Annotated in this window: 102 protein-coding genes, 1 pseudogene and 1 riboswitch (1 of these 104 only partly in view); of the genes and pseudogenes, 51 read left to right on the top strand and 52 right to left on the bottom strand. The window is 71.3% G+C overall.

Translation table 11 applies throughout. From position 1 onward, the window contains the following. Positions 1-93 precede the first annotated feature (93 nt). Both ACFVDP_RS24455 and ACFVDP_RS24450 read right to left on the bottom strand, forming a co-directional pair. On the bottom strand, positions 94-669 hold the full coding sequence (locus tag ACFVDP_RS24455) for a hypothetical protein (protein WP_383493247.1): 576 nt from the start codon (positions 667-669) through the stop codon (positions 94-96). Between the two features lie 208 nt (positions 670-877). Beyond that, complete coding sequence (locus ACFVDP_RS24450) at positions 878-1336, bottom strand: cyclic nucleotide-binding domain-containing protein (RefSeq protein WP_383493244.1); 459 nt, start codon at positions 1334-1336, stop codon at positions 878-880. Between the two features lie 129 nt (positions 1337-1465). Between ACFVDP_RS24450 and ACFVDP_RS24445 the strand changes: the two genes are divergently transcribed. Beyond that, on the top strand, positions 1466-2569 hold the full coding sequence (locus ACFVDP_RS24445; protein WP_383493241.1) for a D-alanyl-D-alanine carboxypeptidase family protein: 1104 nt from the start codon (positions 1466-1468) through the stop codon (positions 2567-2569). 19 nt (positions 2570-2588) lie between these two features. Here ACFVDP_RS24445 and ACFVDP_RS24440 read toward each other — a convergent pair whose 3' ends face one another. Further along, positions 2589-2948 (bottom strand): ArsR/SmtB family transcription factor, encoded by a 360-nt coding sequence (locus tag ACFVDP_RS24440; protein ID WP_383493238.1) that lies wholly within the window; start codon positions 2946-2948, stop codon positions 2589-2591. Positions 2949-3069: 121 nt separating this feature from the next. On the opposite strand from ACFVDP_RS24440, the gene ACFVDP_RS24435 reads away from it, so the two are divergent. After that, positions 3070-4407, top strand: a complete 1338-nt coding sequence (locus tag ACFVDP_RS24435; protein WP_383493235.1) for an MFS transporter — start codon at positions 3070-3072, stop codon at positions 4405-4407. Between the two features lie 9 nt (positions 4408-4416). Here ACFVDP_RS24435 and ACFVDP_RS24430 read toward each other — a convergent pair whose 3' ends face one another. Beyond that, positions 4417-4815 carry a two-component system response regulator gene (locus ACFVDP_RS24430; RefSeq protein WP_383493232.1) on the bottom strand — a complete coding sequence of 133 codons (399 nt, stop codon included), beginning with the start codon at positions 4813-4815 and terminating at the stop codon, positions 4417-4419. Between the two features lie 297 nt (positions 4816-5112). Here ACFVDP_RS24430 and ACFVDP_RS24425 point away from each other — a divergent pair, with 297 nt between their 5' ends. From ACFVDP_RS24425 to ACFVDP_RS24415, 3 genes are all read left to right on the top strand, one after another. Then, complete coding sequence (locus ACFVDP_RS24425; RefSeq protein WP_383493229.1) at positions 5113-6957, top strand: AMP-dependent synthetase/ligase; 1845 nt, start codon at positions 5113-5115, stop codon at positions 6955-6957. Between the two features lie 119 nt (positions 6958-7076). Continuing rightward, positions 7077-9086, top strand: coding sequence for an ABC transporter ATP-binding protein (locus ACFVDP_RS24420; protein ID WP_383493225.1), 2010 nt, complete (start codon positions 7077-7079; stop codon positions 9084-9086). A 410-nt stretch (positions 9087-9496) separates the two neighbouring features. Continuing rightward, positions 9497-9877 (top strand): STAS domain-containing protein, encoded by a 381-nt coding sequence (locus ACFVDP_RS24415; protein WP_383493223.1) that lies wholly within the window; start codon positions 9497-9499, stop codon positions 9875-9877. A 70-nt stretch (positions 9878-9947) separates the two neighbouring features. On the opposite strand, the gene ACFVDP_RS24410 is transcribed toward ACFVDP_RS24415, so the two are convergent. Beyond that, positions 9948-10559 (bottom strand): TetR/AcrR family transcriptional regulator, encoded by a 612-nt coding sequence (locus ACFVDP_RS24410; RefSeq protein WP_383493220.1) that lies wholly within the window; start codon positions 10557-10559, stop codon positions 9948-9950. 112 nt (positions 10560-10671) lie between these two features. On the opposite strand from ACFVDP_RS24410, the gene ACFVDP_RS24405 reads away from it, so the two are divergent. Together ACFVDP_RS24405 and ACFVDP_RS24400 are read left to right on the top strand one after the other, a co-directional pair. After that, positions 10672-11499 carry an SDR family oxidoreductase gene (locus ACFVDP_RS24405; protein ID WP_383493217.1) on the top strand — a complete coding sequence of 276 codons (828 nt, stop codon included), beginning with the start codon at positions 10672-10674 and terminating at the stop codon, positions 11497-11499. Positions 11500-11581: 82 nt separating this feature from the next. Then, positions 11582-12754 (top strand): NADH:flavin oxidoreductase, encoded by a 1173-nt coding sequence (locus ACFVDP_RS24400; protein ID WP_383493214.1) that lies wholly within the window; start codon positions 11582-11584, stop codon positions 12752-12754. Positions 12755-12773: 19 nt separating this feature from the next. Here ACFVDP_RS24400 and ACFVDP_RS24395 read toward each other — a convergent pair whose 3' ends face one another. Then, a complete protein-coding gene (locus ACFVDP_RS24395) occupies positions 12774-13169 on the bottom strand; it encodes a MerR family transcriptional regulator (RefSeq protein WP_383493212.1) in 396 nt (131 codons plus the stop codon). Positions 13170-13481: 312 nt separating this feature from the next. Here ACFVDP_RS24395 and ACFVDP_RS24390 point away from each other — a divergent pair, with 312 nt between their 5' ends. Beyond that, a complete protein-coding gene (locus ACFVDP_RS24390; protein WP_383493209.1) occupies positions 13482-14987 on the top strand; it encodes a SulP family inorganic anion transporter in 1506 nt (501 codons plus the stop codon). 487 nt (positions 14988-15474) lie between these two features. Beyond that, a complete protein-coding gene (locus tag ACFVDP_RS24385) occupies positions 15475-16059 on the top strand; it encodes a TetR/AcrR family transcriptional regulator (protein WP_383493207.1) in 585 nt (194 codons plus the stop codon). Between the two features lie 47 nt (positions 16060-16106). Here ACFVDP_RS24385 and ACFVDP_RS24380 read toward each other — a convergent pair whose 3' ends face one another. Then, a complete protein-coding gene (locus tag ACFVDP_RS24380; protein ID WP_383493204.1) occupies positions 16107-16679 on the bottom strand; it encodes a hypothetical protein in 573 nt (190 codons plus the stop codon). 294 nt (positions 16680-16973) lie between these two features. Here ACFVDP_RS24380 and ACFVDP_RS24375 point away from each other — a divergent pair, with 294 nt between their 5' ends. Both ACFVDP_RS24375 and ACFVDP_RS24370 read left to right on the top strand, forming a co-directional pair. Beyond that, a complete protein-coding gene (locus tag ACFVDP_RS24375) occupies positions 16974-18257 on the top strand; it encodes an MFS transporter (RefSeq protein WP_383493201.1) in 1284 nt (427 codons plus the stop codon). Positions 18258-18351: 94 nt separating this feature from the next. Next, complete coding sequence (locus tag ACFVDP_RS24370) at positions 18352-19857, top strand: hypothetical protein (protein ID WP_383493199.1); 1506 nt, start codon at positions 18352-18354, stop codon at positions 19855-19857. 64 nt (positions 19858-19921) lie between these two features. Here ACFVDP_RS24370 and ACFVDP_RS24365 read toward each other — a convergent pair whose 3' ends face one another. Genes ACFVDP_RS24365 through ACFVDP_RS24355 form a run of 3 tightly spaced genes read right to left on the bottom strand, consistent with a single transcriptional unit; the run spans position 19922 to position 22708 of the window. After that, complete coding sequence (locus tag ACFVDP_RS24365; protein WP_383493196.1) at positions 19922-20977, bottom strand: ABC transporter substrate-binding protein; 1056 nt, start codon at positions 20975-20977, stop codon at positions 19922-19924. A gap of 41 nt (positions 20978-21018) precedes the next feature. Further along, positions 21019-21903, bottom strand: coding sequence for an ABC transporter permease (locus ACFVDP_RS24360; RefSeq protein ID WP_383493193.1), 885 nt, complete (start codon positions 21901-21903; stop codon positions 21019-21021). After that, positions 21893-22708 (bottom strand): ABC transporter ATP-binding protein, encoded by an 816-nt coding sequence (locus ACFVDP_RS24355; protein WP_383493190.1) that lies wholly within the window; start codon positions 22706-22708, stop codon positions 21893-21895. The genes ACFVDP_RS24360 and ACFVDP_RS24355 overlap by 11 nt, the downstream gene beginning before the upstream one ends. Before the next feature lie 214 nt (positions 22709-22922). Between ACFVDP_RS24355 and ACFVDP_RS24350 the strand changes: the two genes are divergently transcribed. The 3 genes from ACFVDP_RS24350 (at position 22923) to ACFVDP_RS24340 (ending at position 25891) form a co-directional block, all read left to right on the top strand. Next, on the top strand, positions 22923-24563 hold the full coding sequence (locus ACFVDP_RS24350; RefSeq protein ID WP_383493188.1) for an ATP-binding protein: 1641 nt from the start codon (positions 22923-22925) through the stop codon (positions 24561-24563). Next, positions 24560-25267 carry a response regulator gene (locus tag ACFVDP_RS24345; RefSeq protein WP_383493185.1) on the top strand — a complete coding sequence of 236 codons (708 nt, stop codon included), beginning with the start codon at positions 24560-24562 and terminating at the stop codon, positions 25265-25267. Before ACFVDP_RS24350 ends, ACFVDP_RS24345 begins: the two co-directional genes overlap by 4 nt. Positions 25268-25429: 162 nt before the next feature. Beyond that, entirely contained in the window at positions 25430-25891 is a 462-nt protein-coding gene (locus ACFVDP_RS24340) for an SRPBCC family protein (protein WP_383493182.1), read from the top strand. Between the two features lie 42 nt (positions 25892-25933). Here the strand turns inward: ACFVDP_RS24340 and ACFVDP_RS24335 are convergent, their stop codons facing one another. Next, positions 25934-26599 (bottom strand): TetR/AcrR family transcriptional regulator, encoded by a 666-nt coding sequence (locus tag ACFVDP_RS24335; protein ID WP_383493179.1) that lies wholly within the window; start codon positions 26597-26599, stop codon positions 25934-25936. A gap of 100 nt (positions 26600-26699) precedes the next feature. Here ACFVDP_RS24335 and ACFVDP_RS24330 point away from each other — a divergent pair, with 100 nt between their 5' ends. Beyond that, positions 26700-27623, top strand: coding sequence for an SDR family NAD(P)-dependent oxidoreductase (locus tag ACFVDP_RS24330; protein ID WP_383493177.1), 924 nt, complete (start codon positions 26700-26702; stop codon positions 27621-27623). A gap of 697 nt (positions 27624-28320) precedes the next feature. On the opposite strand, the gene ACFVDP_RS24325 is transcribed toward ACFVDP_RS24330, so the two are convergent. Next, entirely contained in the window at positions 28321-28914 is a 594-nt protein-coding gene (locus tag ACFVDP_RS24325; RefSeq protein WP_383493174.1) for a TetR/AcrR family transcriptional regulator, read from the bottom strand. Between the two features lie 89 nt (positions 28915-29003). On the opposite strand from ACFVDP_RS24325, the gene ACFVDP_RS24320 reads away from it, so the two are divergent. Continuing rightward, the gene (locus ACFVDP_RS24320) at positions 29004-30143 is read left to right on the top strand and encodes an acyl-CoA dehydrogenase family protein (RefSeq protein ID WP_383493282.1); all 1140 of its coding nucleotides are present in this window, start codon (positions 29004-29006) and stop codon (positions 30141-30143) included. A 35-nt stretch (positions 30144-30178) separates the two neighbouring features. Continuing rightward, positions 30179-30940 carry an SDR family NAD(P)-dependent oxidoreductase gene (locus ACFVDP_RS24315; protein WP_383493279.1) on the top strand — a complete coding sequence of 254 codons (762 nt, stop codon included), beginning with the start codon at positions 30179-30181 and terminating at the stop codon, positions 30938-30940. Between the two features lie 303 nt (positions 30941-31243). On the opposite strand, the gene ACFVDP_RS24310 is transcribed toward ACFVDP_RS24315, so the two are convergent. The 9 genes and pseudogenes from ACFVDP_RS24310 to ACFVDP_RS24270 all read right to left on the bottom strand — a co-directional run bounded on the left by ACFVDP_RS24310 (position 31244) and on the right by ACFVDP_RS24270 (position 40347). After that, positions 31244-32950, bottom strand: a complete 1707-nt coding sequence (locus ACFVDP_RS24310; RefSeq protein ID WP_383493172.1) for an AMP-binding protein — start codon at positions 32948-32950, stop codon at positions 31244-31246. 169 nt (positions 32951-33119) lie between these two features. Further along, positions 33120-34001, bottom strand: coding sequence for a LuxR C-terminal-related transcriptional regulator (locus ACFVDP_RS24305; protein WP_383493170.1), 882 nt, complete (start codon positions 33999-34001; stop codon positions 33120-33122). Positions 34002-34038: 37 nt separating this feature from the next. Then, positions 34039-34179 (bottom strand): annotated as a pseudogene (locus ACFVDP_RS24300) (3-oxoacyl-ACP reductase); the annotation flags it as partial. A gap of 3 nt (positions 34180-34182) precedes the next feature. Then, positions 34183-35154: a fumarylacetoacetate hydrolase family protein gene (locus ACFVDP_RS24295; protein WP_383493168.1), complete on the bottom strand. Its 972-nt coding sequence runs from the start codon at positions 35152-35154 to the stop codon at positions 34183-34185. A gap of 90 nt (positions 35155-35244) precedes the next feature. After that, positions 35245-36183, bottom strand: coding sequence for a VOC family protein (locus tag ACFVDP_RS24290; RefSeq protein WP_383493165.1), 939 nt, complete (start codon positions 36181-36183; stop codon positions 35245-35247). Continuing rightward, positions 36180-37193 carry an amidohydrolase family protein gene (locus ACFVDP_RS24285; RefSeq protein WP_383493160.1) on the bottom strand — a complete coding sequence of 338 codons (1014 nt, stop codon included), beginning with the start codon at positions 37191-37193 and terminating at the stop codon, positions 36180-36182. Before ACFVDP_RS24285 ends, ACFVDP_RS24290 begins: the two co-directional genes overlap by 4 nt. Beyond that, positions 37190-38320, bottom strand: coding sequence for an FAD-dependent oxidoreductase (locus ACFVDP_RS24280; protein ID WP_383493157.1), 1131 nt, complete (start codon positions 38318-38320; stop codon positions 37190-37192). Before ACFVDP_RS24280 ends, ACFVDP_RS24285 begins: the two co-directional genes overlap by 4 nt. A 66-nt stretch (positions 38321-38386) precedes the next feature. Continuing rightward, positions 38387-39349, bottom strand: coding sequence for a cyclase family protein (locus ACFVDP_RS24275; RefSeq protein WP_383493154.1), 963 nt, complete (start codon positions 39347-39349; stop codon positions 38387-38389). Next, positions 39346-40347 carry a fumarylacetoacetate hydrolase family protein gene (locus ACFVDP_RS24270; protein ID WP_383493151.1) on the bottom strand — a complete coding sequence of 334 codons (1002 nt, stop codon included), beginning with the start codon at positions 40345-40347 and terminating at the stop codon, positions 39346-39348. Before ACFVDP_RS24270 ends, ACFVDP_RS24275 begins: the two co-directional genes overlap by 4 nt. Before the next feature lie 127 nt (positions 40348-40474). On the opposite strand from ACFVDP_RS24270, the gene ACFVDP_RS24265 reads away from it, so the two are divergent. The 4 genes from ACFVDP_RS24265 (at position 40475) to ACFVDP_RS24250 (ending at position 43713) form a co-directional block, all read left to right on the top strand. Next, complete coding sequence (locus tag ACFVDP_RS24265) at positions 40475-41386, top strand: LysR family transcriptional regulator (RefSeq protein ID WP_383493148.1); 912 nt, start codon at positions 40475-40477, stop codon at positions 41384-41386. 265 nt (positions 41387-41651) lie between these two features. Further along, on the top strand, positions 41652-42644 hold the full coding sequence (gene dhaK / locus ACFVDP_RS24260; protein WP_383493145.1) for a dihydroxyacetone kinase subunit DhaK: 993 nt from the start codon (positions 41652-41654) through the stop codon (positions 42642-42644). A gap of 47 nt (positions 42645-42691) precedes the next feature. After that, positions 42692-43303, top strand: coding sequence for a dihydroxyacetone kinase subunit DhaL (gene dhaL, locus ACFVDP_RS24255; RefSeq protein WP_383493142.1), 612 nt, complete (start codon positions 42692-42694; stop codon positions 43301-43303). Next, positions 43300-43713 carry a PTS-dependent dihydroxyacetone kinase phosphotransferase subunit DhaM gene (locus ACFVDP_RS24250; protein WP_383493139.1) on the top strand — a complete coding sequence of 138 codons (414 nt, stop codon included), beginning with the start codon at positions 43300-43302 and terminating at the stop codon, positions 43711-43713. The genes dhaL and ACFVDP_RS24250 overlap by 4 nt, the downstream gene beginning before the upstream one ends. 63 nt (positions 43714-43776) lie before the next feature. Here ACFVDP_RS24250 and ACFVDP_RS24245 read toward each other — a convergent pair whose 3' ends face one another. Next, a complete protein-coding gene (locus ACFVDP_RS24245; protein WP_383493276.1) occupies positions 43777-44523 on the bottom strand; it encodes a glycoside hydrolase family 75 protein in 747 nt (248 codons plus the stop codon). Between the two features lie 214 nt (positions 44524-44737). On the opposite strand from ACFVDP_RS24245, the gene ACFVDP_RS24240 reads away from it, so the two are divergent. Both ACFVDP_RS24240 and ACFVDP_RS24235 read left to right on the top strand, forming a co-directional pair. Then, positions 44738-45694, top strand: a complete 957-nt coding sequence (locus ACFVDP_RS24240) for a fibronectin type III domain-containing protein (protein WP_383493136.1) — start codon at positions 44738-44740, stop codon at positions 45692-45694. 161 nt (positions 45695-45855) lie between these two features. Continuing rightward, positions 45856-46347 (top strand): hypothetical protein, encoded by a 492-nt coding sequence (locus ACFVDP_RS24235; RefSeq protein ID WP_383493133.1) that lies wholly within the window; start codon positions 45856-45858, stop codon positions 46345-46347. Positions 46348-46408: 61 nt separating this feature from the next. On the opposite strand, the gene ACFVDP_RS24230 is transcribed toward ACFVDP_RS24235, so the two are convergent. From ACFVDP_RS24230 to ACFVDP_RS24220, 3 genes are all read right to left on the bottom strand, one after another. Then, complete coding sequence (locus ACFVDP_RS24230; RefSeq protein WP_383493130.1) at positions 46409-46963, bottom strand: PadR family transcriptional regulator; 555 nt, start codon at positions 46961-46963, stop codon at positions 46409-46411. 76 nt (positions 46964-47039) lie between these two features. Continuing rightward, on the bottom strand, positions 47040-49055 hold the full coding sequence (locus ACFVDP_RS24225) for an FAD-dependent oxidoreductase (RefSeq protein WP_383493128.1): 2016 nt from the start codon (positions 49053-49055) through the stop codon (positions 47040-47042). A gap of 102 nt (positions 49056-49157) precedes the next feature. Beyond that, positions 49158-50255: a tyrosine-protein phosphatase gene (locus tag ACFVDP_RS24220; protein WP_383493125.1), complete on the bottom strand. Its 1098-nt coding sequence runs from the start codon at positions 50253-50255 to the stop codon at positions 49158-49160. A gap of 482 nt (positions 50256-50737) precedes the next feature. Here ACFVDP_RS24220 and ACFVDP_RS24215 point away from each other — a divergent pair, with 482 nt between their 5' ends. Further along, positions 50738-51175: a MarR family winged helix-turn-helix transcriptional regulator gene (locus ACFVDP_RS24215; protein WP_383493122.1), complete on the top strand. Its 438-nt coding sequence runs from the start codon at positions 50738-50740 to the stop codon at positions 51173-51175. Here the strand turns inward: ACFVDP_RS24215 and ACFVDP_RS24210 are convergent. Beyond that, a complete protein-coding gene (locus tag ACFVDP_RS24210) occupies positions 51148-51906 on the bottom strand; it encodes a GNAT family N-acetyltransferase (RefSeq protein WP_383493119.1) in 759 nt (252 codons plus the stop codon). The genes ACFVDP_RS24215 and ACFVDP_RS24210 overlap by 28 nt on opposite strands. Before the next feature lie 208 nt (positions 51907-52114). On the opposite strand from ACFVDP_RS24210, the gene def reads away from it, so the two are divergent. Further along, positions 52115-52768 carry a peptide deformylase gene (gene def / locus ACFVDP_RS24205; RefSeq protein ID WP_383493116.1) on the top strand — a complete coding sequence of 218 codons (654 nt, stop codon included), beginning with the start codon at positions 52115-52117 and terminating at the stop codon, positions 52766-52768. A 4-nt stretch (positions 52769-52772) separates the two neighbouring features. Here def and ACFVDP_RS24200 read toward each other — a convergent pair whose 3' ends face one another. Together ACFVDP_RS24200 and ACFVDP_RS24195 are read right to left on the bottom strand one after the other, a co-directional pair. Further along, a complete protein-coding gene (locus ACFVDP_RS24200; RefSeq protein ID WP_383493113.1) occupies positions 52773-53567 on the bottom strand; it encodes a VOC family protein in 795 nt (264 codons plus the stop codon). Positions 53568-53612: 45 nt separating this feature from the next. Further along, entirely contained in the window at positions 53613-55367 is a 1755-nt protein-coding gene (locus tag ACFVDP_RS24195; protein ID WP_383493110.1) for a phosphatidylglycerol lysyltransferase domain-containing protein, read from the bottom strand. 163 nt (positions 55368-55530) lie between these two features. On the opposite strand from ACFVDP_RS24195, the gene ACFVDP_RS24190 reads away from it, so the two are divergent. Both ACFVDP_RS24190 and ACFVDP_RS24185 read left to right on the top strand, forming a co-directional pair. Next, complete coding sequence (locus ACFVDP_RS24190) at positions 55531-56754, top strand: alpha/beta hydrolase (RefSeq protein WP_383493108.1); 1224 nt, start codon at positions 55531-55533, stop codon at positions 56752-56754. Positions 56755-56804: 50 nt separating this feature from the next. Further along, positions 56805-57362: an NUDIX hydrolase gene (locus ACFVDP_RS24185; protein ID WP_383493105.1), complete on the top strand. Its 558-nt coding sequence runs from the start codon at positions 56805-56807 to the stop codon at positions 57360-57362. Here ACFVDP_RS24185 and ACFVDP_RS24180 read toward each other — a convergent pair whose 3' ends face one another. Both ACFVDP_RS24180 and ACFVDP_RS24175 read right to left on the bottom strand, forming a co-directional pair. Continuing rightward, the gene (locus tag ACFVDP_RS24180) at positions 57363-58394 is read right to left on the bottom strand and encodes an NlpC/P60 family protein (protein WP_383493103.1); all 1032 of its coding nucleotides are present in this window, start codon (positions 58392-58394) and stop codon (positions 57363-57365) included. It lies immediately after the preceding gene. A gap of 220 nt (positions 58395-58614) precedes the next feature. Next, positions 58615-59340 carry a class I SAM-dependent methyltransferase gene (locus tag ACFVDP_RS24175; protein WP_383493100.1) on the bottom strand — a complete coding sequence of 242 codons (726 nt, stop codon included), beginning with the start codon at positions 59338-59340 and terminating at the stop codon, positions 58615-58617. Between the two features lie 356 nt (positions 59341-59696). On the opposite strand from ACFVDP_RS24175, the gene rho reads away from it, so the two are divergent. From rho to ACFVDP_RS24145, 6 genes are all read left to right on the top strand, one after another. Beyond that, positions 59697-60887 carry a transcription termination factor Rho gene (gene rho, locus ACFVDP_RS24170; RefSeq protein ID WP_383493097.1) on the top strand — a complete coding sequence of 397 codons (1191 nt, stop codon included), beginning with the start codon at positions 59697-59699 and terminating at the stop codon, positions 60885-60887. 38 nt (positions 60888-60925) lie between these two features. Beyond that, entirely contained in the window at positions 60926-61441 is a 516-nt protein-coding gene (locus ACFVDP_RS24165) for a GNAT family N-acetyltransferase (RefSeq protein WP_383493094.1), read from the top strand. Positions 61442-61517: 76 nt separating this feature from the next. Beyond that, entirely contained in the window at positions 61518-62048 is a 531-nt protein-coding gene (locus tag ACFVDP_RS24160) for an inorganic diphosphatase (RefSeq protein WP_383493091.1), read from the top strand. Between the two features lie 314 nt (positions 62049-62362). Continuing rightward, entirely contained in the window at positions 62363-63607 is a 1245-nt protein-coding gene (locus tag ACFVDP_RS24155; protein ID WP_383493088.1) for a hypothetical protein, read from the top strand. Positions 63608-63826: 219 nt separating this feature from the next. Beyond that, positions 63827-65335, top strand: a complete 1509-nt coding sequence (locus ACFVDP_RS24150) for an MFS transporter (RefSeq protein WP_383493085.1) — start codon at positions 63827-63829, stop codon at positions 65333-65335. A gap of 118 nt (positions 65336-65453) precedes the next feature. Further along, positions 65454-66164 carry a dienelactone hydrolase family protein gene (locus ACFVDP_RS24145; protein ID WP_383493083.1) on the top strand — a complete coding sequence of 237 codons (711 nt, stop codon included), beginning with the start codon at positions 65454-65456 and terminating at the stop codon, positions 66162-66164. 110 nt (positions 66165-66274) lie between these two features. On the opposite strand, the gene ACFVDP_RS24140 is transcribed toward ACFVDP_RS24145, so the two are convergent. Next, the gene (locus tag ACFVDP_RS24140; RefSeq protein ID WP_383493080.1) at positions 66275-68236 is read right to left on the bottom strand and encodes a M13 family metallopeptidase; all 1962 of its coding nucleotides are present in this window, start codon (positions 68234-68236) and stop codon (positions 66275-66277) included. Between the two features lie 124 nt (positions 68237-68360). Next, positions 68361-70580: an NADP-dependent isocitrate dehydrogenase gene (locus ACFVDP_RS24135; protein ID WP_383493078.1), complete on the bottom strand. Its 2220-nt coding sequence runs from the start codon at positions 70578-70580 to the stop codon at positions 68361-68363. Positions 70581-70807: 227 nt separating this feature from the next. Here ACFVDP_RS24135 and ACFVDP_RS24130 point away from each other — a divergent pair, with 227 nt between their 5' ends. Then, the gene (locus ACFVDP_RS24130) at positions 70808-71221 is read left to right on the top strand and encodes a rodlin (RefSeq protein ID WP_383493274.1); all 414 of its coding nucleotides are present in this window, start codon (positions 70808-70810) and stop codon (positions 71219-71221) included. Positions 71222-71299: 78 nt separating this feature from the next. Next, the gene (locus ACFVDP_RS24125; RefSeq protein ID WP_383493076.1) at positions 71300-71989 is read left to right on the top strand and encodes a TetR/AcrR family transcriptional regulator; all 690 of its coding nucleotides are present in this window, start codon (positions 71300-71302) and stop codon (positions 71987-71989) included. A gap of 30 nt (positions 71990-72019) precedes the next feature. Here the strand turns inward: ACFVDP_RS24125 and ACFVDP_RS24120 are convergent, their stop codons facing one another. The 15 genes from ACFVDP_RS24120 to ACFVDP_RS24050 form a co-directional block, all read right to left on the bottom strand. Continuing rightward, positions 72020-73627, bottom strand: coding sequence for an FAD-dependent oxidoreductase (locus ACFVDP_RS24120; protein ID WP_383493073.1), 1608 nt, complete (start codon positions 73625-73627; stop codon positions 72020-72022). A 52-nt stretch (positions 73628-73679) separates the two neighbouring features. Then, positions 73680-74648 carry a diiron oxygenase gene (locus ACFVDP_RS24115; RefSeq protein ID WP_383493071.1) on the bottom strand — a complete coding sequence of 323 codons (969 nt, stop codon included), beginning with the start codon at positions 74646-74648 and terminating at the stop codon, positions 73680-73682. Positions 74649-74681: 33 nt separating this feature from the next. After that, positions 74682-76184 (bottom strand): flavin-containing monooxygenase, encoded by a 1503-nt coding sequence (locus tag ACFVDP_RS24110; protein WP_383493068.1) that lies wholly within the window; start codon positions 76182-76184, stop codon positions 74682-74684. Between the two features lie 261 nt (positions 76185-76445). Beyond that, a complete protein-coding gene (locus ACFVDP_RS24105) occupies positions 76446-78518 on the bottom strand; it encodes an iron ABC transporter permease (RefSeq protein ID WP_383493065.1) in 2073 nt (690 codons plus the stop codon). A gap of 4 nt (positions 78519-78522) precedes the next feature. Next, complete coding sequence (locus ACFVDP_RS24100) at positions 78523-79506, bottom strand: ABC transporter substrate-binding protein (protein WP_383493063.1); 984 nt, start codon at positions 79504-79506, stop codon at positions 78523-78525. After that, positions 79503-80366, bottom strand: coding sequence for an ABC transporter ATP-binding protein (locus ACFVDP_RS24095; protein ID WP_383493060.1), 864 nt, complete (start codon positions 80364-80366; stop codon positions 79503-79505). The genes ACFVDP_RS24100 and ACFVDP_RS24095 overlap by 4 nt, the downstream gene beginning before the upstream one ends. Positions 80367-80497: 131 nt before the next feature. Next, positions 80498-83626, bottom strand: a complete 3129-nt coding sequence (locus tag ACFVDP_RS24090) for a discoidin domain-containing protein (protein ID WP_383493058.1) — start codon at positions 83624-83626, stop codon at positions 80498-80500. Positions 83627-83747: 121 nt separating this feature from the next. Then, positions 83748-85550: a glycoside hydrolase family 2 TIM barrel-domain containing protein gene (locus tag ACFVDP_RS24085; RefSeq protein ID WP_383493055.1), complete on the bottom strand. Its 1803-nt coding sequence runs from the start codon at positions 85548-85550 to the stop codon at positions 83748-83750. 34 nt (positions 85551-85584) lie between these two features. Then, positions 85585-86199, bottom strand: coding sequence for a hypothetical protein (locus ACFVDP_RS24080; protein ID WP_383493052.1), 615 nt, complete (start codon positions 86197-86199; stop codon positions 85585-85587). 6 nt (positions 86200-86205) lie between these two features. Then, a complete protein-coding gene (locus ACFVDP_RS24075) occupies positions 86206-87072 on the bottom strand; it encodes a carbohydrate ABC transporter permease (protein WP_383493050.1) in 867 nt (288 codons plus the stop codon). Further along, on the bottom strand, positions 87069-88034 hold the full coding sequence (locus ACFVDP_RS24070) for a carbohydrate ABC transporter permease (RefSeq protein ID WP_383493047.1): 966 nt from the start codon (positions 88032-88034) through the stop codon (positions 87069-87071). The genes ACFVDP_RS24075 and ACFVDP_RS24070 overlap by 4 nt, the downstream gene beginning before the upstream one ends. Beyond that, on the bottom strand, positions 88031-89359 hold the full coding sequence (locus ACFVDP_RS24065; RefSeq protein WP_383493044.1) for an ABC transporter substrate-binding protein: 1329 nt from the start codon (positions 89357-89359) through the stop codon (positions 88031-88033). Before ACFVDP_RS24065 ends, ACFVDP_RS24070 begins: the two co-directional genes overlap by 4 nt. A gap of 209 nt (positions 89360-89568) precedes the next feature. Then, positions 89569-90297 carry a cupin domain-containing protein gene (locus tag ACFVDP_RS24060; protein ID WP_383493041.1) on the bottom strand — a complete coding sequence of 243 codons (729 nt, stop codon included), beginning with the start codon at positions 90295-90297 and terminating at the stop codon, positions 89569-89571. Continuing rightward, positions 90291-91214 carry a PmoA family protein gene (locus ACFVDP_RS24055; RefSeq protein WP_383493038.1) on the bottom strand — a complete coding sequence of 308 codons (924 nt, stop codon included), beginning with the start codon at positions 91212-91214 and terminating at the stop codon, positions 90291-90293. The genes ACFVDP_RS24060 and ACFVDP_RS24055 overlap by 7 nt, the downstream gene beginning before the upstream one ends. Further along, on the bottom strand, positions 91211-92413 hold the full coding sequence (locus ACFVDP_RS24050; RefSeq protein WP_383493035.1) for a Gfo/Idh/MocA family protein: 1203 nt from the start codon (positions 92411-92413) through the stop codon (positions 91211-91213). The genes ACFVDP_RS24055 and ACFVDP_RS24050 overlap by 4 nt, the downstream gene beginning before the upstream one ends. A 224-nt stretch (positions 92414-92637) precedes the next feature. Here ACFVDP_RS24050 and ACFVDP_RS24045 point away from each other — a divergent pair, with 224 nt between their 5' ends. The 3 genes from ACFVDP_RS24045 (at position 92638) to ACFVDP_RS24035 (ending at position 95674) form a co-directional block, all read left to right on the top strand. Next, positions 92638-93681 (top strand): LacI family DNA-binding transcriptional regulator, encoded by a 1044-nt coding sequence (locus ACFVDP_RS24045; RefSeq protein ID WP_383493032.1) that lies wholly within the window; start codon positions 92638-92640, stop codon positions 93679-93681. Positions 93682-93767: 86 nt separating this feature from the next. Further along, positions 93768-94778 carry an SPFH domain-containing protein gene (locus ACFVDP_RS24040; protein ID WP_383493030.1) on the top strand — a complete coding sequence of 337 codons (1011 nt, stop codon included), beginning with the start codon at positions 93768-93770 and terminating at the stop codon, positions 94776-94778. Continuing rightward, the gene (locus ACFVDP_RS24035) at positions 94775-95674 is read left to right on the top strand and encodes a hypothetical protein (protein ID WP_383493027.1); all 900 of its coding nucleotides are present in this window, start codon (positions 94775-94777) and stop codon (positions 95672-95674) included. The genes ACFVDP_RS24040 and ACFVDP_RS24035 overlap by 4 nt, the downstream gene beginning before the upstream one ends. Before the next feature lie 46 nt (positions 95675-95720). Here ACFVDP_RS24035 and ACFVDP_RS24030 read toward each other — a convergent pair whose 3' ends face one another. Further along, positions 95721-96473 (bottom strand): S1 family peptidase, encoded by a 753-nt coding sequence (locus ACFVDP_RS24030; RefSeq protein ID WP_383493026.1) that lies wholly within the window; start codon positions 96471-96473, stop codon positions 95721-95723. Positions 96474-96602: 129 nt separating this feature from the next. Next, positions 96603-97175, bottom strand: a complete 573-nt coding sequence (locus ACFVDP_RS24025) for a hemerythrin domain-containing protein (protein ID WP_383493023.1) — start codon at positions 97173-97175, stop codon at positions 96603-96605. A gap of 309 nt (positions 97176-97484) precedes the next feature. On the opposite strand from ACFVDP_RS24025, the gene ACFVDP_RS24020 reads away from it, so the two are divergent. The 5 genes from ACFVDP_RS24020 to ligD all read left to right on the top strand — a co-directional run bounded on the left by ACFVDP_RS24020 (position 97485) and on the right by ligD (position 100293). Continuing rightward, on the top strand, positions 97485-97730 hold the full coding sequence (locus ACFVDP_RS24020) for a DUF6479 family protein (protein ID WP_383493020.1): 246 nt from the start codon (positions 97485-97487) through the stop codon (positions 97728-97730). Between the two features lie 184 nt (positions 97731-97914). Further along, positions 97915-98712 (top strand): SigB/SigF/SigG family RNA polymerase sigma factor, encoded by a 798-nt coding sequence (locus ACFVDP_RS24015; protein ID WP_383493018.1) that lies wholly within the window; start codon positions 97915-97917, stop codon positions 98710-98712. Between the two features lie 26 nt (positions 98713-98738). Further along, on the top strand, positions 98739-99065 hold the full coding sequence (locus ACFVDP_RS24010) for a plasmid stabilization protein (RefSeq protein ID WP_383493015.1): 327 nt from the start codon (positions 98739-98741) through the stop codon (positions 99063-99065). Between the two features lie 50 nt (positions 99066-99115). Beyond that, positions 99116-99286: a hypothetical protein gene (locus ACFVDP_RS24005; protein ID WP_383493012.1), complete on the top strand. Its 171-nt coding sequence runs from the start codon at positions 99116-99118 to the stop codon at positions 99284-99286. Then, positions 99283-100293, top strand: a complete 1011-nt coding sequence (gene ligD, locus ACFVDP_RS24000; RefSeq protein ID WP_383493010.1) for a non-homologous end-joining DNA ligase — start codon at positions 99283-99285, stop codon at positions 100291-100293. The genes ACFVDP_RS24005 and ligD overlap by 4 nt, the downstream gene beginning before the upstream one ends. A 106-nt stretch (positions 100294-100399) precedes the next feature. Here ligD and ACFVDP_RS23995 read toward each other — a convergent pair whose 3' ends face one another. Both ACFVDP_RS23995 and ACFVDP_RS23990 read right to left on the bottom strand, forming a co-directional pair. Next, a complete protein-coding gene (locus ACFVDP_RS23995) occupies positions 100400-101083 on the bottom strand; it encodes a GAF and ANTAR domain-containing protein (RefSeq protein ID WP_383493007.1) in 684 nt (227 codons plus the stop codon). A 255-nt stretch (positions 101084-101338) separates the two neighbouring features. Further along, positions 101339-102544: an ANTAR domain-containing protein gene (locus tag ACFVDP_RS23990; protein ID WP_383493271.1), complete on the bottom strand. Its 1206-nt coding sequence runs from the start codon at positions 102542-102544 to the stop codon at positions 101339-101341. A 630-nt stretch (positions 102545-103174) separates the two neighbouring features. Between ACFVDP_RS23990 and ACFVDP_RS23985 the strand changes: the two genes are divergently transcribed. The 6 genes from ACFVDP_RS23985 to ACFVDP_RS23960 all read left to right on the top strand — a co-directional run bounded on the left by ACFVDP_RS23985 (position 103175) and on the right by ACFVDP_RS23960 (position 109688). Further along, the gene (locus ACFVDP_RS23985; RefSeq protein ID WP_383493004.1) at positions 103175-103393 is read left to right on the top strand and encodes a hypothetical protein; all 219 of its coding nucleotides are present in this window, start codon (positions 103175-103177) and stop codon (positions 103391-103393) included. Between the two features lie 112 nt (positions 103394-103505). Then, positions 103506-105887 (top strand): phosphoketolase, encoded by a 2382-nt coding sequence (locus tag ACFVDP_RS23980; RefSeq protein WP_383493001.1) that lies wholly within the window; start codon positions 103506-103508, stop codon positions 105885-105887. Positions 105888-106085: 198 nt separating this feature from the next. After that, entirely contained in the window at positions 106086-106451 is a 366-nt protein-coding gene (locus tag ACFVDP_RS23975) for a hypothetical protein (RefSeq protein ID WP_383492999.1), read from the top strand. Positions 106452-106538: 87 nt separating this feature from the next. Continuing rightward, a riboswitch (cobalamin riboswitch) is annotated at positions 106539-106615 on the top strand. A 126-nt stretch (positions 106616-106741) separates the two neighbouring features. Further along, positions 106742-107821: a FecCD family ABC transporter permease gene (locus ACFVDP_RS23970; protein WP_383492996.1), complete on the top strand. Its 1080-nt coding sequence runs from the start codon at positions 106742-106744 to the stop codon at positions 107819-107821. Between the two features lie 78 nt (positions 107822-107899). Then, positions 107900-108661: an ABC transporter ATP-binding protein gene (locus ACFVDP_RS23965; protein WP_383492994.1), complete on the top strand. Its 762-nt coding sequence runs from the start codon at positions 107900-107902 to the stop codon at positions 108659-108661. 19 nt (positions 108662-108680) lie between these two features. Next, entirely contained in the window at positions 108681-109688 is a 1008-nt protein-coding gene (locus ACFVDP_RS23960) for an ABC transporter substrate-binding protein (RefSeq protein WP_383492991.1), read from the top strand. Positions 109689-109743: 55 nt separating this feature from the next. Here ACFVDP_RS23960 and ACFVDP_RS23955 read toward each other — a convergent pair whose 3' ends face one another. Then, positions 109744-111216 (bottom strand): FAD-dependent monooxygenase, encoded by a 1473-nt coding sequence (locus tag ACFVDP_RS23955; RefSeq protein WP_383492988.1) that lies wholly within the window; start codon positions 111214-111216, stop codon positions 109744-109746. A gap of 65 nt (positions 111217-111281) precedes the next feature. Between ACFVDP_RS23955 and ACFVDP_RS23950 the strand changes: the two genes are divergently transcribed. Next, on the top strand, positions 111282-111908 hold the full coding sequence (locus ACFVDP_RS23950; RefSeq protein WP_383492985.1) for a TetR/AcrR family transcriptional regulator C-terminal domain-containing protein: 627 nt from the start codon (positions 111282-111284) through the stop codon (positions 111906-111908). Positions 111909-112045: 137 nt separating this feature from the next. Continuing rightward, a protein-coding gene (locus ACFVDP_RS23945) for an MFS transporter (protein ID WP_383492983.1) crosses the window boundary here: on the top strand, positions 112046-112236 show its 5' portion. 1213 nt of this gene lie beyond the right edge of the window; only the first 191 of its 1404 coding nucleotides appear in the window; the start codon lies at positions 112046-112048; the stop codon falls past the right edge of the window.

Here is a 112236-nt window from a genome sequence, read left to right as displayed (position 1 = left end):
TCTTCGACGTCGTGCCCCAGCTCACCGAAGAGGTCAAGACCCGCAAGGGCTGAGCGACTTCCGAAGGACCCGTACGGCGTCGGGGGAAGGGGGTCACAGCTCCTGGCCGCGGCGCCGTACGGCGTAGTAGCCGGCCGCGCCCACCGAACCGGCGATCAGCGCGCCGCCCAGCGCGAGCTGCAAGGTGCTCCACTGCCCGAGCGAGCCGCCGTCACCGGCGTGCACTCCGTGCAGCTGCGTTCCGCCCTTCCCCGACACGGTGAGGGTCTGCCGGGCCACTGTGCCGTCCTCGCAGGTCACGGAGACCGGATAGGTGCCCGGGCGGGCGCCCGAGGGCACCTCGAAGCTGCCGCTGACGCCCTTCTCGTACTCGGCCTGGCGCAGCGTGAACTCGCCCGCGCCGACACTGTCCGCGTCGCCGGTCGCCGAGGAGTCGACGCCGCACGCCGTGGTGCTGGCCAGGACCGACGTGCCGGGGCGTGCGTCGGCCGGTTCGAGTTCCAGGCCCGACGGCGCCCCGGACTCCGTGGCGGGCGCCGAGGGCGGAGCGGTCCAGGAGGGAGTGTCGCCCCATCCGTCGTCCCCGTCGGACGGAGCCGCGGCGCACACGGGCGCCCCGAGCAGGAGCAGGGCTGCGGTGGCGGTCGACAGGGGCGCGGTGCGACGCATGCGGTTCCTCTCGGGCGCGGCCTAGGAGCGGCCACAGGTGCGGTCTGGTCCGCGACCGAGCAAACCGCGCGCCCGCGCCCGGCGCCCGCCGAGGCGTCGAGTCGGGTGAGGGACGGTGCACGTGCGGGTGACCACCGGCGTCCACCCGGTGGCCGCTCGCACGAGGACGGCCCCACGCAAAGCCTGCGGCGTCGTGCGCCGCCCGCCCCTACGCGTACCCCCTGATCCGGTGCTCGTGGTGCGCCTCGACGAGCCTGACCCGGGCCGCCTCCAGGCGGTGGGCCATCACCTCGGCGACGCCGTGCAGCAGGGCCACACCGAGCGCCGGTTCGATGTCGCACAGGGCGCGCACGGTCGAGCCGTCGAATTCGTAGGCGCGCACGTGGCTGAACGCCTCGGCGCCGAAGTCCCATTCATAGGGCGGGAAGAGCCAGGACCAGCCGAGGAGATCACCCGGTCCGAGCGGGTCTATGGGCAGCCGGGCCCGGTCGGAGACGCGCACGTCGAGCGTGACTGTTCCGGTCCTGATGATCCAGAAGCAGTCGGCGCGGTCCCCTTCCTCGAAGATCCGGGAGTCCTGGGGGAAGGACACCTCCGTGGCGAGAGGCATCAGCCGGTCGCGATAGGCGCGAGGCAGTCGGTTCAGCAGTCGTGTCCGGTCCGTCATGGCGGAACACCTCCACCGTCGGGTCATTCCAGCGTACGTACGTCCCGGGCGTACCGATCGTCGAAGTGGGCGGCGGCCGGATGGCGGTAACGGATCGCGAGCGGACGATCACGCACCTACGTTGCCCGCATGGTGATCTTCATCCGATCTCGTCCGCTGCTCCGCGCCCTGCGTCGCCCGGCGGCCGGCAGGGCGCTCGTGACCTCGGGCGTGTGCGCGGCGCTCGTCGCGGGGGCCGCCGTCGGGCCCGCACAGGCCGCCTCAGGACCGCCCGCCGTACCGTCCCTGTCGGCGCTGTCCTGGGAAGTCATGGACGCCCGCACCGGAACCGTCCTGGCGGCCAGGGCGCCGCACCGCAGGCTGCCGCCGGCCAGCACGCTCAAGACGCTGTTCGCGGTGACGGTGCTGCCGCACCTGCGCCAGGACACGGTGCACCGGGCCTCGTCGGCGGATCTGGCGGAGGTCGCCGAGGGGAGCAGCGAGGTCGGGGTCGCCGAGGGGCACCGGTACACCGTCGCCGACCTGTGGCGCGGGGTGTTCCTCAGCTCCGGCAACGACGCCGTGCACACGCTGGCCCGGCTGAACGGCGGCCTGTCCCGCACGCTCGCCCAGATGCAGGCCACCGCCCGCCGGATCGGCGCCCGGGACACCCAGGTCCGCTCCCCCGACGGGTTCGACACCCCGGGCCAGTACTCCAGCGCCCACGATCTCGCCCTCGTCGCCCGCGAAGGGTTCAAGAACCCCGACTTCCGCCGCTACATGGGGACGAAGTGGGCCCGCTTCCCGGCGGCCGGGGGCCCGGACGCGTACGAGATCCAGAACACCAACCGGCTGCTGGTCGGCTCGCACGGCGTGGAGCCCTACCCCGGGCTCATCGGCGTCAAGAACGGCTACACGACACAGGCAGGCACCACCCTGGTCTCCGCCGCGACCCATGCGGGCCGCACGATCCTGGTGACGGTGATGAACCCTCAGGACGGGGACTTCAACGCGGTGTACGAGGAGAGTCGCACCCTGCTCGACTGGGGGTTCGCCACCCCGGCCCCGCAACCGCCGAAGCAGCAGGCGGGCCCGCTGCGGGCCGCCGCCCCCGCGACCGCGCCGACGCGACAGGTACCGGAGGAGGCACCCGGCCTGCCCCGGCACCTGGGCGCGGCCGCCGCCCTGCTCGTCCTGACCTGTGTGCCGCTGATCCTCCGCCGCCGGCTGCGCGCCCGCCGCACCCGCTCCTGAGGCGCTTTGGACACACCTTCTAGTCGTGCGGCGCCTGCCCGCTGACCCGGTGGTCGGCATGGCTGACCGCCTCGGTCACCAGGCGCCGCAGATGACCGTCGGTCAGCCGGTAGTGCATGTGGCGGCCTTCGCGGCGGGTCTCGACGAGGCCCGCGAGCCGCAGCTTCGCCAGGTGCTGGCTGACCGCGGTGCGGGACGCGGTGACGCGCTCGGCGAGCGAGCCCACGTCCAGCTCCTCCCGGGCGAGCAGCCACAGCACATGCAGCCGGGTCGCGTCCGACAGCAGGGCGAACACCCGCGTCGCCTCGGCGAGACGGGCGGCGTCCGGCTCGTGCAGATGCGCACCTGCCGCAGGTGGGATGGGTTCGCTGTCAGACATGGGGTCAGCCTAGAGCCGGACGTACGGGACTGGTTGACCACGGTGCGGCAGGAGCGTCATAGTCTTCATGTGCGCAGGTGCGCACATGAAGACTATTCATCCTCCCGGGAGTCACCGTCCGATGCCCGCCACCGTTCTGCGCGACCGCGTCTACCGTCGGCTCTTCACCGCCCAGGTCGTCGCCCTCGTCGGCACCGGCCTGGCCACCGTCGCGCTCGGCCTGCTCGCGTACGACATCGCGGGCGCCGACGCGGGAGCCGTGCTCGGCACCGCGCTCGCGATCAAGATGACGGCGTACGTGGTGATCGCCCCGCTCGTCGGCGCGTTCGCCGACCGGCTGCCGCGCCGGGTTCTGCTGGTGGGCGCCGATCTGCTGCGGGCCGGTGTCGCGGTGGCGCTGCCCTTCGTCGACCAGGTGTGGCAGGTGTACGTCCTGGTCTTCGTGCTCCAGTCCGCGTCGGCCGCGTTCACCCCCGCCTTCCAGGCCGTGATCCCCGACGTACTGCCCGAAGAGCGCGACTACACGCGGGCGTTGTCGCTGGCCCGGCTCGCCTACGACCTGGAGAGCCTGTTCAGCCCGGCGCTCGCCGCCGCCCTGCTGACCGCCGTCGGCTACCACCGGCTGTTCACCGGCACACTGCTCGGGTTCCTCGGCTCCGCCGCGCTCGTGGCGACCACCGCGCTGCCCCGCGCCACGACCCTGGCGTCCCGCGCGGGCGGCGCGTACGCGAGGGCCACCGCCGGTACGCGGCTGTTCCTCGCGGTGCCGGAGTTGCGGGCGCTGCTCGCGCTGAACCTTGCCGTGGCGGCGGCGAGCGCGCTGGTGACCGTTCAATCCGTCGTCTACGTGCGGGACTTCCTCGGTCTGGGCGCCGGTGCGGTGCCACTCGCGCTCGGCGCGTACGGGGCCGGGTCGATGGCCGTGGCGCTCGCGCTGCCCCGGATCCTGGAGCGGACCGGGGACCGGCCCGTGATGCTGCGCGGCGGGCTGCTCCTGGTCGTCGTCTTCGCGGCGACCGGCGCCATCACGGCTTCGGACGACGGGAGTTGGCGGGTTCCCGCGCTGCTGGCGGCCTGGTGCGGGTTCGGCGCCGGGTGCTCGATGGTGCTGACCCCGGCGGGGCGGCTGGTGCGGCGGGCCGCGCCGGACCGGGAGCGTACGGCGGTGTTCGCGGCGCAGTTCTCCCTGTCCCATTCCTGCTGGCTGCTCACCTATCCGCTGGCCGGCTGGGTCGGCGCCACGGCCGGACTCGCGGCCGCGGTGACGGTCCTCGGGGCGGTGGCCGGCTGCGCGGCGGTGGCGGCGACGCTGCTGTGGCCCGCGCCGGGGACCGTGCACGAGCATCCGGGGCTCGCCGCCGACCATCCGCACGTCAGCGGCGCGCTGCGGGTGCCTGGTGGCTGGCGGCACAGCCATCCGCGCGTCGGCGACGGGCCGCACCCGGCGACCTCGGCATGAGACCGACGGTCAGCCGATCTCCGCGGCGCGCTGACCGGCCTTCAGCAGATAACTGACCTTGACCCGCAGCACCCAGGGGTCGACCGGCTTCACCAGCAGGTCGGCGACGCCCAGTTCGATCGCGGTCTGCGCGAGGGCGCTGGTCCCGATCCCGGTCACGAGGATGATGGGGATGTCCCGGGTCTGGTCGAGGCGGAGCAGATAGTCGGCCACCTGAAGTCCGCTGATGCCGGGCATCCGTACGTCCAGCAGGATCACGCCGATGCCGCCGCGCAGCGCGATCCTCAGGGCGTCGTCGCCGTTGTCCGCGCAGACCACGGTGACGCCGAGCGGGGCGAGCGCCGACTCCAGCACCCGCAGATTGGACTCACGGTCGTCCACCAGGAGGACCTTCGCGGAGTCGATCATGAGTTCTCAACTGCCTCCGTGCTAGCGCTCCTTGGACCGGCACCCCTCGATGCGCCGCCCGGCGGCTCCCGCGGGAAGGCCGCTGTCCGAGATTACGGTGCGCGGCCCGCGTGGGGCGACCGGTCCGCGCAGATGCCGTGTGCAGATGGTTCTCGCAGATGGGACGCGCGGTCCCCGTCGTACCGTGTCCTGATCGTCACCTCGGAGGGCTCCGCAAAGATCGCCCGCACGAGGTACGTTGCCGGGCTGCGGCCCCACCCGTCACCCGCCCGTCCCTCGTCCGCGGAGAGCAGGAACATGCAGGAACTCGACGTGCCCCGGCTGACGGAGCCGCCCCTGACCGGCGGTCTCGCGGACTCGGTCTACCAGGCGGTGGAGCGGACGCCGGACCGCGTCCAGTTCTCGCTGGCCGCGCGCGGGCGGGAGTGGGAGCCCGTCACCGCGCGCCGGTTCGCCGGGGAGGTCCTCGCGGTGGCCGGCGGGCTGATGTCGCAGGGGGTCGGATTCGGCGACCGGGTGGCCGTCATGTCGCGCACCCGGTACGAATGGACGCTCGCCGCCTACGCGTTGTGGTCGATCGGCGCCGTGGTCGTGCCCATCTATCCGACGTCCTCCACCGAGCAGGTGCGCGACATCCTCCGGGACACGGGGGCGATCGGCTGCTTCGTGGAGAACGAGAACCACGCCATGACGGTGGCCGCCGCACACGGCCCGCACCACCCGCTCACCCGCCTGTGGCAGCTGGACCAGGGCGCCCTCGACGCGCTGCGGGCCGAGGGGACCGGCGTCGATCCGGCGTACATCCACCGGCTCCGCTCCGCCGTACGGCCCGAGCACACGGCACTGATCTGCTACACGTCCGGTACGACGGGCCGCCCCAAGGGCTGCGTCCTCACCCACGCCAACATGATCGCCGAGTGCGACACCCTGTCGACCGGATGGGGCGGCCTGCTGGCCGCACCCGGCGAGGAGGCGTCGCTCGTGGCGTTCCTGCCACTGGCGCACTGCTACGGCCTGGTGGTGGTGGTGAGTTCGGTGCGGTTCGGTGTCAACGTGGCCTTCCAGCCGGACCCTTCGCCGCAGGTGCTGCTGCCGACACTGGCCGCGTTCCGTCCCACGTTCCTGTACGCCGTGCCGTACATCTTCGAACGCCTCTTCCGTACGGCCCGTCTGAAAGCCCGTCAGAACGGGCGCAGCGCCCTCTTCGAGCGCGCGGTGAAGTCCGCCGTGCGTTACGCGGCGGCCGTACAGCGCGAGAAGGCGGGGCAGGGCAGCGGCCCCGGCCCCCGGCTCAGGCTCCGGCACGCGCTCTACGACCGGCTGGTCTACGCCCGGGTGCGGGCGGTGCTCGGCGGCCGGGTGCGCAACGCCGTCTCCGGCGGGTCGCCGCTCTCCCGCGAGCTCGGTCTTTTCCTCGCGGGCTGCGGCATCACGGTCTACGACGGGTACGGGCTGACCGAGACCGCCGCGGCCGTCACCGCGCAGCCGGTGGGCGCGGTGCGGCACGGGACCGTGGGCCGGCCGCTGCCCGGCAACGCGGTGCGCATCGCCGGCGACGGCGAGATCCTGGTCCGCGGCGACGTGGTCTTCGCGGGCTACTACAACGATCCGCGGGCGACCGAAGCGGTGCTGCGCGACGGCTGGTTCAGCACCGGTGATCTCGGCCGGCTCGACCCGGACGGCTATCTCGTCATCACCGGCCGCAAGAAGGACATCATCATCACCAGCGGCGGCAAGAGCATCTCCCCGCTACTCCTGGAGGAGGAGCTGCGCAGCCATCCGCTGATCTCGGGCTGTCTGGTCGTCGGTGACAACCGCCCGTACGTGGCCGCCCTGATCACCCTCGACGAGGAGTCCGTGTCGGGCTGGCTCGCGCTCAAGGGACGCGACCCGCAGGAGGCCGCCGCCCTGGTGACGGACGAGGAACTGCTCGGGCACGTCCGGCGTGCGGTCTCCCGGGCCAACTCCCGTGTCTCGCGCGCCGAGTCCATCCGCACGTTCCGGGTGCTGCCGCACGAGTTCGGCTCGCACGAGGGCCTGTTGACCCCGTCGCTGAAGATCCGGAGATCGGCGGTCATCCAGCGGTACGCGACCGAGATCGACGAGCTGTACGGGACCCGGCCGGGCCGCCGCTCCCTCTGAGCCCGCGCCGAGAATGACCGGAGTTCACCTTGTGTGAGCGCCGGTCCTTGCTCACCCTGGGCACCGCAGCAGCGCCGCAGGGCCCTCCCGGCCGCGCCAGTCGAGCCCCGGGAGGACCCTTGACCTCGTCTTCGCACCGGTTTCGCACCAGGCTGCTGCGCCGCCCGCGGCCCGCGGACCCCAAGGTCTCCGCGGCCGAGCAGGAGTTGTTCGGCGGGCCGCTGCGCTACGACACCGGCTGGGCCTCGCACCAGAACGCCTTCCTCGACCTGTCGCTCCTGACGGCCCTGCGGTCCATGCCCCGGCTGGTCCTCGGCACCCTGCGCCGCGCCTGGCACGCCGACCGGGGCGCGCTGCTCGCCGTCGGCGTCAGCGAGATCGGCCAGGGCGTCGCCGCAGCGGTGAACCTGCTCGTCCTGAACTCCGTGATGCACACGCTCCTCTCCGACGGCCCGGCGGCCGGACGGGTGCGGGAGGCGCTGCCCGCGCTGCTCGTCGGCGCCGTGGTCGCCACCGTCAACGCCCTGCTCGCCAGTTGGTCGACGTCCGGCGCGGGACGCCTCGAACCGCTGGTGGAGCGGGTGGCGACCACCGAGTATCTCGACGCCGCCCAGGCGGTCGAGCTGGAGGCCATCGAGGATCCGGCGTTCCGGCGCCTGCTGGACGTGGCCTTCTACGGCGCGGCGTCCGCGCGCCGCATGATCTCGGCCTGCGTCGCCGCGCTCAACGGGGTCATCTCGCTCGTCGCCACCGCGTCCATCCTCAGCGTGCTGCACTGGGCGCTGCTGCCGATGCTGCTGCTGATCGTCGCACCGCGCGGCTGGGGCGCGATGCGGGTGGCGCAGGAGCGGTACGTGTCGATGCTCAACTGGGTCGAGCACGTCCGCGCGAGCCGGCTGATCGGCACCCTGCTCACCGAGCGCAGCGCCGCCCAGGAGGTACGGCTGCACGCGGTCGGCCCCGCGCTCCTGGAGCGCTACCGCGACATGGCGGAGAGCGCCGAGAGCGAGCAGCGGCGGCTGGCCGACGGCAAGGCCGGCACCGAGCTGGTCGCCACGGCCCTGTCGGGGCTGGCGCTGGCGGCCACGTACGGGGTGATGTTCTGGCTGATCACGACGGGCACCATGAGCCTGGCGATCGCCGGGACGGCCGTCGTCGCCGTGCGCACCGGGTCGGCGAGCCTGGGCACGCTGGTGATGAACGTCAACCAGCTGCACGAGGAGTCGCTGTACGTCCAGGACCACGAGAAGTTTCTCGTGGAGGCCGCCCGGCGGACCATTCCGGCCGGGGGCGGGAGACTGCCGGAGCGGATCGACGCGGTGGTTCTCGACAAGGTCGGTTACCGCTATCCGGACCGGGCCGAGCCGGCTCTGCACGAGGTGTCGCTGACGGTTCCGATGGGGTCGGTGACCGCGGTCGTCGGGGAGAACGGCAGCGGCAAGTCGACCCTGATGAAGATCATCAGCGGACTCCTCGTCCCGCACACCGGGACGGTCCACTGGGGCGGCAGACCGCTGACCGGGCTGGACCGGTCCCTGGTCTTCGAGCGGGTCAGCCAGCTGACCCAGGACTTCCAGCGCTGGCCGATGACCGCCGCGATGAACATCCGGATCGGGCGGCCCCAGCAGGCCGCGTCCGCCGAGGAGTTGGAGCAGTCGGCGCGGTACGCGGGCGCGACGTCCTTGATCGCCCGCCTGCCGGGCGGCATGGGCACCCTCCTCGCCCGCATGTTCCGCGGCGCGAGCGAGCTGTCCGGCGGGGAGTGGCAGAAGTTCGGCCTGGCGCGCACCCATTGGCGCGACCGGACCGGCGCGGCCGACGGCATCCTGATCGTGGACGAGCCGACGTCCGCGCTCGACCCGGAGGCGGAGATCGAGGCGTTCGACCGGCTGCGGGGCCTGGCGGGACCCACGCGCGCGGTGGTCCTGGTCACCCACCGGATGTCCGGGGTGCGCTGGGCGGACACCATCCATGTGCTGAGCCGGGGCCGCGTCGCCGAATCCGGCAGCCACGAGGAACTGCTCGCGGCCGGCGGCAGGTACGCCACCATGTTCCGCACGCAGGCGGCCCAGTACGGCCACGCGAGCCGTCAGGTGCCCCGCCCCGCCCAGCCTCCCGCCACGGCGTAGAGCGATCCGCGGGGCCCGAGCCGGGCCGGAAATGGCTGTTCGATGACTGAACGGGCCCCTCCGCATCCCGGCCATATGTCCGGCGATCGCGGGAAGGGTGCGACGGCGGCAGATCACCCGCGAACCGGGGCACGCGTTGGTTTCCCGCCGGAGGTTCACTCCTCCACCATCCGCCCCACGCACACCTCGGGGCGACAGGCGCCGGGCTGAGCAGGCGGGGTCGCGGGGGACGCCCGTGACGAGCGGGAACAGCACGGTGCGGATCACGCCAGAGATCACCGCGGGTGCCGTTTGACCGACAACACGGTTGTCCAACTCTCGTACGGAGAAAGGGGGTTGTCTCACCGCGCGGGTGGGGGTATGCCAGGGGCACCGCCACAACAACGCGCCCCCACCCATGCGAGGAGGCCATGCCCGCCTACCACGACACCGACGCCGTCTTCGGCATGACGGCACCGCACCCCGAGGACCCACGGGTCGTCGAGCTGTGGGGCGAACTCGACATCCTCGCCGCCCATCACCTCGCGGGCCGGCTCCAGGACCTGTCCCCCGGGCAGGACGGCATTCTCGTCGCCGACCTGCGCGCCGTGACGTTTCTGGACTGCAGTGGTCTGTCGATGCTCGTACGCGTCCAGGAGCGTCTGCGCACGCGGCAGGCGCGTCTGATCCTGGTCCTGACCGACCCGTTCCTGCTGCGCGTGATCCGGCTCGCCGGTCTGGGCGGCGTCCTGCGGGTCGCCGCCGACCTCGACTCGGCGCTCGCCTGGCCGGTCCGGGATGTGCCGGCCTGAGGTGCCGTACCCGTCGGGAGCAGAGCGCTCCCGGCGGGTGCGGCCCTGCACCCGGGGCGTACGACCCCGGTCAGTCGCGCTCGCGCGGCGCCGTCGGCGGCGCCGTGAGACCCGCCGCGACGAAGGCGACCACGGTCGCGGTGCGCGGGAAGGACGCGGCGTCCGCGGGCATCTTGGCCAGCGGTCTGCCGTAGGTCTCCATGACCACGCTGAAGGCGAGCCGGCAGCGTTCGGTGACCTCCCGCGGGGCCAGCTGCGGCAGCGCCCGCCCGACCATCACCTCGAAGGGCGCGGGCACGAACAGACTGGAGGCGTTGGGCAGTTGCCCGGTGGGCAGCGCCGAGCGCGCCAGCAGGTGGCACAGCACGCGGCCGTCCCGCGTCGTGACCAGTTCGGCGAAGGGCTCGACCAGGGCGGCCGCCATCTCCCCCACGTCGGGCCCGGCCTCCCGCGCGTCGCCGAGGAACCGCATCCGGTCGGTCCACAGGGGCCGCAGCTCGCGCTCCAGGAGGGCCGTCACGAGCCCCTCCCGCGAGCCGAAGTGATAGTGCACGGCCCCCGGATTCAGCGCGGCCTCCGCGTTGATCGCGCGCAGGGAGACCTGGTCGGCCCCCTTCTCCAGGAAGAGCCGCTTCGCCGCGTCGAGGAGCCGCTCGCGCGTTGGGGCGTCCGGATGAGTCATAGCGACCATTCCACCACGTCGGCCCCCCTTCCGATCACTTTCCAATCAGTGATTGAATGGTGATGGGAACAAACCGGTCGTGAAAGGTGCGGCCGGGCGAAAGGAGTCCGCCATGGGCACGTACGTGATCACTGGATCCGCCTCTGGAATGGGAGCCGCGGCCGCGGCCCGGATGCGCGCGGCCGGGCACCGGGTGATCGGTGTCGATCTGCGGGACGCCGATGTCGTCGCCGACCTGGGCGGCGAGGAGGGCCGTGCGCACGCGGTCCGGGAGATCCTGGCGCTGAGCGGCGGCACCCTGGACGGAGTGGCCGCGGTCGCGGGCGTCGGGCCGAACGTGAAGAGCGCCGCCGCGGTCGTCTCGATCAACTACTTCGGTCCCGTCGCGCTGCTGGACGCGCTGCGGCCGGCCCTGGAGCGGTCCGGCGCGGGCCGCGCCGTCGTGATCAGCTCGAACTCGGCGAGCACCGTCCCGGTCATCGACGACGAGCTGGTGGAGCTGCTGCTGGCGGGCGACGAGAAGGGGGCCGGGGAGCGCGCGACGGCCGCGCAGAGCGCCCTGCCCGCCGCGACCCTGGACTCCGCGCCGAGCATCGTCGCGTACGCCACCTCCAAGCTGGCGCTCGCCCGCTGGGTGCGGCGCACCGCCGTCACCCCGCAGTGGGCCCGCCGGGGCGTCCTGCTGAACGCGATCGCGCCGGGCGCCGTGCTCACCCCGCTGATGACCGGCTCCACCGGCGTCTCGCAGGCCCCGGACGCCGACGACTTCCCCACCCCGATGCCGCTCGGCGTCTTCGGGGAGGCGGCGGACATCGCCTTCTGGATCGAGCAGTTCCTGCGTCCGGAGGCCCGCTTCACCACCGGTTCGATCCTGTACGTCGACGGGGGCACGGACGCGGCGATGCGCACCGACGCCCAGCCGTCCGCGATGCGCGGGTGAGCCGTCGCGACCCGTAGGACCGGCAAGCCCGTCAGGCCCGTTCGTGCACCGTCCGCCCGCACTCTTCGCCCGGGAGACCGTCATGACACAGCCCGCCCTGTTCGGCCCGGCCCGGCTCGGGCCGCTGACGCTGCGCAACCGGTTCGTCAAGGCCGCCACGTTCGAGGGGATGACGCGGGGTTCGCGGGTCTCCGATGAGCTGATCGCTTTCCACCGCCGGCACGCGGCCGGCGGGGTGGCGATGACCACGGTCGCGTACTGCGCGGTCGCGCCCGAGGGGCGTACCGAGCGGCATCAGCTCTGGATGCGGCCCGAGCTGCTGCCCGGTCTGCGCCGTCTCACGGACGCCGTGCACGCCGAGGGCGCCGCGGTCTCGGCGCAGATCGGGCACGCGGGCCCGGTGGCCGACCCGCGCTCGAACGGGCTGCCCGCCCTCGGCCCGTCCGCACGTGTCGGGGCGCAGAGCCTGACCCGGATCAGAGCGGCGAGCCGCGCCGACATCGCCCGGATCACCCGCGCGCACGCGCAGGCGGCCCGGCTCGCCGTCGAGGCGGGTTTCGACGCGGTCGAGATCCATCTGGGCCACAACTACTTCGCCAGCGCCTTCCTCAGCCCCCGGCTCAATCACCGCGACGACGCGTACGGCGGCGACCTCGCGGGCCGCGCCCGGGTCGCGCGCGAGACGGCCCGGGCCGTGCGCGACGCCGTCGGTGACCGTGTCGCCGTCCTCGCCAAGCTGAACATGGACGACGGCGTCCCCGGCGGGCTGTGGCTGGACGAAAGCGTCCAGGTGGCCCGCCTGCTGGAGGCCGACGGGAGCGTGGACGCCCTCGAACTCACGGCGGGCAGCTCGCTGTTGAACCCGATGTATCTGTTCCGCGGCGACGCTCCGCTCAGGGAGTTCGCGGCGGCGATGCGCAATCCGGTGGTACGGCTCGGGGTGCGCACAGTCGGCGGCCGGTTCCTGCGCGCCTATCCCTACGAGGAGGCGTATCTCCTCGACAGCGCCCGCCAGTTCAGGGCCGCGCTCGGCCTTCCGCTGATCCTGCTGGGCGGCATCACCCGGCGCGAGACCGCGGAGCGCGCCCTGGCGGAGGGCTTCGCGTTCGTGGCGATGGCCCGGGCACTGCTGCGCGAACCGGACCTGGTCCACCGCATGGAGCGGGAGCCCGGCACCCGTTCGCTGTGCATCCACTGCAACAAGTGCATGCCGACGATCTACAGCGGAACCCGCTGCGTGCTCGCGTCCGGCTGACGGCTCCGCCGGGTCGTGCCTATGTGGCGGGGAGCCGCCCGCGCAGCGTGTCGGCGAACTCCTCGGCGCGGGCGAGCTGGATACGCAGATCGGCGACCCGGCGCTGCGCGGCCTCCTCGAAGTGCCGTACGCGGTCGAGGAGTTGTTCGTGTTCGGCGTCGGGCAGCCGGTCGCCGCTGTCGAGGCGGTCGGTCGCGGCGAGCAGGTCGCGCATCTCGTCGAGAGTGAAGCCGAGCGGTTTCATCCGGCGGATGACCATGAGGCGGGCGACATCGGCCTCGGTGTAGAGACGGAAGCCGCCCTGGGAACGGGCCGAGGGGATGACGAGGCCGGTCTCCTCGTAGTGCCGGATCGTGCGCAGCGACAGCTCGGTCCGTGCGGCGACCTCGCCGATCTGCATGTGCTCGCCGCTCACGCGCCCGCTCTCCTCGTCCTGTGCGCCGCCCCGTCGGATGCCGAGACGGCTTCGATCTCTACCGTAACGTTAGGGTAGAGTTCCCCGGGTGTCGGGGACGGTCGTGTCGCCCGGCACCCCTATGGTGCGGGATCACTGCCCCGCACCGTCCCGTCGGGGCCGCCGTGACGCCTCGGCCCTGACCGCAGGTGACGTCGTCGCCCCCGGCGGACTGCTCCTGCCACGAATGTCGCCGGCTGCCGACCCCGGTCCGCCCGCCTCCCTCCGCACTCCCCGCCCGTCGGGCGTGCCCGATCACGACAGGTACCGCCCTTGTCCGCTCCCGCCCTCTCCCCCGTCTCGCGACTGCGCGGGCTGCGCCCCGACTGGATCCGCGATCCCAAGGTGTGGCGCACCGAGGTGCTCGCCGGTCTGGTCGTCGCGCTCGCCCTGATCCCCGAGGCGATCTCCTTCTCGATCATCGCCGGGGTGGATCCGCAGATCGGGCTGTTCGCCGCGTTCACCATGGCGGTGACGATCTCGGTCGTCGGCGGGCGGCGCGCGATGATCTCGGCGGCGACCGGCGCCGTCGCCCTGGTCACCGCGCCCCTCAACCGGGAGCACGGCCTCGGGTATCTCGTGGCCTGCGTCATCCTGGCCGGTGTCTTCCAGGTCGCCCTCGGCGCGCTCGGCGTGGCGAAGCTGATGCGGTTCGTGCCGCGCTCGGTGATGGTCGGTTTCGTCAACGCCCTCGCCGTCCTGATCTTCATGGCCCAGGTGCCCGAGATGACCGACGTGCCGTGGCCGGTCTATCCCCTCATCGCCGCGGGTCTGGCCCTGATGGTGTTCTTCCCCAGGGTGACCAGGGTGGTTCCGGCGCCGCTGGTGTCCATCGTCATCCTGACCGTCGTCACGGTGGCGGCCGGGATCGCGGTGCCGACCGTGGGCGACAAGGGCGAACTGCCGTCCGCGCTCCCGGTGCCGGGGCTGCCCGACGTGCCGTTCACCCTGGACACCCTGACGACCATCGCGCCGTACGCGCTCGCCATGGCGCTCGTGGGCCTGATGGAGTCGCTGATGACAGCGAAGCTGGTCGACGACATCACGGACACCCATTCCAACAAGACCCGTGAGTCCATCGGCCAGGGCATCGCCAACATCGTCACCGGGTTCTTCGGCGGCATGGGCGGCTGCGCGATGATCGGCCAGACCATGATCAACGTAAAGGTGTCCGGGGCCCGTACCCGGCTGTCCACGTTCCTGGCGGGCTCGTTCCTGATGGTGCTGTGCATCGTCTTCGGGCCGGTCGTCTCCGACATCCCGATGGCCGCGCTCGTCGCGGTGATGGTGATGGTGTCGTTCGCGACGTTCGACTGGCACTCCATCGCCCCCAAGACGCTCCGCCGGATGCCCGCGGGTGAGATCGCGGTCATGGTGATCACGGTCGCGGTCGTGGTCGCCACCTCCAATCTCGCCATCGGCGTCGTCGTCGGCTCCGTCACGGCGATGGCGGTCTTCGCCCGGCGGGTGGCCCATCTCGCCGAGGTCACCGCGGTCGTCGATCCCGACGGCGGCCAGGTCGTCTACCGGGTCACCGGCGAACTGTTCTTCGCCTCCTCCAACGACCTGGTCACCCGGTTCCGGTACGCGACCGACCCGGACAAGGTCGTGATCGATCTGTCCGCGACCCACATCTGGGACGCCTCGTCCGTCGCCGCGCTCGACGCCATCGAGGCGAAGTACGCGCAGCGCGACAAGCAGGTCGAGATCGTCGGCCTCAACGCGCCCAGCGCCCGGCTCCACGACCGCCTCAGCGGGGAACTGACCGCGGGTCACTGACGCGCACGGGGCTTCATGGCGGCTCGCGGCGTCAGCGGCTCGTTCCCGCACATACTCCCGAAGAGGGGAATGGGGCGTTGAAAGCGCTGTGCGGGCAATGCTGAATGTCAGTCAGAGATCCAGTCCGACTTCGACGAGCAGGAGGGCGATCGATATGACGTTCCGCGATCCACAGGACAACTGGTGGGCTCGCGTCTTCGCCGCCAGGTGGGTCGAGAAGAGACCGTCGCAGCCCCGCAGGCAACCCGATCCGCTCCCCTCACCCCGGAGCAGAGCACTGAGGATTCCGTCGCAGCGGGCCGAACCACCGCTCTGAAGGTCCCGGTCCGAGAGGCCGGCACCGGCCCCGCCGCACGCACTCCGGCGCCTTCTCGCGCCGCCACCGGGCGCGGACGCGGCGGGGCCGGTCCCGCCCGCTCGACGGCCGGGCCGGTCGACGGCTCGGCTGGACAGACCGTTCTCCCTCGCACTTCGCTAACCTGGACGCATGAGCCAGAGCGCAAAAGGAAGAGGTCCGTCGGAAGCCCGGTCGCGGCTGCTCGACACGGCGACCAGGATCTTCTACGCGGAGGGGATCCACTCCGTCGGCGTCGACCGGATCATCGCGGAGGCGCAGGTCACCCGCGCCACGCTGTACCGGCACTTCACGGGCAAGGAAGACCTCGTCCTGTCCTACCTCGACCGGGCCGACCGGGAACTGCGGGCGCAGGCCGAAGCCGCCCAGGCGGCCGAGGAATCGGCGGCCGACAAGATCCGCGCCGTCTGCCGGACCATCACCGCGGGCATCCAGTCCCCCGGCTTCCGCGGCTGCGCCTTCCTCAACGCGGCGGCGGAGTACCCCGACCCCGACCATCCGGTCCACCGGGCCGTCCTGGCCCACCGTCAGTGGTTCCAGGACACCGTCACGGGTCTGCTGGGCCGGACCGGCGACACACCCGCCGACGCCGCAGGCCGGCACCTCGTCATGCTCCGCGACGGCGCGATGGCCTCCGGCTGCCTCTCCGATCCGAAGCTGGTCTCCGAGACCTTCCTCGAGGGCATCGAGGGAATCCTCCGGGCCCGCGGCGCCTGAAAGCCGGGCCGTCGGCGGTGACATCGCCGACGGCCCGGCTCCGACGGTCAGCTCTTGCGGGAGGCGCGCCCCAGACGCAGGGCCGATACGAGGAAGAAGACACCGCCCGGAACGGCGTAGCCGATCGCGCTGGTGAGCGTGGGTTCGTCGGCGCCGGCCGACGCGACGAACGAGGCCCCGGCCAGCGCGGAGATGGCGCCGCTGAGGATCATCGGCCACTGACCGCCCATCGTGCGGCGCGAGAGCGCGACGACCAGTTGGACGAGTCCGGACACGAACGCCCAGGCTCCCCACACGCGCAGCACCGCCGGAACGCCGGACGCGCAGGCGATGGCCACGCCCACGGCCGCGAGCAGACTGACCGCCATGTTCACGTAGAGCAGTCCCGGCGATCCGGTGGCGCGTGACGACCGGGCGTCGACGACGGCCGCCCCCACGTCGAACAGCGGATACAGCACGAGCAGCACGGCCCCGGCCGGACTGATCCGTGCCGACATCGTGAACATCACGAGGGCCCAGACGACGGCGAACGCGAACCGGACGAAGTACAGGCGACGCAGCGCTGTGGCCACGGTCGAGGCCGTGGTGGTGAGGCCGGTCGGAGCAGCAGTGGTGCTCACGGTGATCCCTTTCGCAGGCAGGGGAGGTTCCGCGTCCGGATGACTGTCCGGACGCCCGAGGAAACGCAGGAAGAACGAACGTTCTGTTCCATCAGCCTGGCAATGCCGCGCGACGTTGTCAAGACCGAACGTTCTCCCTCGTCACGTCGAGGCCGCGTCACGATGCCACCGCGACCGTCTCGGCGGGCGATCCGGATAAGCTAAGTTAGGCATGCCTAACACGCTGTCCATCAGGCACGACACGACCCGATCGGCATGCTCGTTCGGGTCCCTAGACGTATGGAATCGGCACCGTTGATCGCGATATCGAAGCTCGCTGCTGTGCTGCCCGACCTCAGTCCCTGGCGTTCCAGCAGGGACTTCCGCCTCCTGTGGGGGCAGGGCCTGATCACGACGTTCGGCAGTTTCATGGCGCTGATCGCCCTGCCGCTCCAGATCAAGGACATGACGGATTCACCTCTCGCGGTGGGTGCGATGGGCGCCGTCGAGCTGGTGCCTCTGGTGGTGTTCGGGCTGTACGGCGGGGCGCTCGCGGACGCGGTGGACCGGGCCAAGGTCATCGTGCTGACCGAGGTGGGGCTCGGTCTGCTGGCGGGTGTGCTGCTGGTCAACACGCTGCTGCCGGAACCGCTGCTGTGGCCGCTGTACGTGGTGGCGGCAGGCGTCGCGGCGCTGGCGGGCCTCCAGCGGCCCGCGATGGATTCGCTGCTGGCCCGGATCGTCCCGCACGGCCAACTCGCCGCGGCCGCCGCCCTGAACGCGCTGCGCTGGCAGGTCGGCGCCATCGCCGGGCCCGCGCTGGCCGGCCTGGTCGTGGCCTACGCGGGCAGCACGACGGCCTACGGCACGACCGTGGTCTGCTTCGTCGTCTCGGTGCTCATGTGCCGTCGGCTCTCGGCATCGCCTCCCCGCGAGAACGCCGCCCGGCCGTCGCTCCGGGGCATCGCCGAGGGGGCACGCTATGCCTGGTCGAAGCCGGTTCTGCTGGGCACCTACGCGGTGGACATGGCGGCGATGTTCTTCGCCTTCCCGAACACCATCTTCCCTTTCCTCGCGGACGAGTTGAACGCGAACTGGTCCTTGGGCCTCATGTACGCCGCCGGGTCGATCGGTTCCCTGGTCGTCAGTCTCACCAGCGGCTGGGTGTCGCGCACTCGCCGTCACGGCCTGCTGGTGGTGCTCGGCGCGGGCGGCTGGGGCCTGGCCATCGCGGCCGCCGGCTGGACGTCGAACATCTGGCTGGTCCTGATCTGTCTCGGCCTCGCCGGGGCCGGTGACATGCTCAGCGGGCTCGGCCGCTCGACCATCTGGAACCAGACCGTCCCCGACGAGCTGCGCGGCAGGCTCGCCGGCATCGAGGTCCTCTCCTACAGCGTCGGTCCCCAGCTCGGGCAGGTCCGCGCGGGCGCCATGGCCGGCTGGTCCGGCGTCCGCCCGGCCGTCTGGACCGGTGGCCTGGCGTGCGTCGTCTCGGTCGGCCTGCTCGCCGCCGCGCTGCCCAAGCTCCTCACCTACGACGCCCACACGGACGAGGACGCCCGGCGCCGCGCCGCCCTGAGCACCGAGCCGACCGCGTAGGACGGGCCCGCCCGGCCAGTTCCTCGTTCGACTGTTCCCGAGTCGTGACAGCAGAATCTTGGCCGCTGAGGAGGCCTGTGTTCGACTGGCACGCATGCCTGTACAGCCCACGGACCGCCGGGTTCTCCTGAGCGGGCGGCGTCGTGCCGTCGCGTCGGTACTCGTCGTGCTCGCCGCGCTGCTGCCCGCGGCAGTGACGGCGTCCGCCGAACCCGCTTCTGATGCGGGGCTGACGGCGCCGAAGACCTACCACGTGAAGCCGCCGGACGGCCGCAAGCGTCCCGAACGGGACAAGCGCATCCACATCCAGTACGCGCGCGGCGACAATCAGGGAGCGGGCGAGAAGACGGGGCGCCTCACGATGGATGTCAGCGGCGCGCGGGAGACGCTGCGGCTGAAGAAGTTCGGCAACGGCTGCACCACCAGCGGCGGCGGAGCGACCGTGGTGTGCAAAGTCGGTTCGAGTTACAACAGTTGGGGCGACTGGGCGGGGGCGCTGCCGTACGCGGCGCCCGGCAGCAAGGCCGGTGACCGGGGCGAACTCCGCCTGCGCTACCAGGCTCCCGACGGCCACGTCTCCACCGCGACGACCACGGTGGTGGTCGGCGGTCCGATCCTCGAGGTCCGGCGTCCCGAGACCATCACCGGTGTGCGGCCCGGCGCCGAGACCGGACTCGACCTCGCCGTCCGCAACACGGGCGAGACGACGGCCGAGGGCGTGGCCCTGATGTTCGCGGCCGACGGCGAGCTGGCCCTCCCGCAGCGTTTCGCCAACTGCCGTTACACCGGCGGCGACGACTCACCGCGCACCGCCTACTGCACCTTCCCGGACCTGCGGTTGCGCCCCGGTCGGACGGTGGTGTTCGGCCCGGGTCTGCGGATACGGACGTCCGAGGCACTGGACCTCGGTTCGCTGCGGCAGTCCGCGTGGCCGCTGGACCTCGGCTCGTACGACAGCGTGATCGTGCCCGAGGGCGGCGATTCCGGTGACGGCCCGCCGTTGCGCGCGCAGGTGCGTCCGGGCGGCAGCGGGCAGTGGAGCGACGAGCGCGAGGCGTGGACCCAGGTGCACACGGACAACCCCGCCGACTACGCGGCGATCGGCGCCCACGTGCGGGCGGCCCCGGGCGGAGAGCAGGTGGTGCGGGTCGGGGCCCGCACCGACGGGCCGGGCGACCCGGGGCAGGGCGGAGCGTACGACCTGGTCTTCACGGTGCCGCGCGGAGCCGAGGTGCTGAAGGAACCGATGGAGGAGATCGACGACGACGACTTCCAGCCGCTGTGCAAGCACCGGGAGGACGTCTACACCTGCCCGTTGCGCGTGCACGAACCCGGCACCGAGCAGACCCTCGCGTTCACCCTGAAGTTCGGCGCTGCCTCCGGTGACGGCGTGGTCCGGCTCACGACGCGCAAGGACGACGAGCCGCCCAAGGACCCCGACACCTCCGACCACACGGCCGCGGTGACCGTGGACCTCGATGCCGCGTACGCGTCGTCAGCCACCTCGGGGCACCACCTCGCCTGGGGTGTCACCGGAGGCCTCGCGGCGTTCATCGTCGTCGGCGGCGGGTGCATGCTGCGGCGGCGACGGCGGCGCTGACCAGTGGATCCGGCGGGCTCGTGGCGGTACCCGGCCGCGTCGGCCGGGACGCCACCTGCCTGCGTCAGCGGGCCTGGTCGGTGAACCGGCTCGTGTAGGTCTTCTTCAGGTCGATCGTGGCGTTCTTCAGGTTCGGGTTGAAGGACTTCAGCACCCGCTGCACCGTCGCGGGACCGTCGGCCGGCATCTTGCCGTCCTTGGTGAACATCGGCAGCGTGCTGTCGATCGCCTTGGCGTAGAGCCCCTCGCCGCCCTGCGCGTAGTCGCTGGGCATCTTCGCGGCGATCTCCTTGGCGCTGTGCGTGGCCATCCACTTGAGCGTGCGGACGAACGCGTTGGCCAGCTTCTGGACGGTGTCCTCGTGGGAGTCCACCCAGTCCGTGTTCATGTACAGGCTGGACGACGGGTAGAGACCGCCGAGGGCCTGCTGGGAGCCCTCGGGGGTGCGCATGTCGACCAGGACCTTGCCGATCTTCTTGTCGAGGATCTGGGCGACGGTCGGGTCGGTGGTCATGCCGCCGTCGATGGAGCCCTTCTGCAGCGCGGAGATGAAGGTCTGTCCCGCCCCGACGGCGACATTGGTGAACTTGTCGACGGAGACGCCGTCGTGGACCCCGAGATACTTCGTGAGGAAGTCGGTGGAGGAGCCGAGGCCGGTCACGCCGAGCTTCTTGCCGGAGAAGTCCTTGGGCGACTTCAGGCTGTCGGCGGCCTTGTTCGAGACGATCTCGACCTCGCCGGGGGTCTGGGCGAGCTGCACCACGGACTCCACCTGCTTGCCCTTGGTCTGCAGGTCCAGGGTGTGGTCGTAGAAGCCGACGACGCCCTGGACGTTCCCCGCGACGAGCGAGGTGGTGGCGTCGATGCCGGCGGGCTCGCTCAGCAGCTCGACGTTGACGCCCTCGTCCTTGAAGTAGCCCAGGCGCTGCGACAGCATCGCGGGCAGGTAGATGACCTTGTCGATGCCACCCACCATGATCTTGACCTTCGGTCCCTTGCCGCCCGAACCGCCGCCGTCCGAGGCGTTGGAGGACACCTCGTCGGCGCAGCCGCTGAGGGCGGCGAGCGCGGCCAGTGCGACGCTGACGGTGGTGAGCTTGGTGGCGATGCGACGGGACATGTGCGGCTCCTAGAGGCGGGGCGTGAGGCGGTGGAGGAGGGTCAGCGGGCTTCGTCGGCGGGGGGCTTCCAGCGGAAGAGCTTCTTCTCCAGGAAGGTCAGGAGGCCCTCGGCGAGCAGGGCGACGACGGCGAGGATGACCATGGCCGCGTAGACGCCCGCGGAGTTGAAGGTGCCCTGGGAGGCGGAGACGAGCAGGCCGATGCCCTTGGTCGCGCCGATGTACTCGCCGACGATGGCGCCGATGAGGGCGAAGCCGAAACTGACGTGGAGGCTGGTGAAGATCCACGAGGTGGCGGCGGGGATGACGACCTGGAAGGTGACCTGGCGGTCGCGGGCGCCGAGGATGCGGGCGTTGTCGATGAGGTGGCGGTCCACTTCGCGGGCGCCCTGGAACGCGTTGAAGAAGACGGGGAAGAAGACGAGGACGACCGCGGACGCCACCTTCGACGCCGGACCGAGCCCGAACCAGATGAGGAAGATCGGAGCGAGGACGATCCGGGGCAGCGCGTTGAGGACCTTGATGTAGGGCCCCATCACATCGGCGAGGAAACGGACACGGCCGAACGCGATGCCCAGGACGACGCCGCCGATGACGCCGATCACCCAGCCGAGCAGGGCCTCGTAGAGCGTGTACCAGATCTGTTCGAGCAGGGAGCCCTGCGGTGTGCCGTGCAGGGCCCACTGCTGGATCTGGTCCCAGATCTTCGTCGGCATCGAGAAGTTGAAGGGGTCGATGATCCCGGCGCGGGAGAACCATTCCCAGACGCCGAGGACGAACACGAGGACGGCGGCGCGGGCGAGCAGCACCAGGCCGCGGCGCCTGCGCGCGGCGCGGGCGCGTTCCTCGGTCCGGGCGGACTTGGTGAGCGCGGCGGGGGCGGCGGCCGGGGCGGTGGCGGGGCCGGCGGAGGTGTCAGGCGACATTCTGGGCGCCCCTTTCGCGGGTGATGCGGACCTCTTCGCCGAGCGACGACCAGATCTCGCGGTAGATCTCGACGAACCGGGGCTCCAGGCGGACGGACTCGACGCGGCGGGGCCGCGGGAGGTCGATCGTGAAGACCTCCTTGACCGTGGCCGGGCCCGCGGTCATGACGACGACCTTGTCGGCGAGGGCGATCGACTCCTCCAGGTCGTGGGTGACGAACACGACGGAGGACCCCGTGCCGGCCCACAGCTCCATCAGCTCGTCGGACATGAGGGCACGGGTCTGCACGTCGAGCGCGGAGAACGGCTCGTCCATGAGCAGGATCGAGGGGTCGTTGACGAAGGTGGACGCGAGCGCGACGCGCTTGCGCTGGCCCCCGGAGAGCTGGTGGGGGTAGCGGTCCTCGAAGGCGGTCAGGCCGACGCGGGCCAGCCACTCCCGGGCCCTGTCCCTGGCCTCCGCCTTGGGGACGCCGCGGAAGCGGGGGCCTGCCATGACGTTGGACAGGACGGTGCGCCACGGGAAGGTGGCGTCCTGCTGGAAGACGAAGCCGATCTTCTTGTCGATGCCGCGCACCGGCGTGCCGGACAGCAGGACCTCGCCCTCCGTCGGCTCCTCGAGGCCGCTGACGAGGGTGAGCGTCGTGGACTTGCCGCAGCCCGTGGGGCCGACGACGGCGACGAACTCGCCCTGCTGGACGGTCAGGTCGAGATCATGGACAGCGGTGTGGGAGGCACCGGACGGCGTACGGAAAGCCTTGCGGACACCGCGCAGTTCGATGGCCGGGCTCGATGGGCTTGTCATGCCGCGGAACGTTAGGAAGAGCCGCGCGACCTGGGAAGTTTTGGCCCGCAACCGCTGATTGTTCCCGTAAACGGGATTCTGCTCATTGTGCCGACGGCAGGAGGGCTCCTTGCTGTCCAGGCACTTCCCTGGGTGAAACACCTGCGGTTACGGTGCGTTCACCCCGGTCGAAACGTCTGATCGCCCGGAAGAGTTCCCGAAAGCAGGTGTCACCGTGGCCCGCTTGCGCATCGGCTGGCCCCGACAGGTGTTCGCCCAGGTCCTGATCGTCCAGCTGCTGATCACCACCGGAGTGCTGCTGCTCCTCACGGGGCTGTTCCTGCAGCCGCTGCGCACGCAACTGGACGACCAGGCCGAGCACCAGGCCCTGGCCATCGCGCAGACCACGGCCGCCGATCCGGACATCGTCGCGGGGCTGTTGACGACAGGGCCGGATCCGAGGGGGCCGGTGCAGAGGCAGGCGGAGCGGACGCGTGCGGCCACCGGCGCGCTGTACGTCGTCGTCATGGATCCGCACGGGATCCGCTGGTCCCACACGGACGTACGGCAAGTGGGCCACCGGGTGTCGACCGATCCCTCCACTCCCCTGCACGGGCACGTCATCCTGGAGATCGACCGCGGCACCCTCGGTACGTCGGCGCGGGCGAAGGTCCCGCTGCGCGACGCCGCCGGGGACGTGATCGGCGCGGTCTCGGTGGGCATCGCCTACTCCGGCGTGCAGGAGCGCCTGCTGGCCGCCCTCCCCGGACTCCTGCGCTACGCGGGAGCGGCGCTCGCGGTGGGCGCCGGCGCCGCGTTCCTGGTGGCCCGTACCCTGCGCAAACGCACCCACGGCGTGTCGCTCGCCGACATCTCGGCGCTGCTGTCGGAGCGGGAAGCCATGCTGCACGCCGTGCGCGAGGGAGTCATCGCGCTCGACGAGCACGAACGGGTGCGGCTGGTGAACGACGAGGCCGCACGGCTGCTCTCGCTCAAGGAAGAGGCGGAGGGCCGCGACCTCAAGGAGCTCCTCCCGCCCGGCCGTTCCCGCGATGTCATCACCGGGCAGGTCACCGGCCGCGATCTGCTGACCGTGCGCGAGAACCGCGTACTGATCGCCAACCGGATGCCGACTCCCGACGGCGGTTCGGTGGTCACCCTGCGGGACCGCACCGAGGTCGAACTGCTGGGCCGTGAGCTCGACTCCATCAAAGGGCTCCTCGACGCGCTGCGCGCCCAGGACCACGGGCACGCCAACCGTCTGCACACCGTGCTCGGCTTCCTCGATCTGGACATGGTCGAGCGGGCCCGCGGTTACGTCGCCGAACTCACCCACGCCCGGCGCGCGTCGGCCCAGGAGATCGGTGAACGGATCCGCATGCCCATGGTCTCGGCGCTGCTGGTCGGGAAGGCGGCGATCGCCGCCGAGCGGGGTGTGGCCCTGCGGCTGTCCGATCGCACCCATCTGCCCAGCGGGCTCATCGACGCCCGGGACGTCGTGACCGTGCTGGGCAACCTGATCGACAACGCGTTGGACGTCGTCGCCGACGCCCCGACCCAGCATCCCGCCGTGGAGGTCGAGGTGTTCGTGGAGAGCGACACCGTCGTGGTCCGGGTCAGTGACAACGGTCCCGGCGTGCCCGTGGAACTGCGCGACACCATCTTCGAAGAAGGCTGGAGCACCAAGGAGCCTCCGGCGCACCGTGGCCGCGGACTCGGTCTGGCCATGGTCCGCAGCCTCGCCGAACGCTACGGCGGGGCCGCCCGCATCGCCGCCCGGGCCGGCGGTGGCGCCGTGTTCACCGTCACCTTCCCCGACCTCGTCGCACGTCCCTCGTCCCCCGCACAGCCGGTTCTGGCAGGAGAAACCTCGTGATTGACGTCCTGGTGGTCGACGACGACTTCCACGTCGCTGAGATCAACGCCGCCTATGTACAGAAGGTGGCCGGTTTCCGCGTCGTGGGCACGGCCCACACCGCTCTGCACGCCCTGCAGATCCTGGAGAACCGGCACGTGGATCTGTTGCTGCTCGACCACTATCTGCCCGATCGGACCGGCCTCGACGTCGTACGCGGGCTGCGGCAGCGCGGCGTGCGCAGCGACGTCATCATGGTCACCGCCGCTCAGGACGTCGACGTCGTCGAGGCCGCGCTGCGCTACGGCGTGCTGCACTATCTCGTCAAACCGTTCACGTTCGACGGCCTGCGCACCCGCCTCGACAGCTACGCCGAACTGCGGCGCACTCTGCAAGCCGCCAGTGGAGGCACGAACGCGGGGCAGCAGCAGATCGACCGCATCTTCGGGGCGGTACGGACACCGTCGGCCGCGCCGACGCCTCCGTCCAAAGGCTGGTCGGGGCCCACCGTGGATCTCATCTGTCACGTCATCGCGCAGGCTCAGACTCCGCTGTCGGCTCAGGAAGTTGCCTCCCGGGCGGGCATCAGCCGGTCGACGGCGCAGCGCTACCTGCGCCACCTCCAGGACAGCGGCTCACTCCAGCTGTCCTTGCGCTACGGCGACGCAGGCCGCCCCGAACACCGGTACGCGGGCACCGGTCCGGCCCGACCGACCGACCTCTGAGCGCGGTGTCCGCCTGTCTGCTCCGCCGGTGAACCGGGTGATCGGGCTTCCTGCCTCATGGAGCTTCGCTCACCACATCACGGACCCAGCCGGCGAGCAGCCACAGCGCCGCTCGCTCCGGGGAGTCGTCGCCCTTCGTGGTGAAGAAGTAGCGTTCGCACCATGACGGCAGAGCGATTTGATGTGACCCGGCAGATTGCCGCGTCCCCCTCGACGATCTTCGACGTACTGCGGTCCCCTCAGGGGCACGTCGGCATCGACAGTTCGGGGATGCTGCAATCCGCAGAAGGCGAACCTGTCAGCGAGGCGGGGGACGAGTTCATCGTCCACATGGACCGGGAGGCGCTCGGCGACTTCCCCATGGGCCGGTACGACGTGACCGTGATCATCACGCGCTACGAACGCGACGCGCTCCTGGAATGGACGATCTCCGGCACCGTCCAGCCGCCCATCCGTCACCTCTACGGCTACCGCCTCGAACCCAATGAGGCAGGCACGCTCGTCACGTCCTATTACGACTGGAGCCAGATCGAGGACAAGTACCGGGAGGCGGGCATCTTCCCCGTCATCCCGGAGGCCGGCCTGCGAGCCACGCTCGGAATCCTGGCGCGCACAGTCGAATAAGGGATCCCCTCGACCGACAGGACGCGATCGTGCCGCAGCCGTTCAGGCGCGCGGCAGCACGCCCAGGAGCGTCGAGGTGAAGGAGACCCGCAGCGCGTCACGCAGTTCCAGGTGGAGCACGCCGAGGGCGGGCTCCTCCGCGTAGGCGGCAAGGAGACTGGGCGGCGGCGGGACGTACGCCGACAGGGCGCCCGCCGAGACGAGGCTCATCAGGCAGAACATCTGCGTGCCGTCGCCGAGTTCGGGCACGTGGCGGCGTACGAGCTCGACCATGTCCGCGAGCCGCGTGAGCGAAGAACGCTTGTGCCGCTTGACGACCTCGACCGAGACGTTGTGCTCGAGGACGCCCCCTTGCGCGCCGAAGAGGTCGCACAGCACCACCCGGTCCGCCAGCGATCGGCTGAGGATCTCGGCCAGTTGGGCCGCCCGCACGTCCGGTGCCGCATGCGCCTCGATGCCTGCGGCCAGGTCGTCCGCCAGCTCGGCGAGCCAGTCCTCCAGGAAGACGTCCAGCAGTTCGAGCAGCACGGCCTCGCGCGACTCGAAGTACCTCAGGACGTTCGACTTGGCCAGGCCCACCCGCCGGCTGAGCTCGTTGAGGCTCACGTCGGCCACGGGCATCTCGTCGAGCATCGCCGCCGCCGTGTCCAGGATCGCCCGGCGGCGGATCTCCCGCTGCTCCTCGCTTCGCGCCCGCTGAAATGTCACGGCCTCAGCCTAGCTTAAAGACCGCCGGTCCCTTGACAGGAGACCGGCGGTCTTTTACGTTTACCCCCATAAGAGACCGACGGTTCTTTAGGAGTACGTCATGAGTGGCGACTGGACTGAGCAGCACATCCCCGATCAGCACGGCCGGGTGGCGATCGTGACCGGAGCCAACACGGGGCTGGGCTTCGAGACCGCGCGGATGCTCGCCGCGCACGGCGCGAAGGTGGTCCTGGCGGTCCGTGACGTCGAGAAGGGCGCGCAGGCCGCCGCCCGCATCACCGGCGACGTCAGCGTCCAGGCCCTCGACCTGGCCTCCCTGGACTCGGTCCGGTCCGCGGCGGCCGACCTGCGCGCGGCCCACCCGCGCATCGACCTTCTGATCAACAACGCGGGCGTGATGTACACCCCGCGGCAGACCACCGCCGACGGCTTCGAGCTGCAGTTCGGCACCAATCACCTCGGCCACTTCGCCCTGACGGGCCTGCTGCTCGACCGGCTCCTGCCCGTCCCCGGCTCCCGCGTCGTGACGGTCAGCAGCACCGGTCACCGCATCCGGGCCGCCATCCACTTCGACGACCTGCAGTGGGAGCGCTCGTACAGCCGCTCCGGCGCCTACGGCCAGGCCAAACTCGCCAACCTGATGTTCACGTACGAACTGCAGCGCCGGCTCGCACCGCACGGCACCACGGTCGCGGTGGCCGCCCACCCCGGCCTGTCCAACACCGAACTCGCCCGCAACACCCCCGCCGCACTTCGCGTGCCCCTCACCTGGCTCGCGCCGCTGCTCACCCAGAAAGCCGAGATGGGCGCCCTGCCCACCCTGCGCGCCGCCACCGATCCGGCCGTCACCGGCGGTCAGTACTACGGCCCCGGCAACCGAAGGGAGCTCCGCGGCTACCCGAAGCCGGTCGCCTCCAGCCCCGACTCCCACGACCAGGCCGTCCAGCAGCGCCTGTGGACCGTCTCCGAGGAGCTCACCGGGGTGACGTTCGCGGCGCCGGCCACACAGCGGAGGGAATCCTGAGACCCGTCCGGCGTGCCGATCAGTCCCGACGCGCACGTCGCAGCGGGGTGCTCGACAGCGACCATTGCCCCCACCCGTACTCTGTCCGCTATCGCGACGGAACGGGTCGCCAACGCGAAGAGGCGGATACCCGACGCAGGACGATGCGCTGGAGCGACTCGCGAAGCGCCGAGGCACCGCCGTGCACTGTCTCCTACGGCGTGAAGCCCGGCCGGCAACACCCCGTGATGCTTGCCGGCCGCACCGTCCGGTTCGGTTCAGGAGTCCCCGTCGGTCCCTACGGCGGGATCCGCAATAGAACGACGCCGCTCGCGCGCTCCGCCGATGCGCACCACTTCGCCGGCCATCAACGTCGCCAGGGCCAAGACGCGCACCCAGGAGGGAGCACCGTCCCGCGAAGCCCACCACACGCACAGACAACCGCCGATGACAGCGAGAAGAACGAGAAACAGGAAGAGGACAAGCATGGGGGGTTCCTGACGGGTCGGTGCTCGTGCGGCCTGTGTTCGTCTGCCGCCACAGCTATATCAGACCGCCACGAACAGCCTCTCGACTGAGGCCGGGCCACTGGCCCATCCCCGTCCCGTGGAAGGTCAAAGCAACCATCCCGACCATGCCGAGGGTCGGCACCAGACGCTCATCTGGGGTCACCAGCAGGGCGCTGACCATCAACTGCTCGACGCGGGAACGCCGCCCGTCACGCGGAACGGCTCAACCCGGCAGTGACCAGCGCAGCCAGTTCGGCGTAGGCCTCACCGTCCGACAAGCCGGTCTTCGACCTGACTTCTCGTCGCTGGATGCGGACCATCTCGGCTGCGACCAGGTCGGCGACGAATCCGGCGTGCGCATCGCGGAACGCGCCGTGCGCCACCCCCAGCTCGATCAGCTCACCGATCCGTCGTGCGGCGGCGGCTGTATTGCGCTCGTACACCTCGGCAGCGGGGGCGAACGACGCCACGTCATCGAGGAAGCGCGGCGACGCGGCGGCGAGTTCCGCCGCGACAGTGTCGAGGTAGGCGGTGATCCGGGCGGCCGGCGACAGACCTTCCGCCGCCGCTGCCTGTTCGACCCGCTCGGTCGCGGCACGAAAGAAGCGCACCACCGCCGCGCTGACCAGCTGCTCCTTGCTGCCCGCCATCGTGTAGAGCGTCCGCTTGGAGCACCGCAGATGAGCCGCGATGTCGTCCAAGGTCAGATGCGCGAAGCCATCGGACAGGAGCAGCTGCACGACTCCGTTCTCCAGCTCGGCGCGCCGGGCTGCTCCGCGGCGGACAGGGGTGGTGGCAGTCACCTGTCGATCCTCTCATGGACGATCAGGACCGCTATTGGTACTCTCAGGGACACTTCAGTACCGTTACTGGTACCGCCGAGGAGACACCTGTGATCACCGATCGACTCCTTCCCACCCAAGAGGCCGAGGACCTGATCGCTCTGACGCGCCAGCTCGCCGACAAGGAACTCGCGCCCCTCGTCGACCGTCACGAGCGCGAGGAGACCTATCCGGAAGGCTTGTTCGCCACCTTGGGTCAGGCCGGCCTGCTCGGGCTTCCCTACCCTGAGGAGTTCGGTGGAGGCGGACAGCCCTACGAGGTCTACCTGCAGGTACTCGAGGAACTGGCGGCTCGCTGGGCAGCCGTCGCAGTCGCGACGAGCGTCCACAGCCTCGCCTGCTACCCCCTGGCCACCTTCGGCACCGACGAACAGCGGCAGCGGTGGCTGCCCGGCATGCTCGCCGGCGAGGCGGTGGGCGGCTACAGCCTCTCCGAACCCCAGGCGGGCTCCGATGCCGCGGCTCTGACGTGTCGCGCGCGCCCGGAAGGTGACGCCTACCGAATCACCGGCACCAAGGCGTGGATCACCCACGGCGGCCGAGCCGACTTCTACGCGTTGTTCGCTCGCACCAGTGAGGGCAGCCACGGTATCTCCTGCCTGCTGGCTCCTGGCCGGACCGACGGCCTGTCGTTCGGAAAGCCCGAGGAGAAGATGGGACTGCACGCCATTCCCACCACCACGGCCCATTGGGACGGTGCGCTGATCGAGCAGGACCGCCTGATCGGCAAGGAGGGCCAGGGCCTGGAGATCGCCTTCAGCGCGCTCGACTCGGGCAGGCTCGGCATCGCCGCCTGCGCGACCGGGCTGGCCCAGGCCGCACTGGACGTGGCAGTCGAGTACGCCAATGAGCGCACCACCTTCGGCAGGAAGATCATCGATCACCAGGGGCTCGGCTTCCTCATCGCCGACATGGCAGCCGCCGTCGACTCCGCCCGCGCCACCTACCTGGACGCTGCCCGACGCCGCGACCTCGGTCGCCCGTACACCCGTCAGGCGAGCGTCGCCAAACTCATCGCGACCGACGCCGCCATGAAGGTCACCACCGACGCCGTCCAGGTGCTCGGCGGCTATGGGTACACCCGCGATTTCGCGGTCGAGCGCTACATGCGCGAGGCAAAGATCATGCAGGTCTTCGAGGGAACGAACCAGATCCAGCGCCTCGTCATCGGCCGCAGCTTCGCCCGCTGAACTCCGCGGAACCCGCCCAACACCGGAGAAGGATGATGGATCTCAACGCAACGGCTGTTCTGGTCACCGGCGCCGCATCGGGGCTCGGCGCAGCCACCGCAGCTCACCTCGCCGCCCGCGGGGCCACCGTCTACGGCCTCGACCTGAAGAAGGCGATCGATTCTGCCGAGCCGTCTCCCGACGGGGTCACGCTGATCCCCGCCGACGTCACCGACGAGGAATCCGTGCGCGCGGCGGTCGCCACGGCCGCGGCGGGCCTCCAGCCATTGCGGATGGCGGTGAACTGCGCCGGCATCGCCCCTGCGGCGCGCATCCTGTCCCGCTCGGGACCACATGATCTCGGCCTGTTCGACACCGTGCTCAAGGTGAATCTCCTGGGCAGCTTCAACGTGATGCGCCTCGCCGCCGAGGAGATCGCCCGGACCGAGCCGGACGCCCACGGGCAGCGTGGCGTGGTGGTCAACACCGCGTCCATCGCCGCGTTCGAAGGCCAGGTCGGGCAGATCGCTTATGCCGCGTCCAAGGCCGGTGTGGCAGGCATGACCATCGCTGCCGCCCGTGACCTGGCCCAGTACGGCATTCGCGTGGTCACTATCGCGCCCGGCATCGTGGATACGCCGATGATGGCCGGCTTCAGCGACGAGATCCGTGCGAGCCTCGCCGAGTCGGTCACCTTCCCGCACCGGCTGGCAGACCCCGCGGAGTTTGCGCGGCTTGTCGGTGTCGTCGCCGAGCACGACTATCTCAACGGGGAGACGATCCGCATGGACGGCGCCCTGCGCATGGCCCCTCGCTGACCGAGCGCCGCCACGACGATTCGCTGCCGACAGCTCCCTTGTGAACATGGGCACGTGACGGAGACCGCTCTCCGGATCGAACGTCGTCGAACTCGCCGGCACAGGACCAGGGCCCCACGCGGCGCTGGTCCTCGCCGATCTCGGCGCGACCGTGGGACGCGTGGTCCGCCCGGACCGGTGTCGACACCGGTCCGGGCGCTCGGCTCCCAGGACGTGCGGCCCGCACCGGCGCCATCGGCGGGCGCCTCGCACCGGCGCCTGCCGATGGCGGCATCACTCGTCCGCGTGTCGTGCGAACCGGGCTCAGGCCTTGAGTTCCGGGAACTGGTCGTCGCGCCACTCCCCCGCCGGAGCGGATCCTTGCTCCGCCGTCAACTCGGTCTCCCTGCCGCGCAGTTCCACCCGTCGGATCTTCCCGGAAATGGTCTTCGGCAACTCGTAGAACTCGATGCGCCGGACCCGCTGGTACGGGTTCAGGTGCTCGCGGGCGTGCCGGAGGATGGACAGCGCCGTCTCCCTCGTCGGCTCGTGCCCGGGGGCGAGCGCGATGTAGGCCTTGGGCACGGCGAGGCGTACGGGGTCGGGAGCGGGGACGACCGCGGCCTCGGCGACTGCCGGGTGCTCGATGAGCACCGACTCCAGCTCGAAGGGGCTGATCTTGTAGTCACTGGCCTTGAAGACGTCGTCGTCGCGGCCGGTGTAGAAGATGTAGCCGTCCTCGTCGACTCTGGCCACGTCCCCGGTGTGGTAGAAACCGTCGGCCATCGCCTCGGCGGTACGGGCCGGATCGCCCCGGTAGCCCTTCATCAGCGACAGCGGCCGACGCGCGAGGTCCAGACAGATCTCGCCCTCGCCCGGCCCCTGCACCGGCCTTCCGGTCGCCTGGTCGACGAGGACCACGGGCACACCGGGCAGCGGTCGGCCCATGGAGCCGTCCTTCACCGGCACGCCGGGGACGTTGGCGACCTGTGCGGTGGTCTCGGTCTGGCCGAACCCGTCCCGGATGGTCAGCCCCCACGCCTTGCGGACCCGCTCGATGACCTCGGGGTTGAGCGGTTCGCCCGCGCCGATGGCCTCCCGAAGGCCGCTGGGGCGTTCACCGAGGTCGGCGTTGATCAGCATGCGCCACACGGTGGGCGGCGCGCAGAAGGTGTTCACCTGACGGTCGCGCAACTGGGCCAGGAGGGCAGCGGCGTCGAAGCGGCCGTAGTTGTAGATGAAGATGGTCGCTTCGGCGATCCAGGGCGAGAAGAAGCACGACCAGGCGTGCTTGGCCCAGCCCGGCGACGAGATGTTCAGGTGGACGTCGCCGGGGCGCACCCCGAGGAAGTACATCGTCGGCAGGTGACCGACGGGGTAGGAGACCTGGGTGTGCTCCACCAGCTTGGGGCGGGACGTCGTCCCGGAGGTGAAGTAGAGGAGCAGCGGGTCCTCGGGCGCCGTGCCGGGGTGGTCGACCGGCTTCCAGTCCAGGCCGGCCGCGTCCCGCAGGTCCGCCCATCCCTCTGCGGCCCCGACGCTGATGCGGGCGTAGTCCCCGGGCACGCCGTCGAAGCGGCCGGTGTCGGCGGCGTTGCAGATCACGTGGCGGGCGTTGCCGCGGCTGATGCGGTCGGCGAGGTCGGAGGCGTTGACCGCGGTCGTCGTCGGCAGCAGTACCGCGCCCAGTTTCATCACCGCGAGCATCGACTCCCACAGCTCGACCTGGTTGCCGAGCATGAGGACGACCGGGTCGCCCTTGCGCACGCCTCGATCCGCCAGCCACGCGGCGAGCCGGTCGGAGGCACGGGACATCTGGGCGAACGTGCGCTCGACGGAAGCGCCGTCCTCCTCCACGATCACCAGCGCCGGACGGTCGTTGTCGCGGGCGATGGCGTCGAACCAGTCGACCGACCAGTTGAACCGCTCGCCCAGTTCCGGCCAGCGGAACTCGGACACCGCCTGGTCGTACCGGCCGTGCAGCGCCAGCAACTGGTCGCGGCTCGCGCGGTAGGCCTCGGTCGCGTTCATCGCGCCTCCTTCTCAGGCGGGCCGTGCGGCCCGCGTACGGACCGCCTGCTCGGGTGGCACCACGCGGGCTGCTGACCTCCGCCGACGTCCTCGTCGTCAGGGTCAGCATCGGCAATGAAGATCGGCGCCGCCACCCCCAAAAGTGGGTATTCGTGCGCGGCACGACGGCTCAGAGGTTGCCGGAGAGACGGGCCGCATGGACCGCAGCCGTACGGTTGCGCACCCCCAGCTTCCGCATGGCGCTCCTGAGATACGCCTTGACGGTCTGGACACTCAGCCCGAGTTCGGCGGCGATCTCCACATTGCTCGCGCCCACGGCCGCGTGGCGCAGCACGTCGACCTCGCGGGAGGTGAGGCGGACGGCCACGGAGACCTCCCGGGCGTCGCCCGCCCCCGAGAACCCGCCGCCGAGTTCGCGGTGGATCCGCAGCAGGCGGGAGCGCAGGCCGGAGTCCTCGGTGTGCTCGATGATGTCCGCGAGCTCGTCGAGCGCCGACAGCGTGGGGCGGTCGTCCCGCCGAGTGGGCAGCAGCAGTTCCAGATCCTGCTGGAACCGCTCGGCCACGACGGCCGCCGCGCCCATCGCCCGGTCCCCGATGGGCGCGCCGTCCCGCACGGCCCCGTAGAACACCGCGTGCACGGTTCCGTGCACCGTGACCGGGACGGCGAACACAGACGTGATCCGCTCTTCGCGGACGACGATGTCGTCGTACTCGTGCGTGATGCCGTCTGCGTCGGCGTAACCGTTGACCCGCCGAGCGGCGCCGTGCCGCAGCACCTCACCACCAAGACCGCGGCCCGACGGCACGGTCAATCCACGGAGCCCGGTCCCGAGCGTGCCCAACAGCCGACTGATGTCCAGCCGCCGCCCCTGTACGGAGTGCCGGATACTTCCGCCGAAGACCACCGGCAGGCCGCTGGCCCTCCGCAGGTTCGCCAGCCGCTCGGGAAGCAGGCCGTCGATCGTCGCCGCGACGCCGGTGTCCACGACGCTCCTTTCTCGGCCGAGCGCCTCGGTGTCACTGCACCGACGGTCGCGCTCGTCTCGCATCGACCCCATGGTGCACCGTCGTCGGCATCTACAGGTAGATCAGCGGCACGCCCGGCGGCATCAGCGGGGCCAGGTGCTGCATGCCGAGGTGAGGGCCCGTGACGTTCACCGCGTGGACGCGGTGGAAGTCGTCCGGACGCGCGTCTCCGAAGCGGGCGCACCAGGTGATGCCGGCATTCAATCACGGTCGCTCCCTGCTGCGTCGGCGTCCCTCGGGAACGTCGACTGCGTCGGGGCCGGGCACGACGGTGTTGGTGAGAGTGCCGATGCCCTCGACGGTGAGGGTGACGGTGTCTCCGGGCTTCAGCGACGGCGGGGTCTGTTCACCGCGCAGCCCCCACAGTTCGGCGAGACAGCCGCCGTTGCCGCAGGTACCGGAGCCGAGGACGTCGCCGGGAACGACGCGGGTGCCGCGGGAGGCGTAGGCGGCCATCTCCTCGAAGGTCCAGCTCATGTTGGACAGCAGGTCCTTGCCGACCGTCTGTCCGTTGACCTCGGCGGTCAGGGCGAGGCGCAGAAAGCCGTCCGGGTCGCGGTACGGCTCCAGCTCGTCGGCGGTGACCAGGTACGGGCCGAGTGTGGTGGCGGTGTCCTTGCCCTTGCAGGGGCCCAGGCCGACCTTCATCTCGGCGGACTGCAGGTCGCGGGCCGACCAGTCGTTGAAGACGGTGTAGCCGAGGATGTGGTCGCGGGCCTGTTCGGGGGTGAGGTCACGTCCCTCACGGCCGATGACGGTGGCGACTTCGAGCTCGTAGTCGAGGACGGCGGAGCCCGGTGGCATCGGGATGTCGTCGTGCGGTCCGTACACGGCATGGGGGTTGGTGAAGTAGAAGGTGGGTGCCGCGTACCACTGCTCGGGCACGCCGCTCGCCCCGTCGACGGACCGGCGCACTCCCTCGACGTGCTCCTCGAAGGTGACGAAGTCCCGGATGGAGGCGGGTCGGAGCGGCGGCAGCAGGCGCACCTCGCTGACGTGCGGGCCGGGCGGTGCGTCGAGAGCGGCGGCGCCGGCGTCGAGCAGCGCCGCCGGACCGTCCGCGGAGGCGACCAGTTCGGTGAGTGAGCGTGCCCCAGGGACCGGGTACAGGGTGCCGTCCTGCCCGACCACAGCCACGCGGGACTGTTGCTGAAAGACGTACGAGGCGAAACGCATGCGGTTCTTCTCCAGGCGGGCGAACGGCCGGGGGCGCGGTAGGTGCGTCAGGGCATGGACAGGACCGCCGCGCCCCCGGAGTGCGGGATGTCAGACAGGCGGGGCGACGAACACGCCACGGTCGGGGTCGTTGAACGACTCCTTGGCGACGAGCTCGTTCATGGCGTTCGCCGTGCCCCACTGGTCGGTGACCTCGGGCTGGGAGAAGTCGTAGACGTGCGGGTGCCAGGTGTCCTCGTCGAGGAGCTCGAGTTCCGTCGTGTACTCGACGGTGTTGCCGTGGGGGTCGAGGAAGTACGTGAAGGTGTTGTCGCCGGCCAGATGACGTCCCGGGCCCCAGACCTTCTTGAACCCGGCCCGCATCACGCGGCCCGAGCCGCGCATGTACTCGTCGAGGCCGCGCATCTCGAAGGACACGTGGTGCAGGGACGTGTGCGGGCCCTGCGCGATGGCCATGGAGTGGTGCTGATTGCTGATCCGCATGAAGTGCATGACCTCACCCATGTGCGGGGAGCCCAGCGTGTCGGAGAGGGCGAAGCCGAGGTGGCGTTCGTACCAGTCCCGAGTGCGGTTCAGATCGGGCGAGTTGAGGACGACGTGCGAGAGCTTGACCGGGATGGCCTCTTTCTCCTCTATCTTGCGGTGCTGCCGTACCTCGACGTCGGTGGAGACCTCGATGGTGCGTCCGTCGACGTCGAAGAAGCGGAAGCCGTAACCGCCGCCGGGCGTGTCGACCTTGCCCGGCTGTGAGATCAACTGCACTCCCCCGCACAGCAGTTGGTCCGCGAGCGTGTCGACGTCCGCTCGTGACGCCGCGCCGTAGGAGACGAGGTCGAGGCGCTTCTCCTCGGCCTTGCGCAGCCGTACGACGTACTGCTCGGGCGAACCCTCGGCGGCCAGGAAGGAGATACCGGAGTCCTCGGTGACCTTGGTCAGGCCCCAGACTCCGGCATAGAAGTCGAGCTGCTTGTCGTAGTCGGGCACGGCCAGGTCGACGTGGCGCAGGTGGGTGAGCAGGCGTGGGCTCATGGGGTTCCTCCTCGGGTGGGGTTGAGCAGCGTGGAGGCGTTGCCGCCGCGGACGGCGTGCACGGCTGCCTCGGGCAGTTGCGCGGCACGCAGCGCGCCGAGCGGGTCGTCCGCGCCCATGTCGAAGGGATAGTCGGAGCCGAGCAGGACCCGGTCGGCTCCGACGACGCGGACCAACTCCCGCAGCACGTGCGGATCGTGGACCAGGGAGTCGAAGTACAAACGCTTGAGGTAGCTGCTGGGCAGGTGGGCGCAGCCGGCGCCGGCGTCGGACCGTGCTGTCCAGGCGTGGTCGGCGCGGCCGATGTGCGTGGGGAGATAGCCGCCGCCGTGCGCGGCGATCAGCTTCAGGCCGGGATGGCGGTCCAGGACGCCGGAGAAGATCAGATGGGAAAGTGCCACGGCGTTCTCGGTGGGCTGGCCGACCGAGTTGGACAGGTACCACTGGTCGAGGCGTTCGTCGAGGGTGCAGCCGAAGGGGTGCAGGAAGAGGACGGCCCCGGTCTTCTCGGCCCGCGCCCAGAACGGCTCGTAGGCCGGGTCCGACAACTCGCGTGCGGGCGCATGACTGGAGATCTCCACACCCAACAGGCCGCTCTCCACGGCGCGTTCGAGAGCTCGGGTCGCCATCTCCGGATGTTGCAGGGGCGCCAGGCCGAGGCCGAGAAGCCGGTCCGGCGCCACGGCGCAGTGCGCGGCGGTCGCCTCGTGGGCCAGGCGGTACACCTTCTCGGCCGTCTCTTCATCGGCCCAGTAGTGGTAGTGCGAGGGAGACGGACTGACCAGCTGGATGTCCACGCCTTGCGCGTCCATCGCGGCCAGGCGCACGGCCGGGTCGGTGAGTCCGGCAATGCGCTCACCGATCATGGGCCCGTTGACGGCGAGCGCGGCCGGGCCGTTGCGGCGGATGTCCAGCGCCTTCGCCTCGTCGAGACCGGGCCGCCCGGCGACGAGTGCTTCTATCTCGGGGATGAGGATGTGCGCGTGGACGTCGACGGTGGGGGTGGTCACGGGCTCTCCTGGAGCATGGTCATGGTGCGGCCCATCAGCCCGGGGACGTCGGCGTCACGAACGCCGTCGAGCTGCCACTGGCCGATCTGCACGGAGGCCTCCACCACCGGGCGTACGCGGGTGATGCGCCGCTCGTAGTACGCCTGGAGCAGCGCGTCGTCCCAGGTGTCCGCTCCGGTCAGCAGTTCGGCCAGGACCAGGGCGTCTTCGAGGGACTGGGCGGCACCCTGGGCCAGGGTGGGCGGGCAGCAGTGCGCGGCGTCACCGATGAGGACCACGCGGCCGCGGTGCCAGGAGCCCTCCACCAACAGGCGGTCGAACCAGGTGTAGTTGACCTTCGCCGAGTCGGTGATGTGCTCCGTGATCTCTGGCCAGAAGCCGCCGTATCCGGCGGCCAGGGCGCGCATCTCGTCGGCGTACGCGGCGGGCGGTATCGCGGCCCGGTCACGGTTGGCCTCCACCACGTAGGCGTACAGGGTGGTCTCGCTGGTGGGGCAGTAACCCGCGATGTAGGCCGGGCCGCCGTAGGCGAGATCCGTGCGGGTCACCCCGGCCGGGCGCGGGGCCGCGATGCGCCAGATGGCCATGCCGGTGGGCTCGGGCTTGTCGGTGATGCCGATCGCGGCCCGGGTGGCGGAGCCCATGCCGTCGGCGCCGACGACCAGGTCGTACCGGCCTTCGGTGCCGTCGCTGAAGCGCACCGTCACACCGTCGCCGTCCTGGTGGAAGGCCTCCGGACGGATGCCCAGGCGGACGGTGGCGCCGCTCGCGCGGACGGCGTCGATGAGGATCTGCTGGAGGCGGGGGCGCTGCATGCCGACGGTGGCGGGCAGGCCGTCGCCGCCGGTGCGGATGTCGTCCTGTACGTGGAGCACGGTGCCGTCGGGGGCGGTGATGCCGACCGAGCCGAAGCCGTAACCGGACTCCTGCACCTGGTCCCACACGCCCAGCTCGCGCAGGACCCGCAGTGCGTTGCCCTGAAGGGTGATGCCCGAGCCGGCGGTGGCGTTCCAGTCGTCCCTGGTCTCGACGAGGTCGACGGTGATACCAGCCCGGCGCAGCAGGATCGTGACGGCGTTGCCGCTGGCTCCGCCGCCGACCACCAGGACTGTGCGGGGATCGTTCATGAGGAACTCCTTTGTTCCACTGGCAGGTTGCTTGACCTGCCTGCTTGAACCGGCAGTTTTTACTGCCTACTTGACCGCGATCGGATTCACGGGTGAGCCGACGGCTCCGGTGATGGGCAGCGGGGCGGCGGTGAGCCAGAACTCGTACACGCCGTCGCGCGCACAGTCGTCGGCGAGCGCGTCCGGATCCCACATCTCGCCGATGAGCAGGCCCATGTTGGGGATGACGACCTGGTGCAGCGGCTGGAAGGCGTGCTCGAACTCGTTGGGGCGGACCTCGAAGCCCCAGGTGTCGGTGGCGATCGCGGCGATCTCGGTGCGGTGCAGCCAGCCGGCCGTGGTGAACGACAGCCCTGGTGCGGGGCCGCCCGCGTAGTCGCCCCAGCCCTGGCGCCGGACCCGGGTGAGCTGTCCCGTGCGTACGACGACGATGTCGCCACTGCCGACGCACACGCCGTGGGCCTCGGCAGTGGCAGTCAGATGCTCCTCGGTGACGGCGAAGGAGTCCGGGAGTTCGCCGTCCTCGCCGATGACCCGGCCGACGTCCAACAGGACGCCGCGGCCCGCCACATGGGGTGCCATGTGCTCGATGCCGGTGACGAGGTCACCGTCGGAGGTGACGGTGGCGGAGGCGTCCCGGCCGTTCCATGCCTTGCCGTGGTCGAAGATGTGGCCGAGGCCGTCCCACTGGGTGGAGCACTGCAACGGCATGGCGATGACGTCGTCGGCGCCGCCGAGGCCGTGCGGGAAGCCCTGGTTGCCGAGCGCCGCGTCGGTGCCGGTGTCCAGCATGGTGTGCACCGGGTTCGTGCGGCGGCGCCAGCCCTTCTGCGGGCCGTCCATGTCGAAGCGCTGCGAGAGCGAGAAGCTGACACCGCGTCGCACCAGGGCCGCGCCCTCGCGGCGCTTGGCCTCGTCGAGGAGGTTCAGGGTGCCGAGCCGGTCGTCCTCGCCCCAGCGCCCCCAGTTGGAGTACGCCCTCGCGGCCTCGGCGATCGCCCCTTCGGGATCATGACGGTCCAGGGTCACGACACCGCCTCCGTCACACAGCGGGTGCGCTGCGCGCCGAGCCCGGTGATGGCCCCCTCCATCACGTCGCCGTCGCGCAGCAGCCGCCCCCAGTGCATGCCGTTGCCGGCCGGGCTGCCGGTCAACATCAGATCACCGGGCAGGAGTTGGGCGGACTGGGAGGCGTAGGAGACCATGCGTGCCACGTTGAAGATCATGTCCTTGGTGGACTCGTCCTGCATGGTGTCGCCGTTCAGCTTCAGCGTGAGCCGCAGGTCGTCGGGGTTCGCGATCGACTCGGCGGGCACGATCCAGGGGCCCAGCGGCGTGAAGCCGGGGGCGTTCTTGCTGCGCAGCCAGTCCGTGCCGATCTGCGGCATGTCCCGGCGGAAGACCGTGGCACGGTCGGTGAGGTCGTTGGCGATCGTGTATCCGGCGACATGCTCCAGCGCGTCGTCGACGGAGATCCGGTGCGCGGGCCGCCCGATGACGGCGGCCAGCTCCAGCTCCCAGTCGGGCTGCTCCGCCCAGGCAGGCAGGACTACATCGTCGTACGGTCCCGTGATCGCACTCGGCAGGCCGATGAACACGTAGGGGAGGTCCTCGGCCGCCCGCCGGTCCATGAGGTCCGCGGCCTCGGCGCGACGCTCCTCCTCGGGGCGGTCGTCCCCCGGAGCACGATGGGCGACATGCAGATCGATCACATGCCGGCGGTAGTTTGCCCCCGAGTGGAACACCTGCCGCGGCTCGACCGGCGCGTGCACGCTGAACGAGGACAACGGCTGGGGTGCGAGTCCTGGATCGGCGGCAAGTTCGCGGAGCCGCGGAAGCACGTCCGCCCAGCGCTCAAGCAGATCACGCATCGTCAGGCCGCTTACGCCGAGCGCCTGTTGCAGATCGACGACCTGCTCGTCGGCCCTGACCAGGGCGGGGAAAGGCGCCCCTCCCGAGGCGGAGAGAGTGCCGAGCGCGAACGGTCCCGCGAACGACGCGGAAGCGGCTTCAGGTTTCACGAACATGTCCTCCTGATTGCGGTGTGACTAATCTGGACCCGCCACACCTGATCAGGGAAATTGATTCTGTGGATACTGGCCATCGGTCGGCCAGATAGTCACAGCTCAGAAGCTCACAGCAAGGGAAGCGCGCGTGAATCTGGCCCGCCTCGACCTCAACCTCGTCGTCGCCCTGCGCGCACTGCTGGAGGAGCGCAACGTCACCCGCGCCGGGCAGCGCGTCGGCCTCAGCCAGCCGGCGATGAGCGCGGCACTGGCCCGGCTCCGCCGCCATTTCGACGACGATCTGCTGTCCCGATCCGCCGGCCAGTACGAGCTGACCGCGCTGGGACAGGTCCTGCTGGACCGTACCGCCACGACGTGCGACCTGCTCGAACGCCTCTTCAGCAGCCAGGCCGACTTCGACCCCGCCACCGAGACCCGCGAGTTCACCCTCATGGCATCCGACTACGCGGTCGCCGTGTTCGGCACGGAACTGGCGCGCATCGTGCACGAGGAGGCCCCGGGCATCCGGCTCCGTTTCGTCCAGACGCAGCCCGCGGCGGTCGAGGACACGGCCACGGTGCTCAGCGGGATCGACGGCCTCCTGATGCCGCACGGCGTGATCAGCGACTTCCCCGCCACCGACCTGTACGACGACCGCTGGGTCTACCTGGTGGCGGACGATCACCCGGAAATCCACGACCGCCTCACCCGGGACGACCTCGCCCGCCTGCCCTGGGTCACCTACCAGCGCACCTACGACGCGCCGGCGGTACGGCAACTCGGCATGCTCGGCATCGAGCCGCACGTCGAAGTCTCCGTCGACAGCTTCCAGCTGCTGCCCCTCATGGTCGCCGGGACGCGCCGGGTCGCGCTCGCGCAGGAGCGGCTGGCCCAGCGGTTCGCGCGCTCCGCGGCCGTCCGCGTCCTCCCTCCTCCGTACGAGGCCGTCCCGTTGCGCGAAGCACTGTGGTGGCACCCCGTCCACAGCCACGACGCCGCGCACATCTGGCTGCGGCAGACGTCGGTTCGGGTCGGCCAGATGCTGGCCACCCAGCCATGACGTCCGTCTACGTCGCAGGAGGTGCTTGACACCGGCCACCCATCGATACTGACGTGGGACCGTACACGACCGATCGCACCACCCGACGGCCCGTCACCAAAGTCAGCATTGGGTCAGCATCAGTACCGCCCAATTCCGCCACAGACCGCCAACGACCGCGACGATCCGAAACCAGTCCCAAACCAGTCCCAAACCAGTCCCAACCAGTCCGACCAGGCAAGACGCAGGTCAGAGCACCAACTGCCCACGTCACTCGGAGGTACCGATGAGAATGTTGATCAATGTGGCCGAGACCGTCGTCGCGGACGCCCTGCGCGGGATGGCCGCGGCGCACCCCGAGCTGGTCGTCGACGTCGAGAACCGGGTGATCCTGCGTCGGGACGCGCCGGTTGCCGGGCAGGTGGCGTTGGTGTCGGGCGGGGGGTCGGGGCACGAGCCGCTGCATGGTGGGTTCGTCGGGCCCGGGATGCTGGCGGCCGCCTGTCCGGGAGAGGTGTTCACCTCACCGGTGCCGGATCAGATGGTGCGGGCGGCGGCCGCCGTGGACAGCGGCGCGGGCGTGCTGTTCATCGTGAAGAACTACACCGGTGACGTGCTCAACTTCGACATGGCCGCGGAACTCGCCGAGGACGAGGGCATCCAGATCGCCAAGGTCCTTGTGAACGACGACGTCGCCGTGACCGACAGCCTGTACACCGCCGGACGGCGCGGCACCGGGGCCACCCTGTTCGTGGAGAAGATCGCCGGGGCCGCCGCCGAGGAGGGGCAGCCGCTGGAACGGGTGGAGGCCGTGGCGCGACAGGTCAACGAGCGTTCGCGGAGTTTCGGGGTGGCGCTGAGCGCGTGCAGTACGCCCGCGAAGGGCGCGCCCACCTTCGACCTTCCCTCCGGTGAGCTGGAGTTGGGGATCGGCATCCACGGCGAGCCGGGACGCGAGCGGCGCCCCATGATGACCTCCGGGGAGATCGCGGACTTCGCCGTGAACGCCGTGCTGGAGGACCTGAACCCGAGCAGCCCGGTCCTGGCGCTCGTCAACGGCCTGGGGGCCACCCCGCTGCTCGAGCTGTACGGGTTCAACGCCGAGGTGCAGCGGGTGCTCGGTGAGCGCGGGGTGCCGGTCGCCCGCACCCTCGTCGGCAACTACGTCACCTCGCTCGACATGGCCGGTGCCTCCGTCACCCTCTGCGAGGTGGACGAGGAGCTGCTGCGGCTGTGGGACGCGCCGGTCAGCACGGCGGGGCTGCGCTGGGGCAGGTGACCGCGGGACCTGAGTTCGTCAACGTACCTATCAGGCAAGGAGATCACGTGCTCGACGCCGACTTCTTCCGGCGCTGGATGGCCGCGATCGCGGTGGCCGTGGACCACGAAGCGGCCCGGCTCACCGAACTCGACTCGGCGATCGGTGACGCCGACCACGGCAGCAATCTGCAGCGCGGTTTCGCCTCCGTCGCGCAGATCCTGGAGCAGGAATCGCCCGACACCCCCGGGGGCGTCCTCACCCTCGCGGGAAAGCAGCTGATCTCGAAGGTGGGCGGTGCGTCAGGGCCGCTGTACGGGACGCTGCTGCGCCGCACCGGCAAGGCGCTCGGTGACGGAGCCGAGGTGAGCGAGGCCGAGTTCGCGGCGGCGCTGCGGGCCGGGGTCGACGCGGTGGCGGCGCTCGGCGGAGCCGCGCCGGGCGACAAGACCATGCTCGACGCGCTGATCCCGGCCGTGGACGCCCTGGACGGCGGGGACTTCGCCGCGGCCCGGACGGCGGCCGAGCACGGGGCCGAGGCGACGACACCCTTGCAGGCCCGCAAGGGGCGGGCCAGCTATCTGGGCCCGCGCAGCATCGGGCATCAGGATCCCGGTGCCACGTCGTCGGCGCTGCTGATCGGCGCGCTCGCCGAGACCGCCGAGGGGAGCACCACGTGAGCGCCCCGGAGAAGGCGGTCGGCATCGTGCTCGTCTCGCACAGCCGGGAGGTCGCCGAGTCGGTGGCGCGGCTCGCGGCCGGACTCGCCGGGGGCGGCGCCCTCGCACCGGTGGCCGCTGCGGGCGGCACGGAGGACGGCGGGCTCGGCACCAGTTCCGAGCTGATCTCGGCCGCCGCGACGAAGGTGGACCGGGGCGCGGGTGTCGCCGTCCTGGTGGACCTCGGCAGCGCGGTGCTCACCGTGAAGTCGCTGCTCGCCGAAGGGGACGAACTCCCGGACGGCACACGGCTGGTGGACGCCCCGTTCGTGGAGGGAGCGGTCGCCGCCGTCGTCTCCGCTTCGGCCGGGGCCGGTCTGGACGCGGTGGTGGCCGCCGCCTCGGAGGCGTACACGTACCGCAAGGCTTGATCGAGGGGAAATCGAGGGGAAGGGGAGCGCACCACGGTTCGAGGGGCGCTCCCCCGCTCCCGTTCAGTGCGTCGTCACGAACTTCCTCGCCGCCGTCTCCCCCGCCTTCACCGCCGCGCGGTGACTCTCGATGGGGCGGGCGGTCGTGCCGGGGAAGAGGATGTACGTGACGTCGTCGGCGGTGCCGCCGCGCACCGGGTCGGGATCGATGCCGAGAGCGCGGGCGGCCGCGTAGGAGGCCTCGCCGATGAGGTCGGCCGGGCCGGTGTCGCCGACGACCGCGTACAGGACCTTGTCGCGATGGACGAGCGCGGCGACCGTGCCGCCCCGGATGCCGGAGCGTGCGGGTTTCCAGATGCGGCTGGCGCCGGGGACGACCACGTAGGGCAGCCGCTCCGCGCTCAACTGCCTTCCGTCGGACTGCTGGTGGGCCGTCGCGTTCAGGAAGAGCGGGTCGGTACGGCGGTTGCAGTGCCGGCCCGGGCGGCCGTCGCAGTCGACGTCGAGATCGGCCTTCCAGTACACGGCGCCGCGCCGGCCGCACACGGGGATGTCCGCGCGGGCCCCGTCGTCGCTGCGGTAGCGGCCGTGCGAGATCTGCCGGCAGCCGCGCACCGCGGCGAGCAGGGCGGCGGCGCCGACTCCGCCCTCCCGTACGGACGGCGGGGCCGCGGCCGGTTCCTGAGGGGTGTTCGGCTCGGCGGACGCCGGGGGCAGCGACGCCGGGGCGAGGAGAGCGGCGCCGCACACGGCGGCGAGGGCCACGGATCGAGGGTGCACGCAGAAGCCTTCGGTCGGGAACAGGGACATCGTGGTCGGCCGGGACGAGCGGGACGACCGGGGGGACATACCCGTCCAATGTGGGGCGGGCCTACCGAGACGTCCACCGCACGAGGGCCGGACGGGCACGCGCCCCTCTTGATGGGGACCCGCCACCCGTGCCATACAGGTCTGTACCAATTCGGTCCCGCCGAGCGGAAGGCATCCCGTGCGACGTGTCCCCCCACGCCCACTGCTCCCCCAAGTGGCCTGCACCACGGCCCTGTTGACGGTTCTCTCCGGCTGCGGGCTGCTGTCGTCCGGCGACGACGCGGGCGGACCGGCCCTCTCGGAGCCGCTCGGCGTCACCGCGCAGGCGGGCAGCGCCACCTCCGTGCACGTCATGTGGAACCGTCCGGCGAGCACCGCCGCGGTCAAGGGCTACGAGGTGTACCGCGGCGAGGTGCGGGTGAAACAGCTGTCCGCCACCCAGCAGATGGTCGATGTCACCGGACTGCGGCCGCGGACGCGGTACGTGTTCACCGTGCGGGCCCGCGACAAGGACGGGGAGCCGGGCCCCGCGAGCCGGCGGGCCTCTGTGACGACTCCGGCCGCCGTCGCCGCCGACCGCTCCGCGCCGACCAGGCCGGGCGGGCTGCGCGGCAAGGCGGACGGCGCGCGCTCGGTGTCGCTGTCGTGGCGGAAGTCCGACGATGACAAGGGCGTGGTCTCGTACGACGTCTACCAGGGCACGACGAAGATCCACAGCGTGCCGGGGACGCGGACCGGGGCGCTGCTGACGGGGCTGCGGCCGGGCACGGCGTACTCCTTCACCGTGCGGGCGCGGGACGCCGCCGACAACACCTCGCCCGCGAGCGGGACGGTGCGGCTGACGACCGCTCAGGGCGAGGACGAGGGGGCCGACACCGCGCCCGCCGACTTCCGGGCGACCGTGCGGCGCTCGGACGGGGCCTCGTACATCGATCTGACCTGGACGGCGCCGCGCACCGGCGGTGACGTTCCGGCGTATCAGGTGTACCTGGACGGGAAGCAGGCCACGACGGTCGTGTGGGGGGACAGCGCGCCCAAGGGCGCCGCGAAGTACAGCTTCTACATCGGCGACGCGGACGGTGCGCGGCACCGGGTGAAGATCCGGGCGCAGTTGCCGGACGGCACCTGGGGCGCGTTCTCGCCGGAGCGGACGGTGACCGTTCGTCAGTAGCCGCGGCTGGGCCGGACGACGGAACGTGTCACCTGCCCGGCCCCGGTCCGCATGCGCCCGCACCGGCAGGGACTTTGGCTGTGCGTCAGGCAGCACGGGCTTTGCCGACTCGGGCGGGGCACGGGACGTACCGCCTCCCGTGCCGCCGGAGGGCAGACAGCATGCGCATCACGTCGACCATCGCTCGCTCCGGGCTCACCGTCGCCGCCGCGGCCGCGTTGCCGCTGGCGCTGGCCGCCCCCGCGGCGCACGCCGCGGGAGTCACGGTCACCGCCGAAGGATCCACGGTGACGGCCACCACCACGGCCTGCACGAACGGCGGCAACGGTTCGCTCCTGGCCGCCGGCCAGGCCGACTTCGCCCAGGGCCGCCAGACGGCGCTGACCTCGGGTAGCGCCACCTGGACCGGGGTCGCCTCCGGTACGTACACGGTCGTGGTCGTGTGCGCGGACCACTCGACGGCGGGCACCCAGTCGGTGACCGTCTCGGCGAGCCCGACGATCTCGGCGACGTCCAGCCCGCTGGGCGGGGTCCGGGGCGGCCTGGGCGGAGCGTCGGAGGACTACGGCACGCTGACGTACGCCGCGGGCGGCACCATGGTGGCGGCCGCCGTGCTCGGTGGCGTCTGGTACTTCCGGCGACGCCGCGCCTGAGCCAGCGGAGAGGAGGGCCGCCGTCCGGAGTCCGGGCGGCGGCCCTTCCGTACGGTCGTGCTCACTCGCCGGGCGTGCCCTGTTCCGGCCGGTCGAGGTCGCTCAGCGTGCGTTCGAGCCAGCGCACCCAGAACGTCTCCAGGTCGATCCCGGCGCGCAGCACCGCGTGCTGCAGCCGGTCCGCCTCGGAGTCCTTCTCCGGCGGGAAGTCCCGCTCGTCGATCTCCCGGTAGGTGGCCAACTGCCGCCGGTGCAGGTCGAGATGACGGTGGAGTTCGTCGTCGACCCCGGCCGTGCCGATGACCGCGGCGGAGCGCAGGCGCAGCAGCAGGGGGTCCCGCATCGGCTTGGGGTCCTGCGGCGCCGCCGTCCAGCGCGCAAGTTCCGCCCGCCCGTCGGGAAGGACCTCGTACTGCTTCTTCTGGCCGCGCGCCGGGGCCTGGGCGGGCAGGGCGCGGATCAGCCCGTCGCGCTCCAGCCTGGCCAGCTCCCGGTAGATCTGCTGGTGCGTCGCCGACCAGAAGTAGCCGATGGACCGGTCGAACCTGCGGGTCAGTTCGAGGCCGGACGACGGCTTCTCCAGGAGCGCCGTGAGGATCGCGTGCGGCAGTGACATGGCGTAAGCCTAGAGCGCGTCTCCCGGAGAAAGGGATGGTCACGCGGCCGGCGGGCCCGGCCACGTGACCACCCGGTCAGAGGGCGGCCGCGACCTCGGTGCCCTGCTTGATGGCGCGCTTGGCGTCCAGCTCGGCGGCGACGTCGGCGCCGCCGATGAGGTGCGGGGTCCGGCCGGCGGCCACCAGGTCGTCGTAGAGGGACCGCATCGGCTCCTGGCCCGCGCAGAGCACGACCGTGTCGACGGGGATCAGCTGCTGCTCCCCGTCGACGGTGAGGTGCAGGCCCGCGTCGTCGATCAGGTCGTAGGAGGCGCCCGCGATCATCGTGACGCCGCGGTGGCGCAGCTCGGTGCGGTGGATCCAGCCGGTGGTCTTGCCGAGGCCGGCGCCGACCTTGGACGTCTTGCGCTGGACGAGGTGGACCTGGCGCGGCGGGGCGGGCCGCTCGGGCTTGGTGAGGCCGCCGCGGTCGGCGTAGTCCATGTCGACGCCCCACAGGCGGAAGTACGTGGCCGGGTCCTGGCTCGCCTTCTCGCCGCCGTCGGTGAGGTACTCGGCGACGTCGAAGCCGATGCCGCCCGCGCCGATGACGGCCACGCGGTCGCCGACGGGCGCCGCGCCGCGCAGCACGTCGAGGTAGCCGACGACGCTCGGGTGGTCGACGCCCTCGATGACGGGGGTGCGCGGGGTGACACCGGTGGCGACGACCACGTCGTCGTACGCGTCGAGGTCGTCGGCGCCGACGCGGGTGGCCAGCCGTACGTCCACGCCGTGCTGTGCGAGCTGCGTACGGAAGTAGCGCAGTGTCTCGTCGAACTCTTCCTTGCCGGGGACCTTGCGGGCGACGTTGAGCTGTCCGCCGATCTCGGCCGCGGCGTCGAAGAGCGTGACGTCGTGTCCGCGTTCGGCGGCCGAGACCGCGCAGGCCAGTCCGGCGGGACCGGCGCCGACGACGGCGACGCGCTTCTTCGTGCGGGTCGGCGAGAGGACGAGTTCGGTCTCGTGGCAGGCGCGCGGGTTGACGAGGCAGGAGGTGATCTTGCCGCTGAAGGTGTGGTCGAGGCAGGCCTGGTTGCAGCCGATGCAGGTGTTGATGGTGTCGGAGCGGTCGGCGGCGGCCTTGTTCACGAAGTCCGGGTCGGCGAGCATCGGCCGGGCCAGCGAGACCATGTCGGCGGCGCCGTCCGCGAGCAACTCCTCGGCCAGCTCCGGGGTGTTGATGCGGTTCGTGGTGACGAGGGGGACGGACACCGAGCCCATGAGCTTCTTGGTGACCCAGGTGTACGCACCGCGCGGCACGGAGGTCGCGATCGTCGGGATACGGGCCTCGTGCCAGCCGATGCCGGTGTTGATGATGGTGGCGCCGGCCGCCTCAATCTCCTTGGCCAGCTGCACGACCTCGTCGTGCGTCGAGCCGCCGGGGACCAGGTCCAGCATGGAGAGCCGGTAGATGAGGATGAAGTCGTCGCCGACGCGCTCGCGGACCCGCTTCACGATCTCGACGGGGAAGCGGGTGCGGTTCTCGTAGGAGCCGCCCCAGCGATCGGTGCGGTGGTTGGTGTGGGCGACGATGAACTCGTTGATGAGGTAGCCCTCGGAGCCCATGATCTCGACGCCGTCGTATCCGGCCGACCGGGCGAGTTCGGCGGTGCGCGCGAAGTCCTCGATGGTCTGCTCGACGTCGGCGTCGCTCAGCTCGTTCGGGACGAACGGGCTGATGGGGGCCTGGACCGGGCTCGGCGCGACGAGGTCCTCGTGGTAGGCGTAGCGGCCGAAGTGCAGGATCTGCATCGCGATCCTGCCCCCGGCGGCGTGCACCGCGTCGGTGACCTCGCGGTGCTGGGCGGCCTCTTCCTCGGTGGTCAGCTTGGCGCCGCCGGACCAGGGGCGGCCCGCCTCGTTCGGGGCGATGCCGCCCGTCACCATCAGGCCGACACCGCCCCGGGCGCGGGTCGCGTAGAACTCGGCCATCCGCGCGAAGCCGTTCTCCGCCTCCTCCAGGCCCACGTGCATCGAGCCCATCAGGACGCGGTTGGGCAGGGTCGTGAAGCCCAGGTCGAGCGGGGCGAGAAGGTGGGGGTAACGGCTCATGGGGCCCTCCGTGCGCGGCGAACGTCGTGACTGTTGTAGACGACGCCGACACGTTTATGCAACAAGTTGCAGAAGAGAGGTACGCCACCTCGCCCCGGTGGCTCAGGGGGTCAGGAGCCTGTTCCGCAGGCTCTGGATGGTGGCGTCGTCGAGGCCGAGGCCCTTGTGGAGGTAGGTGTCGAAGCTCCCGTAGAGGTGGTCGACCTCGCCGAACGCGGCGCGCAGCCAGGAGAGTTCGACGGCGTCGGGGTTGCCCGTGTAGTCGTTGCTGGCGAGGAAGTCGGCCTCGACGGTGGCGCGCGGGACGCCGAGCAGGGTGAGCAGCACGGCGGTGCCCCAGCCGGTGCGGTCCTTGCCGGCCGAGCAGTGGTAGACGGTGGCGCCTGCATTGCTGTTGACCGCGCCGAGCAGGTCCTTGAAGGCGTGGTCGGCGCCGACGAAGTTGACCATGAACGGGTAGCCGATGGACTGCCCGAGGTCGGAGGAGCCGGAGAACAGTCCGGCCGCGATCGCCTGCGCGAGGGTCATCAGGGCCGGATCGTGGAACTTGATGCCGTACGCGAGGGAGACGACGTCGGCGACCTGGTATGCGACACCGGCCGGGACCTTGTCCGGGTCTTCCTTGCGCTCGGAGTAGTTGCGCAGGTCGACGTCGCGGGTGATGCCCTGGTCGACGATGCGCTGCTGCTCGGGGCCGGTCAGGGCGGCGAGCTTGTTGCTGCGGTAGACGATGCCGTACTTGACCCAGCGGCCGTCACTCGTGCGGTAGCCGCCGGCGTCGCGGAAGTTCTTCGCGGAGGCGATGCCGAGGGAGCGTTCGGCGACGACGTAGGCGCCGCCGGTGTCGGGGGTCAGCTTGAAGTACCAGCGCCGGTCGGCCGCCAGCTTGCCCGCGGGCACCGCAAGGGAGCCGGTGCCGGCCGCGCTGCCGAGGGGGGTGCCGGGGTCGCTCGCGTCGGGCTTGGCGTGCGCGGTGACCTGGACGTTCGCCGCGGGCGACGACCAGGAGACCGTGTACGAGCCGTCGGCGGCGAGGTGGGCTGCCGCCTGGGTGAACGGGACCGCTTGCGCCGTCGCGGGCTGCGTGGTGGCGGTGGGGGTGTTCGGGTCGGCCTGTGCGAGTGCGGGGTGGGCCAGGGTGGCGGTGCCGGTGAGCACCAGGGTGGCCAGTGCGGCTGCTGTCAGGCGTCTGGGCTGCATGGTCGGGCGTCTCCTCGCGGTGGGGGCGGCGACTTCGGCAGCCATGATGGCGATGGGGGGCGCCCGTTTGAACTGGATCGTGGATCAAAGCGGGGGCGGGGTGGTTGTGACGGATGACAAGGGGGTTCGTTGTTGGGTGCGGCTCGGTGGGGGCTGGGTGCGCAGTTCCCCGCGCCCCTGGGGGTCGTGGGTCGGGTGCGCGTCTCGTCGTGGCTGATCGCGCAGTTCCTCGCGCCCCTGGGAGCGTCGTCGGGTGCAAGCCGGTGGCCGCTTCTCGCGCCGTTCCCCGCGCCCCTGACGGCTGCGCTTCGCGCGCCTTCAGCATGGGCGAGTGGGCACGCCTCTGATGAGATGGCGCACGAAGTGCGCATCTCAGGGGCGCGGGGAACTGCGCGACCAGCCCCCACCGGAGCCGCAGACGAACGACGCACGCGGCTCTAGTTGTAGACTGCAACGAGCGGGCGAAGGGAAAGGATCCTCACGTGGCACAGGCGGGCCGGGAAGCGGACGTCGAGATCATTCAGCGGGAGCTGACATCCTTCGCGCGTCGCGCCAGGGCGACGGCGGCACGGATCCACCCCGAGCTGTCACTGGTGTCGTACACCCTGCTCAGCCATCTCGACGAGCAGGGCGGCTGCCGCGCCACGGACCTCGCGGCGCACTACGCGCTGGACAAGTCGACCGTCAGCCGTCAGGTCTCCGCGCTGGAGCGGTCCGGGCTCGTGATGCGGCGCCTGGACCCGGACGACCACCGGGTCCAGGTCCTGCACCCGACCGAGGCCGGCGCGGAGATCCTGCGGCAGGTCACGGTCAGCCGCCGGCAGATCTTCGGGGAGCGCCTGGCGGACTGGCCCGCGGACGACCTCGCGCGGTTCGCCCGGTACCTGGAGCGCTACAACGAGGCCGCGCGCGAGGACTGAACCAGCGCCGCGGGCACCCGCGCGGTGCGGAACCGCGTCGTGCGGCGCAGCCGGAAGCCGAGCGCCTCGTACAGCCTGATCGCGTTCGCGTTGCCCGCGCCGGTGTGCAGGAACGGCGTCTCGCCGCGGTCCCTGATCCCGGCGGCGACGGCCCGCACGAGGCGCCCGGCGAGGCCCTGGCCCCGGTACGCGGGATCGGTGCAGACGGCGCTGATCTCGGTGAAGCCCGGCGGGTGCAGCCGCTCCCCCGCCATGGCGGCCAGCACACCGTCGCGGCGGATCCCCAGGTACGTACCGAGTTCGATGGTGCGCGTCTCGAACGGGCCGGGCTCGGTGCGGGCCACCAGGTCGAGCATCTCCGGCACGTCGGCCTCCGTGAGCCGTACCGCCTCGGGGTCGTGGGCCGCGTCCACGCGGTCGTCGACGAGCTGTACACCGGGAATGTCGAAAACCGGCTCCCAGCCGTCGGGCAGTGCGTCGCGCACCCCGAGGACCGGCACGGTGCCGTCGGCGTCGGCGAACGCGGCGAGGTCCGCCCAGTCCCCGGCCGTGACGTCGTCGGGCAGGGCGACCCACGGCGAGACGTCGGCCGGGTAGCGCAGGACCCGGCCGCTCCGCTCGGCGAAGTGCGCGTGCGGGCCGGTCAGCGCGGCGTACGCGGGGTTGTCCAGTGGGTGTGCCCCGGCATCGGGGGCGCCGGGGCCCCCGTGCTCCTCGTACGTCTGCGTCATTCCGGTCCCCTTCGCGTGTGGTGGGTCGCGTGGCCATGCCGGCGCGCCGAGGCACACCGAGCGTCAAACCCACTGAACCCACTGGTCAGGGCAGTTCATTCCCGTGCACGCAGGGTGTTCATGAACCTGCAATGTGTTCATCGCGCCGTCATGGCGACATCACGGACCGGCGTTGCCGAGCGGTGATCACGCTTGGCATGCTGGCGCGATGCCGACGATGCCGCTCCATGACCAGGTCGAGGCGCTGCTCGCCGCCGCCGACGACGGAATCCTGCCGATCGTCGCCGCCGGTGACCCCGTGCTGCGCCGCCCCGCCGAACCCGTCGACGGACAGCTCTCCGACGATCTCCTCGCCCGCCTCGTCGAAGTGATGCGCCGCACCATGCACGCGGCGCCCGGCGTCGGTCTGGCCGCGCCGCAGATCGGGGTGGCGCTGCGGCTCGCGGTGCTGGAGGACGCGGCGGCGGTGTCCGAGGAGGTGCGGGCGGCCAGGGGCCGGGTGCCGCTGCCGTACCGGGTCCTGGTCAATCCGTCGTACGACGGCGTGGGCGGGCGCCTGGTGGCGTTCTACGAGGGATGTCTGAGTGTGCCGGGCTATCAGGCGGTGGTCGCCCGGCACGAGCGCGTACGGCTGCGCGCCCTGGACGAGCGCGGGCGGGCCGTCGAGGAGGAGTTCGGTGGCTGGCCCGCGCGCATCGTGCAGCACGAGACGGACCATCTGAACGGCACCCTGTACCTGGACCGTGCCGAGCTGCGCTCCCTGTCGTCCACGGGCACGCAGGCGGCGGTGGAGCGCTGGGCCCAGCCCACGCCCCGGCTGGCCGCGGCGGAGCTGGGCTTCTCGCTGCCGGAGTCCGGCTGACCCCTCACTCCATGGGCGGCATCTCGCCCTGCGTCGTCGTGACGTCGATGACGGAGAACGCGCAGCCCTGCGGGTCCGCGACGGAGGCCATCCGGCCGAAGGGGCTGTCCATCGGCCCGAAGTGCAGCTTGCCGCCGAGGCGCTGCACGGTGGCGATGGCGGCGTCGCAGTCCTCGACGACGAAGTACACATTGACGTACGACGGCACGTGGGCCGGGAAGTCGTCGGTCATCTGCATCCGGCCGAGGGCGGGTCCCCCGTCGAGCTGCCAGACGTTGAAGTCGACCTTGTCGTCGGGGACCTTCTTGACGTCGTAGGGGAAGACGGACGTGAAGAACGCGTCGGTCTTGGCGGCGTCCCGGGTGTTGACCTCGGCCCAGCAGAACGCGCCGGGTCCGTTGACCGCCTCGAAGCCCTCGTGCGAGCCGGGCTGCCAGAGGCTGAACATGACGCCCGCCGGGTCCTGGACGGTGACCATGGTGCCGAAGTCGGCGACCTGCATCGGCTCCATCATCAGGGTGCCGCCCGCACTCCTGGCCTTCTCGGCGCTCGCGGCGATGTCGGGGGCGGCGAGGTAGAGGTTCCAGGACGGCGGGACGCCCTCCGCGCCGGGCATCTGCGGCACGAGGGCGGCGACGTGCTTGCCGTCGGCGTTCTTCGCCTGCGTGTAGTTGCCGAACTCCTCGGTTCCCGGGTCGTAGCTCCAGCCGAACAGTTCGGTGTAGAAGGCCTTCGCCGCCTCCAGGTCCGGATACATGGCGTCGGCCCAGATGGGCGCGCCCTCGGGGCGTACGGACATGACGCGTCATCCTTCCGTGGGGCCGGACAGTGATGAGCCCGGCGGCTACGGTTCCACGCTAGGCGTGTGGAGCCCGGTGCGCGATCGGTGTACGGGAGGTCGTCGCCGGGTCCGCGTCCACTGGCGCAGCCGCTCGGCGGGCCGGGGCAGGACGACGAACGCCTCGGCCTGGAGGCAGGCCCAGCCGATGCGGGGCAGGTCGCGGGCGGTGGGGTAGACGACGAAGCGGGGCTGCCACTCGGGCCGGAACTTGGCGTTGAACCGGTACAGCGACTCGATCTGGAACCAGCGGGAGACGAAGACGAGGAGCGAGCGCCACACTCTGAGCACGGGTCCCGCGCCGAGCCGTTCGCCGCGGGCCAGGGCCGCCCGGAACACCGCGAAGTTGAGGGAGACGCGGGTGATGCCGAGGGACGGCGCGTCGCGCAGGGCGGCGACGATGAGGAGTTCGTTCAGGCCGGGCTCGGCGGTGCGGTCGCGGCGCATCAGGTCCAGGGAGAGTCCGTCGCCGCCCCAGGGCACGAAGTGCAGCAGGGCCCGCACCTGTTCCTGCCCCGCCGCGTCCTTCTGGTGGGCGGTGACGACGACGCAGTCACCGTCGGCGGGATCGCCGAAGCGGCCGAGCGCCATGGAGAACCCGCGCTCGGTGGCGCTCCCGCGCCAGGCCGCGGCGGCCTCGCGCAGATGCTGCTTCTCGGTGTCGTCGAGGTCGCGCACGTAGCGGGTGCGGCAGGAGTATCCGGCGCGTTCGATGCGGTGCACCATCTGGCGTACGTTGCGCATGGCGCGTCCGGCGAGGCTGAAGGAGGCGCAGTCGACGATGGCCTCGTCGCCCAGTTCCAGGGCTCTGAGGCCACCTTCGCGGATCCACACCTGTCCGCCGAGTTCGCTGCAGCCCATGACGGCGGGGGTCCAGGCGTGTCGCTCGCAGCGTTCGAGGAATTCCTTGATGGCGCCGGGCCAGGCCTCGGGGTCGCCGATCGGGTCGCCGCCGGCGAGGGCGACTCCGGAGACGACGCGGTAGCCGATGGCGGCCTTCCCCGTCGGTGAGAACAGGACGGACTTGTCGCCGCGCAGCGCGAAGTAGCCGAGGGAGTCGCGCCGTCCCTCGCGGTCGAGGAGGGCGCGCAGCCGGGCCGAGCCGTCGGCGGGCGTGAGCCGCACCGGGCGCAGTACGAGGTACGTCGTGGTGGCGCCGGTGACCAGGCCGAGCGCGAGCAGCGACAGGTGCACGGCGTCGCCGACGCGGTCGGAGGCGTAGGTCAGCGGTCCCGACGTCCCGATGAGTCCGCACGCCACCTGCTGCACGCGGTCGGCGAACGAGATCCGGTCTCCGGCCTCGTCGCCCGCGCGCACCCCGACGATCAGCAGGCCGATGCCGAAGCTGAGCGTGCCGAGCACGAGGAAGTTGCTCAGGGCGCGGATGCGGCCACGTGGATCGCTGCGGGCGTGGAACTCGCCGCGGAACACGACGAGTCCGGCGCACAGCAGTGCGGAGACGGCGGCGGCGACGAACGCGTGATGGCGCAATCCCTGGACGACGGCGCTCGCCGCGAGGAGGGTGACGGCGGCCGTCCAGGCACGCCGTTTGCGCCGGCGCAGTCCCCGGGCGAGCAGCACGAGGAGAAGGCCCGAGACGAGCGCGGCGGCGCGGGCGATGTCGTCGGCGAGCCCGGGCACATAGGGCGCGATGCGCTCCATGCGGGTGACGCGGACGTGCGGGAAGACGGCCGTCGCGATGTCGAGGAGTCCGATGAGCAGGCACGTGTTTCCGGCCACGGCGGCTGGGCGAGGTTTCACAGCCGCCGAGCGTAGGGACGCCGGGCACCGGTGGAGTAAGAGCCGGTGAGGAGGAGGGTAAGAAGCCGCGCCGTGGCCAACCGGCCTGTCCCGAAAGGTCTCTTCTCCGGAGGAAGCTGCGGGTTCGGCAGTGCGCCGCCCCCGGGCGAGAGGAGATGTGCGGATGGGCCTGACGAGTCGGACGTTGCTGTACGCGACGGTGCTGATCGCACTGGGTTGCGTGGGTCTGACGGTGTGGGTGTGGCCGCGTCTCGCCCAGCGCGGTCCGCTGCCCGTGCTCGGCAGGCTGGGGGCGATCGCGGTGACGCAGTTCGCCGTGCTCCTGGCGTGCGCGGTCGCGGTGAACGGGGAGTTCGAGTTCTACGGCACCTGGGACGAGCTGCTCGGTCATGTGTCGACCGCGCCCGCCCACATCGCCGAGCTGGGCACCGGCAGCGGTGTCTACGCCCAGCACACGGCGCTGGTGCAGCCGGCCGGGCCGCAGGGTCTGGACCGTGTGAAGGGGCTGCCGGTGGGGCCGCCCGCCAAGGTGGGCCGGGTGGAGTCGGTGCGGATCATCGGGCGGCGCACCCGCGCGATCGACCCGGCGTTCGTGTATCTGCCGCCGCAGTACTTCCAGCGCCAGTTCCACCGGCAGCGCTTCCCGGTGATCGTGGCGATCAGCGGGTATCCGGGCGGCATCATGAATCTCGCCTCCTTCCTCCATGTCCCGCAGACCGCGGGCCAGTTGGAGCGGGCTAACCGCTTGCAGCCGACGGTGATCGTCATGGTGCGGCCGACGATCGCGCCGCCCCGTGACACCGAGTGTGTGGACGTACCGGGCGGCCCGCAGGCGGAGACGTTCTTCACCAAGGACCTGCCCGAGGCGGTCAAGGCGGCGTACCGGGTGGGCCACGACCCGAGCGCCTGGGGTGCGCTCGGCTATTCGTCGGGCGGCAGCTGTGCGCTGCAACTCGCCATGCGGAACCCGAAGGTGTACACGTCGGCGGCGGCCCTGTCGGCCGACTACAAGGTCAGCGACGACCTGACGACGGGCAGCCTGTTCGGTTCGGGACCGCTCGCCGCGCGCCGCAGGGACGGACACGACCTGGTCTGGCGGCTGCATCATCTGCCGGTGCCGCAGGTGTCGGTCCTGGTGGCCAGCAGCCGGCAGGGCGAGCGGGACTACGGGCCCACCCTGCAATTCCTCAAGGCGGTCCGCGCGCCGATGACGTCGGCCCGCATCATCTTGCCGCGCGGCAGCCACCACTTCACGACCTGGGTGCGCGAGATCGGGCCCGCGCTGCAGTGGATGGGGCAGCAGCTGACGTTCCCGCAGGACACCGCGCCCGCGCCGCACCCGCCGCGCAGGACGGCACAGGCCGAGGCGCCGGCCCGCGGGAGGTGACGGCGGCCGGCCCGGGGGGCCGGTGTCCGACCCGCCTAGGATCGGCGCCCATGACCATGACCCGGCGCCGCACCTCTCGTGTCCTGTTGCTCGACGACCGCGACCGTCTGCTGTTGCTGTGCGGACGCGATCCGCGGCGGCCGGGAGCGCGCTGGTGGTTCACCGTCGGCGGGGGTGTGGAGGACGGTGAGAGCCACCCGGCGGCGGCCGTGCGCGAGATCCTCGAGGAGACGGCTCTCGCGCTGCCCGTCGCCCGGCTCGGCCCGCTCGTCTGGACCCGCACCACCGTCTTCCACGTGGACGGGCACGGGTTCGACCAGCACGAGGAGTACCGCGTCGCACGGGTCACGGCCGACGAGCGGACCCGGATGGAGATCGACCCGGCCGAGGCCCGCTACGGCCATCACTGGTGGTCCGTGCCGGAACTCGCGACCACGACGGAGACCGTCCGCCCCCACCGCATGGCGGACCTGCTGCCGGCCTTGTTCACGCCTGTCCCTCCGGGCCGGGCGCCCCTGCATCTCGGGCACGTCGACGAAGGTGCCGAGACGGGCCCGAGGGAGCCCGAGGGAGGCGGACCCGGCCCAGGGCCTGTCCGGGTGTGCTGATCAGCCCGTGACGCGGACGCCGAACTGGAAGCTGCCGATCGTGCTCATCGACTCGTAGCGGACGTAGGCGCCCGGGTACGGGGCGTGCAGCACCTGACCGCCTCCCGCGTAGAGGCCGACGTGCTCGGTGTTGTTGAAGAAGACCAGGTCGCCGGGCTTGAGCTGGCTCATGCCGATCCTGGCGCCGTCGTTGACCTGGGTGTACGTGGTCCGGGTGATGCCGACCCCGGCCTGCGCGTACGCCCACTGCGTGAGCCCGGAGCAGTCGTAGGAGTTGGGGCCCGTGCCGCCGCGGAAGTACGGCTTGCCGATCTGGGAGGCTGCCGCGTTCAGGGCGGCGGCGCCGAACTTGGAGGCGGCCGCCTCGTTGCCGAGGTCGACACGGCCCGCGGACGAACGGCTGGCGCGCGCCTCGGAGTCGGCTATCTCCTGGCGCTCGGCTGCGGTCAGCGAGTTCAGCAGCTGGCGCGCCTTGCTGAGCTTGCTCTGGATCTGCTGCTTCTTCTTGCCCAGCTCGGTGCGGGTGTCGGCGAGGTCCTTGAGCTTCTCGGCGGCCTCGGCGCGCTCCTGGGCGAGCGTGCGCTGCTTCGCCTGGACCTTCTTCAGCGACTCCAGCTGCTGCTCGGACAGCGAGTCGAGGGTGGACGCCTTGTCGAGGTAGTCGTCCGGGTCGGCGGAGAGGAACAGCTGGACCGAGGCGTCGATGCCGCCGGAGCGGTACTGCTCGCTGGCCATCGCGCCCAGGCCGGTGCGCAGTTCGTTGAGCTCGTCCTGCTCGCGGGCGACCTTGTCCTGGAGCCGGCCGATCTCCTTCTCCAGCTTCTCCTGGTTCTCCTTGGCCCCGTCGTACTGGTTGGTGGCCCGCTCCGCCTCTTGGTAGAGCTTGTCGACCTGCTCCTTGACCTCGCTCTTCGTGGGCTTGGGGGCCGCGTTGGCGGCCTGGGAAGTAAGGGCCACGGCAGCGGCGGCGGTCGCGGTGAGCACGGTCACGCGAGTGCGGCTCGGCCGCTTGGGTCGACGGTGGGACGCCACGAAGGCGAGCTCCTTCTTCCTCCGACCGCCCACAGAAGAACCGGTGGACGGCGCCCCTCCACCGTCACTCACCTCATGTGAGTGATCAAGCGTGCAGAGGTCAGGAGCCCGACCCTAGTGACCTTCCTGTGACCATTTCAAAGTCTGACGTGAAAAATATCGGTCACACCTGCATTCTTTGCACACAATTCACGTCCAGTGATGTCGCTTTGACGCTACGTCACGCAGGAGTCGCGCCCCGCCGCGTGGCCACGACGAGTCCGCACCGGGGGCTGCCGTCCGGCCGCTTCCCCAGTTCGGGCAGCGCGCGCAGCTCCACGTCGAATCCGGCGCGGGTCAACTCCCCGCGCACATCGCCGAACCGGAACACCCGGTAGTACATGACGAACGGCGGGCGCCACACCGCGTTGCGCACCCGCATCACCGCGTCGAAGCCGAGCATGGCCCAGTAGCCGCGCGAGCCGACCCTGGCGGGCGCCGGCATCGGGAACACGAACTGGCCGCCGGGGCGCAGCACCTGGTGGACCTCGGCGAACAACTGCGCCTGCTGGCGCGGCAGGAAGTGCCCGAACGCCCCGAAGCTGACCACCAGGTCGAAGGCGGGCCCGAACGGCAGGGCGAGCGCGTCCCCGCGCACGTACGACGCCGTGGGCTCGCCGCGCCGTGCGACGTCCAGCATGCCGGCGCTGAAGTCGACCCCGACGGCCCGCTCCGCGCACACCTCCCGCAGCACGCCGAGGCCCGCCCCCGTGCCGCAGCACAGATCGAGCCCGGTGCGGTAGGGGCCCAGTTCGCGCAGGGCGCGGGTGACCGGGTCGAGGACGGCGTCGGGGGTCCGGAACGGGGTGTGGTCGAACTTCGGCGCGAGCAGGTCGTAGCCGTGCTCGACCGAGGACAGCGCCTGAACGGCCAGTTCGCGCAAGGTGGGGCCCTGAGGGGTGAACATGGCCGCTCAGCATAGGTCGGCGCCCCCTGGAAATCCGGGCTTGCCGCGCGCCGGGGATGGCGTGGTACTCTCCGAATGGAACTTGCGTACGCCTCCACTTCTCCCTGTCAGGGTCAGCGAGGCACCGGTACCGTTCCCTTCCACTCAGCGCGTGAGCGCCCAGCATCAACATCTTCGGCGCTCTGGCGCACATCATCCCTGGTCAACGGGTTCTGACGGGTTCCGTCCCGCCCCTGTTCCAGGTTCTCTTCCCGGCCGGCCGGGCGTGATCTGTCCGCCCGCCCCTCGCGTCGCCGGAATCCCACCCCCGCTCTGCCCGCGTACGACCGCAGTCCGCGAAAGGACCCTGATCGACCATGACCACCACCACACTCCGTGCGCCGGAGCAGTCCGGCGCCCCCGCATCCACACCCCCATCCACAACCACATCCACCGAGACCCGCGTCAGTGCGGCCGGTGTCCTCGACATCGCCGGGAACGGGGCCGGATTCCTCCGCTCCCCCGGTCTGATCCCCACGTCGAACGACGTCCAGGTACCCGCCCAGCTGGTCCGCCAACGGGGCCTGCGCACCGGCGACTTCATCACCGGGGTGTGCGGACGGCCGCGCACCCTCGCCCAGGTCGAGACCGTCGAGGGCCTTCCCGTGGAGACGGCGCGCAGCCGTCCGCGGTTCGCCGATCTCACCCCGCTCCACCCGGCCCGGCGGCTGCGCCTCGACAGCCCCGCGGGCGGGCTCGCGGGCCGCGTCGTCGACCTGGTGGCGCCCGTCGGCAAGGGCCAGCGCGGCCTGATCGTCGCGCCGCCCAAGACCGGCAAGACGGTCCTGCTGCAGCAGCTCGCCGCGGCGATCGCCGACCGCCACCCCGAGGCCCATCTGATGGTGGTGCTCCTCGACGAGCGCCCCGAGGAGGTCACCGACATGCGCCGCTCGGTGCGCGGTGAGGTCCTCGCCTCGACCTTCGACCAGCCCGCGAAGGCGCACATCGCGCTCGCCGAACTCGCCGTCGAGCGCGCCAAGCGCCTCGTCGAGCGAGGCGTCGACGTGATCATCCTGCTCGACTCGCTCACCCGGCTGTGCCGCGCCCACAACAACGCCGCCGCGGTGTCGTCCAAGGGCGGCCGCACCCTGTCGGGCGGTGTCGACGCGGCCGCGCTGCTCGGCCCCAAGCGGCTGTTCGGGGCGGCCCGCAACACCGAGGAGGCCGGTTCGCTGACCATCCTCGCCACGGCTCTGGTCGACACCGGCTCCCGCGCCGACGACTACTACTTCGAAGAGCTCAAGAGCACCGGCAACATGGAACTGCGCCTGGACCGCACCCTCGCCGACGCCCGCGTCTTCCCGGCCGTCGACATCACCCCTTCCGGCACCCGCAGGGAGGAGCTGCTGCTGTCCGCGGCCGAGTTGGGGATCGTGAGCGGACTGCGCCGGGCCCTCCAGGGCCGCGACGGACGCTCCGGCTACGAGTCCCTGCTGGAGAAGCTCCGCAAGACCCCCGACAACGCCGCGTTCCTGCGCCAGGTCCACGGGACGGTCCCCGCAGCGTGACCGCCCCCAAAAAAAGAAGAATGCGTAATACTCGTCCCATGACTTCGCGCATTACCCGCCCGGGACGGAAAGCCTCCGTGACGGTCCGCCGGGCCACCGCGCGGGACGCCAAGCGCCTCACCCGGCTCGTGCGCGGCTCCGGCGCCTACGAGGGCCGGTACGCGGCGATGGTCGCGGGCTACCGGGTGGGCCCCGCCTACATCGACACCCACCGGGTCTTCGTGGCGGTCGACGAGGGCGACATCTCCGGCGACCACGGCGTCCGCGACCGGGTGCTCGGCTTCTACTCCCTGCTGATCGACCCGGCCGAGCTGGACCTGATGTTCGTCGCCGACGCGGCGCAGGGCCTCGGCATCGGGCGGCTGCTCGTCGCGCACATGCGGGACGAGGCCCGCGCCGCCGGGCTCGACCGCGTCCGGGTCGTCTCCCATCCGCCCGCCGAGGGCTTCTACCGCAGCATGGGGGCCCGCCGCACCGGTACCGCCCCGGCCGCCCCGCCGGCCGTCGCCTGGGACCGGCCGGAACTCGAATTCGCCATTCCCCCGGCCGCCTGAGGGGTTCCGCCCTCGGCCCCTTCGGCGCACACTCGGGGGCACCCGAAGCGGGCGACCATGGGGCAAGGAGGCCACATTGGGCGGCAGTGACGCAGGTGCCGAGGCGTTCGACGTGATCGTGGAGATCCCTCAGGGCTCCCGGAACAAGTACGAGATGGATCATGATCTGGGCCGCATCCGCCTCGACCGGATGCTGTTCACCTCGACCCAGTACCCCGCCGACTACGGCTACGTCGAGGGCACGCTCGGCGGCGACGGCGACCCGCTGGACGCCCTGGTGCTGACCGACGACCCCACGTTCCCCGGCTGCGCCGTCGAGTGCCGGGCGATCGGCATGTTCGTGATGAGCGACGAGAAGGGCCCGGACGAGAAGATCCTCTGCGTCCCCGCCCACGACCCGCGCCACGCCTCGGTCCACGACATCGAGGACATCCCGGAGTTCGACCGGCTGGAGATCACGCACTTCTTCGAGGTCTACAAGGACCTGGAACCCGGCAAGTCGGTCGACGGCTCCCACTGGGAGGGCCGCGACAAGGCGTACGAGGAAATCTCCCGGGCCCGCGCGGCCCTGCGCGAGGCGGCCCCGCGCAAGGAAGGCACCTTCTGACGCGGGGCGCCCCGCGGAAGGTGGGCCGTTCGGCCCCGCGACAGGGTCGATCGGCCCACCTTCAACCACCCTCACTCCTGAGATGCTGCTGCGCAGAGCCTCCCGTGTGCCCGCTCTCCCGCCGCGGCGCACGGTAGAGGCCCGGGCCCGTCGGTCGTGGGCGGGGGAGCCTCGAGCGACGGGCCCGGCACGGGGTCGACGGCGTCCGCGACGCCCGGGACGCGCGACGCGGCAACTGGCGCGCAAATCAGCCCAATCGGAGCGATAAAGTGGTCCGTCAACCCACCCGCGCCCGATCACCCAGGAGTATCTACGTGACCGTAGCCATCGACGCGTCCGAAGCAGCGGCCCCGACCGGCGACGACGCCGTACCGCCGCAGGCCGCGGAGTCCACGCCCGCGGTCGACGCGCACGGGAGCACGCCGGACGAGGAGAGGGCCGAGCCCGCACCCGAGGAGCCGGGGAACTTCTGGCAGCCCCCGGCCGACGCCACGGCCGCGGCGCCGGAGAAGCCCGAGGCGGCAGCTGAGGCAGAAGAGGCAGAAGAGGACGCTTCCGGCGAGGTGCCGGAGTCGATCGCCCGCGACGCGCACGAGTTCGGCGTGTACGCGCGCACCGGCGGCTGGGCCTTCGCCCTGAAGGTGGCGCGCAGCGTGCGCCCCGGCGGACAGCCGGCCGGTGAGACGACCAAGGTCTCGGCGCGCAGGTTCGCCGGGCTCGCCGGCTGCTCGGCGGACCGGGTCATGCGGTTCTACAAGGCGTGGGACCGGGCGGCGGACGACGGCGTCGTGCCGCAGTTCGAGTCGCTGGCGCCGGGGGCCGACATCGATCTTCCCGACGCCGATGTCTGGCTGTCGTACTACGTCTCCCGCTCCAGCGGCGCCTCCGTGCGCGGCCAGGCGATCACCGAGGCCGCCGAGGCGGAGGGCATCCGGCCGACGAAGGCCCTGGAGGTCGCCGAGAACCCGACGGCGCTGCGGGCCGCGATCCTCGCCGACCCGGGCACCGCCGAGGCCGCCCGCAAGGCGCTGATGGACCGGCTCGGCGAGGACCCGGTCCTGCGTACGGGAATGGCCCGGGACATCGTGCGCACCGACGACCTGAAGAAGGCCGTCGCGGAGGAGAGCAAGACCGGCGGCCAGCTCGACTACGTACGCAAGATCGTCGAGGAGGGGCAGGTCAAGACGCCCGCGGGGCAGAAGATCGAGGCCCCGCGGTCGCTGCGCGAGGAGGCCGAGCGGCACCTGTCCCTCATCGACGAGCTCGACGAGGACGAGGAGACGGGCGAGTGGGCCCAGGAGGCCTACGACAGCGTGCGCACGCTGGTCGCCGAGACCGTCGAGAAGGATCCCGAGCTGCGGGTCCAGGAGCGGCGGGCGAAGTTCTACAGCAGCCTGCAGAAGGCGACGAAGGCGTTCGAGGAGCTGACCTTCGACGACGTCGACGGCGAGGAGATGGACACCATCGTCGAGGACGACATGCTGCAGCGCCTGGAGGAGCTCCAGCAGGCGATCTCGACCTGCATCTCGGCCCTGCAGAAGGCCAAGACCGGCAGCTGACACAGCCGTACCGCGTCCGCCGATGCCCGGCACTCCCCCACGGGAGTGCCGGGCATCGGCGCGTTCCGGGGTGTTACCTCGGTCACCCACCCAGCGAAACGTTGCCGTTTCGCTAGTGATGGGCTTACGCTCATCGAGGACCTGAACGAAACCGTTTCGTTCACTTAGCTTACGCGGTCCTTACACGACCGCAGCTCTCACTTCCCTGGAGTGGCCCCCATGTCTCAGACCTCCGCGGTCGAGGCCACCGACGCCTCGGCACCGCCCCGACAGGACACCCACGAGGAGTCCCGCAAGCGCTGGTGGATCCTCGGCATCATCGGCATCGCCCAGCTGATGGTCGTGCTCGACGCGACCATCGTGAACATCGCGCTCCCCTCCGCCCAGCAGGACCTGGGCTTCAGCGACGGCAACCGGCAGTGGATCGTCACGGCGTACGCGCTCGCCTTCGCCTCGCTCCTGCTGCTCGGCGGCCGGATCGCCGACCTCTTCGGCCGCAAGCCGGCCTTCCTCATCGGCATCGCGGGCTTCGCGGGCGCCTCGGTCCTCGGCGGCGCGTCCACCGGCTTCGGGATGCTGGTGACGGCCCGGGCCCTCCAGGGCGTCTTCGGCGCGCTGCTCGCCCCGGCGGCCCTGTCGCTACTCAACACGACGTTCACCGACGCCAAGGAACGCGCCAAGGCGTTCAGCGTCTACGGCGCGATCGCCGGTGCGGGCGGCGCGGTCGGGCTGCTGCTCGGCGGCGTCCTGACCGACGCGCTCGACTGGCGCTGGACGCTCTACGTGAACCTCGTCTTCGCCGTGGTCGCCTTCGCGGGCGGCTGGCTCCTGCTGAGCAGCCACCGCGACGCCGCGGGCTCCAAGCTCGACCTGCCCGGCACGGTGCTCGTCTCGGCCGGTCTCTTCTCGGTCGTGTACGGGTTCAGCAACGCGGAGACCCACGACTGGGGCTCCCCGCTGACCTGGGGCTTCCTGCTCGGGGGCGGTGTGCTGCTGGCCGCGTTCACCTGGTGGCAGACCCGGGCCGCGCACCCGCTGCTGCCGATGCGTGTCCTGCTCGACCGGGACCGCGCCGCCTCGTTCATCACCGTGCTGATCACCGGTGCGGGCATGTTCGGCGTGTTCCTGTTCCTCACGTACTACCTGCAGCTGAACCTCGGCTTCAGCCCCACGAAGACCGGTGTCGCGTTCCTGCCGATGATGGCCACGCTGATGGTCATGGCGCAGATCTCCACCACGGTGCTGGTGCCGCGGATCGGCCCGAAGATCATCATTCCCGCCGGTTTCGCCGTCGCCGCGCTCGGCATGGTCTGGCTGACCGGGATCGGCCTCGACTCCGGGTTCTCCACCCACGTACTGCCGCAGCTGCTCCTGATCGGCGCGGGTCTGGGCGCCGTGATGCCGCCCGCGATGCAGCTGGCCACCAGCGGGATCGGCGCCGAGGACGCGGGCGTCGCCTCGGCGACGGTCAACACCATGCAGCAGGTGGGCGGTTCGATCGGCACCGCCCTGCTGAGCACCCTCGCGGCGAGCGCCGCCACCAGCTACCTCGCGGGCCGCAACCCGGCGGACAAGCTGACCCGGGCGAACGCCACGATCGAGAGCTACACGACCGCGTTCTGGTGGTCGGCGGGCTTCTTCGCCGCCGGCGCGGTCATCACCTTCCTGCTGTACCGGCGTGGGGCTGTGCGGCAGGATGCGGCGGCGGCACCGGTCGTCCACATGTGACGACGTCCACCGTCCGGCCAGGGGCCGCCGTCCTCAGGGAGACGGCGGCCCCTTCGTGTCGCCCGCGGGCCGGGGTGGCATCGTGGGAGCGATCACCGGACCACACAGGAGTCACCTCATGTCGGAATCCCCCCGGCCCACCGGCAAGCCCGCCCACCAGAACGTGACGTTCGACAGCAACGGCACCCCCGCCCACGGCTATCTGGCCCTGCCGCCCACGGGCAGCGGACCCGGAGTCATCGTCATCCAGGAGTGGTGGGGCCTGACCGACCACATCACGGACGTCACCGACCGGCTGGCCGCCGAGGGCTTCGTCGCCCTCGCCCCCGACCTGTACGGCGGGAACGTGGCGCACGACTCCCAGGAAGCGTTCCGCATGATGCAGGAGCTGCCGGTGGAGCGCGGCGTGGAACTGCTGTCGGGCGCCGTGGACCATCTGCTCGCCCTGCCCGAGGTCACCTCCGACACCGTCGGCACCGTCGGTTTCTGCATGGGCGGCGGCTTCGTGCTGTACCTGGCCGCGAAGGACCCGCGGGTGAGCGCGGCGGTCCCGTTCTACGGCGTCATCCAGGGCGAGGTCCCCGACTTCTCGGGTCTGAAGGCCCAGATCCTCGGCCACTACGGGGAGCGCGACGAGACGGTCCCGGTCCCCACCCTGGACGGCCTGGGCCGCACGATCCGCGAACAGTCCGGCATCGAGCCGGACTTCCGCATGTACCCGGCGGACCACGCGTTCTTCAACGACGGCCGCCCGGAGGTCTACGACGCCGACTCGGCGCGGACGGCGTGGTCGGCAACGACCGACTTCCTGCACACGACGATCAAGTAGCAGCCACATCAAGCCCCTCCGGCGATTGAGGAGCGGGGTCCGGGGCGGAGCCCCGAAACGGCGGGCCCGGGAGGCACGACCCTCCCGACCCCGCCGCACAAAACCTCAGGTCACCAGATCCGCACCCGATCAGCCGGATCGAGCCACAGCCCGTCCCCGGCCTCGGTCTCGAACGCCTGATGGAACTCATCAAGGTTCCGCACAATATTGGCGCGGAACTCCGGCGGCGAGTGCGGGTCGATCGTCAGGTACTGCTGCTCCTGCTCCTTGCGCCGCTTGGTGCGCCAGCAGTACGCCCAGTTGAGGAACAGCCGCTGCGAACCGCTGATCCCCTCGTCGTCGACCGGCACGTCGGCGCCTTCGAGCGAGATCAGGTAGGCGGTGTGCCCGATGGTCAGACCGCCGAGGTCGCCGATGTTCTCGCCGACGGTGAGCGATCCGTTGACCCGCTCACCGGGCAGGTTGCGGGGCTCGAAGGCGTCGTACTGGGTGATGAGCGCCTTGGACTTGGTCTCGAAGGCGGCCTTGTCGTCGGCGGTCCACCAGTCGTTCAGGTTGCCCTGGCCGTCGTACTGCGCGCCCTGGTCGTCGAAACCGTGGCCGATCTCGTGGCCGATGACGGCGCCGATCCCGCCGTAGTTCTCGGCCGGGTCCGCGTCCGGCGAGAAGAACGGCTTCTGGAGGATGCCGGCCGGGAAGCAGATCTCGTTCGTCCCCGGGTTGTAGTACGCGTTCACCGTCTGCGGCAGCATGAACCACTCGTCGCGGTCGACCGGCGCGCCGATCTTCGCCATCTGCCGGTCGTGCTCGAAGGCGTCGGCCGCGTAGGCGTTGGCCACCAGGTCGCCCTCGACGCCCAGCGCGGAGTAGTCGCGGAAGGAGTCCGGGTAGCCGATCTTCGGCCGGAAGGTGGCGAGCTTCTCGTAGGCCCGCTCCTTGGTCTCGTCGGTCATCCAGTCGAGCGCGCCGATGGACTGGCGGTAGGCCTCCAGGAGGTTGGCGACCAGGTCGTCCATGAGGGCCTTCGACGCCGGCGGGAAGTGCCGGGCGACGTACTCCTTGCCGACGGCCTCGCCCATGGCGCCCTCGACGAACTGCACGGCGCGCTTCCAGCGGGCGCGCAGCTCGGGGGTGCCGTTGAGCGTGCGCCCGTAGAACTCGAAGTTGTTGTTCACGAACGCCGAGGACAGGTAGGGGGCGCTGGTGCGCAGCACGCGCGCGAGCAGCCAGTCGCGCCACTGCTCGACGGGCGTCTCGGTGAGCAGCGCCGACAGGTGCGCGAGGTAGGACGGCTGGCGCACGCAGGACTGCGCCAGGGTCTCGTCGCTGCCGCCGAGCGCGTCGACGTAGGCACGCCAGTCGAAGGCCGGGGCCAGCGCGGTCAGCTCGTCGAACGTCGTCAGGTTGTACGTCTTCTGCACGTCACGCGTCTCGGCGCGCTCCCAGTGGCCCTCGGCGAGACGGGTCTCCAGGGCGAGAACGGTGCGCGCGGCGGCGGCCGGGTCGTCGTGCTCGCCCAGCCGGAACAGCTCGGTGAGGTACGCCTCGTACTTCTCGCGGGTCTCGGCGAACTTTTCCTCGCGGTAGTACGACTCGTCGGGCAGGCCGAGGCCGCCCTGGAGGATGTTGTACAGGTAGCGGTCGGAGTCGCGGTCGTCGGAGTCGATGTACGCGCCGAACAGGCCGGAGCCGCCCTTGCGCTCGAAGCGGCCGATGAAGGCGGCCAGCTGCGACACGTCGGTGAGGGCGGCGGCCTCGTCGAGGAGCGGGCGGATCGGGTCCAGGCCGCGGGCCTCGACGGCCTCCTCGTCCATGAACGACGCGTACAGCTCCGCGATCTTGCGGGCCTCGTCCGGGTCGAGGCTGGTGGGGCCTCCTGCGGCGATCTCCTGGATGATCTCCTTGACCTGCTGCTCGGCGACGTCCACGAGCTGCACGAAGGGGCCCCAGCTGGAGCGGTCGTCGGGGATCGGCTCGGTCGCCAGCCAGTGGCCGTTGACGTGGCCGAAGAGGTCGTCCTGCGGTCGGATCGCCGGGTCCATGCCCGAGCGCGCGTCATCCAGAGTGCTCATCCGGGCAGCGTACCCAGGTCAGTGCGGGTGAACAGCATCAATTGCGGCGGCTTCCGCGCAGCGTGAACAGCGCACTGCCCCGCCCGGCACGGAGCCGGACGGGGCAGTGGCGCGGTGACGCGGATCAGGCGAGGGAGGCCAGGGCCTCGTTCAGGGTCTGCGACGGGCGCATGACCTTGTCCGCCTTGGCCGGGTCGGGCTGGAAGTAGCCGCCGATGTCGGCCGGGGAGCCCTGGACGGCGATCAGCTCGTCGACGATCTTCGACTCGTTGGCCGCGAGGGTCTCGGCGAGCGGGGCGAAGGCCTTGGCCAGCTCCGCGTCGGCGGTCTGCTTGGCCAGCTCCTGGGCCCAGTACAGGGCGACGTAGAAGTGGCTGCCGCGGTTGTCGATGCCGCCGAGGCGACGGGTCGGCGACTTGTCCTCGTTGAGGAAGGTGCCGGTGGCGCGGTCGAGGGTCTCGCCGAGGACCTTCGCACGGGCGTTGTCCGTTGTGGTGGCGAGGTGCTCGAAGGAGACCGCCAGGGCCAGGAACTCACCGAGGGAGTCCCAGCGCAGGTAGTTCTCCTTGACCAGCTGCTGGACGTGCTTCGGGGCGGAGCCGCCGGCGCCCGTCTCGAAGAGGCCGCCGCCGTTCATCAGCGGGACGACCGACAGCATCTTGGCGCTGGTGCCCAGCTCCAGGATGGGGAAGAGGTCGGTCAGGTAGTCACGCAGCACGTTGCCGGTCACCGAGATGGTGTTCAGGCCCTCGCGGATGCGCTCCACCGACAGCTTGGTGGCGTCCTCCGGGTTGAGGATCCGGATGTCCAGGCCCTCGGTGTCGAACTCCGGCAGGTACGCCTCGACCTTCTTGATCAGCTGGGCGTCGTGGGCGCGGCCCTCGTCCAGCCAGAACACGGCCGGGTCACCGGTGGCGCGGGCGCGCGTGACGGCGAGCTTGACCCAGTCCTTGATCGGGGCGTCCTTGGTCTGGCAGGCGCGGAAGATGTCGCCCTCGGAGACCGCCTGCTCCAGGACGACGTTGCCGTCGGTGTCGACCAGGCGGACCGTGCCGGTGGTCGGGATCTCGAAGGTCTTGTCGTGGGAGCCGTACTCCTCGGCCTTCTGCGCCATGAGGCCGACGTTCGGGACCGAGCCCATGGTCGACGGGTCGTAGGCGCCGTGGGCGCGGCAGTCCTCGATGACGGCCTGGTACACGCCGGCGTAGGAGGAGTCCGGGATGACGGCGAGGGTGTCGGCCTCGTTGCCGTCCTTGTCCCACATGTGGCCCGAGGTGCGGATCATGGCGGGCATCGAGGCGTCGATGATGACGTCCGAGGGGACGTGCAGGTTGGTGATGCCGCGGTCGGAGTCGACCATGGCGAGCTCCGGGCCCGCGGCCAGCTCGGCCTCGAAGGACGCCTTGATGTCGGCGCCGTTGGCGAGCGACTCCAGGCCCTTGTAGATACCGCCCAGACCGTCGTTCGGGGTGAGACCCGCGGCGGCCAGGTCGGCGCCGAAGCGGGCGAAGGTCTCCGGGAAGAAGGCACGCACGACGTGACCGAAGATGATCGGGTCGGAGACCTTCATCATGGTGGCCTTGAGGTGCGCGGAGAAGAGGACGCCCTCTTCCTTGGCGCGGGCGACCTGGGCGGTCAGGAACTCGCGCAGGGCGGCGACGCGCAGCACGGAGGCGTCGACGACCTCGGCGGCGAGGACCGGGACGGACTCGCGCAGCACGGTGGTGGTGCCGTTGTCACCGACCAGCTCGATGCGCAGGGCGCCGTCGGCGGCGATGGTGGCGGACTTCTCCGTCGAGCGGAAGTCGTTCTCACCCATGGTGGCCACATTGGTCTTGGACTCGCCGGTCCAGGCGCCCATGCGGTGCGGGTGGGCCTTGGCGTAGTTCTTCACCGAGGCGGGGGCCCGACGGTCCGAGTTGCCCTCACGCAGGACCGGGTTCACGGCGGAACCCTTGATCTTGTCGTAGCGGGCGCGGATCTCGCGCTCCTCGTCGGTCTTCGGCTCGTCCGGGTACGCGGGCAGCGCGTAGCCCTGCTCCTGCAGCTCGGCGACGGCGGCCTTGAGCTGCGGGATGGACGCCGAGATGTTCGGCAGCTTGATGATGTTGGCCTGCGGCGTCTTGGCCAGCTCGCCCAGCTCCGCGAGGGCGTCGGCGATGCGCTGCTCCTCCTTCAGGTGCTCGGGGAAGGAGGCGATGATGCGGCCGGCCAGGGAGATGTCACGGGTCTCGACGCGGACACCGGCGGTGGACGCGTAGGCCTCAATGACGGGCAGGAAGGAATACGTCGCGAGGGCCGGGGCCTCGTCTGTGTGCGTGTAAATGATGGTCGAGTCAGTCACCGGGTGCTCCGCTCCACGTCTTCCATGTCATCGGCAGTGTTTCTCAGTCTGCTCAATATTGCTCGACATCAAGATATCTCGTGTCCGGGTCATGTTCGAAAGGCGGGTCCCACGGCGTCAGCCGGACCGCCGCGATGGATCGATGGAGTGGATCAGCGCAACCTCCGGGCCCGGCTCCCCGTTACTTCGGGCGCAGTGATCCATCTCTGATGACCAAGGAAATACACATGCTGAAGAAGGTCATGGCCTCGGCCGCCCTCGCCACCTCCGTCGTCGGCATCTCCGCCGCGGGCGCCGGTCAGGCTCTCGCGATCGGGGACGACCAGGGCACCACCTCGGCCAGCGGCAACGCCTCCCAGTCGGAGGTCGGCAACTCCACCACGGACGGCGCGCAGAGCCCGCAGGTCGGCGCGGTCCAGGGCTCGCTGAACAAGCTCTGTGTCGGCGTGCCCGCGAAGGCCAACGTCGGCTCGCTCGTCGGGATCCTCGTGCCCGTCGCCGCGCAGGACATCCCCGTCCTGTCCGCCCCGCAGAACCAGCAGTGCGCCGACGGCTCGACGCAGGCCAAGGGCGACGAGCCCGCCTCGCACCTCGTCGACAGCATCCCGGTCCTCTCGGGCAACGGCGTGCACAACGGCTGACGCGGCCACGCGTAGCGGACGGCTGTGGACCCCTGCGGACCGCAGCCGTCCGCACACCTGTCCCGATATCCTGACCGAATGGCGGACAGAACCGGCGGCGAGCCGCAGATCGACGGGCGCTCCACCCGGTGGGACGAGCACAAGGCGCAGCGTCAGGTCGAGTTGGTGGACGCCGCGGTCGCCCTCATCGAGGACGAGGGCGCCCGCTTCCGGGTGCAGCGTCTGGCGGAGCGCGTGGGCCTGCCCCGGTCGGTGCTCTACCGGCACTTCAAGGACCGCGCCACGCTGGACGAATTGATCCGCCGGCGGGTGGTGGAGTCCTTCATGCGGCGGATGGAGCCCACCCTCACCTTCGACGGGACGATCGAGGAGTCCGTGGAGCGCGTGGTGGGCGCCCATCTGGACTGGGTGGCGCAACACCCGCGCCTGTACGCGTACATGGGCGTCGGGGAGCACTCGATGGGCGACGGATCTCTGGTTGCGGACACCAAGACGGCCATCGCGCTGATGCTGAGCGAGCGGTTCGGGGACGTACTGAAGGCGCTCGGGGTCCCGCAGGCACCGATCCGTTCGGTCGCGGTGGGCATCGTCGGATTCGTGGACACCTCGGTCGACCAGTGGGTGCGCGACCCCGAGCCCGAGGTCTCCGAGAAGGAGCTGCGCGTGATGCTGTGCCGCTCGGTCTGGGCGGTGCTGGAGGCGACGCTGCGGGACCTCGGCGTGGAGCTGTCGCCGCAGCATCGGGTGGCCGACCTGGAGGGGGCCTGAGCCCGCCGGCCGGTGTCCTGGTCGCGGCGGTCAGGCGCGTACCGCCCCAGCCGTCCGCGCGGCCTCGTGCAGCGAATCGGTGTCCGTGAACTTGACGCGGGGGCGGCCCTGGGCCTCACCCGCCGCCCGTTCCGCGCGGTCGATCGTGCGCCACTCCTCCAGGCCCAGGGCCTGTGTCACCGTGCCGACGCCGTGCACCGGCCGCGTGAGGTGTCCCGCGGAGAAGTCGTCCAGCAGCGTCTCGACCGTCTCCTGGGCGCAGGTCTTGTTCGTGCCGATGAAGCCGGTCGGCCCGCGCTTGATCCACCCCGCGACATAGACGCCGGGCTCGACCCGGCCGGCCTCGTGCGGAACGGTCGCGCTCGTCTCGTCGAAGGGCAGGCCGGGGACGGGCCGGGCCCGGTACCCGACGGCCCGCAGGACGAGGCCGGTCTCCAGGGTGCGGGTCTCTCCGGTGGGGCGGGCGCGGACGGTGCCGTCCTCGTCGGTGTGCAGCGCCGTGGCGGCGACCTCCAGGGCTCGCACGGAGGCCTCGCCGGTGAGCCGGACGGGGCTGGTCAGGAAGCGCAGCACGATGCGGCGGCGCCCTTCGACCGGGGTGCGGGCCGCCAGCTGTGACAGCAGCCGGGTCCTGTCGTCCGTGTCGGGCTCCAGTCCTTCGGGCCAGCCCTCGACGCTGACGTCCACGTCCTCGAGCCCGGCGAGCGCGAGGAGTTCGGGCACGGTGAACGCGGCCTGGGCGGGTCCGCGGCGGCCCAGCAGGACGACCTCGCGGACCTTGCTCGTGCGGAGCGCGGCGAGCGCGCGGTCGGAGATGTCGGTGCGGGCCAGGGCCTCGGGATCGGCGGTGAGGATCCGGGCGACGTCGAGAGCGACGTTGCCGTTGCCGACGACGACGGCGCGCTCGGTGTCCAGGTCGTAGTGGTCGTGGGCGCGGTCGGGGTGGCCGTTGTACCAGGCGACGAAGTCCGTCGCGGAGACGCTGCCCGGCAGGTCCTCACCGTCGATGCCGAGGCGTTTGTCGGTCGCGGCACCGACCGCGTAGATCACCGCGTGATGTTCGCGCAGGAGGTCGGTGTGCGTGAGGGTGGTGCCGATCTCGACCCCGAGGCGGTAGCCGAAGCCCGGCTGCGACTCGATCGTCCGGAACAGCTCGGTGACCTGCTTGGTGTCCTGGTGGTCCGGTGCGACACCGGCCCGTGCGAGGCCGTACGGCGTCGGGAGGCGGTCGTACACCGTGACGCGCACGCCCGGGTGGCGCAGCAGTTCGTCGGCGGCGAAGAGACCGGCGGGCCCGGCGCCGACGACGGCGACGGACAGGTCTCCCGCCGGGAGGCTGCGCTGCTTGGGCAGAACGTACATGGGCGTGCGGTCGTCGTGCGGGTTCTGCTTGTAGTAGTCGGCGTTCAGCTCCAGGAACGGCAGCTCCGCCGCGCCGAGCGCGGTGTGCGGCTTCAGCGCGTCGACCGGGCAGGCGCTCGTGCAGGCTCCGCAGTCCACGCAGGTGCGCGGATCGACGTACAGCATCTCGGCGGTCCCGAAGCCGGGGTCGCCGGGCGCGGGGTGGATGCAGTTGACCGGGCAGGCCAGCACGCAGGAGGCGTCGGCGCAGCAGGATCGGGTGACGACGTACGGCACGGCGGGCTGGTCTCCGTTCGGGAGAAAGGGGCGGTGCGGCTCGGGCGGGAGATCAGTCGGTGTGCAGGGCGGGCTCGCCGCGGAAGCGTGCCGGGCGGCCGGCGATGCGCAGGGTCTTCCACAGCGGACGGGACACCTTGTTCATCAGGCCGATGTCCTCGGCGAGCATGCGCACGTCGGAGAAGAGGTCGTGGAGCATCTTCTGGCCGGCCTCGGACTTCCAGAAGACGTCCTTGACCACCCAGGCGGGGATGCCGACCTGGGCGGCGGACTTCTTGTCGGGGATCATGATGACGTCGCACAGGATCCGCATGATCAGCGGGAAGAGCACGGACAGGGCGCCGCGGCGGGCCTTGCCGAACCCCGGGACCCGCAGGCGCAGGAACTCGTGGGCGAAGGAGATGTGCCGGGCCTCTTCGGCGATGTGGATCTGCATGATGCGCTGCGGGAGGGGATGGACCGGCTCCCCGCTGCGCAGAGCACCCTTCTGCAGGTGGTCGATGGGCTCCTCGCCGGCCAGGATGCCGGTGAAGAACGCCTCAGGGTAGAGCGAGCCGAAGACCGGCAGGATCCGGCTGACCTGGCGGAACCAGCGCTTTCCGCCGGCGGTGTCCACGCCGGTGCGGTTGACCAGTTCCTGGAACATCTGGGTGTGGTGGGTCTCTTCGGTGATCTCGTGCGTGAGATACCTGAACTCCTGGTCCTGGTTGCCCAGTTGGTAGATGTAGTCCAGCGCTCCACGCATCAGGAGGTTCTCGAACTGCATGCCCACCTTGGCGATCACGGCCCAGCGCCAGACGCCGATGCGGATCTGGGTCTCGAGCGACTGCTCCTGGTACCAGGGGTGGGCGCCGAGGGCGTCCGCGCTGGTGAGCACCCAGCGCGGGTCGTCGAGGTGCACGGCGAACTCGGGATCGTCCCACTTGATGTCGATGAAGGCGTTGAAGTTGACGTTCACGGAGCCCTCGGACAGGGTCCGCAGTCGCTCGTCGTAGAGCTTCCTGGTCGGATTCGCAGTCATCTTCGTCCTCGGTTGTCTCGTGCGGGCGGACGGTCAGGCGGCGTCGGCAGCCGTCTCCTGGGCGGCGGGGGCGCCCGCCTTGTCGAAGCGCAGGGCGCTGTCGTCGAGGGGCGCGTCCTGGAGCAGGGCGCGGTCACGGTAGTAGTTGTTCCAGAGCCGCCACGGGTCGCGGGTGCCCTGGCGCGGCATGACCTCGTTGGCCCGGGCGATGTACCCGGAGGTCAGGGCCTCGCCCATGACGGAGAACTCCGAGCGGTCGCCGTCGGAGGCCACCGGGGTGGCGATGTCGTGCCCGTGGCGCCGCATGTGGGCGAGCAGGCGGGCGGTGTACGCGGCCGCCAGGTCGGCCTTCAGGGTCCAGGAGGCGTTGGTGTAGCCGATGACGAGGGACATGTTCGGGACGCCTTCGAGCAGGACGGCCTTGTAGAGCACGCGGTTCTTGACGTCCACGGGGCTGCCGTCGACGGTGAGGGCCATGCCGCCCATGAGCCGGACGCTCAGTCCGGTGGCGGTGACGACGATGTCGGCCTTCAGTTCCTCGCCGGACTTCAGGCGGATGCCGTCGGCGGTGAAGGAGTCGATGTGATCGGTGGCGATCGACGCCCTGCCGCTCTTGAGCACCTTGAACAGGTCGCCGCCGGGGACGACGCACAGGCGCTGGTCCCAGGGCTTGTACCGCGGGCTGAAGTGCCGCATGTCGACGCTCTTGCCGGCCCGGGCGCGCACCATTCCGATGAGCACCTTGCGCGCGAGCCGGGGGTACTTGCGGCAGAAGGCGTAACTCCCGCGCTGGAGCGCGATGTTGCGGGCGCGGACGATTCTGTACGTCAGCCGGGCGGGGGCCCGCAGCTTCTGCATGACCGAGGTGAGCGGGTCGACCTCGGGCAGCGCCAGGACGTACGTCGGCGAGCGCTGGAGCATGGTGACGTGCGCGGCGTCGGGGGCCAGGGCGGGCAGCAGGGTGATGGCGGTGGCGCCGGAGCCGATGACGACCACGCGCTTGCCGCTGTGGTCCAGGTCCTCGGGCCAGTGCTGCGGGTGGACCAGGGTGCCCTGGTACTCCGCCTCGCCGGGGAACTCGGGGCGGTAGGGGGTGTCGTAGTCGTAGTAGCCGGTCGCCCCGACGAGGTAGCCCGCGCTGTACGACTCGTGCTCGCCGGTGGTCTCGTCCTCGACCTCCACGGCCCAACGGCCGGTGTCGTGCGAGAAGTCGGCGCTGACGGCCCGGCGGCCGAAGCGGACGCGGTCCAGTACGCCGTCGTCGGCTGCCGCGTCCTCCACGTACTGGCGGATCTGGGCGCCACCGGCGAGGATGCGAGCGTCGCGCCAGGGGCGGAAGCCGAAGCCGAAGGTGGACATGTCGGAGTCGGAGCGAATTCCGGGGTACCGGAAGAGGTCCCAGGTACCGCCGACGCGGGCGCGGCGCTCGAGCACGACGAGTGAGGCGGCGGGATTGTCACGCAGGACGTGCCGGGCGGCACTGATACCGGATATTCCGGCGCCGATGACCAGGACGTCGACGTGCTGCTGCTCCATGACGGAGGTTCCTCACTCTCGCTCGCGGGGCCCGGGAGAGGCAGGGGCGGAGGTTCGCCGTCCCCGCACGGGCGACGGCGCTTCCTCGCACGCGTGATTCCACTGCGTGTTGACGGCAATTTACCTGCGACACGGTGTTTCAGATACCGCCGGTAACGTGACGTGGATCACATGAGAGTGAGGGGATAACGTCGGATCAGGCAGACGTCCCAGGCCATCGGCGGTGCGCGGGCCCCGAGCGGGGCGGGCCCGCACACCGAATTACTTCGCTCCGCGGCCCCGCGCCAGCAGATACATGAAGTACGGGGTGCCGATGACGGCCGTCATGAGTCCCGCACCCAGCTGGGCCGGGGCGATCACGGTGCGGCCCACCAGGTCCGCCGTGCAGACGAGCAGGGCGCCGAGCAGCAGGGCGACCGGGATCACGCGGACGTGGCGGCGGCCGACCAGGGCGCGGGCCGCGTGCGGGGCGACGAGACCGACGAAGCCGATCGTGCCGGCGGCGGCCACGGCGGTGGCGCTGAGCAGGACGGCGAGGGCGAGGAAGCCGAGCCGTGCGCGGCTCAGGCCGAGGCCGAGCAGGCGCGGGGTGTCCTCGTCGAGGGAGACGAGGTCGAGTTCGGTGCGGCGGCTCAGCGCGACGGCGATGCCCACGACGAGGACGAGCGCGAGGGGCAGCGAGTCGGTGTAGGTGCGCCCGTACGTCGATCCGGAGAGCCAGGTCAGCGCCTTGGTCGCGTTGAACGGGTCGGTGAGGATGATGAGCAGGCTCGTCAGGGCGGCCGCTCCGGTGGCGACGCCGAAGCCGACGAGGACGAGGCGGTTCTGCTGGAATCCGCCCCGCGCGGCGAGACCGAAGACGACCAGGGCGCTGAGCGCGGCTCCCGCGAAGGCGCCGCCCGCGACGGCCCAGGTGCCGGCCGTCGCCGTCGACGTGACCACGACCACGGCGCCCACCGCGGCGCCGTTCGTCACGCCCAGCACCCCTGGTTCGGCGAGGGGGTTGCGGGTGACGGCCTGCACGATGGTGCCGGCGAGGGCGAGGGCCGTACCGGCGAGCAGCGCGGCGAGGACGCGGGGCACGCGGGTCTCCAGGACGAAGGAGACCGTGCGACCGGCGTTGCCCTGAGCCCAGTTGACGACGTCGCCGAGCAGCAGCTTGCTGTCGCCGAGGAGGACGCCTGCGATGCTCACGCCGACCACGGCGACGGCCAGGGCCACCGTGGTGGCGACGACGACGCTCCGGCCGCGCAGCCGCAGCCGGTCGGCCGGGGCCGAGCCGCCCGCGTCCCGTACCCGCGCCGCCAGGACGACGAGGAACACCGCGCCGACGAGGCTGGTGACGACTCCGGTGGGCACGGCCACCGCGGTGTCCGAGGACACCAGGGCGCGCAGCAGCACGTCGGAGCCGAGCACGAGGGCCGCGCCGGTGAGTGCCGTGAACGGCAGTGCGCTGCGGAACTTGGTGAACGCGTGGAACCTGCGGGTGAGCAGGCGCACCAGCGCGGGTGCGCACAGGCCGACGAAGCCGACGGGACCGGCGAGGGTGACGGCAGCCGTCGAGAGCAGCGCGGACAGGACGACGGCGCCGACCCGGGTGCTGCGGACGGGGACGCCGACGCCGCGCGCCGCGTCGTCGCCGAGCGCGAGGGCGTCGACGCGGCGGGCGAGCAACAGCAGTCCGGCCAGGCCGGCGAGGCCGACGGGCGCCATCTGCAGGACGCCGTCGAAGCCGTTCTGCGCGATGCTGCCCTGGTTCCAGGCGTACAGGCCCTCGGTCTGCTCGGGGAAGAGCAGGATCAGTGCCTGGGTGACGGCGCTCAGGCCGAGGGTGAGTGCGCTGCCCGCGAGGATGAGCCGGACGGTGCCGGCGCCGAGGCCGGACAGTCCGAGGACGACGGCCGCCGCCGCAAGGCCGCCGACGAACGCGATGCCGGACGAGGCCAGCAGCGGCAGCGAGACGCCGGTGGCGGCGGCGATGCCGAGGGCGAGGTACGAACCGGCGTTGACGGCGAGGGTGTCCGGCGAGGCGATGGCGTTGCGGCTGATGCGCTGGAGGGCGGCGCCCGCCGCGCCGAGGAGGGCGCCGACGAGCAGTCCGGCGCACATCCTCGGCAGCCGGGAGGCGACGACGACGGACGCGTCGCCGTCGCCGGCCCGGCCGGTGAGCGCCTTCCACACCTCGGGCGCGCCGACGGCGGCGGTGCCCTGGGTGATGTCGACGACGGCGAGGGCGGCGACGAGGACGAGCAGAGCGGCCGTCACCGCGGCCGCTCCCGTACGGGATGCGGCCGCCCTGGGACGGGTGGCGGGAGCGGTGGTGGTGACGGCCATGGCGTTACTTGGTCAGCGCCTCGACGACGGAGTCGACGTACCGGCTCATCGACGCGGTCCCGCCGAACATCCAGACGCCGTCGGGCAGCCGGTGCACGTTGTCCTTCTTGACGAACGACAGCGACGTCCAGACCTTGTCCTTCTTGAGGACGCCGTCGAACGGGGTGGCGTTCTTGTCGTCGTCGTTGCCGATGTAGGCGAAGTGGACGTCCTTGGGGAGCTTGGTGAGCCCTTCGACGTCGGTGGAGCCGAGGCCGTAACTCTTGTCGCCCTTGACGGTCCAGGCGTTCTTCAGGCCGAGCTTCTCGTTGACGCCGCCGATCAGCGAACCGCTGGTGTAGGGGCGCACGGAGACCTGGTTGGAGGCGACGTAGCCGTCGGCGAAGGCGAAGTCGGCGCCCGACAGCCCGGCGTCGGCGAGCTTCTTCTTGCCGTCGGCGAGCTTCGCCTCGAAGTCCTTCTTCAGCTGGGTGGACTTCGAGGTGGTGCCGGTGGCCTCGGCGATCAGATCGAGGTTCTCCGTCATCTGCCCGATCGGGTCGGAGGCGTCGGCGGAGTTGACGGTGAGCACCGGGGCGATCTTGCGCAGCTGCTTGACGGCGGCCGCCGGGAGATCGGTGGTGGCGACGACGAGGTCGGGCTTGATCGCGGCGACGGTGTCCATGCTGGGCTCGCCGCGGGTGCCGATGTCCTTGGCGTCGTTGGTGAGCGGGGCGGCCTTGTCCCACGTCTTGTAGCCCTTGACGTCGGCGACGCCCGCCGGGTCGACGCCGAGGGATATCAGGCTCTCGACGACGTTCCACTCGGTGCCGACGACCGTCTTCGCGGGACCGTCGAGCTTCACCTTGGCGCCCGAGGCGTCGGTCAGCGTGATGGGCTCGGCGCTCTTCTTCGCGTCGGCGTCGGCGGCGGGCTCGGTGGTGCCGCAGGCGGCCAGGGCGAGGGCCGCGACGGTGGCGGCCGCCGCGGCGATCAGGGGTCGTCTCATGAGGTGGTGCGCACCCTTTCGGTTCGTTCGTGGTGACGGCCGATGGCGCGGGTGCGCAGCCGGCCGGTGAGGGGGTCGGTGTCGACCTCGATGCGGATGCCGTACGTGGTGGTGAGCCGGTCGCCGGTGAGGACGTCCTCGGGGGCGCCGGACGCGACGATCCGGCCCGCGTCGAGGAGCAGGATCCGGTCGGCCACGGCGGCGGCCTGGTCGAGGTCGTGCAGGACGGCGCCGACGGCGATGCCGTGATGGTCCGCCAGGTCCCGCATCAGATCGAGGAGTTCGACCTGGTAGCGCAGGTCGAGGTAGGTCGTGGGTTCGTCCAGGAGGAGGACGCCGGTCTCCTGGGCGAGGCAGCCGGCGAGCCAGACGCGCTGCAACTGGCCGCCGGAGAGGTGCTCGGCCCCGCGGTCGGCGAGTTCGGCGGCGCCGGTGAGGGCGAGCGCGCGGTCGACCGCCTCCCGGCCGCCGGGGTCCGATTTGCCCCATCGTCCGCGGTAGGGGTAGCGGCCGAACTCGACGACGTCCCGCACCGTCAGCCCGCCGGGCGTGGGCCGCCCTTGGGTGAGCAGGGCGACGTGGCGGGAGAAGTCGCGGGGGCTCAGGGCGAGCCCGTCGGTCTCGCCGTCGAGCACGAGGGTGGCCGTCCGGGGGCGCTGCAGTCGCGCGAGGGTGCGCAGCAGCGTCGACTTGCCGCTGCCGTTCGGTCCCACCAGGACCGTCACTTCGCCGGGCCGCAACGTCATGGCGGCGCCGTGGACGACGTCGACGCCCTCGTAGGCCACGGTGACGTCGGTCGCCGACAGTTCGTGGCCATGGCGGCGCGCGGCCGCGCTGGTGGTCTCTTCAGCTCCATGCACGCGGCAAGGTTAGCCTAACCTAAGCGCGCTTGACGCCAGGGGTCGGAAAGCCGTCGCCCCAGGCCACAGCGGGGGTACCGGACTCCGGCACCCCCGCTGCGCTTCAGCACTTCACCTCACACCACTGAGCCTCACCTCACCGAGAGGCGGACCAGCCGGATCCGCTCCGCCACCGCTCCCTCCACCTGGAAGGCGACGTAGCGCGCCGACCCCGTGGTGGACAGCCGCCGGACAGGACCGCGCCCGGTGATCCGGCCCGCGTCGCGGTAGTCGATGCCGTCGTCGCTGAACTGCACGCGTCCGGCCGGTGCGCCGCCGTTCGTCCACTGCGCCTCGACGGTGGCGATCCCCTGGACGGCGCCGAGGTCCACGACCAGCCGGCCGTCGCGGCCGGGCCGCCACGAGGTTCCCTCGTCGCCGTCGACGGCCGCGGACGGGTCCGACATCCCCTCGGGCAGCGGGCTGTTGGGGAACACCTGGCGTCCCAGGGCCCGGTCCTGGTGCGGGTAGGCGGCGGCTCCGCGCAGATCGACGGCCGTCTCCCGGCGGGCGTGGACCGTGACGGTGGTGCTGTGGCCCTGCCCCTCGATCCGTACGCGGGTGTCGGCGCCGGAGAGCCGCAGCCGGGCCCCGTTGTCCACCTCGACGCGCAGGCCGGCGGGGAGGGCGCCGCCCCTCTCCGGGGTGAGGGTGAACCGGGTCGGCAGCAGCCGCGCATCGGCCGTGTCGAGACGGGCCTCGAACGTCGTGCCGGTGCCGGTCACCGTCTGCGTCCCTTCGAAGACCGCGACGCGCCGCCCCTGCTGCGGGACGGTGACCGATGTCGTGACGGGGTCGCCGGAGAGGTTGAAGAGGCTGAGGTGACCGTCGGTCAGGGCCGCGCGCACGGCCGTGTGCTCCGCCGTCGGCCCGGCCTCGCGGGCGAGCGCCCGCAGCTGTGTGGGGGACTTCTCGGCGAAGCCCTCGACCACGAGCGGCGCCGCGGGGCCGTCGGCCAGCACGATCGTGTCGCCGTAGACGGACAGCGGCCGGTCGGTGCCGCGCACGACGAGACCGGCCCTGCCGTCGACGTCCAGCCAGCCGCCCCGGCTGCTCGCGTCGGGCGTCGGCCAGGCGGCGAGGTCCTGCCAGTCCGTGCCGTCGGCCGAGCCCTGGATCCGGTAGGCGCGGCCCGCCGCGGCCTCCCAGCGCAGGGTGACCTCGGTGACGTCCGTCGCCGAGCCGAGGTCGACGGCCAGCCAGCTGTCCGCGCGCGGCCGTTCGGCCTTCGACACGGCCCAGCGGGTCGCGGCGTCGCCGTCCACGGCCAGGCCCGGCGCCTTGCCCGAGTCGGCGGAGGAGGCCGTCGCCGCCGCGCCGCGGGCCAGGTCCTCGGCACCGGCTCCGGCACGTGCCTCGAAGGTGTACAGGGAGTATCCGTACGACGGGTCGGGGCGTACGCCCAGCATCCGCAGGTGGCGGACGGCTGTCTTCGGGAACGTCAGCCGGTCGACGCGGCCGTCGGCGCTCGCCGCCGGGGACGCGTCCGCGGCGGTGACCGAGACCTTCCCCTCCTCGAAGCGGTAGGTGCGCTCGCCCTCGAGGCCCGCGATGCCGGGCAGGGTGAGGTTGTGGAGCTCCACGTGGCCCTCCCCCGCCGCCGTTCCGCTGCTCGCGTAGACGACGGAGCCGGTGGGCAGGGTGGTGAACCCGGCGTGTCCGCCGTCCAGTTGGAGCAGGGTCGCGCTGCCGTCGAAGCCGTCGCGCACCTTCTCGTACACGCGGACCGTGCGTGTGCCGACCTTGCCGGTGGTGGCGGGCAGGAACATGGGGGTGGCGCCGCTGATCCTGAACAGCCAGTCGTCGTGGGCCGGTTGCCAGGCGAACTTCACGAAACCGGCCTTGGAGACGGCGCCCGCCCAGGCGGCGGTCGACTGGTGGGAGACCAGCCCGGGGCCGTCGCCGAAGTCGGTCACGCCCGCCGCGTGCGCGAACAGTTCGGCGCGCGAGTACGGCTTCACCTGCCGCTTCTCGCCGGCCGCCCAGACGTGCAGCAGATAGCTGATGGCGATCTCGGCGCGCGCCTCGGGCTCGTACTTGGGCTCGCCGGAGAACTTCGCCAGGCGGTACTCGGGCGGGTACTTCTGGTAGGCCTCCAGGCGTCCGGCCAGCTCCTGCTCCGCGCGGGCCGCGGCGCGGTCGCCGAGAACCTGGGAGAGGAAGGCCAGGGGGATCACGTCACGGCCGTAGAGGTGCTCGCGGTCGTTGACCATCGGCATCAGCGGTTCGCCCGCGTCGCTCATGACGCCGAGCAGGGTGCGCCAGAGGGCGGGGCCGCTGGGCTGGTGGGTGAGCACCTCGGGCAGAGGACGGCCGGCGGTCAGGAAGTGGGCGGCGTTGCGGCCCGAGGTCCGCCAGAGCTCTTCCTGGTAGTGGGGGCCGAAGGAGCCGTGGTTCTCCACGATGAACGTGTCGTAGAGGTTGCGGGCGGTGTTGCGCGCGACCGGCACCCCGTCGACGAGCGCCGGGTTGGCGAGGTCGGCGGGCGGCAGCCCGGTCTCGTTGCGCGACCACAGGCCGTACGTGTCCGACCAGTCGGCGGCGCGGGCGTCGTCGGGCGCCCAGGCCAGGGCGGGGGCGAGGGACTGGGCGTACACCCCCATCTCCTCCAGCTTGGTGTCGCCCACGTGGCCGCCGTCGAGGCCGTGGGGCGTCCACGAGCCGGAGGCCGGGTCGTTCCCGGTGCCCAACGACTGGGTGTACGCGGCCTGTTCGCGGGTGATCTTGTCGACGTTCGCGCGGGTGGCGGCGTCCAGGTCGTCCCACAGGAGCCGGGCGGCGAGGACGAAGTACAGCTGGAAGGTGGTGTCGAAGAAGAGGGTGCGGCCCCATTCGGTGCCGCCGGTGAGCCGGTTCGAGGCGGCGAAGTGGCGCAGGGTGGCCACGGTGCGCCGGGCGAGTTCGTCACGGGCGACACCGGCGAGGTCGGCGTCGTAGTCGCCGTGGGTGAGCAGCAGGGCGTTGCCGAGGACCACGGCGAACCCGAAGTCCTTGGCCGTGTAGTGGCCCTGGGCCTCGTCCCACTGCGTCTCCGACCAGCGGGTGTGCTGGAGCAGGACGCGGTGGTAGACGGCGGCGATGTCGTCCGGCGCGGCCGCGGTGCCGGACGCCGCGTGAGCGCTCGCCGGACCGAAGCCGGCCGGCAGGAATGCGGCGGCCCCCGTGAGGCCGAGCACTTGGAGAAGACGCCTGCGGTCGATGGGGGTGTTCAGGGGCGGCACGGGTGGTCCTCTCGCGCAAGACAACGTTGTCAGCAGGGGGCCGCCCCATGGTCGACGCCTGCACGTACGTACGTCAACGCATGGGACGGAAGTGATTTCGGGGGCCGACCCGCGGCCGCGCTCAGCCGGACGCCGGGCGGGTGCGGGTGAGGACGGCGCGGAGTTCGGCGACCGGGAGCTTGGGTGCGCGCTCCGCGGTGAGCAGGCCGTTGGTCTCCTGGAGCGTGTCCGTGAACTGCGTGTAGCAGAACCCGGCGAGGCCGGAGTCGACGGCGGCCGAGACGAGTCCGGACAGCCGGTCGGCGAATTCCTTCTGGCTGGCCACGGTGTCGTAGCCGAACCACTCCTCCCCCGCGGCCGGTTCGAAGGTGGCGCCACCGAACTCGCTCAGGACCACCGGCTGTTGGTGGTAACCGGCGCCGTCGAGGGTGACGCGTTTGGCGCCGGGCCACTGTTCGCGCAGCTCGCCCTGGCGCAGCGCGGCGTGTCCGTAGCGGCGGCGCAGGGTGGCGGCGTCCTGGGTGTAGTCGTGCACGCCCCAGATGTCGGCCTGTGAGATCTCCCAGCCGTCGTTGGAGACGGCGGGCCGGGAGGGGTCGAGCGCCTTGGTGAGGTGGTAGAGGGCGTCCATGAAGTGGCGCTGGGCGGGGACGTCGGCCGGGTTGGGCACGGACCAGGACTCGTTGACGGGGATCCAGGCCATGATCGAGGGATGCCCGAGGTCGCGGGTGACGGCCTCGGTCCACTCGCGGGTCACACGCTCGACGGTCGTCGTCCCGAAGGCGTACGCGGACGGCATCTCCTCCCACAGCAGCAGCCCGAGCCGGTCCGCCCAGTACAGGAAGCGGGGGTCCTCGATCTTCTGGTGCACGCGCAGGCCGTTGAGGCCGATCTCCTTGGCGAGTTCGGCGTCGCGGCGCAGCGCCTCGGCCGGGGCCGCCAGATGGGTGTCGGGCCAGTAGCCCTGCTGGAGGGCGAACCGGAGGAAGTACGGCTTGTGGTTGAGGAGGAACAGTCCGTCGTTCCAGCCGATGTCGCGCAGTCCGAGGTAGGACGTGACGTGGTCGAGGGGTGCGCCCTCGGCGTCGTCGAGGGTCACGGTCGCGTCGACGAGGTGCGGGTGTTCGGGTGTCCACAGCAGGTCGTCGAGGTCCTGGCCGTGGCGCAGGGCGGGGACGGTGATGTCGAACGCGGTCTCCCGCTGGTCGGTCCGGATCCGCTGCTCGGCGAGGATCCGCTCGCCAAGCGCGAGCCGTACCGTCAGGCTGCGGGGCCCGTCCGGCCAGTGGTTGAGGCGTACTTGGCAGTGCACGCGCGCGTGGGCGATGTCCGGCGTCCAGTGGACGCGCGTGAGGTGTTCGTCGGGCACCTCTTCGAGCCAGACCGGCTGCCAGATGCCGGTGGTGCGGTGGTACCAGATGACGTGCGGGTCACGGCGCCAGTCCTGCTTGCCGCGCGGCTGGGTGGGGTCGAGGGGCTGGTCCTCGGCGCGCACCACGATCTCGTGGGGGCCGTCGTGGTCGACGGCGTCGGTGAGGTCGCAGGTGAAGCCGGTGTGCCCGCCCTCGTGGTGGCCGACGGGCCGGCCGTCGAGCCAGACGTCGGCCCGGTGGTCGACGGCGCCGAAGTGCAGCAGCAGGCGCCGGCCGGCCGCGGGCCGGGTCAGGTCGACGGTGCGGCGGTACCAGACGACCGGGTGGAGGCCGGTGTCGTGGATGCCGGAGGCCGGGGACTCGGGCGGGTAGGGCACGGTGATGGTGGCGGTGAAGGGGGCGGTGACGCCGGGGTCCATCCAGCGGGCCCGGCGGCCGAGGTCCGCGTCGTCGTGGGCGAAGCCCCACGGTCCGCTCAGGTCGCGCCAGTCGGGGTCGCGGACGAGCTGCGGGCGGGGGTGGCCGGCGGCGTCGAGGTGGGTGTGGTGCATCGGGGAACTCCGGTGGAATCGTGCGGAGGGCGGTTCAGTCGCGCGCGCCGGGCGCGGGGGCGCGCAGGTCGACGACGGTCGCGGCGAAGGCCAGTGGTCCGGGCAGGAGCGGGAGCAGCAGCGGCGTCGACCACATCAGCAGCCCGGCGAGGACCACCGCGGCGAGCAGCAGGGCGCTCCCCCGCGGGTCACCGAGTGCACGCAACAGACCTGCGCGGAGCGAGAGTTGGCTGTCCTCCGGGAGGGCTGTGCAGCGCAGGGCGACGACCGCGCCGCCGAGGGTGAGCAGGACGAGCGCGGGGGCCATGAGCGCGGCGCCGGGCAGGTCGCTGCGCAGGAGGGCGGCGTCGACGAGGACGACCACGGCGACGAGCGGCAGCAGCAGTCCGGCGGCGAGCGAGCGCACGGTCGTCCGGGCGCGCAGTCGGCGCACGAAGGCGCCGACGTCGGCCGGGGTGCCGGTCTCCGCGGCCCGCCGCAGGGTGCCCGAGGCGGCGGCGAACGCGGCCGGCGCGGTGACGACGGGCAGACAGGCGAGGGTCGTGAGCAGCCCGATCAGGAGCATGTCGGCGAACATCGTGAATCCGGCGCTGAAGACCTCGCCGGGTTCCCGGCGCTGCGGCGGTGGCGCGGTGGTTGTCCTGGCCATGGTGGGTCAGCCCTTCAGTCCGGAGGTCGCCATGCCCTGCACCAGGTAGCGCTGGAAGACGAAGAAGAAGAGCACGATGGGCAGCACGGAGATCACCGACATGGCGAACATGGGCCCGTACGCCGAGGTGCTCGACTGGTCGACGAAGCTGCGCAGCGCCAGGGTGATGGTGAACTTCTCCGGCGCGAACAGATAGATCATCTGCGTGAAGAAGTCGTTCCACGTCCAGATGAAGGTGAAGATGGCCGTGGTGATCAGGGCCGGCCGGCTCAGCGGCAGCGTGATGGCCCAGTAGGTGCGGAACGGGCCGCAGCCGTCGATGCGTGCCGACTCCTCCAGTTCGCGGGGCAGCCCGCGCATGAACTGGACGATGAGGAAGACGAAGAACGCTTCGGTGGCGAGGAACTTCGGCAGGATCAGCGGCCAGTAGGTGTCCACCAGGCCGAGCCGGTTGAAGATGATGTACTGCGGGATCAGGACGACGTGGTGGGGCAGCATCAGCGTCGCGACCATGAAGCCGAACATCGGGCCGCGCATCCTGAACCGCAGCCGGGCGAAGGCGTACGCGGCCAGCGAGCAGGACAGGACGTTGCCGATGACGGCGCCGACCGCGATCGTCAGCGAGTTGCCGAGCAGCCGGGTCACGCTGACACCGGACACGCCGTCCAGAGCGGTGGTGTAGTTGGACCACTCCAGGTGGCTGGGCCACAGGTCGAGGCTGGTCACCACCTCGTCGGCCGGTTTCAGGGACGTCGCGAGCAGCCAGGCCAGCGGGTAGAGGAGCACCAGCAGGGACACCAGCGCGATCACGTGCGGCAGCCGCCGCCTGAGGTTCGGGCCGCTGCCCGTCAGGTTCTTGGCGGTGAGACTCATCGCCCCTCCTCGTCCGCGTAGAAGACCCAGGACCTGGAGGTCCGGAACAGGATCAGGGTGATGACGCCGATGGCGATCAGCAGGAGCCAGGCCATCGCCGCCGCGTAGCCCATGTGGGAGGCGGTGAAGCCGCGCTCGTACAGGTACAGCGTGTAGAAGTTGATCGAGTCGGCGGGACGGCCGCTGCCGTTGCTGACCACGAAGGCCGGGGTGAACACCTGGAAGGACTGGATCATCTCCAGGACCAGGTTGAAGAAGACGACCGGGGACAGCATCGGCACCGTGATGGAGACGAACTGCCGCCAGCGGCCCGCGCCGTCGAGGGCGGCGGCCTCGTAGAGGTCGGGCGATATCTGCTGGAGCCCCGCCAGGAAGATGACCATCGGGGCGCCGAACTGCCAGGCCGTCAGGGCGACCACGACGTAGATCGCGAGGTCGGGGTTGCCGACCCAGCCGCCGGTGTGGATGCCGATCGAGTCGAGCAGGTTCGGGATCGTGCCGCCGTCGTTGTAGAGGGCGCGCCACACCAGGGCGATCGACATGCTCGCGCCGAGCAGCGAGGGCGCGTAGAAGGCGGAGCGGTAGAAGGCGCGGCCGCGGCCGAGGTTCTTCAGGAGCATCGCCGCGCCGAGCGCGAGTCCCAGCTTGAGCGGGACGGCGATCACGACGTAGAGGAGGGTGGTGCCGACCGAGCGCCAGTAGCGGGGGTCCTCGGTGAGCATCTCGGTGTAGTTGCGCAGGCCCACCCAGTGCGGTGGGTCGAAGAGGTTGTAGTCGGTGAAGGACAGGTACAGCGAGACCACCATCGGGATCAGCGTCAGCACGACGGCGCCGATCATCCAGGGAGTCAGGAACACGTAGGCGGGCCAGCGCTGTTCACGGCGGCGGCGCCGTTCGCTCTTGGGCCGGGGCTTCGTCGTGCGGTCGGCGCGCGCGGGCGCCTCGGTCGACACCGTTGTCATGACCTCAGCTCCCGGTTCGCCTCGTCGATGAACTCACGGGCCGCCTCGCGCGGAGAGGCCATGTCGTACATGACGCGCTGGTAGTTGCGGCCGAAGGCGGTCTGGATCGCGACGTCGCCGCGGGGCGGGGCCGCGGGCGGCGCGTCGACCCCGTACTTCTCCATCTGCCGGCCGTAGCGGTAGATGTCCAGCTCGGGGCCCTTGAGGGTCTTGCCCACACGGGCGGCGATCGTGCGGTTGGGCGGGGTGGAGCGGGTGAAGCCGAGGATGTCGCCGGCCCGCTTGTCGTTGAGGAGGAAGTCGATCAACTCGGTCGCCTCCTTGGGGTGTGGGGTGTGCGAGCCGACGCCGAGCAGCATCGACGGCTTGAAGTAGTTGCCCGCGCGGCCGTCGATGGTGGGCACCGGGGCGAGGCGGACCTGGTCGCCGAGCAGGGCCGGATAGCCGGGGAAGGTGGCGTCCCAGGTGTAGTCGGCGGCGGCGAGCCCGCGTCCGATGGGCGTCCACTCGGTGCTGTCGGCCTGCACGGTGTCCTCGGCCTGGGCGACGGCGCCCTGCTTGCGCTGGTCGTTGAAGTACGTCCAGAACGCGGTGAGGTCGTCCTCGGTGAAGCCCAGCCGGGTCTGGCTCGCGTAGAGCTTCCCGCCGTGGCTGCGCAGCCAGTCCTCGAAGACGTCCTCGTTGGTACCGCCGTCGTTGGAACCGGCGACGTGCCGCCCGTCCGGCGACTTCAGGCCGAGGGCGGCGATCTTCTTGTTCGCCTCGGCGAAGTCCTCCCAGGTCCAGTCGGGTCCGGGCGTGGGGATGCCCGCCTTCTTGTAGAGCTTGGAGTCGTACGCGTATCCGGTGATGCCGCGGCCCATCGGCATGGCGTACTGCGTGCCCTTGAAGGTGCCGGTGCGCACCAGTTCCTTGTCCATCTCGGACGTGCGGATCGCCTTGTCGGCGATCGCCTTGTCGAGCGGGAGCAGCGCGTCGCCGTCGGAGTACTGCGAGATCTGGCGGTAGTCGAGCTGCGCGACGTCGGGAATGCCGCCGCCGGCCGCCTGGGTGGCCAGCTTCTGCATGTAGGCGCCGAAGTCGGCGGTGGAGGTGCGGACGGTGACGCCGGGGTGCTCCTTCTCGAAGAGGCGTACGGCCTTCACGGTGCGGGACGCACGGTCGTCGTTGCCCCACCAGGTGAAGGTGATCGTGACGCCGTGCGACCCCGCGCCGCTCGCGCCGGAGCAGGCGGAGAGCGTGCCGGTCAGTGCGGTGCTGAGTGCGACGGCGGCCGTGGCGAGAACGGCCCGGCGCGGGAAGCGGCGGCTCGGGGGCTCGGGCATGGAGGCCCTCCTGGTGGGTGGCGGGTGCGGGTGGCGGGTGCGGAGAGGTGGGAGGAGCGGGGACCGGGAGGCGCGGGCCCGGTGGTCGCGGGCCGTGGTGCGGCCCGCGACCGTCGGGGGTGCGCCGAGAGCCCGGGCGGACGCCGGATGCCGGAGCACGCGGCGGACGTCGGGCGCCGGGACGCATGCCGGTCGCCGGGACGGTCGGGTCAGATGCCGGGGTAGACGTCGAGCCGGCCGCACATGCCGAACCGGCCGCGTGCGGTGGGCCCGGTGGCCGTGACGGCCGCGTGCGCGAGGTGGTCGGTACGTCCCTCGCGCAACGCCTCCAGCTGGGCCCCGGTGGCGGCCGCGGCGGCCTGCGCGCCGTCGCGCCAGCGCTGCTCGAAGCCGTCGATGCGGGGCCGGACCAGCGCGGCGGCGGCCCGCTGGAACGCCTCCAGGGGCGCGAGGTCGCCCTGTTCGGTGGCGGAGCGCAGTTCCAGGAAGCGGCGGGTCGCCAGGTCCCGGCGGGCCCGCGCGATCTTCACCTGCTCGGCCTCGGGGACGTCGCCCGGGATGCGGACGGCGTCCGCATAGGTGTCGGGGTCGCCGAGCAGGTCCTGCGGGAGGGTGAGCACGGCGTCGCCCGCCTCGGGCAGCCCGCTGTTCTGCATCACTACGGTGATCTCCAACTCCCCGTCGTTGACGAGTCGGTGGATCGTGCCGGGCGTGAACCAGGCGACGGTGCCCGCCTCCAGAGGAGTCTCCTCGTACCCGGACAGGGTCAGGGTCTGCACCCGGCCGCGCCCGCCGATGACCACGTATCCCTCGCTGCACGCGAGGTGGAGGTGCGGGGTGCCGCCGCCGGGCAGGCCCTCGACGGTGGGCCAGTCGTAGACCTTCAGCCGGGAGACGCCGACCGCGGCGGGGAAGCCGTCGTACGCGGCGCTCACCACGCGGTCCCCTCGACCTGCGCGGCGACCCGCTCGCGGTCCCAGGCGCCGTCGGCGACGGTCACCCGGTAGGAGCGGGTGAGCGTGTCGCCGGGGGCGAGGACCAGCTCGTCGTGGAACGCCCAGGACGGGGCGACCGCGGCGAACGGGTCGCTGCGCACGAACCAGTGCGCCGGGTGCGTCCCCTTCTCCCCCGCGTGGTCGTTGGCCGCCGCGTGCTCGAAGATCAGCGTCGCGTGTCCGTCCCGCCCGTCGTGCTCACCTACGTACGCCAGCCACGGAGCCTGGGTCCCCATCAGGTCGCCGCTGTCGGCCTCGGCGCTGAACACCTGCCCGTCGCGGAAGGCCCGCGGACCGCGCCAGAACAGTCCGGTGTACCCGGCGGCGGGGCGGCCGTGGGTGGTGGGGCTGCCGAAGCGCAGCGGCTCGGCGCGGCGGTTGGTGACGGACGAGGTCCAGGTCAGCGACCAGCAGCCGGTCTCGGCGTCGAGGTGGGAGACCTCCAGACGGCGCTCCTCGTCGGCCCACAGCTCACCGTCGTACGGGTGCCAGGTGAGGCGCTCGGCGATCGCGGCCCGGTCGCCGTCGGCGGAGACCTCGTCGAAGCCGACGTGCGCCATCGAGCCGATCTTCTCGTGCAGCGGGAGATAGCCCTCGCCGTGCACGTAGGTGTTGCCGCCCCACAGGTTCTGGCCCGACAGGTGCGAGGCGGTGAGCTGCAATCCCTTGTGCCAGCGGTGGTCGTTGGGCCGGTAGTCGGTGACCAGGGCGCCGGACAGGGTGCGGATCGGGTGCAGGTAGGGCTTGGGCGCCTCCCACGCGGCTTCCGGGCGGTACACGTAGGCGAACAGCTCGGTGCCGGTGGGCTCGTGGACCACGGTGATGCGGTCGCCGTGGGCGTGGGTCAGTGCGAGCGTCATGCCTGGGCCTCTTCCGTGGGGGCGGCTTCCGTGAGCGCGTCTTCTGCGGGTGCGTTCTCTGTGGGCGCGTTCTCCGTCGCGGCGGGCGCCCAGCCGGGAGCGTCGCCGTGCAGGGCGGTGTAATAGGGGTCGCCGGGGCCGATGTCCCCGGCCCGGACCGTCGCGTCGGTGAACGCGGACTTGTACAGGGCGGTGATGAACTCCAGCGTGCGGCGGCCGCCCTCGCCGCTGGTCGGGTGGCGCCGGCCGGCCTTGATGTCGGCGACCAGGGCACGCAGCTGGGCCAGGTGCGAGCTGGGCTCGTCGGTGCCGAAGTCCCGCCAGGCGGCGGCCTCTTCGTCGCTGACGCCGGGGGCCGGGGTGATCCGCCAGTCGGCGTTGCCGTAGCCGTAGAGGTGGGTGAGTTCGATCGTCGCGCGCTCGCAGTCGATCCGGATGCGGCTGACCTCGTCCGGGCTGAGCACGCTGTTGACGACCGTGGCGACGGCGCCGTCGGCGAAGCGGACCTGGGCTGTGGAGACGTCCTCGGTCTCCACGTCGTGCACCAGCCGCGCCGCCATGCCGCGCACCTCGGACCAGGGGCCCATGAGGTCGAGCAGCAGATCGGTCTGGTGGATGCCGTGCCCCATGGCCGGGCCGCCGCCCTCGGTCGCCCACCGGCCGCGCCACGGAACCGCGTAGTAGGCGGTGTCCCGGTACCAGGTGGTCTGGCAGTGCGCCACCAACTGCCGCCCGAAGGCGCCCTCCCGCAGCAGCCGTCGCACATGCCGTGCGCCGGAGCCGAAGCGGTGCTGGAAGACGATCGAGGCGTACGGTGCGCTGTCGTCACCGCTCTCGACCGCTTCGACGGCGTCGTAGTCCGCCAGCGAGGGGCACGGCGGCTTCTCGCACCACACCCACGCGCCGGCCTTGAGCGCGGCCACGGACTGTTCCCGGTGCACGGCGGGCGGGGTGCACAGCACCACGAGGTCCGGGCGGACCTCGGCGAGCATCGCGTCGAGGTCCGTCGACGCGTAGGGAATCGCGAACTCCTCGGCCAGAGACCGCACCGCCGCGTCGTTCACGTCGACGGCGGCCACGATCTCCGTCTCACCCTCCTCGGCGAGCGTGCGCAGCGCGGGCAGATGACTGCCGCGGGCGATCCCGCCGGCGCCGACCACGGCCGTGCGCAGCGGAGTCTTCGGACCTTGCGGGGACATGACGGACCCTCTCGTCGGACAGGCGGATGGATCAAGGCGGATGAAAGCGCCGGGCGAGCGACCTCGACAGCAAGCGCTTGCCATGAATGCGTTCCAACGTTGTAACCGCCATGTCTCCGCAGGGTCAACCCTCCGGACGGAAACAACTTCAAGTCGCCGCCCCGCCCTCACAACACCCCTCTGAGCATGCATAATCTGGAAAACTCCAGGAAGGGGACGGGTTTGTGCGAGCAGTGACACTCAAGGACGTGGCGGAACTCGCGGGGGTTTCCATCAAGACGGCTTCCAACGTTGTACGCGAGGCACCCAAGGTGGCCCCGGCGACGCGGGAGCGGGTGCTGAGGGCCGTCCGTGACCTGGGTTACCGCCCCAACCCCACGGCCCGGCGGCTGCGCACGGGGCGCAGCGGGCTGATCGCGCTGGCCGTGCCGCAGCTGACGACGCCCTACTTCGCCGAACTCGCCCACCACGTACGCACCGAGGCGACGGCGCTCGGCCTGACCGTCCTGATCGAGGAGACGCTCGGGGACCCGGCGGAGGAGCTGCGGCTCGCCACCGGAGTGAGCGCGTCGCTGCTCGACGGCGTGATCCTGTCACCGCTGCACGTCTCGGCCACCGAACTGGCGCCGGTGGCGAGCGAGTTGCCTCTGGTCCTGCTCGGCGAGCGCAGTTACGAGGGCGAGCGGGTCGGCGCGGACCACGTCCTGATCGACAACGCGGGCGCGGCCCGGGACGCGACGGCCCATCTGATCGCTCTGGGCCGTACGCGGATCGCCGCGATCGGGGCGGACCGCAAGGGGTCCGCGACGAGCCGCCAGCGGCTGGCGGGGTATCAGACGGCGCTGCACGAGGCCGGCCTGCCCTTCGATCCCCGGCTGGCGCCCACGATCGGGGAGTTCGACCGGCCCAACGGTCTCGCCGCGATGCGCACCCTGCTCGCACTGCCGGCGGACGACCGCCCCGACGCCGTCTTCTGCTTCAGCGACACGCTCGCCGTCGGCGCTCAACGCGGCGTATTCGAGGGCGGGTTGAGGGTTCCCGAGGACATCGCCCTGGTCGGCGTCGACGGGTCGCAGGAGGCCGCGTACTGCACTCCGTCCCTGACGTCCGTCGTCCCCGACAAGACGGCCATCGCCTCCTTGGCCGTGCGGTGCCTCGCCGCCCGGATCGGGGCCGAGACCCCGCTCCCCTTCGAGGTCCACACGGCTCCGCACACGCTTCAGGCCCGTGAATCCACGCTGGGCGGTCGCACGGAGGTGACGCTGTAGCCGAGCCGATCCCCTCCCTCTCGTCTGCTTGACGACAAGCACCTCCCCATTTAAAGTCATAGTGACTTTAACGGGAGGGCTTCGTCATGGCAGACATCACCAAGCGGTTCGGCTGGCGCCACCTGCGCACCGCACCCACCATCCACGTGCGCCACCACCGCTCGGGCCAACTGGCGCACGACGGAACCGGGCTGAGCTTCTGGTTCCGTCCGCTGTCCGCCGCCATCTCCGAAATCCCGGTGGACGACCGGGAGTTGGCGATGACGTTCCACGCCAGGACCGCGGACTTCCAGGACGTGGCCGTGCAGGCTACGGTGACGTACCGGATCGGCGATCCGGCGGTCGCGGCGGAGCACCTGGACTTCTCCGTCGACCCGGACTCCGGCATCTGGCGCGGTGCTCCGCTGGAACAGCTGGCGACGCTCCTGACGGAGACCGCGCAGCAGCACGCGCTGGACGTGCTGACCCGCACCACGCTGGCGTCCGCCCTCGTCGACGGGGTGCCCGCCGTCCGCGACGCCGTCACCGCCGGGCTGCACGAGGAGCCGAGGCTTCCCGCCACCGGCATCGCGGTGGTCGCCGTCCGCGTGATGGCGCTGCGCCCCGAGCCCGAGGTGGAGCGCGCCCTGCGCACCCCGGCACGCGAACGCATCCAGCAGGAGGCGGACAGGGCGACGTACGAACGGCGCGCGGTCGCCGTCGAACGGGAACGGACCATCGCGGAGAACGAGCTGGCCAGTCAGATCGAACTGGCCCGCAGGGAGGAGCAGTTGGTCGAGCAGCGGGGCGCCAACACCCGGCGCGAGGCCGAGGAGCAGGCGGCAGCCGACGCCGTACGCGTACGGGCCGAGGCCGACCGCAAGGTCCGGCTCGCCCACGCGGAGGCGGAGGCCGCCCGCGAGGCCGGCGAGGCACGCGCCCAGGCGCAGGCCGCCTGGCTGCGGGTGCACGGCGAGACCGACGTCGCGACGCTGCACGCGCTCACCGGCACGCGACTGGCCGAGAACCTGCCGCGCATCGAGAGCGTGACCGTCTCCCCCGATGTGCTCACCGGTCTGCTCGCACGGCTCGGCACGGACGGCGGGCGGCCGGAATGAGCCTCGCACCCCGCGCCGTCCTCGTCCATCGCACCACGGAGTACGAGGAGTTGGTGGCGCACCACGGAACGCACGGGCAGGCTGCGTTCTTCCTCTCGTCCCGCGGCCGTGACATCGCGGAGGTCGCCGAGCGGCACCGGCGGGCGATGCGCGCGCTGACCGACGCGGCCGCCGCGGTGCCGCTGAGCTGGCGGCGGGCGCAGGTGGAGCGTGCGGATCTGGACCGGTTCCTGTTCGCGCCGCAGGACGTCGTGATCGTGGTCGGGCAGGACGGGCTGGTGGCGAACGTCGCCCAGTACGTCGGCGGCCGGCCGGTGATCGGCGTCGATGCGGACCCGGGGCGCAATCTGGGGGTGCTGGTGCGCCATCGGTCGGCGGACGTCGCCCGGCTGCTGCCCACCGCGCTGGACGGGGACTCGGGTGTCGACGAGCTGACCATGGTGGAGGCGGTCACCGACGACGCGCAGCGGCTGGTGGCGCTCAACGAGATCTATGTCGGTGCGGCCGGTCACCGCACCGCCCGATACCGCCTGGGCCTCGACGACGACAGGGGTGCCGTCGAGGCCCAGGCCTCCTCCGGGGTGCTGATCGGTACGGGGACGGGGGCGACCGGGTGGATCCGGTCGGTGTGGCAGGAGCGCGGCGGGGCCGGGCCGCTGCCCGGGCCGACGGACGACCGGCTGTTGTGGTTCGTCCGCGAGGCCTGGCCCTCGCCGGTCACCGGAACGCGGCTGAGCGCGGGTGAACTGACGGCGCGGGCCCGGCTGTCCCTGACCGTGGAGTCGGAGCGGCTGGTGGCCTTCGGCGACGGCATGGAGGCCGACGCGGTGGAGCTGACCTGGGGGCAGACGGTGCGGGTCGGGGTCTGCGCCGAGCGACTGCGGCTGGTCGGCTGAGCACGCCGGGCCCCCGCGAGATGTCGGGGCGTCGGCGCGGGACGGCTCAGTGCCGGATTACGGACCGGATCCAGGTCAGTTGCCGGGAGATGTCGCCGGCCCCGGCCGTCGTCTCGCGGTCGGAGCCGAAGAAGACACCGAGCAGGGTTTCCGTGCCGCGCGGTCCGATGGTCGTCACCGGGCCTCCCGAATCACCGCCCGCGGGGATGCCCACGACCTTGCCCATGCAGAAGTCCGAACCGCCCGGCACGGTGTAGCCCTCGCATTGCGGGGCGTCGGGCCTGAGCACGCGCAGCGTCGACTCCCTGAGCACGGGCGACTGGCAGCGGTTCTCGTCGCCGGTGCAGGTGGCGCCCCAGCCCAACTGCCGTACGACGGCGCCCGGACGGGCCGGTGCGGTGGACAGGCGCGCCACGCGGACGTTCATCGGCTCCACCTTGACGAGCATCATGTCGGCGTCCGCGCTGCCCACCCGCTTGCCCGGGAGGGGGTGCACCACGGTCCCCTCGCGTACGTCGAGCGCACCGACGCGGAAGGTGATCCGGCGGTCGGCGACGGGCTCCGCCTGTTCGTAGAAGCAGTGGGACGCGCCGATGATCCACTGCCGGGCGATCGCCGTCGCGGTGCACTCGGGCTTGCCGTCGACGAACATGCGAACCGCCCACGGCCCGTAGGTGCTTCGGGCTCCGCCGATCACCGCGGCGGACGGCCCCGCGGTGGCCACGGCGGCGGTCAGCAGCACCAGGACGGCCGACGCCGCCCCACCGACACGACGCGCCCACGCTGTAGTTGTCCTCATCGGCCCGACTTTGGCACGAGATACGGCTTTTCCCAACCATGCACGGCCGCCTGTGCCCCGGGCCCGGGTCCGAATCGTTGCGAACAGGCCGGGAGCCCGGTGCGGGCTCCCGGCCCTGCCCGGCAGGCTTCAGTGCTCGCCCATGGCGCGCCGCACCGCGTCCCGGGTCCGGTCGACGACGGACGCCACCGGTCCGACGGCCAGGTTCTTGGCGACCGTGTCGGTTCCCGGGTGCGGCCGGGTGGGGGCCAGCGCCTCGGCCGCCTTCACCGCCCGGCCCAGGTTCTTCAGCTTTCCTTGGTCGGCGGCTTTGTCGAAGTGTGCGAACTCCTCGCGCTCCTCGGCCTCCGCGTGCGCGAGGACGTCTTCGCGGAGCGCGGCGATCTTGTCCAGGAACCGGTCGGAGTCGGGGTCCATGTCCTCGAGTTCGGCGAGGACCCGCTTGGCCTTCTCCTCCTCTTCGATGCGGGCCTTCACGATGCCTTCGCCTCCTTCGATGTTCCGGCGGGCGAAGGGGTGGACCACCTCTTCCTCGGCGGTCTCGTGGACTGCCAGCAGCCGCACCAGATCGTGGTAGTTGCTCTTGCGCTCGTCGCCCTTGGTGTTGACCACCTCGGCGAACAGTTCGCGGATACGTTCGTGCTGCGCCTTCAACAGCGCGGTGACGTCGTTGGAGCCGCTCGTGCTGTCGTGCTCGGGCATGTCTTCCTGCCTCTCGGTGACGTCGGCGACGGCACGCGCGCCTTTTGTGCGCGGTGACCTCCGTCCACGCACCGGCGGGTCCCCTTCCGCCCTGCCCGCATGCGCACCGATTCCGGACGCGTCCGGTCCCGGGAACGCGGGCCGGCCCTGTGTCTACGCGGCGACGCCGACGCCTGCCGGAAGCCACCTGCGTCCGACGCACAGGGAGCCGGTCAGAATGCCGTCCGCGCGTCTACGGCCATCAGCGCCACTCAGGTCTTCCTGCACGCGTAAACGTGAGGCACACCCTCAACCGGGTACATGATCGATATGGAGATTCTGAGTGCTTATGTTCTGGCCGCTTCCCTCAGTCCCGGGCTCATTCTCGTCGCCGTGGGTGTCGTCATCGTCGTCGCCCTGGTCCTGGCCTTCGTGGTGGGCCGACGCCGCACCGCGCGCCGCACCGAGATCAGCACGCCCCCGGTCCAGCCCGGCCCCACCGAGGACCCGGCCCGCCGCGGCACCGGCTGGCAGACCCCGGACGACGACCCCGACCAGGGCCACCCCCACCCCTGACCCGCGGCTGCCCCGGGACGCTCCGGGTGCGGCGCATGATGTTTATTCGTAGGGTCGAGAGGCAGTCGCACAATGTGTGCTTGGGACAACAGGCGCGCTTCCAGGAGGACAGATCCACCCGGACGGGGTGTTGATCGCCTCCTGGTCATCCTTGCCGACAGCAACGATGAGGGAGCGATCCTCGATGTCCACCGGTCACCCGCACCACGATGCTCCTCACACAGAGCAGGCCTTCCTTCACCTGGCAGTCACCTCCGAGGGGCGCGAGCGCCGCACTCTCGTCGAGGAGTTGGTGGAGGCCTGGCTGCCCATGGCCCACCGCCTCGCCACCCGGTTCCGCAACAAGGGCGAGAACCTCGAAGACCTCAAGCAGATCGCGGCAGTGGGTCTGGTCAAGGCCGTCGAACGCTACGAGCCCGGCCGCGGCGCGTTCGAGTCCTACGCGGTGCCCACCATCACCGGAGAACTGCGCCGCCACTTCCGCGACCACACCTGGGACGTGCACGTCCCCCGGCGGGTGCAGGACCTGCGCAACAAGGTCCGCTCCGCACGCCGTGACCTGCTGGAACAGCCCGGCCACCGACAGGAGCCCGACCTCGACGAGATCGCCGCGCAGGCCGGCCTGACCCTCGACGAGGTCCGCGACGGAGTCGGCGCCCTGGAGAGCTACAGCAGCCTGTCGCTCGATGCCGAACTGGGAAGCTCCGGTGACTCGTTCAGCCTGGCCGGCGTCCTCGGCCGCACCGAGGGCGCCTATGACCTGATAGCCGACCGGGAGGCGGCCAAGGAAGGCCTGCGCCGACTTCCCGACCGGGAACGGGAGATCCTCTACCTGCGCTACTTCGAGGACATGACCCAGGCCCGCATAGCGGAGCGGGTCGGATGCTCCCAAATGCACGTCTCCCGCCTCATCACCCGCAGCTGCGAACAGGTCCGCGAGTACGCCGACCGCGGCGCCCGCGCGGTCCAGCAGGCCGCCTGACTCCCGGCTCCCCGAAAGGAAACGTCATGCCCGCAGGATCGAACAGCAAGAGGGAACGCCAGTACGAGCACGTCAAGGAGAGCGCGAAGAAGCGCGGCGAGTCCACGAAGCGGGCCGAGGAGATCGCCGCGCGCACCGTGAACAAGGAACGGGCCCGCAGCGGCGAGTCCCGCACCGCGAGCCGCACCTCCACCCAGGACCCCAAGTCGGCCTCCCAGCGAGGAGGCGAACGGTCCCACAAGGGCGCACAGGGCCGCACCAAGGACCAGCTCTACGCCGAGGCCCGGCGCAAGGACGTCAAAGGCCGTTCCTCGATGAACAAGGCGGAACTGGCCCGCGCCGTCGACCGCTGAGCCCCACCCCACCCGGCGTCCGCGATCCGGACAGGCCCCAGGAGATCGCCGTGAGCGACAGGGACGGCCCGCGGGCCTGTCACGACAAGCGGAACTTCGACCGTACGAAGGAGCCGCACGACGAGCACCGGGCGCCGGACGGACCGGGTGACGCGGCCGAGCGGTCCGGCGGACGCACCCTGCGCCAGGTCGCCGAGGCGGAGGGAGGTGGGCGGGGATGACCGGTCTGCTCGACACCGTGCCGTCCGCGCTGCAACACCGGCTCTCCCCGGCCGCACCCGGCGTCGAACTGGCGGCGTCTCCCATGCTGGCGACCCTCAGCGACCGCCGTGACTTCCCCGCCGGGTGGATCTTCGAGCGGAAACTCGACGGCATCCGGGTGCTCGCCGTGCGCGAAGACGGCCGGGTGACGCTGCGGTCCCGCTCCGGCCGCAGGATCGACTCCACCTATCCGGAGATCGTCGACGCCCTCGCCGCGCAGGACTGCGCGGACTTCACGATCGACGGCGAGATCGTCGCGTACGCACACGGCCGTACGGACTTCGGAATGCTCCAGCAGCGCATGGGACTCACCCGGCCCGCGGACGTGGCGCGGAGCAAGGTGGCGGTGACGTACTACGCCTTCGACCTCCTGCGGCTCGACGGAACCGATCTGCGGCGACTGCCGCTGCGTACCCGTAAGTCCCTGCTGCGCAAAGCGCTGACGTTCAGAGCGCCCCTGCGCCTGACCACCCATCGCAACGAGGGCGGACCGGAGCTGCTCTCCGACGCCTGCGAGCGGGGCTGGGAAGGGCTCATCGCCAAGCGCGCGGACAGCGGGTACCGGGGGCGGCGCTCCGACGACTGGCTCAAGCTCAAGTGCGCCCGGGACCAGGAGTTCGTGGTCGGCGGATTCACCGAGCCGACCGGCAGCAGGAAGGGCATCGGTGCCCTGCTGATCGGTTACTACGACGACGGCCGGCTGCGCTACGCGGGCAAGGTCGGCACCGGATTCGACCGGAAGACGCTGACCGAGCTGAGAGCCAGGCTCGACGAACTGCGTGTGGACACCTCCCCCTTCGCAGGACGCGTCGCCCCGCCCACCGCCCACTGGGCGCGACCGCATCTGGTGGTGCAGATCGCTTTCACCGAGTGGACACGCGACGGCATGCTGCGCCACCCGCGCTACCAGGGCCTGCGCGACGACAAGCAGCCGACCGACGTGGTGAGGGAGCGGGCACAGACATGACCGCGCGCCCGCACCGACCCCTGGGGCGATCTGGCGCGCAAGGGTCGCGCATTGGGGCCCGCACGCGACCCGCTGCGGGACCTCAGTCCTTGATGACGGTCACGGGCTACAGCGTGCCCTTGTCGCACACCTGCTGGGCGACGTCACGGAGTTTGACGTTCTTCTCCTGCGAGTAGCGGCGCAGGGTGTCGAAGGCGTCCTCTTCGGTGATGTGGTGCTGTGCCATGAGGATGCCCAGTGCCTCGCCGATGGTGTGGCGTGTGTCGATGGCTCGCCGCATCGAAGCGTGCTCATGGGCGGTGGCCAGCGCGGTCGCGGCGTGGGAGGCCAGCATCCAGCCCGCTGTCTCGCTGTCGTCGGTGAACGCGCCGGGCTTGCGGGAGTAGAGGTTGAGGGCGCCCAGGTCGTGCCGGTCGTCCGTGTAGAGCAGAAAGCCCATCATGCTGCCGATTCCCAGCCGATGCGCCTCGGGCGCGAAAGCCCGCCACCGTACGGTCTCCGTACTCACGTCCCGGATGCGGAAGGCGGGATGGCCGTGGCGGGCCGCGTCGAAGCACGGCCCCTCCGCGAGACTCTCCTGCAACCGGTCGCTTTCGGTGACAAGTCGCTCGGTCGGGGCCAGGGACTCGGCACGGCCCTTGCGCAGCACCAGAATTCCGGCCGCGTCACAGCCCTCGACCAGCTCCACCGCCGCGGCCGTGATCTTGTCGAGCGTGACCGGCACGGTGTCCCCGGCCAGGAAGCTGCGGGACATGGTGGCCATGTGCACCGCGAATTCACGCCAGTCCATCAGCGGCTCCTCAGTGTGCGTCGGCTTCCGGTGCCCGTCCCGCCGGCCTCGCACGCGCGCCCGCTCACAACCCGGCCTTCTCGTATCGGCCCGGGCGATTCAGGATCCTGAACGGGTGTCTCTCGGAGCGCATGACGGCTCCGAGAGACATGAGAGCTGTGTTCCCAACCCTCACTCGACACCGTAATGCCGAACAGCCGACAGAAGCGGACTCTGGACCGACGTGATCCGTCGACGACGGCCGGCACCTCGGCCTCAGCCGGGCTGCGAGGCCCGCATGTGCAGATATTCCAGGGCGTTCAGGACGACGACCCGCCGGTACCAGGAGAGCCAGATCGCGAGTTCCCCGGCCAGGGCCTCCAGCGCCGTCTCCTGGCCGTCGGTCAGCCGGCGTCCCGGCCGACGGTGGTGAACGGTGAGGACGCCCACACAGGCCCGGTCGTCGGCGAGGGCGGGTACGCCCAGCAGGGCCCGGCTTCCCGCGGCGAGCGCCGCCCGGCCCGTCGGGGACGTGCCGACGTTCAGGTCGGTGGCGAGGTCGGCCACGAAGACGGTCTGCGCTTTGGCGTGCACCAGTACGGGCAGGGCCAGGGGGTCCTTCACCTCGGCGACGCCGTCGCGGTACGTCGCGTCCAGCCCGGAATGCCCTTCCAGGATCAGCGTTCTGCCCAGGACCGCGTGCGGCAGGTGCACTTCGACGGCGTCCGCGTCCGTCCGCGTCATCGCCTCGAACACCACGGCGCGCATGACCTGTTTGAAGTCGCCCGCGTCCAGAGCCTTGTCCACGAAGAGGCCGATGTCCGGGGCGGCGTTCACGTCACGGCCCGTCAGGCCAGGGAACCAGGCCCGCTCGCGTGGTGGCGGCGCGGTCGTGACCACCTCCGCGGAGAGGATCCGCACCGGCACGTTGTGGTGCTGGGAGGCCAGCCGCAGCAGGTCGAACGCGGCGGACGGCGACCTCAGCCCGTAGCGCTCGAGAAGAATTCCCTGAGCCATGCCGATCACCTCCCGGGTACGGGACTTGGACCGCAGCCCGAACACCTGCTGTTGCAGGTCCGCGAACCTGTCCAGCGTCAGGTCGGCCCCATGGGCCCGCGTCAGCGCTTCGGCCGCCCCGGCGGGAAGCTCGGGCAGGGCCGCCAGAGCCGCCTCGACGCTCGTGTACACGTGCGGTCCGGGCGCCGACGCCCTGACGAACGCAGCCCGCTCCGCCGCTGCCGTCGCCACGACCAGCACGGTGCGCCGCTCACCGGGACCCAGATGATTCACGAGTACGCGCGAAGCGGTCGCGCCCACCAGCCGCGCCGCCGTCAGATCCAGCACCAGCCGCTCTTCCGCACGCGGCGCCCGCTCCAGGAAGAGTTCCACCAGAGCCTCGACGCTCGTCGCGTCGAAGTCTCCGGACAGGCGCACGAGTCGCACGGGGGTCGCCTTCACCCAGCGGACCGTCGCCTCCGGCATGCGCGTCACGCCACGACCTCGCGGGAGTGTGCGGTCAGCCGGGTCCCGGCCGGCCGTCTCAGTGCGCGGCCGGCCGATCGCGGGTCGTTCGTCCTCGGTGGCTCGGCGCTCAGGCGCGCCGCGAGCCGCGCTGGCGTCGTCATGTCGCCCGTCGCACACATCGCCCCTGTGCACGCCGAACTCCCCCGAGAACCACGCGGAATGTGCCGGGACAAGGGTGCGGTGGACGCGAGGTCCAGCCAGGTGCATCGGTCGTGGGTGCCCATGCCGCTCCTTCACGAGCGCGGTGGCTCTCAGGGAAATGGCGGACACACGCAACGAGGAGACGCAGACGCACAGAACGGACGGATACCGGGCACGGCGCTGCGCAGCCGGTGACGGTGTCAGCCTGCTGTCAACGAGCACCTGTTTTGCCCAAGCGCTGCGGGCTTCGATCCTACGGGACGCCGACGACCGTCCGCTCCCAGGTGAGGCACTGAAAGCCGGCCCTCCGCCGCGGGGCCCGACGGCCGTCGTCCGGCGCCGAGGAGCGGGCCGGGAGCCGGTGGGCGGCAGGAGCGTGGGCATCGTCCCCGTCGACGATGCGGCGGGCACCGGGCTCGACACGTATGCCACGTTGGTGCCGAGCTGATGAGCATCGCCGCGTACGCGCTGCCGGTGCTGTCCGGCGTCGTGGTCGCCCTGTACGTCCTGGGGCACGCGGGCGCCAAGGCCGCGCTGTTCGCGTGCACCGGCATCCTGCCGCCGTCCACTGCGCGGCGCCGGCCTGCCGGGGTCATCGGCGCACGGCCGTGCGCGGGGCGCCGGGGTGCGTCAGGGTGGAAGGGGACGAGCGGGCCACGTGAGTGACTCCGGCCTGTGTGGGAACACGCGCACGAGCGGTTTCCCGCACCACGGGCACCACCGCCGAGCTCGCCCGCAGCGGCGTGACGACGCAGACCTACCCCGTTCTGGAGCAGCGATGACCACGTCCCACGACCCCGACACCCGCGTACTCGGCGACGCCGAACTGCGCGCGGTGGACGCGCACTGGCGCGCGGCGAACTACCTGGCCGCGGGGCAGATCTACCTGATGTCCGACCCGCTGCTGCGCGAACCGTTGCGCCCCGAGCACATCAAGCCGCGGCTGCTCGGGCACTGGGGCACCTCGCCCGGCCTGAACCTCGTGTACACCCACCTGAACCGGGTGATCAAGCAGCGGGACCTGGAGGCGCTGTGCGTGTGGGGCCCCGGGCACGGCGGGCCGTCGGTGCTGGCCAACGCATGGCTGGAGGGCAGCTACAGCGAGATCAGTCCGGACGTGAGCCGTGACGAGGCGGGGATGGCCCGTCTGTTCAAGCAGTTCTCGTTCCCCGGCGGCGTGCCGAGCCATGTGGCGCCCGAGGTGCCCGGATCCATTCACGAGGGCGGTGAGCTGGGGTATTCGCTGGCGCACGCGTACGGGGCCGCCTTCGACCATCCGAATCTCCTGGTCGCCTGCGTGGTGGGGGACGGCGAGGCGGAGACGGGTCCGCTGGCCGCGTCCTGGCACTCGTCCCGGTTCCTCGATCCCGTGCACGACGGCGCCGTCCTGCCGATCCTGCACCTCAACGGCTACAAGATCGCCAATCCGACGGTGCTGTCCCGGATGCCGCACGACGAGCTCGACGCGCTGCTGCGCGGCTACGGGCACGTGCCGTTGTACGTCGAGGGCGACGACCCGGCGCAGGTGCACCAGGACCTGGCGGGCGCCCTCGACCGGGCCCTGGACCTGATCACCGCCCATCAGCGGGCGGCCAGGACCGGCGAGGCCGTCGCGCCCGTGCGGTGGCCGATGATCGTGCTGCGGACGCCCAAGGGGTGGACCGGCCCCGGCGAGGTCGACGGGCTGCCCGTGGAGAACACCTGGCGTGCCCACCAGGTGCCCCTCCCGGGGGTCCGTGAGAACCCCGAACACCTCGCCCAGCTGGAGAGCTGGCTGCGCTCGTACCGGCCCGAGGAACTGTTCGACGCCGACGGGCGCCCGACCCCCGATGTGCTCGCCTGCGTACCGGACGGGTCCAGGCGGCTGGGTGCGTCGTCGTACGCCAACGGCGGTCTGCGCCTGCGCGCCCTGCCGCTGCCGCCCCTCGACGCGTTCGCGGTACCGGTCGACAAGCCGGGAGCGACGCTGAACGCCCCGACCGAGGTGCTGGGCGACCTGCTGGCCAGGGTCATGGCCGACACGGCTCGGGAGCGCAACTTCCGGCTGGTCGGCCCGGACGAGACGGCCTCCAACCGGCTTCAGGCGGTGTACGAGTCCAGCGGCAAGGCATGGCAGGAGCGCATCCTGCCGGTCGACGAGAACCTCGACCGGCACGGCCGGGTCATGGAGGTCCTGTCCGAGCACCTGTGCCAGGGCTGGCTGGAGGGGTATCTGCTCACCGGACGGCACGGCCTGTTCTCGTGCTACGAGGCGTTCGTCCACATCGTCGACTCCATGGTCAACCAGCACATCAAGTGGCTGAAGACCTCGCGCGAGCTGCCGTGGCGGGCGCCCATCGCCTCGCTCAACTACCTGCTCACCTCACACGTGTGGCGTCAGGACCACAACGGGTTCTCGCACCAGGACCCCGGTTTCATCGACCACGTCCTCAACAAGAGCCCGCACATCGTCCGGGTGTACCTGCCGCCGGACGCGAACACCCTGCTGGCCGTCGCCGACCGGGCGCTGCGCAGCCGTGACCGGGTCAATGTCATCGTGGCCGGCAAGAACCCCGGACCCGACTGGCTCCCCCTGGACGAGGCCCGCGCCCACTGTTCCCGCGGCGCCGGCGTGTGGGAGTGGGCCGGGACGGAGCACGGCGGTGAACCCGACGTGGTCCTCGCCTGCGCGGGCGACGTCCCCACCCAAGAGGTCGTGGCCGCGGCCCAGCTCCTGCGCCGACACCTGCCGGATCTGGCGGTACGCGTCGTCAACGTCGTCGACATGACCACGCTGCTGCCCGCCGAGGAACACCCGCACGGCATGAGCGACGCCGAGTACGACGGTCTGTTCACCCGCGACAAGCCGGTCATCTTCGGTTACCACGGCTACCCGTGGCTGATCCACCGCCTCGCCTACCGCCGCGCCGGGCACGCGAACCTGCATGTACGCGGCTACAAGGAGTCCGGCACCACGACGACGCCCTTCGACATGGTCGTCCGCAACGACCTCGACCGCTTCCGCCTCGTCATGGACGTCATCGACCGCGCCCCCGGCCTCGCCGTCTCCGCGGCCCCGGTCCGTCAGCGCATGGCGGACGCCCGTACCCGCCACGACAGCTGGATCCGCGAGCACGGCACCGACCTGCCCGAGATCACGGAGTGGAGGTGGGCCGACTGAGACGCGCGCACGTCCGTGACGGTCTCAACGCGCCCGCACGACAGCCCACTTGGAGGCGAACATGGTGGACATCGGCTACACGATGACGACCGAACAGGCCGGATCGCGTGAACGCGTCCGGCACGTGGTGGCCGCCGAGGCCGCCCTCCAGCCCCCGCTCTAGCCCCCGCTTCAGCCCCGCCCAGCAAGGAGTTCACCATGAGCAGCCTGACGAACGACGGCGCCTCCGTCACCGTGACCCTGAGCAACTGCACCGCGGACGACGCCCGTTCTGTCCTCGCCCGTCTGACCTCCCGGTTCCCCGACCGCTCGGGGAACGGCACCGCGCCGGCCGACGAGACGCATCCCACGGTATGGACGGCGGAACTCGACATCGGCGCGGAGGCGCCCGGTTCGGTACCGGACACGAAGATCGGCGGTCCGGTGTCGGTGACCGCCCAGGGCGCGCCCCACGACGTGTCCAGGGTCCGCGCGGCGCTCGCCGAGGACTTCACCGTCCAGGACGCCGGATCGGTCTCGGGCGACCAGGAACGCGAGAGCCAGTTCGTGCTCGTCCCGCGCTGACCCGAGGGGGAAGGGAGGTAATCGGTAAGTACCACCCGCGCGGGTCGCCCCTGACTCGGGCTTGGTAGGCTGCGCCTGCCTCCCGTGGGGGAAGCCGGTGAGAATCCGGCGCTGTCCCGCAACGGTGTGCGTGGCCTGTCCAGGCCGCGCGAGTCCGATCACCCACGGCAGGTGTGCGACCCGTCGACCGCTCGCCGTGGACTGCGAGCAGGGACCGCCAGAGCCCCCGGGCGCTTCTGGTGCCCTGCGTGTTCCTCCGGTGGCGCCAACCCGGAGGATGTGCGCCCGTCTTGTCCCGCACCGCCGCTCCATCGGCCCCCACGGCTGTCCCGCGCGGACGCATACCCACCGCCCCGCTGGCCGTCGGGCTCGCACTCGTGCTGGCCGGCTCGCTCGTGTGCGGGGTCGGACTCGGTGCGACAGGACTGGGGTGGGGGCAGGTGCTGCGGCTCATGTGGGCGGGGCTCAGCGGTGGGAGTCTCGGCAGCGGCGACGCGCGGATGTACACCATCGTGTGGGAGATCCGCTTCCCCCGGGTCGTGCTCGCGGCCGTGGTCGGAGCGGGACTCGCCGGGGTCGGCGTCGCGGTACAGGCGCTGGTGCGCAACGCTCTGGCCGATCCCTTCGTGCTCGGCATCTCCTCGGGCGCCGCCGTGGGCGCCAACGCGGTCATCCTGTTCGGCGCACTCGCCGGGTTCGGCGTGTGGGCGCTCTCCGTGTCCGCCTTCCTGTCCGCGCTCGCCGCGACCCTCGTCGTCTACGTGGTGGCCCGCTCCCCGCTCGGACTCAGTCCGCTGCGGCTGGTCCTGACCGGCACGGCACTCGCCTACGGGTTTCAGGCGGTCACCACCGTGATGGTCTTCGGCGCCGAGCGGGGCGAGGCGGCTCGCGCGGCCATGATGTGGCTGCTCGGCAGCCTGGGCGGGGCGACCTGGCCGAAGGTTCCGCTGGCTGCCGCGACCGTGGTGGCGGGCTGGCTGTGGCTCAGGGCGCGGGCGGGCTCGCTCGACGCCCTGTCCATGGGCGACGAGACGTCAGCGGCCCTCGGCGTGCCGCCGGACCGGCTGCGGCGTGAGCTGTTCGTCGTGACGGCGGCCGTGACGGGCACGGTCGTCGCCGTGAGCGGGGCGATCGGCTTCGTAGGACTGATGGTTCCGCACCTGGTTCGGATGCTCGTCGGCGCCTCGCACGCGCGCGTGCTCGTGGTTGCGCCGCTCGCCGGGGCGATCCTGCTCGTGTGGGCGGACGTGCTGTCCCGGGTACTGCTCGCGCCGACCGAACTGCCCGTCGGTGTCGTCACGGCCGCCCTCGGTGTCCCGGCGTTCCTGTTGCTCATGCGGCGCGGCGGTCACGCGCTGAGCGGACGCTGAGTCCACGCGTCCCACGGCCCAACACCCGTACCTGTGCACACCCGTACCTGTGTCGAAGTCTGTTCTGGAGGAGGAGCCGTGCGGCTCGGCGTCGAAAGCGTTTCGGTCGAGGTGGCGGGCGCGCGGCTCGTCGACGAGGTCACCCTCGACGCGCCCTCCGGCACCTTCGTGGGCCTCATCGGCCCCAACGGCAGCGGGAAGTCGACGCTGCTGCGCTGCGTCTACCGGGCACGGCGTCCCGACGCGGGCGTCGTCAGGGTCGAGGGCGACGACGTGCACCGCATGACGCCCCGGGCCGCGGCGCGCCTGCTCGCCGCGCTGCCGCAGGAATCCGCCGCGGACTTCGACTTCACCGTCACCGAGGTCGTCGCGATGGGCCGCCTGCCGCACCGCGGGCGCACCGCCGCACGTGACCGGGAGATCTGCGAGCGGTCCCTGGAGCGGACCGGAGCGGCGCACCTCGCCGCGCGCAGCTTCCAGTCGCTGTCCGGCGGCGAGAAGCAGCGCGTCCTCATCGCCCGCGCGCTCACCCAGGAACCCCGTGTCCTCGTCCTGGACGAGCCCACGAACCACCTCGACATCGCCCACCAGCTCGACGTGCTGCGCCGGGTCCGGGCCAGCGGCCCGACGGTGCTCGCCGCACTGCACGACCTGAACCTCGCCGCCGCCCACTGCGATCTGCTGCACGTCCTGCACACCGGCCGCGTCGTCGCGTCGGGCCCCCCGGACGAGGTCCTCTCCCCCGCGCTGCTCGCCGAGGTGTTCGGCGTACGGGCGCACCGGGTGCTCCATCCCGGAACCGGCGCCACCCAGTTCCTCTTCGATCCGCTGACTCCCTGAAACCTCTGGAAGGCCCCCTGTGCGCACACTGCTCTCCCCCGCCTCGCTCGGCCTCGCCGCCGTCCTCACCCTGACCGGCTGCGGCGCGAAGGTCGCGAGCGACGACAAGGTCGCGAGGTCGCGGGCGGTGACCGTCACCAACTGCGGCAAGAAGGTCACCTACGACAAGCGGCCCGAGCGGGTGGTGACCAACGATGTCGGCATCACGGAGCTGATGTTCGCGCTCGGACTCGAGGACCGCATGGCGGGCTATGTCATGCCCGCCGACAAGGGATCCACCGACGACCTCCCCTACAAGGCGGCCTACAGCAAGGTGAAGTGGCTCTCCAAGGACCGCGTCACCAAGGAGATCGCACTCGACGCCCGCGCCGATCTCGTCTTCGCCGGCTGGAACTACGGCTTCAACGAGAACGCCCTGACACCGGACGACCTGCACAAGGCGGGCATCGACACGTATCTGCTCACCGAGTCCTGCCGCAACGCCCGCACCGGCACGTCACGCGGCATCATGCCGCCGCTCGACGCCCTCTACGCGGACCTGGAGAACCTCGGCGAGATCTTCGGCGTCGAGAAGCGCGCGCACAGGCTGATCAAGCAGTACAAGGCGACGGTCGCCGACGTGCGTGCGAAGGCCGCCGAGGGGGCGGCGCGCCCCTCCGTCTTCCTCTACGACAGCGGCCAGGACCAGCCCTTCACCTCGGGCCGCTTCGCCGCGCCCGACCAGATCATCAGCGAGGCCGGAGGCGTCAACATCCTGCACGACCTCAAGGACTCGTGGACGACGGTCGGCTGGGAAACCGTCGTGAAGCGGAACCCGGACGTCGTCGTCGTCAACGACTACGGGTCGACGAGCGCGGCACAGAAGAAGAAGTTCCTGCTCTCGTACCCGCCGCTGCGGAACGTCTCCGCGATCAAGCACCGGCGGATCTACACCCTGGACTACGCCGATCTGGTCGAGAGCCCCCGCAATCCCTCGGCCGTCGAGCGGCTCGGCACGTATCTGCGCCAGGTCGCCGACGCGTCCTGAGGGAAACGGACCGACGGCACGGGGGACCCTGACGCGCCGTCAGCCGGAAGACGGCTCACTTCGGGTGGGTGGTCGCAAGGGTTGCGGTGAGGCTCTCCGTGAGGGCGGTGCCGTCTTCGCCGCCGGCCCAGGCGACGTGCCCGTCGGGCCGGATCAGCGCGGCCCGGACGCCGGCCCAGTCGGCCGGGCGCAGGTGCGCGGTGCCGCTGTGCACGCGCAGGCCGGGCCGGGCGAACCGGTCGAAGGGGCGGGCGGCGTCGCCCGTGAGGTCGAGCAGCAGGTAGCTGTCGGCCCGCAGCAGGGCGAACAGGCCGGTGTCGTCGAGCGCCAGGTCGGGAGCGCGGGTCCCGGTCAGCGGGTGCGCGGCGGCGTCGGTGCGGGGGTAGGCGACGGACAGTGAGCTGACCTGGGCCGCCAGCCGCTCGTTGAGATCGGGCAGGTCGGTGATGAGCCCGGCCAGCAGGCCGCGCAGGCTGAGCCCCTCGGCGGTGAAGGCGGTCATCAGGGCGACCTGGGCGCGGCTGCTCTCGGTGAGGTCGACGCCGACCGGGTGGCGTTCGGCGTGGTAGGTGTCCAGCAGGGCGTCGGGGGCCCAGCCGTTGAGGACGGCGGCCAGCTTCCAGGCCAGGTTGGCGGCGTCCTGGATGCCGACGTTCATGCCGACGCCACCGGCCGGGAAGTGCTGGTGGGCGGCGTCTCCGGCGAGGAAGACACGGCCCTGGCGGTAACCGGCGGCGAGGCGGGTGGTGTTGCCGAACCGGGAGAGCCAGACCGCGTCGCGCATCCGGAAGTCGCTGCCGGTCATGGCGATGACGTTCTCGCGCAGTTCCTCCAGGGTCAGGTCGCCGGGCCACGTGGTGGTCAGGTCTCGGGGCGTGATGCCGACCAGGCGGTGCAGCCCGCCGGGCATGGGCACGACCATGAGCGTGCCCGACGGCCCGAACCAGCTGCTGCCGGGGGCCGGAGGTTCGTCGAGGACGACGTCGCCGAGCCAGCCGAGCACCGTGGACGGAGTGCCGGGGAAGTCGATGCCTGCCGCGGCGCGCACGGTGCTGCGGGCGCCGTCGCAGCCTGCCAGGTAGTCCGCCCGGAGGTTACGAGGCCCGTCCGGACCGGTGACGTGCACGGCGATGCCGTCCGGGTCCTCGGTGAACCCGGTGACCTCGTGTCCGCGCAGGATGTCCGCGCCCAGGGCCAGGGCCTGCTGCTCAAGGTGTGCCTCGGTGCGCTCCTGCGGCAGGGCGAGGGTGTGCGGGAACGGGCTGGGCAGACGGCGGAAGTCCAGCCGGGAGTCCAGTACGCCGAAGTGCCCGCCGGGCAGCGGCACGCCCTCCTTCACGAAGGGCTCGTGCACTTGGCGGGAGGCGAACGTCTCGATGGTGCGCGGGTGCACGGTCAGGGCCCGGGAGCGGGAGTCGCGCTCCGTGCGGGTCTCGACCACGGCGACGGCGACACCGGCCCGGCGCAGCTCACCTGCGAGCCACAGCCCCACGGGGCCACCGCCCGCGACGACGACCTGGTAGTTCATGATCTTCCACTCCCTCGCGCAGTCTTGGTCGGTGACCAAGGATCGATCCGGAGTAAACTAGGTCAGTGACCAATAAGCAAGTGAAGGACGAGGCCACGGACCGGCTCACCCGCGCGGCGGTGATCGCTGCCGCACTCCGGACGCTGGAGGAACGCGGACTGGACGGACTGTCGACCCGGGCGGTGGCCGACCGCCTCGGGGTCCGCATGAACACCGTGCTGTGGCATGTGAAGACCAAGACCCGGATGCTGGAGCTGATGGCCGACGCCGTGCTCGGCACCATCGGCTACGAGGACCTCCCCGCGAACGCCCTGCCGCGAGTGCGGGAACTGACCGGCCGCTACCGGCGGGCACTGCTCGCACACCGCGACGGCGCCGCTCTCGTGGCCGGAACCTATCCGGCCGAACCCCACACCCTGCGCTTCGCCGACCACCTCGTCGAGGCGCTGCTCGCCGCCGGGGCGGACGAGCGGCAGGCGGCCTGGACGACCTGGACGGTCAACTACTTCGTCCTCGGCCTGACACAGGAGGAGCAGTCCGCGCCCGACCGGCACGACGACCGCCTCGACCTCGCCGTACTGCCCGGCGAACACCCGGCGCTGCACCGGGTCCTGAACCACCTGGGCCCGGACTCCTTCGAGGACCGCTTCACCTTCGGACTGGACGCGATCCTGTCCCGCCTGCCCGCGTAGCAGCACCTGCCCCGGAGCCCGGCGCAACCACAACCAACCGCAAAAGTATGGTGCCCCACCACATGTGCCGCTGACCTGCGTCTTCCTACCTTGTGCCATCACAGAGACGTCCCCGTCCCCGCCTGGAAGTGGTGCACATGGCCTCCGCAGCAACGGCTCCGCCGACTCCGCCAACACCCGGAAACCTCAAGCGCATTGTCGCGGCGAGTCTGATCGGCACCACGATCGAGTGGTACGACTTCTTCCTCTACGGCTCCGCCGCCGCCCTCGTGTTCAACAAGCTCTTCTTCCCGGACTCCGACCCGCTCGTCGGAACGCTGCTCTCGTT

This window comes from Streptomyces sp. NPDC057694 (assembly GCF_042799415.1).
Taxonomy (GTDB): domain Bacteria; phylum Actinomycetota; class Actinomycetes; order Streptomycetales; family Streptomycetaceae; genus Streptomyces.
The sequence above is the reverse complement of the archived record's forward strand: the minus strand, read 5'-3'. Positions and strand labels throughout refer to the sequence as shown.

Coding starts and splice junctions, on each gene's coding strand:
- ACFVDP_RS24455 (WP_383493247.1), bottom strand. CDS start 669: ATGCGTCGCACCGCGCCCCTGTCGACCGCCACCGCAGCCCTGCTCCTG.
- ACFVDP_RS24450 (WP_383493244.1), bottom strand. CDS start 1,336: ATGACGGACCGGACACGACTGCTGAACCGACTGCCTCGCGCCTATCGC.
- ACFVDP_RS24445 (WP_383493241.1), top strand. CDS start 1,466: ATGGTGATCTTCATCCGATCTCGTCCGCTGCTCCGCGCCCTGCGTCGC.
- ACFVDP_RS24440 (WP_383493238.1), bottom strand. CDS start 2,948: ATGTCTGACAGCGAACCCATCCCACCTGCGGCAGGTGCGCATCTGCAC.
- ACFVDP_RS24435 (WP_383493235.1), top strand. CDS start 3,070: ATGCCCGCCACCGTTCTGCGCGACCGCGTCTACCGTCGGCTCTTCACC.
- ACFVDP_RS24430 (WP_383493232.1), bottom strand. CDS start 4,815: ATGATCGACTCCGCGAAGGTCCTCCTGGTGGACGACCGTGAGTCCAAT.
- ACFVDP_RS24425 (WP_383493229.1), top strand. CDS start 5,113: ATGCAGGAACTCGACGTGCCCCGGCTGACGGAGCCGCCCCTGACCGGC.
- ACFVDP_RS24415 (WP_383493223.1), top strand. CDS start 9,497: ATGCCCGCCTACCACGACACCGACGCCGTCTTCGGCATGACGGCACCG.
- ACFVDP_RS24410 (WP_383493220.1), bottom strand. CDS start 10,559: ATGACTCATCCGGACGCCCCAACGCGCGAGCGGCTCCTCGACGCGGCG.
- ACFVDP_RS24405 (WP_383493217.1), top strand. CDS start 10,672: ATGGGCACGTACGTGATCACTGGATCCGCCTCTGGAATGGGAGCCGCG.
- ACFVDP_RS24400 (WP_383493214.1), top strand. CDS start 11,582: ATGACACAGCCCGCCCTGTTCGGCCCGGCCCGGCTCGGGCCGCTGACG.
- ACFVDP_RS24385 (WP_383493207.1), top strand. CDS start 15,475: ATGAGCCAGAGCGCAAAAGGAAGAGGTCCGTCGGAAGCCCGGTCGCGG.
- ACFVDP_RS24370 (WP_383493199.1), top strand. CDS start 18,352: ATGCCTGTACAGCCCACGGACCGCCGGGTTCTCCTGAGCGGGCGGCGT.
- ACFVDP_RS24365 (WP_383493196.1), bottom strand. CDS start 20,977: ATGTCCCGTCGCATCGCCACCAAGCTCACCACCGTCAGCGTCGCACTG.
- ACFVDP_RS24360 (WP_383493193.1), bottom strand. CDS start 21,903: ATGTCGCCTGACACCTCCGCCGGCCCCGCCACCGCCCCGGCCGCCGCC.
- ACFVDP_RS24355 (WP_383493190.1), bottom strand. CDS start 22,708: ATGACAAGCCCATCGAGCCCGGCCATCGAACTGCGCGGTGTCCGCAAG.
- ACFVDP_RS24340 (WP_383493182.1), top strand. CDS start 25,430: ATGACGGCAGAGCGATTTGATGTGACCCGGCAGATTGCCGCGTCCCCC.
- ACFVDP_RS24330 (WP_383493177.1), top strand. CDS start 26,700: ATGAGTGGCGACTGGACTGAGCAGCACATCCCCGATCAGCACGGCCGG.
- ACFVDP_RS24315 (WP_383493279.1), top strand. CDS start 30,179: ATGGATCTCAACGCAACGGCTGTTCTGGTCACCGGCGCCGCATCGGGG.
- ACFVDP_RS24310 (WP_383493172.1), bottom strand. CDS start 32,950: ATGAACGCGACCGAGGCCTACCGCGCGAGCCGCGACCAGTTGCTGGCG.
- ACFVDP_RS24305 (WP_383493170.1), bottom strand. CDS start 34,001: ATGCGAGACGAGCGCGACCGTCGGTGCAGTGACACCGAGGCGCTCGGC.
- ACFVDP_RS24295 (WP_383493168.1), bottom strand. CDS start 35,154: ATGCGTTTCGCCTCGTACGTCTTTCAGCAACAGTCCCGCGTGGCTGTG.
- ACFVDP_RS24290 (WP_383493165.1), bottom strand. CDS start 36,183: ATGAGCCCACGCCTGCTCACCCACCTGCGCCACGTCGACCTGGCCGTG.
- ACFVDP_RS24280 (WP_383493157.1), bottom strand. CDS start 38,320: ATGAACGATCCCCGCACAGTCCTGGTGGTCGGCGGCGGAGCCAGCGGC.
- ACFVDP_RS24270 (WP_383493151.1), bottom strand. CDS start 40,347: ATGTTCGTGAAACCTGAAGCCGCTTCCGCGTCGTTCGCGGGACCGTTC.
- dhaK (WP_383493145.1), top strand. CDS start 41,652: ATGAGAATGTTGATCAATGTGGCCGAGACCGTCGTCGCGGACGCCCTG.
- ACFVDP_RS24245 (WP_383493276.1), bottom strand. CDS start 44,523: ATGTCCCTGTTCCCGACCGAAGGCTTCTGCGTGCACCCTCGATCCGTG.
- ACFVDP_RS24235 (WP_383493133.1), top strand. CDS start 45,856: ATGCGCATCACGTCGACCATCGCTCGCTCCGGGCTCACCGTCGCCGCC.
- ACFVDP_RS24230 (WP_383493130.1), bottom strand. CDS start 46,963: ATGTCACTGCCGCACGCGATCCTCACGGCGCTCCTGGAGAAGCCGTCG.
- ACFVDP_RS24225 (WP_383493128.1), bottom strand. CDS start 49,055: ATGAGCCGTTACCCCCACCTTCTCGCCCCGCTCGACCTGGGCTTCACG.
- ACFVDP_RS24220 (WP_383493125.1), bottom strand. CDS start 50,255: ATGCAGCCCAGACGCCTGACAGCAGCCGCACTGGCCACCCTGGTGCTC.
- ACFVDP_RS24210 (WP_383493119.1), bottom strand. CDS start 51,906: ATGACGCAGACGTACGAGGAGCACGGGGGCCCCGGCGCCCCCGATGCC.
- def (WP_383493116.1), top strand. CDS start 52,115: ATGCCGACGATGCCGCTCCATGACCAGGTCGAGGCGCTGCTCGCCGCC.
- ACFVDP_RS24200 (WP_383493113.1), bottom strand. CDS start 53,567: ATGTCCGTACGCCCCGAGGGCGCGCCCATCTGGGCCGACGCCATGTAT.
- ACFVDP_RS24190 (WP_383493108.1), top strand. CDS start 55,531: ATGGGCCTGACGAGTCGGACGTTGCTGTACGCGACGGTGCTGATCGCA.
- ACFVDP_RS24185 (WP_383493105.1), top strand. CDS start 56,805: ATGACCATGACCCGGCGCCGCACCTCTCGTGTCCTGTTGCTCGACGAC.
- ACFVDP_RS24175 (WP_383493100.1), bottom strand. CDS start 59,340: ATGTTCACCCCTCAGGGCCCCACCTTGCGCGAACTGGCCGTTCAGGCG.
- rho (WP_383493097.1), top strand. CDS start 59,697: ATGACCACCACCACACTCCGTGCGCCGGAGCAGTCCGGCGCCCCCGCA.
- ACFVDP_RS24165 (WP_383493094.1), top strand. CDS start 60,926: ATGACTTCGCGCATTACCCGCCCGGGACGGAAAGCCTCCGTGACGGTC.
- ACFVDP_RS24150 (WP_383493085.1), top strand. CDS start 63,827: ATGTCTCAGACCTCCGCGGTCGAGGCCACCGACGCCTCGGCACCGCCC.
- ACFVDP_RS24145 (WP_383493083.1), top strand. CDS start 65,454: ATGTCGGAATCCCCCCGGCCCACCGGCAAGCCCGCCCACCAGAACGTG.
- ACFVDP_RS24140 (WP_383493080.1), bottom strand. CDS start 68,236: ATGAGCACTCTGGATGACGCGCGCTCGGGCATGGACCCGGCGATCCGA.
- ACFVDP_RS24130 (WP_383493274.1), top strand. CDS start 70,808: ATGCTGAAGAAGGTCATGGCCTCGGCCGCCCTCGCCACCTCCGTCGTC.
- ACFVDP_RS24125 (WP_383493076.1), top strand. CDS start 71,300: ATGGCGGACAGAACCGGCGGCGAGCCGCAGATCGACGGGCGCTCCACC.
- ACFVDP_RS24115 (WP_383493071.1), bottom strand. CDS start 74,648: ATGACTGCGAATCCGACCAGGAAGCTCTACGACGAGCGACTGCGGACC.
- ACFVDP_RS24110 (WP_383493068.1), bottom strand. CDS start 76,184: ATGGAGCAGCAGCACGTCGACGTCCTGGTCATCGGCGCCGGAATATCC.
- ACFVDP_RS24105 (WP_383493065.1), bottom strand. CDS start 78,518: ATGGCCGTCACCACCACCGCTCCCGCCACCCGTCCCAGGGCGGCCGCA.
- ACFVDP_RS24100 (WP_383493063.1), bottom strand. CDS start 79,506: ATGAGACGACCCCTGATCGCCGCGGCGGCCGCCACCGTCGCGGCCCTC.
- ACFVDP_RS24085 (WP_383493055.1), bottom strand. CDS start 85,550: ATGCACCACACCCACCTCGACGCCGCCGGCCACCCCCGCCCGCAGCTC.
- ACFVDP_RS24080 (WP_383493052.1), bottom strand. CDS start 86,199: ATGGCCAGGACAACCACCGCGCCACCGCCGCAGCGCCGGGAACCCGGC.
- ACFVDP_RS24075 (WP_383493050.1), bottom strand. CDS start 87,072: ATGAGTCTCACCGCCAAGAACCTGACGGGCAGCGGCCCGAACCTCAGG.
- ACFVDP_RS24070 (WP_383493047.1), bottom strand. CDS start 88,034: ATGACAACGGTGTCGACCGAGGCGCCCGCGCGCGCCGACCGCACGACG.
- ACFVDP_RS24065 (WP_383493044.1), bottom strand. CDS start 89,359: ATGCCCGAGCCCCCGAGCCGCCGCTTCCCGCGCCGGGCCGTTCTCGCC.
- ACFVDP_RS24055 (WP_383493038.1), bottom strand. CDS start 91,214: ATGACGCTCGCACTGACCCACGCCCACGGCGACCGCATCACCGTGGTC.
- ACFVDP_RS24050 (WP_383493035.1), bottom strand. CDS start 92,413: ATGTCCCCGCAAGGTCCGAAGACTCCGCTGCGCACGGCCGTGGTCGGC.
- ACFVDP_RS24040 (WP_383493030.1), top strand. CDS start 93,768: ATGGCAGACATCACCAAGCGGTTCGGCTGGCGCCACCTGCGCACCGCA.
- ACFVDP_RS24035 (WP_383493027.1), top strand. CDS start 94,775: ATGAGCCTCGCACCCCGCGCCGTCCTCGTCCATCGCACCACGGAGTAC.
- ACFVDP_RS24030 (WP_383493026.1), bottom strand. CDS start 96,473: ATGAGGACAACTACAGCGTGGGCGCGTCGTGTCGGTGGGGCGGCGTCG.
- ACFVDP_RS24025 (WP_383493023.1), bottom strand. CDS start 97,175: ATGCCCGAGCACGACAGCACGAGCGGCTCCAACGACGTCACCGCGCTG.
- ACFVDP_RS24020 (WP_383493020.1), top strand. CDS start 97,485: ATGGAGATTCTGAGTGCTTATGTTCTGGCCGCTTCCCTCAGTCCCGGG.
- ACFVDP_RS24015 (WP_383493018.1), top strand. CDS start 97,915: ATGTCCACCGGTCACCCGCACCACGATGCTCCTCACACAGAGCAGGCC.
- ACFVDP_RS24010 (WP_383493015.1), top strand. CDS start 98,739: ATGCCCGCAGGATCGAACAGCAAGAGGGAACGCCAGTACGAGCACGTC.
- ligD (WP_383493010.1), top strand. CDS start 99,283: ATGACCGGTCTGCTCGACACCGTGCCGTCCGCGCTGCAACACCGGCTC.
- ACFVDP_RS23995 (WP_383493007.1), bottom strand. CDS start 101,083: ATGGACTGGCGTGAATTCGCGGTGCACATGGCCACCATGTCCCGCAGC.
- ACFVDP_RS23990 (WP_383493271.1), bottom strand. CDS start 102,544: ATGCCGGAGGCGACGGTCCGCTGGGTGAAGGCGACCCCCGTGCGACTC.
- ACFVDP_RS23985 (WP_383493004.1), top strand. CDS start 103,175: ATGAGCATCGCCGCGTACGCGCTGCCGGTGCTGTCCGGCGTCGTGGTC.
- ACFVDP_RS23980 (WP_383493001.1), top strand. CDS start 103,506: ATGACCACGTCCCACGACCCCGACACCCGCGTACTCGGCGACGCCGAA.
- ACFVDP_RS23975 (WP_383492999.1), top strand. CDS start 106,086: ATGAGCAGCCTGACGAACGACGGCGCCTCCGTCACCGTGACCCTGAGC.
- ACFVDP_RS23955 (WP_383492988.1), bottom strand. CDS start 111,216: ATGAACTACCAGGTCGTCGTCGCGGGCGGTGGCCCCGTGGGGCTGTGG.